Origin of the sequence: Arthrobacter globiformis, from assembly GCF_003261175.1 — a bacterium.
Classification (GTDB): domain Bacteria; phylum Actinomycetota; class Actinomycetes; order Actinomycetales; family Micrococcaceae; genus Arthrobacter; species Arthrobacter globiformis_A.
The window spans coordinates 57,672-139,250 of record NZ_QLNP01000089.1 but is presented as its reverse complement, the minus strand read 5'-3'; the positions used below and the strand labels follow the sequence as shown (position 1 = coordinate 139,250).

At 67.7% G+C, this 81,579-nt stretch carries 63 protein-coding genes and 2 riboswitches (1 of these 65 cut by a window edge); of the genes, 22 read left to right on the top strand and 41 right to left on the bottom strand.

What is annotated here, in order from left to right:
• Positions 1–1,354, bottom strand: a 1,354-nt coding sequence (locus DBZ45_RS14515; protein WP_223257091.1) for a YibE/F family protein, incomplete at its 3' end; no start/stop codon positions are given.
• A gap of 110 nt (positions 1,355–1,464) precedes the next feature.
• On the opposite strand from DBZ45_RS14515, the gene DBZ45_RS14510 reads away from it, so the two are divergent.
• Genes DBZ45_RS14510 through DBZ45_RS14500 form a run of 3 tightly spaced genes read left to right on the top strand, consistent with a single transcriptional unit; the run spans position 1,465 to position 3,944 of the window.
• Positions 1,465–2,226 carry an alpha/beta fold hydrolase gene (locus DBZ45_RS14510; protein WP_190243143.1) on the top strand — a complete coding sequence of 254 codons (762 nt, stop codon included), beginning with the start codon at positions 1,465–1,467 and terminating at the stop codon, positions 2,224–2,226.
• Between the two features lie 10 nt (positions 2,227–2,236).
• The gene (locus DBZ45_RS14505) at positions 2,237–3,109 is read left to right on the top strand and encodes a DUF1295 domain-containing protein (RefSeq protein WP_111904581.1); all 873 of its coding nucleotides are present in this window, start codon (positions 2,237–2,239) and stop codon (positions 3,107–3,109) included.
• A gap of 16 nt (positions 3,110–3,125) precedes the next feature.
• Positions 3,126–3,944, top strand: a complete 819-nt coding sequence (locus DBZ45_RS14500) for a lysophospholipid acyltransferase family protein (protein ID WP_111904580.1) — start codon at positions 3,126–3,128, stop codon at positions 3,942–3,944.
• A 70-nt stretch (positions 3,945–4,014) separates the two neighbouring features.
• On the opposite strand, the gene DBZ45_RS14495 is transcribed toward DBZ45_RS14500, so the two are convergent.
• The 3 genes from DBZ45_RS14495 to DBZ45_RS14485 all read right to left on the bottom strand — a co-directional run bounded on the left by DBZ45_RS14495 (position 4,015) and on the right by DBZ45_RS14485 (position 7,599).
• Entirely contained in the window at positions 4,015–4,977 is a 963-nt protein-coding gene (locus DBZ45_RS14495) for a GNAT family N-acetyltransferase (RefSeq protein WP_111904579.1), read from the bottom strand.
• Between the two features lie 2 nt (positions 4,978–4,979).
• Complete coding sequence (locus DBZ45_RS14490; RefSeq protein ID WP_111904578.1) at positions 4,980–6,365, bottom strand: glycine--tRNA ligase; 1,386 nt, start codon at positions 6,363–6,365, stop codon at positions 4,980–4,982.
• Positions 6,366–6,579: 214 nt separating this feature from the next.
• Positions 6,580–7,599 (bottom strand): DMT family transporter, encoded by a 1,020-nt coding sequence (locus DBZ45_RS14485; RefSeq protein ID WP_111904577.1) that lies wholly within the window; start codon positions 7,597–7,599, stop codon positions 6,580–6,582.
• A gap of 33 nt (positions 7,600–7,632) precedes the next feature.
• Between DBZ45_RS14485 and DBZ45_RS14480 the strand changes: the two genes are divergently transcribed.
• On the top strand, positions 7,633–7,866 hold the full coding sequence (locus tag DBZ45_RS14480) for an RNA-binding S4 domain-containing protein (RefSeq protein WP_111904576.1): 234 nt from the start codon (positions 7,633–7,635) through the stop codon (positions 7,864–7,866).
• Positions 7,867–7,890: 24 nt separating this feature from the next.
• On the opposite strand, the gene DBZ45_RS14475 is transcribed toward DBZ45_RS14480, so the two are convergent.
• Entirely contained in the window at positions 7,891–8,541 is a 651-nt protein-coding gene (locus tag DBZ45_RS14475; RefSeq protein WP_111904575.1) for an alpha/beta hydrolase, read from the bottom strand.
• A gap of 110 nt (positions 8,542–8,651) precedes the next feature.
• On the opposite strand from DBZ45_RS14475, the gene DBZ45_RS14470 reads away from it, so the two are divergent.
• Both DBZ45_RS14470 and DBZ45_RS14465 read left to right on the top strand, forming a co-directional pair.
• On the top strand, positions 8,652–9,836 hold the full coding sequence (locus DBZ45_RS14470) for a winged helix DNA-binding domain-containing protein (RefSeq protein WP_111904574.1): 1,185 nt from the start codon (positions 8,652–8,654) through the stop codon (positions 9,834–9,836).
• 107 nt (positions 9,837–9,943) lie between these two features.
• A complete protein-coding gene (locus DBZ45_RS14465; protein WP_111904573.1) occupies positions 9,944–10,591 on the top strand; it encodes a hypothetical protein in 648 nt (215 codons plus the stop codon).
• Between the two features lie 169 nt (positions 10,592–10,760).
• Here the strand turns inward: DBZ45_RS14465 and DBZ45_RS14460 are convergent, their stop codons facing one another.
• Entirely contained in the window at positions 10,761–12,245 is a 1,485-nt protein-coding gene (locus DBZ45_RS14460) for a CoA-acylating methylmalonate-semialdehyde dehydrogenase (protein ID WP_111904572.1), read from the bottom strand.
• 49 nt (positions 12,246–12,294) lie between these two features.
• Complete coding sequence (gene mmsB, locus DBZ45_RS14455) at positions 12,295–13,197, bottom strand: 3-hydroxyisobutyrate dehydrogenase (RefSeq protein WP_111904571.1); 903 nt, start codon at positions 13,195–13,197, stop codon at positions 12,295–12,297.
• Positions 13,198–13,310: 113 nt separating this feature from the next.
• Between mmsB and DBZ45_RS14450 the strand changes: the two genes are divergently transcribed.
• Positions 13,311–14,243 carry a LysR family transcriptional regulator gene (locus DBZ45_RS14450; RefSeq protein WP_111904570.1) on the top strand — a complete coding sequence of 311 codons (933 nt, stop codon included), beginning with the start codon at positions 13,311–13,313 and terminating at the stop codon, positions 14,241–14,243.
• Between the two features lie 52 nt (positions 14,244–14,295).
• On the opposite strand, the gene DBZ45_RS14445 is transcribed toward DBZ45_RS14450, so the two are convergent.
• The 4 genes from DBZ45_RS14445 to DBZ45_RS14430 all read right to left on the bottom strand — a co-directional run bounded on the left by DBZ45_RS14445 (position 14,296) and on the right by DBZ45_RS14430 (position 19,882).
• On the bottom strand, positions 14,296–15,438 hold the full coding sequence (locus DBZ45_RS14445; protein ID WP_111904569.1) for an alcohol dehydrogenase catalytic domain-containing protein: 1,143 nt from the start codon (positions 15,436–15,438) through the stop codon (positions 14,296–14,298).
• A gap of 97 nt (positions 15,439–15,535) precedes the next feature.
• Positions 15,536–16,918, bottom strand: coding sequence for an MFS transporter (locus DBZ45_RS14440; RefSeq protein WP_111904568.1), 1,383 nt, complete (start codon positions 16,916–16,918; stop codon positions 15,536–15,538).
• 215 nt (positions 16,919–17,133) lie between these two features.
• On the bottom strand, positions 17,134–18,189 hold the full coding sequence (gene metX / locus DBZ45_RS14435; protein ID WP_111904593.1) for a homoserine O-acetyltransferase MetX: 1,056 nt from the start codon (positions 18,187–18,189) through the stop codon (positions 17,134–17,136).
• 156 nt (positions 18,190–18,345) lie between these two features.
• Positions 18,346–18,461, bottom strand: a riboswitch (SAM riboswitch).
• 104 nt (positions 18,462–18,565) lie between these two features.
• A complete protein-coding gene (locus DBZ45_RS14430) occupies positions 18,566–19,882 on the bottom strand; it encodes a bifunctional o-acetylhomoserine/o-acetylserine sulfhydrylase (RefSeq protein ID WP_111904567.1) in 1,317 nt (438 codons plus the stop codon).
• Between the two features lie 40 nt (positions 19,883–19,922).
• A riboswitch (SAM riboswitch) is annotated at positions 19,923–20,040 on the bottom strand.
• Positions 20,041–20,168: 128 nt separating this feature from the next.
• Here DBZ45_RS14430 and DBZ45_RS14425 point away from each other — a divergent pair.
• Positions 20,169–20,807 carry a VOC family protein gene (locus tag DBZ45_RS14425; RefSeq protein WP_102970773.1) on the top strand — a complete coding sequence of 213 codons (639 nt, stop codon included), beginning with the start codon at positions 20,169–20,171 and terminating at the stop codon, positions 20,805–20,807.
• Positions 20,808–20,948: 141 nt separating this feature from the next.
• On the opposite strand, the gene DBZ45_RS14420 is transcribed toward DBZ45_RS14425, so the two are convergent.
• Positions 20,949–21,722: a CPBP family intramembrane glutamic endopeptidase gene (locus DBZ45_RS14420; protein ID WP_111904566.1), complete on the bottom strand. Its 774-nt coding sequence runs from the start codon at positions 21,720–21,722 to the stop codon at positions 20,949–20,951.
• Positions 21,723–21,809: 87 nt separating this feature from the next.
• On the opposite strand from DBZ45_RS14420, the gene DBZ45_RS14415 reads away from it, so the two are divergent.
• On the top strand, positions 21,810–22,490 hold the full coding sequence (locus tag DBZ45_RS14415; RefSeq protein WP_111904565.1) for a histidine phosphatase family protein: 681 nt from the start codon (positions 21,810–21,812) through the stop codon (positions 22,488–22,490).
• A gap of 13 nt (positions 22,491–22,503) precedes the next feature.
• Here the strand turns inward: DBZ45_RS14415 and DBZ45_RS14410 are convergent, their stop codons facing one another.
• The 5 genes from DBZ45_RS14410 to tdh all read right to left on the bottom strand — a co-directional run bounded on the left by DBZ45_RS14410 (position 22,504) and on the right by tdh (position 28,099).
• Positions 22,504–23,292, bottom strand: a complete 789-nt coding sequence (locus DBZ45_RS14410; RefSeq protein ID WP_111904564.1) for a DeoR/GlpR family DNA-binding transcription regulator — start codon at positions 23,290–23,292, stop codon at positions 22,504–22,506.
• Between the two features lie 112 nt (positions 23,293–23,404).
• Entirely contained in the window at positions 23,405–24,616 is a 1,212-nt protein-coding gene (gene hutI, locus DBZ45_RS14405) for an imidazolonepropionase (protein ID WP_111904563.1), read from the bottom strand.
• Positions 24,617–24,627: 11 nt separating this feature from the next.
• The gene (locus DBZ45_RS14400; protein WP_111904562.1) at positions 24,628–25,746 is read right to left on the bottom strand and encodes an NAD(P)/FAD-dependent oxidoreductase; all 1,119 of its coding nucleotides are present in this window, start codon (positions 25,744–25,746) and stop codon (positions 24,628–24,630) included.
• A 45-nt stretch (positions 25,747–25,791) separates the two neighbouring features.
• Positions 25,792–26,988 carry a glycine C-acetyltransferase gene (locus tag DBZ45_RS14395; protein ID WP_111904561.1) on the bottom strand — a complete coding sequence of 399 codons (1,197 nt, stop codon included), beginning with the start codon at positions 26,986–26,988 and terminating at the stop codon, positions 25,792–25,794.
• A 64-nt stretch (positions 26,989–27,052) separates the two neighbouring features.
• A complete protein-coding gene (tdh, locus tag DBZ45_RS14390) occupies positions 27,053–28,099 on the bottom strand; it encodes an L-threonine 3-dehydrogenase (protein WP_111904560.1) in 1,047 nt (348 codons plus the stop codon).
• Positions 28,100–28,232: 133 nt separating this feature from the next.
• Between tdh and DBZ45_RS14385 the strand changes: the two genes are divergently transcribed.
• A complete protein-coding gene (locus tag DBZ45_RS14385) occupies positions 28,233–29,141 on the top strand; it encodes a LysR family transcriptional regulator (RefSeq protein WP_111904592.1) in 909 nt (302 codons plus the stop codon).
• Positions 29,142–29,217: 76 nt separating this feature from the next.
• Here the strand turns inward: DBZ45_RS14385 and gatB are convergent, their stop codons facing one another.
• From gatB to DBZ45_RS14365, 4 genes are all read right to left on the bottom strand, one after another.
• Positions 29,218–30,723, bottom strand: a complete 1,506-nt coding sequence (gatB, locus tag DBZ45_RS14380) for an Asp-tRNA(Asn)/Glu-tRNA(Gln) amidotransferase subunit GatB (RefSeq protein ID WP_440130520.1) — start codon at positions 30,721–30,723, stop codon at positions 29,218–29,220.
• Positions 30,723–32,294 carry an Asp-tRNA(Asn)/Glu-tRNA(Gln) amidotransferase subunit GatA gene (gene gatA, locus DBZ45_RS14375; protein ID WP_111904559.1) on the bottom strand — a complete coding sequence of 524 codons (1,572 nt, stop codon included), beginning with the start codon at positions 32,292–32,294 and terminating at the stop codon, positions 30,723–30,725. Before gatA ends, gatB begins: the two co-directional genes overlap by 1 nt.
• 3 nt (positions 32,295–32,297) lie before the next feature.
• Positions 32,298–32,594, bottom strand: coding sequence for an Asp-tRNA(Asn)/Glu-tRNA(Gln) amidotransferase subunit GatC (gene gatC / locus DBZ45_RS14370; RefSeq protein ID WP_003802035.1), 297 nt, complete (start codon positions 32,592–32,594; stop codon positions 32,298–32,300).
• A 164-nt stretch (positions 32,595–32,758) separates the two neighbouring features.
• On the bottom strand, positions 32,759–34,249 hold the full coding sequence (locus DBZ45_RS14365) for a CitMHS family transporter (RefSeq protein WP_111904558.1): 1,491 nt from the start codon (positions 34,247–34,249) through the stop codon (positions 32,759–32,761).
• Positions 34,250–34,447: 198 nt separating this feature from the next.
• Between DBZ45_RS14365 and DBZ45_RS14360 the strand changes: the two genes are divergently transcribed.
• Together DBZ45_RS14360 and DBZ45_RS14355 are read left to right on the top strand one after the other, a co-directional pair.
• A complete protein-coding gene (locus tag DBZ45_RS14360; RefSeq protein WP_111904557.1) occupies positions 34,448–36,154 on the top strand; it encodes a sensor histidine kinase in 1,707 nt (568 codons plus the stop codon).
• A 41-nt stretch (positions 36,155–36,195) separates the two neighbouring features.
• Positions 36,196–36,858, top strand: coding sequence for a response regulator (locus tag DBZ45_RS14355; RefSeq protein ID WP_111904556.1), 663 nt, complete (start codon positions 36,196–36,198; stop codon positions 36,856–36,858).
• Between the two features lie 106 nt (positions 36,859–36,964).
• Here DBZ45_RS14355 and DBZ45_RS14350 read toward each other — a convergent pair whose 3' ends face one another.
• Together DBZ45_RS14350 and DBZ45_RS14345 are read right to left on the bottom strand one after the other, a co-directional pair.
• Positions 36,965–37,348 (bottom strand): RidA family protein, encoded by a 384-nt coding sequence (locus tag DBZ45_RS14350; RefSeq protein WP_111904555.1) that lies wholly within the window; start codon positions 37,346–37,348, stop codon positions 36,965–36,967.
• A gap of 41 nt (positions 37,349–37,389) precedes the next feature.
• The gene (locus DBZ45_RS14345; protein WP_111904554.1) at positions 37,390–37,902 is read right to left on the bottom strand and encodes a GNAT family N-acetyltransferase; all 513 of its coding nucleotides are present in this window, start codon (positions 37,900–37,902) and stop codon (positions 37,390–37,392) included.
• Positions 37,903–38,084: 182 nt separating this feature from the next.
• On the opposite strand from DBZ45_RS14345, the gene DBZ45_RS14340 reads away from it, so the two are divergent.
• Complete coding sequence (locus DBZ45_RS14340; RefSeq protein ID WP_111904553.1) at positions 38,085–38,597, top strand: cupin domain-containing protein; 513 nt, start codon at positions 38,085–38,087, stop codon at positions 38,595–38,597.
• A 54-nt stretch (positions 38,598–38,651) separates the two neighbouring features.
• Here DBZ45_RS14340 and DBZ45_RS14335 read toward each other — a convergent pair whose 3' ends face one another.
• The 17 genes from DBZ45_RS14335 to DBZ45_RS14255 form a co-directional block, all read right to left on the bottom strand.
• Positions 38,652–39,491: an inositol monophosphatase family protein gene (locus tag DBZ45_RS14335; protein WP_111904552.1), complete on the bottom strand. Its 840-nt coding sequence runs from the start codon at positions 39,489–39,491 to the stop codon at positions 38,652–38,654.
• Positions 39,488–41,866, bottom strand: a complete 2,379-nt coding sequence (ligA, locus tag DBZ45_RS14330) for an NAD-dependent DNA ligase LigA (protein ID WP_111904551.1) — start codon at positions 41,864–41,866, stop codon at positions 39,488–39,490. Before ligA ends, DBZ45_RS14335 begins: the two co-directional genes overlap by 4 nt.
• A gap of 98 nt (positions 41,867–41,964) precedes the next feature.
• On the bottom strand, positions 41,965–42,639 hold the full coding sequence (locus DBZ45_RS14325) for a hypothetical protein (RefSeq protein WP_111904550.1): 675 nt from the start codon (positions 42,637–42,639) through the stop codon (positions 41,965–41,967).
• Between the two features lie 100 nt (positions 42,640–42,739).
• A complete protein-coding gene (locus DBZ45_RS14320) occupies positions 42,740–47,212 on the bottom strand; it encodes an FtsK/SpoIIIE domain-containing protein (protein WP_111904549.1) in 4,473 nt (1,490 codons plus the stop codon).
• A complete protein-coding gene (locus tag DBZ45_RS14315; protein WP_111904548.1) occupies positions 47,209–47,913 on the bottom strand; it encodes a hypothetical protein in 705 nt (234 codons plus the stop codon). The genes DBZ45_RS14320 and DBZ45_RS14315 overlap by 4 nt, the downstream gene beginning before the upstream one ends.
• Before the next feature lie 120 nt (positions 47,914–48,033).
• Positions 48,034–49,695, bottom strand: a complete 1,662-nt coding sequence (locus DBZ45_RS14310; RefSeq protein ID WP_111904547.1) for a serine/threonine-protein kinase — start codon at positions 49,693–49,695, stop codon at positions 48,034–48,036.
• A complete protein-coding gene (locus DBZ45_RS14305) occupies positions 49,692–51,419 on the bottom strand; it encodes a hypothetical protein (RefSeq protein ID WP_111904546.1) in 1,728 nt (575 codons plus the stop codon). Before DBZ45_RS14305 ends, DBZ45_RS14310 begins: the two co-directional genes overlap by 4 nt.
• Positions 51,406–52,284: a PP2C family protein-serine/threonine phosphatase gene (locus tag DBZ45_RS14300; protein ID WP_111904545.1), complete on the bottom strand. Its 879-nt coding sequence runs from the start codon at positions 52,282–52,284 to the stop codon at positions 51,406–51,408. The genes DBZ45_RS14305 and DBZ45_RS14300 overlap by 14 nt, the downstream gene beginning before the upstream one ends.
• The gene (locus DBZ45_RS14295; RefSeq protein WP_369073524.1) at positions 52,281–53,681 is read right to left on the bottom strand and encodes an RDD family protein; all 1,401 of its coding nucleotides are present in this window, start codon (positions 53,679–53,681) and stop codon (positions 52,281–52,283) included. Before DBZ45_RS14295 ends, DBZ45_RS14300 begins: the two co-directional genes overlap by 4 nt.
• Positions 53,682–53,692: 11 nt before the next feature.
• Positions 53,693–56,134 carry a transglutaminase-like domain-containing protein gene (locus tag DBZ45_RS14290; protein ID WP_223257088.1) on the bottom strand — a complete coding sequence of 814 codons (2,442 nt, stop codon included), beginning with the start codon at positions 56,132–56,134 and terminating at the stop codon, positions 53,693–53,695.
• Positions 56,131–57,435 carry a DUF58 domain-containing protein gene (locus DBZ45_RS14285; protein WP_440130521.1) on the bottom strand — a complete coding sequence of 435 codons (1,305 nt, stop codon included), beginning with the start codon at positions 57,433–57,435 and terminating at the stop codon, positions 56,131–56,133. The genes DBZ45_RS14290 and DBZ45_RS14285 overlap by 4 nt, the downstream gene beginning before the upstream one ends.
• 37 nt (positions 57,436–57,472) lie before the next feature.
• Positions 57,473–58,444, bottom strand: coding sequence for an AAA family ATPase (locus DBZ45_RS14280; protein ID WP_111904543.1), 972 nt, complete (start codon positions 58,442–58,444; stop codon positions 57,473–57,475).
• Between the two features lie 59 nt (positions 58,445–58,503).
• Positions 58,504–64,617: an Ig-like domain-containing protein gene (locus DBZ45_RS14275; protein ID WP_111904542.1), complete on the bottom strand. Its 6,114-nt coding sequence runs from the start codon at positions 64,615–64,617 to the stop codon at positions 58,504–58,506.
• A gap of 258 nt (positions 64,618–64,875) precedes the next feature.
• Positions 64,876–66,111 (bottom strand): adenylate/guanylate cyclase domain-containing protein, encoded by a 1,236-nt coding sequence (locus DBZ45_RS14270; RefSeq protein WP_111904541.1) that lies wholly within the window; start codon positions 66,109–66,111, stop codon positions 64,876–64,878.
• The gene (locus tag DBZ45_RS14265; protein WP_111904540.1) at positions 66,101–66,700 is read right to left on the bottom strand and encodes a PH domain-containing protein; all 600 of its coding nucleotides are present in this window, start codon (positions 66,698–66,700) and stop codon (positions 66,101–66,103) included. The genes DBZ45_RS14270 and DBZ45_RS14265 overlap by 11 nt, the downstream gene beginning before the upstream one ends.
• Positions 66,693–67,694: a biotin--[acetyl-CoA-carboxylase] ligase gene (locus tag DBZ45_RS14260; protein WP_111904539.1), complete on the bottom strand. Its 1,002-nt coding sequence runs from the start codon at positions 67,692–67,694 to the stop codon at positions 66,693–66,695. The genes DBZ45_RS14265 and DBZ45_RS14260 overlap by 8 nt, the downstream gene beginning before the upstream one ends.
• Before the next feature lie 79 nt (positions 67,695–67,773).
• On the bottom strand, positions 67,774–68,676 hold the full coding sequence (locus DBZ45_RS14255) for an SDR family oxidoreductase (protein WP_111904538.1): 903 nt from the start codon (positions 68,674–68,676) through the stop codon (positions 67,774–67,776).
• A gap of 230 nt (positions 68,677–68,906) precedes the next feature.
• Between DBZ45_RS14255 and DBZ45_RS14250 the strand changes: the two genes are divergently transcribed.
• From DBZ45_RS14250 to DBZ45_RS14230, 5 genes are all read left to right on the top strand, one after another.
• Positions 68,907–70,490, top strand: a complete 1,584-nt coding sequence (locus DBZ45_RS14250) for an acyl-CoA carboxylase subunit beta (RefSeq protein ID WP_111904537.1) — start codon at positions 68,907–68,909, stop codon at positions 70,488–70,490.
• Positions 70,487–70,732 carry an acyl-CoA carboxylase subunit epsilon gene (locus tag DBZ45_RS14245; protein WP_223257086.1) on the top strand — a complete coding sequence of 82 codons (246 nt, stop codon included), beginning with the start codon at positions 70,487–70,489 and terminating at the stop codon, positions 70,730–70,732. The genes DBZ45_RS14250 and DBZ45_RS14245 overlap by 4 nt, the downstream gene beginning before the upstream one ends.
• Positions 70,733–70,782: 50 nt before the next feature.
• Positions 70,783–72,468: a DUF885 domain-containing protein gene (locus DBZ45_RS14240; protein ID WP_111904536.1), complete on the top strand. Its 1,686-nt coding sequence runs from the start codon at positions 70,783–70,785 to the stop codon at positions 72,466–72,468.
• Between the two features lie 187 nt (positions 72,469–72,655).
• Positions 72,656–74,059 (top strand): dicarboxylate/amino acid:cation symporter, encoded by a 1,404-nt coding sequence (locus DBZ45_RS14235; protein ID WP_111904535.1) that lies wholly within the window; start codon positions 72,656–72,658, stop codon positions 74,057–74,059.
• 105 nt (positions 74,060–74,164) lie between these two features.
• Complete coding sequence (locus DBZ45_RS14230) at positions 74,165–74,869, top strand: alpha/beta fold hydrolase (protein ID WP_111904534.1); 705 nt, start codon at positions 74,165–74,167, stop codon at positions 74,867–74,869.
• Between the two features lie 67 nt (positions 74,870–74,936).
• Here DBZ45_RS14230 and DBZ45_RS14225 read toward each other — a convergent pair whose 3' ends face one another.
• Complete coding sequence (locus DBZ45_RS14225) at positions 74,937–75,500, bottom strand: hypothetical protein (protein WP_111904533.1); 564 nt, start codon at positions 75,498–75,500, stop codon at positions 74,937–74,939.
• A gap of 248 nt (positions 75,501–75,748) precedes the next feature.
• Here DBZ45_RS14225 and DBZ45_RS14220 point away from each other — a divergent pair, with 248 nt between their 5' ends.
• The 4 genes from DBZ45_RS14220 to DBZ45_RS14205 form a co-directional block, all read left to right on the top strand.
• Positions 75,749–76,477, top strand: a complete 729-nt coding sequence (locus DBZ45_RS14220; RefSeq protein ID WP_111904532.1) for a TetR/AcrR family transcriptional regulator — start codon at positions 75,749–75,751, stop codon at positions 76,475–76,477.
• Between the two features lies 1 nt (position 76,478).
• Positions 76,479–79,025, top strand: coding sequence for an MMPL family transporter (locus DBZ45_RS14215; protein WP_111904531.1), 2,547 nt, complete (start codon positions 76,479–76,481; stop codon positions 79,023–79,025).
• Between the two features lie 14 nt (positions 79,026–79,039).
• A complete protein-coding gene (locus DBZ45_RS14210; protein ID WP_111904530.1) occupies positions 79,040–79,699 on the top strand; it encodes a Maf family protein in 660 nt (219 codons plus the stop codon).
• A gap of 102 nt (positions 79,700–79,801) precedes the next feature.
• Positions 79,802–81,579, top strand: partial view of an acetyl/propionyl/methylcrotonyl-CoA carboxylase subunit alpha gene (locus DBZ45_RS14205; protein WP_111904529.1) — the 5' portion only. It continues 31 nt past the right edge of the window; the window shows 1,778 of its 1,809 coding nt (coding positions 1–1,778); it begins with the start codon at positions 79,802–79,804; the stop codon falls past the right edge of the window.

Below are 81,579 nucleotides of genomic sequence, written 5' to 3'. Positions count from 1 at the left end.
CGGCGGCCGCGAGCGCGCCGGCGTCGTCGACGCCGTCGGCCGTTATGGCGGCATGGCCGCCCGGCTGGCCAGGCACCGGGTCACCCGGCAGCGGAACCGACCGGACGCCCGTGGCCTTGACCACCAGCACGGCGATCAGCGTGGTGACCGGAATCGCCAGGACCAGTCCGATGGAGCCCACCAGCGTCCGGATGACCTCCTCGGACAGTTCGGCGCTGGTCAGCGCCTCCCCCAGCGGACGGTTGTAGAGCATCACGATGATGAGGATGGGCAGGGCGGCGCCCGCATAGGCGAACGCAATGGTGTACACGGTGGAGGCGATGTGGTCGCGGCCGATCCGCATGGCCGAGGAGAACAGCTTCCGCGCACTCGTGTTGGGCGCGAGTTCGTACAGTTCCCACACCGCGGAGGACTGGGTGATGGTGACATCGTTCAGCACGCCGAGCCCGGAGATGATGAGGCCGCACAGGATGATGCCGGAGATGGAGATGCTGTCCGAGATGTTCACGAGCGTGGCGGCGTCGTGGCTTCCCACGCCGGCGAGGTTGGCCGCGTCGGTGGCCCAGGCCGCGAGCAGGGCGGTGATGCCGAGCCCGAAGATGGTGCCCAGCAGCGCCGTCGAGGTCCGCGCCGAGAATCCGTGCGCGAAGTACAGCACCCCGATCATGATCACCGTGGAGCCCACCAAGGCCAGCAGGAGCGGCGGCTTGCCCTCCACGAGGCCCGGGAGCATGAAGCTGCCCAGCACAAAGTAGGCGCCGACGAGGCCGATCAGGGCGCGCAGCCCCCGCCAGCGCGCCACGGCCACCACCACGACGGCGTAGAGAATGGCCAGCAGGATGATCGGCATGGTGCGGACAAAGTCCACAAAGATGTACGACGGCGACCCCTGGGCCGCGGGGGCATCGGCGCCGGTGGCAGCCGCCTGGGCGTGGGACAGGTTCAGGTATCGGATGCTGTCGCCCACCTTGACGCCGTGCGACTTGGCGATGTCCGGGTTGATCACAACTTTGACCGGATTGCCGCCCTTGTCCGGCTCGGTGAACGCGAAGGTGCACTGCGAGCCGCCGTCCGTGCTGCCCTGGGCTGTGCCGTTTTGGGCTGCGGCGTCTCCGGCGGTGTTCTCTCCGGCGGTGTTCTCTCCGGCTGTCGCCTGCGTGCAGCTCTCGGTGACGACGCGCTGGATCCGTCCCGTGTCGAAAGTGACGCCCGGGGCTGCGGCATACGGGTTGGCCAGGGTCAGGCCTTCCTTGCTGCCCGAGGGCCAGAGCGCGGCCATGGCCGCAAGGGTCAGCAGGGTCAGCGGGATCAGCACCGCAGCCAGAATCCTGTTTGCTTTCCTGCGGGCGGCCATCGCTTCAGCCGTTGGCTCCGAATGCCCTGTATGACCGTGGGAGTGACCTGCACCCATCAGCAGCTAAACCTCATGCTTGAACTCTACGGCGGCCGCCATAGGGTTGATAAATGAACGACGAAACGTCGGAGGATGCAGCAGTGAGCCAACACCGAACTGGCAACGAAGCGGTGCTGACAGTTCTGGCCCCGTCATGTCCCACCCGCGGCGTGGCCCTGGTGCTGCACGGCGGCAAGTCGCGCAGCTTCGAACCCGTCCAGGCCCGGCACCTGAGCCCGGCGCGGATGGTGCCGTTCGCCCGCCACCTGCATGGTGCCGGCAAAAAGCACGGCCTGGAGGTCTGGATCCTGCGGAACAGCGTGCGCGGCTGGAACGGCGAGGACATGACCCCGCTGAAGGATGCACGCTGGGCGCTGGCCAAAATCCGCGCGGCGCACCCCGGAGTGCCCGTCTACCTGCTGGGGCATTCGATGGGCGGCCTCACCGCCATCTGCGCGGCCGACGAACGGGGCGTGGACGCGGTGGTGGCGCTGGCACCGTGGCTCGATGATGCCACGCCCGCCTCCCCTGTCGCCGGACGGAAGGTGCTGATCGTGCACGGGGACGAGGACCGGTGGACCAGTCCGTCGGCGTCGCTGCGGTTCGCGCGGCGAGCGGCAGCGGGGGCGGCGGAGATGAGGTACGTCTCGCTCCGCGGGGCCGGGCACTTCATGTTCCGGAGGGTCCGGCTGTGGCACAGGCTGGCCACCGGGTTCCTGATGAAGGCCTTCCTGGAACGGACCGGAGTTCCCGAGGCAGGGTCCTCTGCTTCCGCCGCAGCCCTGGACAGGGTGCTGCCCCCGTCCGGCGAGGCACTGCCGCTAGTTCTGTGAAACATCTTTCATGAGCCCGTTTCCGCTGGAGGCGTTCGTGGCCAGCCTGCCGTGGGCAGCGCTGGGCGTGGTGCTGGTGCTTGCTATCACCTATGCCGTGGCCGTCCGAGCCGGGGCCGGGGCCGGGGCCACCAGTTCTGTGCCCGGCGGTACTGTGGCCGACAGCACTGTGGGTGACAGCCGGGCACGGCATTCGGTGATGGACGTGGCGTGGGGCCCGGGCTTTGTCGTCATCGCGTTGATCTCCTTTGTCCTCTCTGCCGAGGAGGGCGACAGTGGCAGGCGGGTACTCCTGCTGATTCTGACGGGCATCTGGGGAATTCGGCTCGGCACTCACATCGGCCGTCGGGCGCGCGGCGGCCATGAGGACCCCCGCTACGTGGCGTTGCTCAAAGGAGCTCGCGGGTCCCGGAACGCCTATGCCCTCCGCCGCGTCTACCTGCCACAGGGCCTCGTGATGTTCTTCGTCTCGCTGACCATCCAGGTGGGCATGTTCGCGACCGGTCCGCTCGGGCTTCTCGCCGTGGCTGGTTCGGCAGTATGGCTGACCGGATTCATCTTCGAGTCCGTGGGCGACCGGCAGCTGGAGCAGTTCAAGAACGATCCGGCCCGCAGGGGAACCGTCCTGAACACCGGGCTGTGGCGCTACACGCGGCACCCCAACTACTTTGGCGACGCCGCCGTCTGGGCCGGGCTGTTCCTCATCGCGGCGGAGTCCTGGCCCGGCGTCCTGACCATCCTCTCCCCTGCGCTGATGATCTGGACGCTGACCGCCAAGACCGGGAAGCCGCTCACGGAGAAGGCCATGTCCGGCCGCCCCGGCTACCGTGACTACGTGCAGTCCACCAGCGGCTTCATCCCCTGGCCGCCCCGGCGGCACTGAGATCCGGCAGCACCGCATGCCCTGGACCCCGGCCGCCAGCAACCGCTTCTACCGCCTCCTCGTACGGGCAGGGCTGTTCCTGCGGTGGCTGTTCCGGATCCGCCTGATGGTGACGGGACAGGAACACCTGCCGGACGGGAAAGCCGGCGCCGTCGTCGCCATCACCCACTTCGGCTACCTGGACTTCGCCGCCGCCGAACTGGTGTTCTGGGCGCACAACCGCGGGCAACTGCGGTTCATGATCCACCAGGGAGCCGCGGACCACTGGCTCGCGGGTCCATTCATCACCGCTACGGGCCAGGTGGTGGTGCCCCACGGTGCGGGAACTGCGGCCTACGACGACGCCGTGGCCAGGCTCCGTGCCGGCGACTACCTGGCCGTTATGCCCGAGGCCGGCGTCAGCCGCAGCTTCAAGGTCCGCGAATGCAAGACGGGCGCCGTGCGGATGGCGGCCGAGGCAGGCGTGCCGCTCATTCCGGTCTCGGTCTGGGGTGCCCACCGGATCCTGACCCGCGGCAACGGCCTTCCCCTGCTCCGCGTCCGGCGTGCGCCGGTGCGGGTGCATGTCGGCGAGCCGGTGCATTTGGCTGCGGGCATCGACGCGGACGCTGAAACGGCCCGGCTGCGCAGGACGCTCCAGGCGGGAATTGACGCCGCCATCGCCAGTTTTCCCGTGGCGGCGCAGCCGGGAGACTGGTGGATGCCGGCGGACCTCGGCGGCGGCGCCATCTCCGAGACGGAACGCCAAAGGCTCGATGCCGCAGACCTGGCGAGGGACCGCCGTCGTTCTTCCCGAACAACAGCGGCCCCTGAGGTAAGTCCCCCGACTGAGTAGCAGCACAGGGCGTTCCCACGGCCGGGAACGCCCTGATCTGCTACTTACGTTGGGGTGCTACACAGTTTGGTCAGTCGGAGACGACGAACGTCTCCGAGCCCTGGCGCCGGGCCTTGCCCGCTTCCATCAGGGGCTCGACGACGGCGCGAAGCGCTGTCATCGAATCGTCAACTTCCATGAGCACCGGATATTGGTACGCGATGAGTGCCAGCAGGTCGCGGACCGCGGCCTGGGCCTCGTCGGCATCCAGCTCCGGCTCATGGCCGACGAACACGTCGGAGGGGTGGTCGGAACTCCCCTGCGCATAGCTGATCGCGAAGGCCTGGATCCTGCCCTTGCGGGTTGCCGGCACGCCTGACCCGAAGGCGCTGGCTTTCGGGGCGCGCAGCACGATCGCGCCATGCGCACCGCTGAGCTCGTCCAGGAACAGCCGCTGCACTGTGCCGATGCCCAGTTCACCAGGACTGTCCCAGCCGTGGACGGACGAGTAGTACCGTCCCACGACGTCGGACAGCTCCACCGAACCGGTGGCCAGGTCCTGGATGCGTTCCGACGCCGCTTCCTCGGAACCGTCGCCGAAGACCGGCAGTTTCAGTGCCGCCGGCTCCACCACGACGAGCCGGGTGTGCTGGATCGGCGTGAGCCCCGCAGCTTCCGCGAAGGCGGCACCGGTGGTGCCCGGCTCCACCTTGCAGCGCAGCCTGGTAACGCCCGACGGCGACCCTTCCGCCTCGCGGCGCAGCATCATGAGCAGCGTGGAACCGATGCCCGACCGGCGGTGGTCCCGGGCCACCTCGACGTACACCCACAGACGCTCCGGGTGCAGGCTGGCCTCGTGGACCACGCCGGCGGCGACCGGGATGGCCGCACCGTCGACGACGTCCTCGGCCACGATGCAGCGCCGCCACGGCGCGTTGCCCGAGGGCGCGAGGGTGCCGCGGAACTGGCCCGCCTGATCGGTCTCCGGGTCGCCCCAGACCTCCAGCAGCGCGAGGTCGTCGCCATCGCGCCATTCGCGGTATTGGATTGCCACGGCTAGGCGCCGATCAGCCGGGCGGCCAGGTAGCCCTCCACCTTGTCCAGGGACACGCGTTCCTGGCTCATGGTGTCGCGTTCACGGATGGTGACCGCCTGGTCCTCGAGCGTGTCGAAGTCCACGGTGATGCAGAACGGGGTGCCGATCTCGTCCTGGCGGCGGTAACGGCGGCCGATGGCGCCGGCGTCGTCGAAGTCGATGTTCCAGTTCTTGCGCAGCTGGGTGCCCAGGTCCTTGGCCTTCGGGGAAAGGTCCTCGTTGCGGCTGAGCGGCAGCACGGCAGCCTTGACCGGGGCGAGCCGCGGGTCAAGCTTGAGCACGGTGCGGACGTCCACGCCGCCCTTGGCGTTGGGGGCCTCGTCCTCGGTGTAGGCGTCGATGAGGAACGCCATGAAGGACCGGGTCAGGCCGGCGGCCGGCTCGATCACGTACGGGGTGAACCGCTCGTTGGTGGCCTGGTTGAAGTAGCTGAGGTCTGTCCCGGAGGCCTTGGCGTGCGTGGAGAGGTCGAAGTCCGTGCGGTTGGCGATGCCTTCCAGCTCGCCCCACTCGGAGCCCTGGAAGCCGAAGCGGTACTCGATGTCCGTGGTGCCCTTGGAGTAGTGGCTGAGCTTTTCCAGCGGGTGCTCGAAGAAGCGCAGGTTCTCCTCGCGGATGCCCAGGCCGGTGTACCAGGACATGCGCTCCTTCATCCAGTACTGGTGCCACTCTTCGTCCGTGCCCGGCTCCACGAAGAATTCCATTTCCATCTGCTCGAACTCACGGGTGCGGAAGATGAAGTTTCCGGGCGTGATCTCGTTGCGGAAGGACTTGCCGATCTGGCCGATGCCGAACGGCGGCTTCTTCCGGGACGTGGTGAGCACGTTGTTGAAGTTCACGAAGATGCCCTGGGCGGTTTCGGGGCGCAGGTAGTGCAGGCCTTCCTCGCTGGCCACCGGGCCCAGGAAGGTCTTCAGGAGGCCGGAGAATTCCTGCGGCTCGGTCCATTCGCCGCGGGTTCCGCAGTTGGCGCAGGCGATGTCCTTGAGGCCGTTCTCGGGCGGGCGGCCCTTCTTCTCCTCGTATTCCTCTTCGAGGTGGTCGGCGCGGTAGCGCTTGTGGCAGGAGAGGCACTCGACGAGGGGGTCGGAGAAGACGTCCACGTGGCCGGAGGCTTCCCATACCTGGCGGGGCAGGATCACGGAGGAGTCCAGGCCCACCACGTCCTCGCGGCCGCGCACCACGGACTGCCACCACTGGCGCTTGATGTTTTCCTTCAGCTCGGCACCGAGGGGTCCGTAGTCCCAAGCGGATCGCGAGCCTCCGTAGATCTCGCCGGCCTGGAAAACGAAGCCTCTCCGCTTGGAAAGGGAAATGACCTGGTCGAGGACGGATTTTGCTGCCATGGGAACTCCAATTTCTACAGGGCCGCTGGGTGCGGTCCGCGGTGTCTGTGGCCCTGGACCGCGGCTGGATGCCGGGCGGGGGCGTGGGAAAGGGAAAACAGTGCAGGAAGCTGCGAGACCTAGCCTACCGGGAGCTGCCTCCGGAAGGCGCCCTCATCTGCGGAAGCCGCCGCACCGCCTCCTCAAGGCACCTTCCTCTTCGGTAAGGCACCCGTCATCTCCGGAACGCGCCGCGCGGCCAGGGCAGGGTTGCCACGACGATGGAAGCGAGAGTCAGCAGGGTCCCCAGGACCGTGGCGGCCTCCACCACGGTGCCCGGCGTCGGCGCCAGCAGGTCCAGGCCGAGCGACCCCAGCAGCTGGCCGGCGATCATGCCGAGGCCCGTCACCAGCACCCCGAGGCTGCGCACCAGCAGCGCGCCGAGGCCGATGAACACGCAGCCCATCGGCCCGCCGAGGTAGTACCACCACTCCCCCGGCAGCGGGTTGGCCGGCCCGGCGACGGCCACCTTGATGGACCAGGCCACCCACAGCACGCAGGTGCCGGCGATGAAGTTCACCAGCGTGGCCGCGATCGGGGTGCCGTAATGCACGGTGGCGGTGCCGTTCATGGCCTGCTGGAAGCTCATGAGGAAGCCGGCCAGGACCGGCAGGATGATCGGCAGCAGCAGTGCTGCGGGGTCGGCCGCCGCGGCGGACGCACTGTCAGAAGCACCTGCCGCACCTGCCGCACCCGCCGCGCCTCCGATGAAGCGGGGTGACACGGCCCATGAAACGGCGGCGATGGTGAGGATGCAGCCGATGACCCGGATGCCGGTCACCGACTTCTTGCCTGCCGGACCGATGCCCAGGCGGTCCACAAGGAGGCCGCTGAGTGTCTGTCCGGTGACTGTTGCCACGGTGAAGAGGGCGATGCCCAGCAGCCCCACGGTGAAGGACTGGGCGAAGACAAAGAACGCACCAATGCCGCCCGCGAGCGCGTAGTACGGCGGGAAGCGGCGTTCACGCAGCGCGGGCAGGATTCGTGCGAGGCCGGCCCGCCCGCGGGGAGCCAGCAGGGACACGACGATCATCACGATCAGCCCGGTGCTGAAACTGACGACTGCGGCGGCTATACCGTCTCCGAGGCGTGCACCAAGGGCCCCGTTGATCCGCCCCTGGACGGGAATGGCAAGGCCGGAGGCCACGGCCATCGGGAGGCCGACGGCAAGCGGCAGCCGGGGTGCATGGGTCATTCGTTTCACCTTACGTCAGGCATCATTACTGGTATGAGCAACCCGGAAATCGAAGAGATCACCATCCGCGACACCATGATCCGCCTGGGCCAGCTCCTGAAGCTCGCCAACCTCGTGGAGGACGGCGTGGAGGCAACGGAGCTGATCAAGAACGGCCTGGTCAAGGTCAACGGCGAGATCGACGACCGACGCGGCCGGCAGCTTCACAACGGCGACACCGTGACGGTGAACGGGCAGACCGTCAGGGTCAGCGCTCCCCAGGGGTAGTAGTTTGCTTCCCTGAAAGGGGGCCTACTTGTTCAGGACCTCGTGGGTGAGGAACTCCGAAACGTGCCCGATCTCCTGGGCGTTGATGCCGTGCCACATGCCGGTGTAGAGGACCTTGGTCAGCTTCACGTGCTTGCGCACCCAGCCCATCGTGTATTCGATCTTGTCCGGCGTGATGACCGGGTCCTGCTGGTCCCGGCCCCAGAACAGCGGAACCGTCCCGTCCAGTTCGGCGTCGCGGAACTCGCCGTCGGACTCCGCGTTAACGACAAAACCTGAAAGTCCGACGACGGCGGCAAAGTCAGCGGGCCGCTGACGCAGCAGCGTGGTGGCCATGGCCATCCCCATCGAGAACCCGAGCAACGTGACGGACGGGTGGCTGGCCTTGACGGTGTCCAGCCAGTCCAGCACGTACGCCGACGCGTCCTTGACGGCGTCGACGGAATATTCGATCGAGCCGGTCAGCGGGAACCAGGAGAAGCCGGGCCCCATGGCGATGGGGGCGCGGACCGATGCCACCGTGAACTCGTCCGGGAGCATGTCAGCCAGGCTGAGGAGGTCCTGCTCGTTCGCGCCGTAGCCGTGCAGCAGGACGAGCAGCGGCTTGCCGGCCCTGGCTTCCTCAGGCTTGGACCACAGAACAACGGGGGCAGGAAAGGAGTCGGCTAAAGTCATGGCTCCATTCTTGCAGTTACCCACTGGTAACAACCTACGGTGGCGCGGCCAGGCGCTGGCGGTACAGGATGGGCTGACTGAACTGACTAAGGTGAGGAGCGGCGTCGGGCATGGAACCCTATGAGGTGCTGCGGGCGCGGCTGGCCGGCCAGCAGCTGAGGGAGCCGCGGGCGGCCACGGCGGAGGAAGCCGTCAAGAACCTGCTGGCCGTGCAGGCACAGGAGTTCCCGTATGCGCGCTGGTCTTTGGCCCAGCGGACCGGTGGCGCGACGGCCGCCGATGTGGAGCAGGCACTTGCCGACGGCCGCATTCTCCGGACCCACATCCTGCGGCCCACCTGGCATTTTGTACACCGGGATGACCTGCCGTGGCTACGGGCCCTGTCGGCACCCCGTCTGCACCAAATGAACGGCGGAACCTACCGCAGCACCGGGATCGACGATGAGGCGGCGTCCAGGAGCGCCGATGTGCTCGCGGAAGCGGTGGCCGGCGGGGTGCACCTCACGCGTGAGCAACTGGCGGCCAGGCTTCAGGGTGCCGGCTTCGCCGCGAAGGGACTCGCCCTCGCATACCTGATCATGCATGCCGAAATCAGCGGGGTGCTGGTGAGCGGCGCGCCCGTGAGAAGTCCCGGCGGCGCGCTGCGGCAGACGTATGCGGCGTTCGATGAGCGCGTCGCAGGGGCCGCACCGGCTGCCGTGCCCTCCCGGGAGGAGTCCTTGGCGGCCCTGGCGCTGAGGTATTTCGGGAGCCGCGGTCCTGCCACGGTCCGGGACTGCGCCGACTGGTCCGGACTCACGATGACTGATGTTCGCAGGGGGCTGGCGCTGGCGGAGGAGATCGCTCCCGGCGCCATCGTTGCGGCCAGCTTCGACGGGTCTGACTTCTACCTTCGGCCGTCGGATTACGCAGGGGAGACACTGGGGCACAGCGGCGGTTCGGGGCGGGGCTTGGAACCGCAGCGGGCCGGGAATCTGCGGCCGCAGATCGATCTGGTCCAGTGCTACGACGAATACATCATGGGCTACTCAGTCTCACGGCATTACTTCGGCGGAACCGCGCCCGCCTATCCCTTTGGCGACACCCCCATGCACGTGGTCCTGGCCGATGGAGTGCTGGCTGGCTCCTGGCGGCACTCGCTGGTGCGGCGCGGGTCCGCCGCGCAGCGGTGCAAACTCGACATCCGTCTCTCCCGGCCGCTCGGCCCTGCCGCTGAGCAGGCGCTGGCGGTGGCAGTGGCTGATTACGGGGACTTCCTCGAAATGCCGACAGTTCGGATCCCGGCTGGTTCCTGACTTCCAGCGCAGCCGTCCGGTGCAGCCGTGCGCTTTCGGCATAAGGACTCGGGGCGCGTTTCCTGACAGGACTAAGCTGGAATGGACACTCACCGGGAGGCTTCACCGTGTTCGACTTGTTTTTCTGGATCATCATTCTGGCCGTCCTGATTCCCATGGGCATGCGGATGTACCGGAGGTCGGTTCAACAGCGCAACCAAGGGCCCGGCCTGCCCGGACAGTACCCGGGCCAGTTTCCGAATCAGTTTCCGCATCAAGACCCCGACCAGTTCGGCAACCAGCCGGGCAGCCCGTTCGGAGGCCCGTTCCAGGGCCGTCCGGACAACCGGCCGCGGGACGGCTACACGCAGCAGGACTACTTCGGCGGCGGCTTGGGATTCCCCCAGCGCGGCGGCAAGGAAGAGCTACCGCCCCTGAATCCGCCCTACCCTGGTCAGGCATACCCGGAGCAGCAGTACCCGCCATACCCGAACCAGCCGTATCCGAACCAGCCCGGTCCCGGCGGCACCGGTGCGCCGGCCTGGCAGCAGGGGCAGGTTCCTTATGAGGACAGCCCGGAATACCACGCCAACCCGCCCCAGCCACAGCAGAATCCGGCTCCTTCCACCGGACCGGCGCCCTCGGCTCCCCCGCCGCCGTCGGCTCCGCAGGGGTTCCGTGCACGGAAACTGGCTGAACTGGACCAGCAGTACAGCGAAGGCCAGCTCTCCATGGAGGAGTACATGGCCCGCCGCAACGACATCATGAACGGCTAGGCAGCGGCCGACAGGCTCGCCCTCACACGCATCTGCTGGGCCTCATGGCCGTCCGCACAGAAAAGGAACAGCCCGCGCGCCGCTGCTTGTGACTGCGGGACGCGGGCTGAGGCCCGGGGCGGTCTTGACCGGCCCAAACTCGAGTTTTGATGTAAACCGAGTATCGAGTTTAGTCGGTCTGCGGGAAGCCGAGGTCAATGACCGAGGTGGACGGGTCAGGCCAGCGCGTGGTGACCACCTTGCCCCGGGTGTAGAACCGGATGCTGTCCGGGCCGTACATGTGGGTGTCGCCGAACAGGGAGTTCTTCCAGCCGCCGAACGAGAAGGTGCCCACCGGGACCGGAATGGGCACATTGACGCCCACCATGCCGGCCTCGACGTCGAACTCGAACTGCCGTGCGGCGCCGCCGTCGCGGGTGAAGATGGCCGTGCCGTTGCCGAACTCGTTGTCGTTGACCAGCCGGACGGCATCGCTGTAGGTGTCGACGCGGACCACCGACAGGACCGGGCCGAAGATCTCGTCGTCGTAGACCTTCATGCCCGGCTTCACGTGGTCCACCAGGCTGACGCCGATGAAGAAACCGTTTGAATCGAACTGCTGCGAGCGCCCGTCGACGACGACGGTGGCGCCTTCGTTTTCGGCTCCTGCAACGTAGGAGGCCACGCGGTCCCGGTGCTCCGCGGTGATCAGCGGACCCATCTGGGAGGCCGCGTCGGTTCCCGGGCCGATCTTGAGGCCCGCCATTCGGCTGGAAATCGCCTGCACCAGGTCGTCGGCGATGTTGCCCACCGCCACCAGGACGCTGACGGCCATGCAGCGTTCACCCGCCGAACCGTAGGCGGCGGAAACGGCAGCGTCTGCCGCCATGTCCAGGTCGGCGTCGGGCAGCACCACCATGTGGTTCTTCGCGCCGCCCAGGGCCTGGACCCGCTTGCCGTGGTCGGCCGCCCGCTTGTAGATCGACTGCGCGATGGGCGTCGAGCCGACGAAGCTCACTGCTTTCACGTCGGGGTGTTCGAGCAGGACGTCAACGGCTTCCTTGTCCCCCTGCACCACGTTCAGCACGCCGGCGGGGAGCCCTGCTTCGGCGAAGGCCTCGGCGATGAAGATGGCGGCCGACGGATCCTTCTCGCTGGGCTTCAGCAGCACGGTGTTGCCGCAGGCCAGCGCGCTGCCGATCATCCACAGCGGCACCATGGCCGGGAAGTTGAAGGGGGTAATGCAGGCCACGACGCCCACTGGCTGGCGCACGGAGTGGACGTCGACGCCGCTGGAGACCTGCTCGGAACGCTCACCCTTGAGCATGTGGGACAGGCCGGTGGCGAACTCGATGTTTTCCAGGCCGCGGGAAATTTCACCCGCAGCGTCGGAGAGGACCTTGCCGTGCTCGCTGGTGAGAATCGCCGCGAGCTCGGGCTTGCGCTGGTTCAGGATCTCGCGGACCCGGAAGAAGATGTTGGTGCGCTTGGCCAGGCTGGTGGCCCGCCACGCCGGCAGCGCGGCACGGGCGGCTGCGATGGCCTCCTCGGTCCGCGACGCCGAGGCGAGGGCCACCTGCTTCTCCTGCTCGCCGGTGGCGGGGTTGAAGACGGGACCGAAGCGTTCGGCGTCGCTGACGCGGTTGCCGTTGATGAAATGCGGAATGGTTTCCAAGGGACGTCTCTTTTCGTGTTTCAGAATGCGGGAGGATGTGGCGGCAGTGCTACTTGGCGGAGTCCAGCGAGCCGTCCGCGAGCTTGATGATCATGGAGCAGTCCTTGCCCGCTTCGCCGGCGTCGATGAGCTGCTGGAACAGCTGCTGGACGTGCTTGCCGATCTCGAGCGGCGTGCCGGTGTCCTCGGCGGCGCTGATGGCGAGGCCGATGTCCTTGTTGGCCAGTTCGGTGGTGAAGGTGGGCGCAAAGTCGTTGTTGGAGGCGGCGGTGGGGACCACCCCAGGCACCGGGTACCAGGTCCGCAGGGCCCAGGAGTCGCCCGAGGAAACGGACGCGATGTCCCAGAAGACCTGCTTGTCCAGGCCCAGCCTGTCAGCCAGGACGGCACCCTCGGCGGTGGACGCCAGGTTGATGAAGAGCATCAGGTTGTTGCAGATTTTGGCCGCCTGCCCGGTGGTGGCGCCGCCGGTGGGGATGATGTTGGCTGCCATCGGGCCGATGTAGCCGGTGGCGTCTGCGACGGCACCCTCCTCGCCGCCCACCATGAAGGTCAGCGTCCCTGCCTTGGCCCCGCTCATGCCGCCGGACACCGGGGCGTCCACAAAGCGGAAGCCGGCGGCAGCAGCGGCGTCGTGCAGTTCCTGGGCGGAGGCGATGTCGATGGTGGAGGAGTCCACCAGCAGCGTGCGGGTGTCGGCATGGGCGAGGACGCCGTCCTCGCCCAGGTAGACCGCGCGGGCGTGCTCCCCCTTGGGCAGCATGGTGAACACCACGTCGGCCCCGGCGACGGCCTCGGCAATGCTGCCGGCTGGCTTGACGCCGGCCTCCTCGGCGGCGGCGAGCGCCGCGGGGTTGAGGTCGAAGCCGCGGACATCGTGCCCGGCCTTCGCCAGGTTAGCGGACATGAAACCGCCCATGTTTCCGAGGCCGATCCAACCGATTACTGCCATGTCGCAAGCTCCTTTGCTTCGGATCCGGCCGCGCGGGCCGGAAGGTCTGTGTCCACCATCACACCCTGCTAGAGTGCAATCAAGGGGAAAAACTACAGACGGCATGTGCACCGATGCACACTGATGAAAGGCTTGCCGTGGACCAGAGACGGCTTCCCAGCCCGGACGACCTACTGATCCTGCTGACAGTGGCCCGCCTCGGCAGGTTCAACGCGGTGGCCGAAACGCTGGGCACAACCCACACCACCATCTCCCGCCGAATCCTCGCCTTGGACAAGCAGCTTGGCGGGCGCACCCTCGAACGCAGCCCGCACGGCTGGGAACTGACCCAGCTCGGCGCCTCCGCCGTGGAGGCAGCGGAGGCCATCGAGAGCACCCTCGGATCGCTCTCCGGCCTGATCAGCCAGGACCAGAGCGCCCTGTCCGGGCTGGTGCGCGTGGCGACGACGGACGGCGTCGGAGCTGTGTTCGTCACGCCCGCGCTGGTCCGGCTGCAGCAGCAGAACCCGCAGCTGAACATCGAGATGCTGAGCGCCACGCGGAAGGTCAGCCAGAACAGATCCGGCGTGGACCTGGAGATCGTGGTGGGCCGGACCGACGTGAGCAACGCCCAGACCATCTTCCTGAGCAACTACTACCTGCGCCTCTACGCCAGCCCCGGCTACGCCGCGGCGCACGGCCTGCCGGAAACGCTCGACGACGTCGGGCAGCACGGCTTTGTCTCTTACGTTGAGTCTGCGCTCCAGGTGGCGGAGCTGGGGCACCGCTGGTCCTCGCAGCTGCCCATGCCTTCCTCGAGCTTCCAGGCCACGAGCGTGTTCGCCCAGATGGAGGCGGTGCGGCAGGGCGCAGGCATCGGGCTGCTGCCGAACTTCATGGTGGCCGGGCAGCCGGACTTCGTTCCCGTGCTCGCCGACGACTTCGAGCGCCAGCTCCCCATCTGGGCGGTGGCACGGCCGGAATCCCTCCGCTCGGCCGCGGTGCAGGCCGTCGTCGCGTCACTCAAGGAGGAAGTGAAGGCCCGGGCAGGGGTGCTGGCGGGCTGAAGCGCCGACCATCCGGCACGCCGGCACCCCCTGGCACAGTTCAGGTGCCCAGTCAGGCCTGGAACAGGCGCCGTACCACCTGCCCTGAGGCCAGTGCATCCAGCCCCTCGTTGATCTCGGTGAGCGGCCTGGTGTCGGTGTGCAGCAGCTCCACCGGCAGCCTGCCCTCGCGCCAGTAACCCAGGTACATCGGGATGTCACGCCCGGGAACGGCGTCGCCCATGTAGGACCCGAGGAGGCGTTTGCCTGCTCCGGCGAACTGCAGGGCCGGCACCGTCAGCTCGGCCGACGGATGGGGCAGGCCCACCGAAACCACGGCGCCGCCCCGCGTCACGTACCCGAGGCACGCGGCGATCACGCCGGCCGAGCCAACGGCCTCGATGGCGACATCGACGCCGTCGCCGGCGGCGGCTGCGTCCCTGATAAGACTCGCCGCGTCGTCCGGCGCCCCTACGACTGTGGCACCGCAATCGAGGGCGAGCTGGTGCTTGCCGGGATTGGGATCGATGGCGATCACGCTGCCGGCCCCAGCGAGGGAGGCGGCCATGACAGCGGAAAGGCCCACCGCCCCCAGCCCGAAGACGGCCACGGACTGGCCGGCCGTGACAGCGGCCGTGTTCAGCACCGCTCCCATTCCGGTGAGCACAGCGCAACCAAACATCGCCGCAACGGTGTCCGGAACGTCGTCGTCAATCACCACCACCGATTCCCGGGCCACCACGGCGTAGTCGGCGAAGGCCGAGACGCCCAGGTGGTGGTTGATCCGCTCCCCCGCCGGCGTCCGCAACAGGGCCTCGCCGTGCAGCAGGTCGCCGGAGCCGTTGACCTCCGCCGCCCGGTGGCAAAGGGCAGGACGGCCGGCGCGGCACGCGCGGCAGTCCCCGCAGCTCGGGACGAAGACCAGCACCACGTGGTCGTCCACCGACACGTCGGAGACGCCGGCGCCGACGGACACGACGCGCCCCACCGCCTCGTGGCCCAGCGCCATGGGAAGGGGCCGGACCCGTGAACCGTCCACCACGGAAAGATCCGAATGGCACAGGCTGGAGTAGGTGATGGCAACGCCCAGCTCACCGGCGCGCGGTTCCGGCCGCTCCAGCTCCTGCACCACCAGGGGCCGGGCGTCCGCGTAGCTGGGCTTCGGCTGTGCAGTATCGGTCTTGGCGACGGTGGAGTAGAGGACTGCTGCTTTCATGGAAATCCTTGGTGTCGGTGAACGGGCAACTGCCCGGACCGCGTGCATGGCGGTCCGGGCAGATGCTGAATGCTCGTAGGTTGGGGCGGAAGCCGGTTTACTTCTTGCCGGCCGCGAGCAGGTCGGCAGTGCCCTGGGCGTCGGCCGCGTCCACGTCGTGGAGCGAGACGCCGCGGGTCTCCTTCAGGAAGAACACGGCGACGGCGGTGATGGCACAGGCGATGAGCAGGTAGATGGCCACCGGAACAGAGGACTTGTAGGTGGAAAGGAGCGATGCGGCGATGATCGGGGCCAGCGAACCGGCGACGATGGAGGTCACCTGATAGCCCAGGGAGACGCCGGAGTAGCGCATCCGGGTGGGGAACATTTCCGCCATGATCGCAGGCTGGCCGGCGTACATAAGCGCGTGGAACAGCAGTCCGATCATGATGGAAGCCAGGATGATCAGATCGTTCTTGGTGTCCATCATCGGGAAGGCGAAGAAACCCCAGGTGGCGCCCAGGATTGCGCCCGCCATGTAGACGGGCTTGCGGCCGAAGCGGTCCGACAGTTTGCCCACCAGCGGAACGGCGGCGAAGTGCACGGCGTGGGCCACGAGCAGCAGGAGTAGGATCCGCGTCGTGTCGGCCTGGACCACGGTCTTGAGGTAGGTGATGGAGAACGTCACCACGAGGTAGTAGAGGATGTTTTCCGCAAAGCGAAGGCCCATGGCGGTGAAGACGCCGCGCGGGTAGCGCTTGAAGACCTCGGCAACGCCGTAGCCCTTGTGCCCGGCCTCGACCTCTTTGCGGGCTTCGAGGAAGATCGGGGCGTCGTTGACCTTGGTGCGGATGTAGTAGCCGATCAGGACGATCACCGCGGAGAGCCAGAACGCCACGCGCCAGCCCCAGCCGAGGAAGGCTTCCTGGGTCAGCGTCGAGGACAGGATGAACAGCACGGCCGTGGCAAGCAGGTTGCCCATCGGTACGGCGGACTGCGGCCAGCTGGCCCAGAAGCCGCGGGACTTGCTGGGGCTGTGCTCCGCGACGAGGAGAACCGCGCCGCCCCATTCACCGCCGACGGCGAAGCCCTGCGCGAACCGCAGGAACACCAGGAGCGCGGGCGCCCAGTAGCCGATCTGCTGGAACGTCGGCAGGCAGCCCATCAGGAAGGTGGAGACGCCAACCAGGATGATGCTCAGCTGCAGCAGCTGCTTGCGGCCGAACTTGTCGCCGAAGTGGCCGAAGACGATGCCGCCGATCGGGCGCGCAACGAATCCGACGGCGTACGTGAGGAAGGCGGCGATGATGCCGTCCAGCTCAGTGCCGGCGTTGGGGAAGAAGGTCTTGCCGAAGACCAGGGTGGCAGCCGAAGCGTAGAGGAAGAACTCATACCACTCCACGACGGTGCCGGCCATGGATGCCGTGACAACTTTCTTGAGGCCTGAGGCCTTGACGTCGGTTTCCTCTACACGCCTTGCGGCGGAGCTTTCCGTACTCATTGCAAACTCCTTCGGCGTCTTCCTCGACGCCACGGGGACCGGTCGATGGCGAAGGGGTGTGATGCGCACCACGAACGCCGGATTCAACGAGTATGGTCTGCCGATGAAGCAAGCTCAACGCCAAATAGTGCAAGGCGCATCTGCATTAATGCACACGCGTGGCATTGGCGTCGCCACGATGAGGTCGGCTCCGCCCTCCTGGACCTAGCCCGAAGTCAGCTGAGGAGGTGTGCCCTGAGCTGGGCGTTCAACTGGCCGATCTCCGTGAGGAAGCCATCGTGGCCGATCGGGGAATCGATCATGTGGACATCCACGTTTCCGGGCAGGGACTCCGCAAGCTCCAGCGACTGGGCGGGAAAGTACAGCCGGTCCGACTCCACGGCGGCCACGAAGAAGTCAGCGGTGGTCCGGGCGAGGGCCTCTTTGAGCGTTCCGCGGCCGCGTGTGACGTCGTGGCTCATGAGTGCTTCCGTCAGGGCGATGTAGCTGTTGGCGTCGAAGCGCCGGACCAGCTTGTTGCCCTGGTGGTCCAGGTAGCTCTCCACCTGGTAGCGGCCGCGGCCCCCCAGTGCTTCGGCCTGCAGCGGCTCTTCAGCGGCCTGGGCGTTCCTGCCGAACCGGAAATCGAGTTCGTAGGCAGACCGGTAGGTGATGTGGGCAATCCGCCGTGCGAGCGCCAGGCCATCCGCGGGTTCCGGCCCGCCGTAGTAGTCGCCGCCGTTGAAGTGGAGGTCCTGCCGAATGGCAAGCGTCTGCGCCTGCGCGAACGCGATCTGTTCGGCCGTGCTCCTGGCTCCAACGGAGATGACACCGCAGCGCCGCACCCGCTCCGGGAACGTTACTGCCCATTCGAGGGCGCGCGCCCCGCCCATGGAGCCGCCCACCACGGAGTGCCAGCTGCTGATACCGAGCCGGTCAGCCAGCCGCGCCTCGGCCACCGTAGAGTCCCTCAGCGTCACCAGCGGAAAGCGTGAACCCCACGGTTTGCCGTCCGGAGCAGTCGACGACGGCCCGGTGGACCCGTAACAGCCGCCCAGGATGTTGATGGAAATGACGAAGAACCTGTCGGTGTCCGCCGGCGCACCGGGCCCGGCGAGCTGTTCCCACCAGCCCTCTTCGGTTCCCCCACCCCGGGTCACATGTGTGTCCCCTGTGAGGGCATGCTGAACGAGGATGGCGTTGGAGCCGTCCTCGTTGAGCGTTCCCCAGGTTTCGTAGGCCAGGGTCACATCCGGCAGGAATCCCCCGGCCTCGAGTTCCAGGCTGCCGATGTTGACGTACTGGACAGTGCTGTCCTGGTTTGCGCCATCGGGAACTGTGCCGTTAGGAGCCGTGCCGGCCGGAACTGTGCCGTTAGGAGCCGTGCCGGCCGGAACTACGGCGGCGGGTACGTCGGTGCTGACAGAAATCGTCACAGGTAAACCTCTTCTACGCGCTTGCCCGCCGGCAGCTGTCCGGCAGGCCAGGTCTTCACCCGGGGCACCCCACCGCGGAAGGAGGGTTGCCGGCCAGCAAGCCGGGGCTGTCGCTGGCACTCATGACCTGTTGCCCAGTTTACGAAACAGACGGACATCTGCGCTAAGAATGTGACGGCTGTGTGACTCCCGGCCCCTCACGGGCCGGAAGCCACACAGGTAGCACGGGAAGTCAGGCGCCTTTTGCCGCGCGGAATCCGGCGTCGAGGTCGGCCAGGATGTCATCGATGTGCTCCAGGCCCACCGACAGCCGGACTAGGCCGGGGGCAACCCCCGCCACGACCTGCTGCTCCGGCGTGAGCTGGCTGTGCGTGGTCGACGCCGGGTGGATGACGAGGGAGCGGACGTCACCAATGTTTGCCACATGGGAGTGCAGTTCCAGGGCATCCACGAAGCGCTTTCCGGCCTCGGCGCCGCCGGCCAGCGTAAAGGCCACCACCGCGCCGGTGCCCTTGGGCCCGTACTTCAGGCCGCGCTCGTACCAGGGACTGGACGGCAGCCCGGCGTAGGCCACGGACTCCACGTCATCCCGGGCTTCCAGCCAACCGGCCACGGCTGCCGCGTTGGCCACGTGGCGCTCCACCCGCAGGCTCAGGGTTTCCAGGCCCTGCGCGATGAGGAAGGCATTGAACGGGGACACCGCGGAGCCCAGGTCGCGGAGCAGCTGGACGCGGGCCTTAAGGATGTAGGACAGGTTGGCTCCCAGGGCGCCGCCGGCCCCGAGGTCCCGGGCATAGACCAGCCCGTTGTAGGTGGGGTCCGGCGTATTGAAGCCGGGGAAACGCTCCGGGTCCTTGCCGAAGTCGAAGTTGCCTGAATCCACGATGACACCGGCAATGGCGGCACCGTGCCCGCCGAGGTATTTGGTGGCCGAGTGCACCACGATGTCCGCGCCCCACTCGAGCGGCCTGATGAGGTAGGGCGTGGACAGCGTGTTGTCCACGATCAGCGGCACGTCGGCCTCGTGCGCTGTCCGGGCGACGCCTTCGATGTCCAGCACGTCCTGCCGGGGGTTGGACACCACCTCGGCAAAGAAGAGCTTGGTGTTCGGCTGCACGGCGTCGCGCCACTGCTCCAGGTTGTCCGGGTCCGCCACGAAAGTGACGGAGACTCCGAACTTCTTCAGGGTGTGTGCCAGCAGGTTGTAGGTGCCGCCATAGAGGCTGGGGCTGGCAACCACGTGGTCGCCGGCTTCGGCGATGTTAAGGATGGCGTACGTTTCGGCGGCCTGACCCGAGCTCAGGAGCAGTGCCGCGAGCCCTCCTTCCAGACTGGCGATGCGCTGTTCAACCGCGTCCTGGGTAGGGTTGCCGATCCGGGTGTAGATGGGTGCGATCTCGGCCAGCGCAAAGCGGTCCGCTGCGCTTTCGGCGCTGGGGAAGACGAACGACGTCGTCTGGTAGATCGGCAGTGCCCGGGCGCCGGTGGCGTCGTCCGGCGCCTGGCCGGCATGGATCTGGCGGGTTTCGAATGACCATGCGTTGGACATGAGGCTCCTCTGCTGAAGGGCGTGTGCTGGTCCCGGCACAGGCCCGCGCTTGCCGCACGGCGGGCGCCGCGCAGCCAGGTCTGCACCCGGGGCACCCCGCCGCGGTTGGAGGGTTGCCGGCCAGCGAGCCGGGGCCTTCTTTGCTGGCGCTCATGACCTGCAATCAGCGTACGAATGGGACTATTACGCGCACAGCTTTGTGAAGAACTTCGTCAAAGTATGGACTTTTCGCAGGGTTAGGTCACCCTTAGCTGAGAGCCCCGTCACAAAGTGCCAAGATGAGGGCATGCGCATGGATCACGTCTCTTACGCCTGTGAACACGATGGCCTGGCGGCCACCACCGAACGTATCTCCTCTGCCCTGGGCGTCGAAGCCGTAAAGGGTGGGGTGCACCCCCGGTTTGGGACCCGGAACATGATCATCCCCCTGGCCGGCCACAAGTACCTCGAGGTTGTTGAGGTACTTGACCACCCGGCGTCGGACAAGGCACCGTTCGGCCAGGCCGTCCGGGCCCGGTCCGCCGCGGGCGGCGGCTGGATGGGCTGGTGCGTCGAAGTTGACGACCTCGCCCCCTTCGAGGAACGCCTGGGCCGCTCCGCGGTCAACGGCAACCGCAAGTTCCCCGACGGTCGGGAGCTTGTCTGGAAGCAGATCGGCATCCTGGGCCTGATCGCCGACCCGCAGGTCCCCTACATGCTGAAATGGGAGGGCGATGCGGAACTGCACCCGTCCAACGCCTATGACAGCAATGTCAAGATGTCCAGCCTCACGATCGCGGGTTCTGCCGAGCGCGTGACCGAGTGGCTCGGCGAGCCCGTCGAAAGGCCGCTGGAGGACGTCGCCGTGAACTGGGTCGCCCCGCACGGAACGCCGGGCATTCTCTCGGTCACGTTCGAAACCGCAGCGGGCGCCGTCACCATCTGACGCACGTTCTGCCCTTCACTTCGGCCGCCATCAGCGGGTGCCAATGACGTCACCCGCCGACGGCGGCCGAATCACTTTTAAGGGCCGGCGCTGGCCGGCCCCTCGGCCGTGCCGAATGGATGTTCCCTACCCCAGGCTGACCTAGCCCAGGCCGACCGCCTTGCCGAACAGGCTGAACCCGACGAACGCGACGATATCCAGCAGGGCGTGCGCGATGACGAGCGGCATCACACGGCGGGTCCTGGTGTAGATCCAGGCGAAGACCACGCCCATGATGGCGTTTCCAATGAACGGCCCGAACCCCTGGTACAGGTGGTAGCTGCCGCGGAGCATTGCGGACACAAAGATCGCCAGCGGCACGGACCAGCCGAATTTGCCGAACCGGTCCAGCAGGTACCCCACCACGATGACTTCCTCCACGACCGCGTGGCGCAGGGCAGACAGGATCAGCACGGGCACCGTCCACCAGTAGGCGTCCAGACCGCTGGGGATGATCGCCGTCGTTATGCCCAGGGCACGTCCGGCGGCATAGAGGCCCAGCGACGGGATGCCGATCAGGGCGGCCAGCCCGAGCCCTTGCAGCAGGTCCTTGCCCGGCCGGGCGAAGTTGAATCCCAGCTTCCGGAACGCCGAGCCGGCGTCGTGCCCGGCCTTCGCCTGGCGCTGGTCGGTCAGAAAGTAGATCACCAGCAGGACCGGCACCAGGGCGAAGATGATGTCCAGCAGCTGGTAGGTGAGGTCGAAGTACTCGCGGGTGCTTTGCGACCTGTTCAGCGTGGACGTCCCCTGCGCCAGCGGTGCCCGGGTCATTTTGTCCAGCAGCTGCACCACGGAGTAGACGGCGGACTGGCCCAGCGACAGCCCGAGGACAATCCAGACTTCGAACCGCAGCCGACGGCGGGAGGGAACCAACATGTTCCTATCTTGCCTGCACCGGCTGGTACTTTCCTGTCAGCCAGTCGGTTCCTGTCCGGCCGCGGGCTGACCCTATGCTGGGAAACTATGAGCGCTCCCGGGAAAATCATCATGATCCGGCACGGCCAGTCGGCGGCCAACGCGGATACCTCCATCTACAACAGGGTGCCCGACTACCGGATTCCGCTGACGGAGCTCGGCTTGGAGCAGGCGAAAGCCGCCGGGGAACGCATCCGGCGCGAGCTGGACGGCCGGCAGGTAAGCGTCTACGTCTCACCGTACCTGCGCGCCTACCAGACCCTCGAGGCGCTGGACCTGGGCTCCCTGACGGAGCGGGTGATCGAGGAACCGCGGCTGCGTGAACAGGACTGGGCCAACTTCCAGATCTCCGGCGACATCGAGGACCAGAAGGAGCTGCGCAACGCCTACGGCCACTTCTTCTACCGCTTCCGGGAGGGCGAGTCCGGCTCTGACGTCTACGACCGGATCTCCTCGTTCATGGAGACCCTGTACCGGCACTGGTCCAAGCCGGACTACTCCCCCAACGCCCTGCTGGTCACGCACGGGCTGACCATGCGCCTGTTCTGCATGCGCTGGTTCCACTGGTCCGTGGAGTACTTCGAGTCACTGAACAACCCGGAAAACGCCGAGGTCCGAATGCTGGTGCAAAACGGCGCGGGCAAGTACGAACTGGACACCCCGTTCACGCAGTGGGTGGACCGGAGGGTGGACGAAACGGTGCTGGACGCCGCGCCGGTGATCTTCTGAGCCGTCTTCTTTTCTAGCTGCCGGCCACGAGCACTTCGGTGCCGCGGGCTTCGAACGCGGCCTTGTCCGCCGCGGAGATGCCAGAGTCGGTGATGAGCCGGGTGAAGTTGTAGCCGTCCATCGTCGCGAAGGCCCGGCGGCCCACCTTCGAGGAGTCTGCGATCACGTAGGACTCGCTGGCGCGGCTGGCCAGCAGGGCGTTGACCGTTGCCTCTGCCTCGCCGGTGTTGGTGGGCCCCACCTCCGGGTCCACGCCGTTGACGCCGATGAAGGCGATGTCCAGCACCACCTTCTGCATGATGATGTCCGTGTACGGGCCCACGAGCTCATAGGACCGCGTGTTGAGGATGCCGCCGGTCACCATCACCTTGATGTTGGGCCGGACGGCCAGCTGCGAGGCGATGTTGATGGCGTTGGTGACCACGGTCAGGGTGGGTTGGTTCGACGGCGAGTTGAGGTCTTCGCGGGTGGCCAGGATCTGCGCCAGGGCGGTGCTCGTGGTGCCGCCGCACAGTCCGATGACCATGCCCGGGGCGATGAGCGCCGAGGCGGCCAGCGCGATCTCCTGTTTGGCCACGGCGTGGTCGTCCCGGTTGTACCTGCCGGGAAGGTCGTAGGCCAGGGCTCCGGTGGTGGCGCCGCCGCGGGTCCGGGTCAGCAGCCGCCGCTTGGCCAGGCTGTCCAGGTCCCGCCGGGCGGTGGCCGGTGACACGCCGAGCCGGGTGACGATTTCCTCGACTTCCACCTGGCCGGCCTCGGCAAGGAGATCAAGGATGGCCGTCAGTCGGTCGGTGCGTGTCATGCAGGGCCTTTCAAGATCCAAAAACGCCACGAAGAAATGACGCTTTGTGATTGTATCAGACCTCGAACGAGCATCTTACGTCACCGCCGGCGGGTGAAGGCACCCCCGGACACTACCGCGCCCGCACCCCTGCACGCCAAACCGCGTGGGTCAGCGGCATGCCGGGGCGGTAGGCGAGGTGGGTGGCGGACGGCGCGTTGAGGACGTGCAGGTCCGCCCGGTGTCCGACGGCGAGGGAGCCCACCGCCCGTTCGCCGTCGACGTCGTTACCGGACTCCCGCTGCAGCGCCAGGGCGCCGCCGTACGTCGCCGCCCGGACCGCCTCGTGGACGCTCAGGCCCATCTGGAGAACGGCGGTGGTGACGCAGAACGCCATGGAGCTCGTGTAGGACGTGCCGGGGTTGCAGTTGGACGCGAGCGCCACGGGCACGCCGGCGTCGAGGAGCTGGCGGCCGGGGGCCAGCGGCTGGCGGGTGGAGAGATCGCAGGCCGGCAGGCAGGTGGCCACCGTTCCCCGCCCGCCCGTTCCCGCGGCGGCATCCCAGCCCGACCAGCCGGCGGCGAGGTCTGCGATGTCCTGCTCCGAAAGATAATTGACGTGGTCCACGCTTGCCGCGCCGAACTCCACCGCGAGGCGGACTCCGGCGCCGTGGCCCAGCTGGTTGCCGTGCACCCGCAGCCCCAGGCCGGCGTCGCGGCAGGCCTGCAGCACAGCACGGGACTGTTCCTCCGAGAAGGCACCCCGTTCGCAGAACACGTCGGCCCAGCGGACGTAGGGGCGGACCGCATCCAGCATCGGGCCGCAAACAAGCTTGGTGTAGTCATCCGCATCCGCCCCGGCCGGCACCAGGTGGGCACCCAGGTAGGTGACCTCGTCCGCCACCGTCGAGGCGATCCGCGCGCTCCGGGCCTCCTGCTCGACATCGAGCCCGTAGCCGGTTTTCGTCTCCAGGTACGTCGTGCCCTGCGACACTGCTTCGGCGACCCGGCCCTGCGCCAGCCGCGTGAGGTCGTAGTCGCCGGTGTTCCGGGTGGCTTGAGTGGTGACGGCGATGCCGCCGGCGCTGTACTCCTCCCCTGCCATCCGGGCCTCGAACTCCGCGGTCCGATCGCCCGCGAAAATGAGGTGCGTGTGGGAGTCCACCCAGCCGGGCAGCACGGCCCGGCCGCCCGCGTCCACGGCTTCGTCGGCCGCGGGGGCGGCGGATGCCTGGCCGATCCACGAGATCCGTTCACCCTCGATCACCACTGACGCATCCTTGAGGACGCGGTGCTCCGCGTCCTGGGTCATCAGTTCAGCGATGTTGGTGATCAGTGTGCTCATGGATCCATTCTTCAGCGTCGGATGGACCAGCGCGTCGCAGCCAGCGCATCCGCCGTCCGGGATACCGGACCGGTGCCAGCGCCCTGCCCGGCACCGGCGTCCTGCCCAGCCAGAATCTGGGCCGCGGCCAGTTCCGCGATGCCCGACGACGTCTGGAAACCATAGCCGCCCTGGCCGGCGAGCCAGAAGAAGCCGCGCGCCTCGGCGTCGAACCCCACGACAGGCACGCCGTCGGCCGCCTCGGTGCGCAGGCCGGTCCAGGCCGTCCGGACGGGACCGATCCCCAGCGTCGTCAGCGTATTGAGCCGGGAGATGACCCGCTCCACGTCCCCGGGGCGCGGGCGTGCGTCTTCCGCCGGGCTGGCCACGTGTTCCGACGGCGAGATCAGCACGTCGCTGCCTTCCCTGCGGAAGTAGAAGGAATCGTCGGCGGCGGCCACCATGGGGCTGCCTTCCGGCAGCGGATGGTCGACGCCGACAATCGCCGCTGTGCGGCGGTACGGCTGCAGGCCGATCTTCTCGACGCCGCTCAACACCGCCAGCTCGTCCGCCCAGGCGCCGGCCGCGTTGACCAGAACGCCGGCGGAGAAGCCTTCCTGCCCGGCGCCGACCTCCCAGCCGGATCCTAGCCGCTGCGCTGAGTGGACGCGGGCGCCGGTGATGATGTCCACGCCGGCAGCTTCGGCGCGCGCCCGGTGCCCCTCCAGGAGCACCGGGGCATTGCAGCCAAAGGACCCCGTGTCCAGGCCGGCCGCAGAGAAGGACTCCGGTTTCAGCGCCGGGCAAAGCCCAAGCGCTTCCCGGTGGCTGACCCGGCGCATTTGGCCGCTGGCCTCGGCCTGCACAGATTCCTCGTCCCCAATCAGCAGGAAGCTCCGCGGGGACAACACGGGTTCGGGCCGACCGGCGTCATCCCCGGCGATCAGCTCGAGCGTGCGGACGGTGAGTTCCTGCACCACCGGCGGACCGTAACTGGGGATGAGCTGCCGGGCCGAGCGCGACGACGTGTGGTACGCCAGCTGCTGCTCCGCCTCCACGAGTGCCACCGTGCATTTGCCGGCCAGCGCGGAGGCCAGGGACAGCCCGGCAATCCCGCCGCCCACAATGACTACGTCATACGTTGATGCCATGGGCTCCATCTTTACAGATGGCCGGACTCTACAGGTGACCGGAGCCTACGCAGCCACCGCGTTCCGGCTCTTAACGAACGCCTGGACGCAGGTTTCGACGTCGTCAGCACTGTGCGCGGCGGACAGCTGGACGCGAATCCGGGCGGCACCGCGCGGCACCACCGGGAAGCTAAAGGCGGTGACGTAGACGCCGTGCTGGAGCATCTGGTCGGCCACCTTCGCTGCCAGGACGGCGTCGCCGAACATGACCGGCACAATGGCGTGCTCGCTGTCGAGCAGTTCGAAGCCTTCCTCCGTCATCCGGCGGCGGAACAGCTCCGCGTTCCGGAACAGCGTGGCCCGCAGCTCGCCGGAGGTCTGCACGAGTTCCAGGGCTTTGATGGTGGCCGCCACGATGGCCGGGGCGAGGGAGTTGGAGAAGAGGTAGGGGCGGGCCTTCTGCCGGAGCATGGCCACAACTTCGGCGCGGCCGGACACGTAGCCGCCCGAGGCGCCGCCCAGTGCCTTTCCGAAGGTGCCGGTGAAGATGTCCACGCGGTGGGAGACGCCGGCGTGCTCGGGAGTCCCGGCTCCGGTGGGTCCCATGAACCCTACGGCGTGGGAGTCGTCCACCATCACCAGGGCGTCGTGCTTTTCGGCGAGGTCGCAGATGGCCTCCAGCGGGGCGAGGTAGCCGTCCATGGAGAAGACCCCGTCGGTGACGATGATCTTCCGCCGGGCATCCTTCGCTTCCACGAGCTTTGCCTCCAGCTCAGCCATGTCCTGGTTGGCGTAACGGAACCGCTGCGCCTTGCAGAGCCGGATGCCGTCGATGATGGACGCGTGGTTCAGGGCATCGGAGATGATGGCGTCCTCTGGGCCGAAGAGCGATTCGAAAACGCCGCCGTTCGCGTCGAAGCAGCTGGAGAACAGGATGGTGTCCTCCGTGCCCAGGAACTTTGAGACCCTGGCTTCGAGTTCGAGGTGCAGGTCCTGGGTGCCGCAGATGAACCGGACGCTGGCCATGCCGAAGCCGCGCTCGTCCATGGCGGACTTGGCCGCCGCGATGATCTCGGGGTGGTCGGCCAGGCCCAGGTAGTTGTTGGCGCAAAAGTTCAGGACGGGAGAGCCGGATTCACCGATCTGCCCGGCGGTGATGTGGCTGGCCTGGGCGGAGTCGATGTGGCGCTCCGTCTTGTAGAGGCCTGCGGTGCGGATGTCGTCGAGCTCGGCGCGGAGCTGGTTCTTGATAGCTGAGTACATGGCGGTTCTCCTTGGCTGGGAAACTGTCAGAAAAGTGTGGAAGGGCAGGGGCCCGGATTTCGGGTCAGATTTCCGACCAGTCGAGCACCACCTTCCCGCCGACGCCGGCCTTCGCGATTTCGAAGCCCTTCTCCCACTGGGTGGCCGGCAGCACGTCCGTGACTACGGCGGAGATGCTGGCGTGCACGGCGGGGCTGGAGGACAGCATGGCGCTCATGGCGTACCAGGTCTCGAACATCTCGCGGCCGTAGATGCCCTTCAAGGTGAGCATGTGCGTGACCACCTTGCCCCAGTCGATGTCGATGGACTGGCTGGGTAGGCCCAGCATGGCGATGCGTCCGCCGTGGTTCATGTTGTCAATCATTTCCGGCAGCGCGGTGGGGTGGCCGGACATTTCCAGTCCGACGTCGAAGCCCTCGCGCATGCCCAGCTCCCGCTGCGCTTCCCGGACCCGTGTCCTGGAGACGTCGATGGCAAGATCCACGCCGAGCTGCCGGGCAAGCTCCAGCCGCGGAGCCGAGATGTCGGTTATGGCGATCTTGCGGGCACCGGCATGGCGGGCGACGGCGATGGCCATGAGGCCGATCGGTCCGGCGCCGGTGATCAGCACGTCCTCGCCCACCAGCGGGAAGCTGAGCGCGGTGTGCACGGCGTTGCCGAAGGGATCGAAGATGGCGCCAAGCTCGGGCGTGACGGACGGGTCCTGGTGCACCCAGACGTTCGTCTCCGGGATGACCACGTATTCCGCGAACGCACCGTCCCGCTGCACCCCCACACTGACGGTGTGGATGCACATCTGGCGGCGGCCGGCACGGCAGTTGCGGCAGATGCCGCAGACGATGTGGCCTTCGCCGGACACCCGGTCGCCCACTTTGACGTAGCGCACGTCCTCACCCGCGGCCACCACCTCGCCGTAGAACTCGTGGCCGGCGATCAGCGGGGCCTCGATGATGCCTTGCGCCCAGGCGTCCCAGGACTGGATGTGCAGGTCCGTTCCGCAGATGCCGGTGGTGAGCACGCGAATCTTGACCTCGCCGGGTCCTGCGTCCGGTTCCGGGCGGTCGGTCAGTTCAAACCCGGCGTGGGCGCCGGCCTTGTAGAGCGCCTTCATTGGCTTCCTTAGGTTCGGCATGCGGTGGCATGCGGTGAATTCTCCCTTCATTAGAGCCACCTTCGACCCGTTAGCACAAGGGGAATTTTCTCAATCGACGATTAAGGAATTGCTAAGGAATAGGATGGAAGGCATGGAGATCCACCAGCTCGAAATGCTGCGGGAGCTTGGCGCGCTGGGAAGCGTCAAGGCCGTCGCCGATACCCTGCTCGTCACCCCCTCGGCCGTGTCCCAGCAGCTTGCCCAGCTGCAGAAAAGTGTCGAGGTGCCGCTGACCCGCAAGGAGGGCCGGAACCTGGTCCTCACGGAGGCGGGCCAGGTGCTCGCGGACGCCGGTGCGGCCGTCGTCAGCGCCATGGCCGACGCTCGGATGGCGATCGGCGCGTACCACGGCTCCACAGTGGCGCCGGTGACGGTGAGCGGGTTCCACAGTGCGGGGCAGGCCCTGTTTGCGCCGCTGGCACGGCTTTTGGACGGCCCGGACAAGCCGAAGGTGCTGCTCTCCGACGAGGATGTGGCCCAGCAGGATTTTCCGGCGCTGACGGCGCGGTACGACCTCGTGCTGGCGCACCGGATGGACCACAGCCCCAAGTGGCCGGAGGAAAGGGTGGCGGTGATACCGCTGGCGCATGAGCCGCTGGACGTGGCACTGCCGGCAGGCCACCGCCTGGCCGGGCAGGCGGCGCTGACGGCGTCCGACGTCGTCGGCGAACCCTGGGTGACCAGCCGCGCCGGCTACTCCCCCGCGGACGTGCTGTCCGCCGTCGCCGCGGTCTCCAGCCGGGAGCTGAACATCGTGCACCGGATCAACGACTACTCCACGGTGGCGGCGCTGGTGGCCTCCGGAAGCGTGATCGGACTGCTGCCCCGGCACACAGCACGGCCGGTGCTGAACCCGGACATCGTGCTGCGGCCGCTGCACGGGATCAGCACCCGGCGCCGGATCGATATCCTGGCACGCCCGGAAAACCTTAAGCGTGCTTCGGTGCGGGTAGTGTGCGAGGCGCTGCAGGACATCATGGCCCGGCTCAGCCACGCTTAAACCCAACTGGGTCGCAGTTGTTGTCGTTATGAGCCCTCAAAACGACGTTAACTGCGACCCAGTTCGGGTGGAATACTCAGGCGGTGACGCCGAGCTTCTCCAGGATCAGCTCGCGCACGCGTCCGGCGTCTGCCTGGCCCCGGGTGGCCTTCATGACGCCGCCAACGATGGCGCCGATGGCCTGCACCTTGCCGCCGCGGATCTTCTCCGCGACGTCGGGCTGGGCGGCCAGGGCTGCGTCGATGGCTTCCAGGAGCGGGCCGTCGTCCGACACCACGGCGAGGCCGCGCTTCTCGACGACCTCGGCCGGGGTGCCTTCGCCGGCGAGCACGCCGTCCAGCACCGCGGAGGCCATCTTGTTGTTGATCTTGCCCGCTTCCACCATCTTGCTGAGTTCCACGATGGTGGCCGGTGTGACGCCCAGCTGGCCGGGGTCGACGTCGGCGTTCTTGGCGCGGCCCACGATCTCGCCCATCCACCACTTGCGGGCCACGGAAGCGGTGGCGCCGGCGATGATGGTTTCCTCGATCTCGTCCAGCACGCCGGCGTTGACGACGTCACGGAACTCCAGGTCCGAGTAGCCCCAGTCCTGCTTGAGCCGCTTGCGGCGCTCGGCCGGCGGCTCGGGCAGCGTTGCGCGGATCTCCTCCACCCATTCCCGGGAGGGAACCACGGGAACCAGGTCCGGCTCCGGGAAGTAGCGGTAGTCGTCGGCGTCGGACTTTGCCCGGCCCGACGTCGTCGTGCGCGTGTCCTCGTGCCAGTGGCGGGTTTCCTGGATCACCGGCTCGCCGGAGTCCAGGACGGCGGCGTGGCGCTGGATCTCGTAGCGGACGGCGTGTTCGACGGCGCGCAGCGAGTTCACGTTCTTCGTCTCGGAGCGGATGCCGAAGCGTTCGCGGCCGTGCGGGCGCAGCGAGACGTTGGCGTCGCAGCGGACGTTGCCGCGCTCCATCTTGGCGTCCGAGACGCCGAGGTTCTTCACGATTTCCCGCACGGCGGCAACGTACGCCTTGGCGAGCTCGGGCGCCCGGGAACCGGCTCCCTCGATCGGCTTGGTGACAATCTCCACGAGCGGAACGCCTGCACGGTTGTAGTCAACCAGCGAGTATTCGGCGCCCTGGATGCGTCCGGCCGAGCCGCCAAGGTGTGTCAGCTTCCCGGCGTCCTCCTCCATGTGTGCGCGTTCGATCTCGACGCGGAACACGGTACCGTCCTCGAGCTCGATGTCCAGGTAGCCGTCATACGCGATCGGCTCGTCGTACTGGGACGTCTGGAAGTTCTTGGGGGTGTCCGGGTAGAAGTAGTTCTTCCGGGCGAAGCGGCAGGACTCGGCGATCTTGCAGTTCAGCGCCAGGCCGATCTTGATGGAGGACTCCACCGCAGTCTTGTTCACCACCGGCAGGACGCCGGGCATGCCCAGGTCCACCTCGTTGACGTTGGTGTTGGGCTCGTCGCCGAACACGTTGGGCGCGGAGGAGAACATCTTGGTCTTCGTGTTGAGTTCAACGTGGACCTCGAACCCGAGAACGGGGTCGTACTTCTCCATGGCCTCTTCGAAGCTCAGGGTTGCGTCAGACATCAGTGTGAACCTCCGTGGCTCGAAGCAGCAGTTGAAGCGGCGAGTTCGGGGGCCTTGGCCAGCAGCGGACCGCCCCACTTCGCTTCCAGCAGGGACTCCAGGACCGCGCCAACGCGGTAGAGGCGGGCGTCCTCGCGGGCCGGCGCCAGCAACTGGATACCGACAGGCAGTCCGTCCTCGTCGGCCAGGCCGCCGGGCAAGGACAGGCCGGGGACGCCGGCCATGTTGGCGGGGATGGTGGCAACGTCGTTCAGGTACATCGCCAGCGGGTCATCCAGCTTCTCGCCCAGCTTGAACGCCGTGGTGGGCGCCGTGGGGGAAATCAGGACGTCGGCCTTGGCGAAGGCGGCCTCGAAGTCGCGCTGGATGAGCGTGCGCACCTTCTGGGCGGAGCCGTAGTAGGCGTCGTAGTAGCCGGCGGACAGCGCATACGTGCCCAGGATGATGCGGCGCTTGACCTCGTCGCCGAATCCGGCGGCGCGGGTGGCGCCCATGACCCGCTCGATGGTCAGCGGCGGCTCCTCGGGGAGCACCCGCAGGCCGTAACGGACGCCGTCGAACTTGGCCAGGTTGGAGGACGCCTCGGAGGGCATGATCAGGTAGTAGGCGCCCAGCGCGTACTGGAAGTTGGGGCAGGACACCTCAACGATCTCCGCACCCGCTTCCTTGAGCAGCTCCAGGGATTCGTTGAAGCGGTTCTCAACTCCGGCCTGGTAGCCCTCGCCGTGAAGCTCCTTGATGATGCCGATCTTCATGCCGTCCACGTTGCCGAGGCGCGCAGCGGCCACAAGGTCACCCAGCGGGTCCGGCAGGGAGGTGGAGTCGTGCGGGTCGTGGCCGCCAATGACCTGCTGCAGCAGCGCCGAGTCCAGGACGGTGCGGGAGACGGGGCCGATCTGGTCCAGCGAGGACGCCATGGCGATGGCGCCGTAGCGGGACACTCCGCCGTAGGTGGGCTTGACGCCTACGGTGCCGGTGACGGCGCCGGGCTGGCGGATGGATCCGCCGGTGTCCGTGCCGAGGGCCAGCGGTGCTTCAAAGGCTGCGACGGCGGCTGCCGACCCGCCGCCGGAACCGCCGGGGATGCGGTCCAGGTCCCACGGGTTGCGGGTGGGGCCGAAGGCCGAGTGCTCGGTGGAGGAGCCCATGGCGAACTCGTCCAGGTTGGTCTTGCCCAGGATCGGCATCTTGGCCGCACGCAGCTTCTTAACGACGGTCGCGTCGTACGGGCTGTGCCAGCCTTCGAGGATCTTGGAACCGGCCGTGGTGGGCTGGCCGATGGTGACGATGAGGTCCTTGACGGCGATCGGAACGCCGGCGAGTTCGTGCAGTTCCTCGGCGGCCTGCCCGCCGGCGGCGCGGATGGCGTCCACCTCGGCGGCGACGGCCAGTGCTTCCTCCGTGTTGACGTGCAGGAACGCGTTGACGCCGCGTTCCCCCCCGTCAACGGCGGCGATCCGGTCCAGGTGCGCCTGGGTAACCTCGACGGCGGTGACCTCGCGGGCGGCGAGCTTCGCGGCCAGCTGGGCTGCGGAAAGACGGATGAGTTCCGTGCTGTTGGTTTCAGTCATGTTCTAGTCCTCATCCAGGATTGCCGGGACCTTGAAGCGGTCTGCGTCTGAGTCCGGAGCGCCGGAGAGTGCCTGCTCGGCGGTGAAGGTGTGGCCCACCTCGTCCTCGCGGAACACGTTGCTCAGCGGAATCGGGTGCGAAGTTGCGGGAACACCGTCACCTGCGGCCTCACTCACGGATTTCACCGCGTCTACGATGACGGCAAGTTCGCCGGCCATCCTGTCCAGCTCTTCAGCACTCATCTCAATGTGCGCGAGCCGCGCTAGGTGCGCGACGTCGTCACGGTTGATCGCAGCCATGGATCTCCCTGCAAGTTCGGAATGGGTTTCCGGACTAGTCTACTGTCACGTTGCCCTGCCGCTTTCCGGCTATTCAACGCCAAATGGCAGTTCGCGGCGGTGTTTTGCACAAACACTGCCGCGAACTGCCATCTCGGCCTCCGGACCGGGCGGGAGGACGAGCCTTAGTGGATGCCGATTGCTCCGGTCAGGACTGCCACTGCCAGCATGACGAGGGCTACTACTGCGCTCCTCCAGAGGACCTTCTTGTGGTGGTCGCCCAGGTCTACCTTGGCCAGGGAGACCAGGAGGAGGATGGCGGGGACCAGCGGGCTCTGCATGTGGAACGGCTGGCCGGTGATGGAGGCACGGGCCATCTCGGCGCCGCTGATGCCGTAGTGGGCAGCGGTCTCGCTCAGGACGGGCAGCACGCCGAAGTAGAAGGCATCGTTGCTCATGAAGAACGTCATGGGGATGCTGAGGAGGCCCGTGATGACTGCCATGAACGGTCCCATGCTGGATGGGATGATCTGCACCAGCCACGCGGACATGGCTTCGACCATTCCGGTGCCCTTGAGCACGCCGGTGAGGACTGCGGCGGCCATGACCATGCTGACGACGGCGACGATGGACGGTGCGTGGGCCACGAGCTGGGCGCCCTGGTCCTTGACGTGCGGGAAGTTCACCAGCAAGGCGATAGCGGAGCCCACCATGAAGACGTAGGGCAGGGGCACGAGGTCGGCGATGAGCATACCCATGACGGCGACGGTGAGGGCCAGGTTGAACCACTGCAGCTTGGGGCGAAGGGTCTTGCGGTTGGGGTCCAGGGCGGTGTCCGCCATGGCGGTGTCGCTGTCGTCAACTGTGGCGTCCACCGAAGTGCCGATGCGTTCCAGGACTGCAACGGAGGAACCGCCGACGGCGGGGCCGCCCGTTGCGGGAACAGGTGCGGTACCGCGGCCCGAAACACCGTGGCCGGAACCGGTGCGGCCGCCGCCGGCGGGAGTACCGCCGTCGAACCCTTCAGCGGTTTCCGGCGTTCCCCAGAGCTCGGGCTGGGTGGCACGGAGGCGGTTGCGCTCCTGCAGGCCAAGCACCCAGGCGAAGACCAGGACGACGGCGAGGCCGGCGATCAGGGACGGGATCATGGGGACGAAGACATCGTTGACGTCGATCTTCAGGGCGCTGGCGGCGCGGGCGGTCGGGCCACCCCACGGCACGATGTTCATGGTGCCGTTGGCCAGGCCGGCCACACAGGTGAGGACCACAGGGCTCATCTTCAGGCGGAGGTAGATCGGCAGCATCGCTGCGGTGGTGAGGATGAACGTGGTGGATCCGTCGCCGTCGAGCGACACGGCAGCAGCCAGGAGCGCGGTGCCCAGGACCACCTTGGCGGGGTCATTGCCGAGCTTGCGCAGAATAAACCGGACCAACGGGTCGAACAGTCCGACGTCGATCATCAGGCCGAAGTAGATGATGGCGAACATCAGCAGCGCGGCGGTGGAGGTCATGGACTTCATCGAGTCCATGACCATGTCGCCGATGCCGAGGCCGGCGCCTGCGAAGAGACCGAAAACGGTGGGGACGATGATCAGCGCCAGCACTGGCGTCAACTTCTTCGTCATGATCAGCACCATGAAAACCGCGATCATGGCGAATCCAAGTAATACCAGCACAGCCGGCTCCTTTTAGTGAACAGCACCACCCCGGTGTGATGCGTACTACAGACGTTAGAGTGGCCGCGGTCACGGCAGTGCCTTTGGCTCAATTGATTGGCATACTGCTTATTGGGAGCATTTTGCTCATTCTGCTCAAACGGCCCCCGCTGCCGGCCCACACCGCCCTGCGGCCAGCCAGACCCATGAAGGAGTGCCATGATGAGCCCCGCCGGCAGGCTTCCGCTCAGGTTCTCCACCCAGACGTTGCTCCTGCAGCTGGGCGTGGTGCTCCTCGTCGTGCTCCTCAGCGGCGCGGTACATGCGTGGCTGACGTTTGAACGGCTGGGCCGCGAGGCTGAAAACCAGGCCCTGACCCTGGCCCGTACCGTGGCCTCGGACCCGTCGGTCCGCGCCAACGTGCAGGCCATCAGCCGGCAACCCGGCACTCCCCCGCCCGCGGAACTGAAGGCAGGGCCGCTCATGGCGGTGGCCGAGGGCGCCCGGGCCAGAACCGGAGCCCTGTTTGTGGTAATCACCGACGAAACGGGGCTGCGGCTAGCCCATCCCGACGCCGACCGGCTGGGCGAGCGCGTCAGTACGGACCCGTCCGAAGCGCTTGCCGGCCGCGAGGTGACCACCCGCAACACCGGCACGCTGGGCCCGTCGGCCGGGGCGAAGGTCCCCGTGTTCGCACCGGGTTCTGGGTCGGGTTCCGGTTCCGTGGTGGGCGAGGTGAGTGTCGGCTATTCCACCGAGTCCATCGGCCAGAGTCTGGCCCGGGACATCGTTCCGATCGTGCTGACAGCGACCGGCTCGCTGGCCGCCGGGGTCCTGGCCTCATTCCTGCTCCGGCGCCGGCTGCAGCGGCTCACGCTCGGCCTCGAACCGGAGGAAATCGGCGCGCTGGTGCACGACCAGGTGGCGGTCCTGGAGGGCGTCGACGAGGGGGTCGTGGGCATCTCCGCCGACGGCCGGATCAGCGTGTTCAACGCCGCGGCCCAGCGCCTCCTTGGCCAGCCCGACCTTTCCGGCCAGCCCTGGCCGGACGCCCCGGTGCCGGCCCGGCTCAAGGCCCTCACTCTGCCCGACGCCCGTGAGGGCGAGGCCATGGAACTGGTGGCCGGGGAGCAGGTCCTCGTGGCCAGCGCCCGGAAGGCGCTGCACCGCCGCGAAGACCTGGGCTGGGTGGTCATGCTCCGTGACCGCACCGAACTCCAGCACCTGACCCGGCAGCTCGACGCCGTGGGGACCATGTCCACCGCACTGCGGGCGCAGCGGCACGAGTTCGCCAACCAGCTGCACACTATTGCCGGGTTCATGAGCATCGGCCAGCACCAGCAGGCGCGCAATTACCTCGAAAGGCTCGCCGCCACAGGCCCGCTGAAGTTCCCCGTGAATCAGGCCGAACTGCTGCAGGACCCCTACTTGCAGGCCTTCATCGGGGCCAAGGGCGTCGAGGCTGATGAGCGGGGGGTATCGTTACGGATCGGGCCCGAAACCCTCGTGCGGGGCCAGGTGACGGAGCCGCAGGACGTCACCACGGTGCTCGGAAACCTGATCGACAACGCGGTCAACGCGGCCGTGGCCGGCACGGCCGCCGAGCGGTGGGTGGAGCTTGAACTGCTGGATGACGAGGGCGACGGCGGCGGCACCCTGCACGTCGTCGTCGCGGATTCCGGCGATGGGCTGCCGGACGACAGCAACCCCGAGGCGGTTTTCGCCGAGGGGTTCACGACGGCGGGCGGCAGTGTTCTCCAGGGACAGGGCCGTGCCGGCGGCCAGGGCCTGGGCCTGGCGTTGGCGCGCCAGTTGGCGCGGCGGCGTGGGGGCGACGTCACGGTCCTTGAACCCGGAAATGCCGGCGGACCCGGCGCCGTGTTCATGGCAACGCTGCCGGGCACCACCACGGCGCGCAAAGACTGATGGGCGCGCAAGGACGATGAATGCCGGACGGAAGGACGAGGATGTCTGAGGATTTCAGGGTGCTGATCGTGGATGACGACTTCCACGTCGCGAAGCTCCACGCCGCCTACGTGGATTCCGTGGCCGGGTTCCTGGCGCTGCCCCCGGCGGGTTCGGCATCGCTGGCCCTGCAGTCCATCCACAGTCTGCGCCCGGACCTGGTGCTGCTGGACGTTTACCTGCCGGACGCCTCGGGCCTTGACCTCCTGCATCAGCTGGACGTGGACACGATGATTCTCAGTGCGGCCTCGGACGCGGCGTCGCTGCGGACGGCGTTCCGTCGCGGCGCCCTCGGGTACCTGCTCAAGCCCTTTACGGCAGAATCCCTGTCGCAGCAACTGCGCTCCTATGCCCGGTATCGGCGGATCCTCGGCCAGCCCGGCTCCCTGGACCAGGACACCGTGGAGCGGGCGAAGCGGGCGCTCATTCCGGGAGACGTCGCGCCGTCGGCCAAGCCCAGATCCGCGACGGAGGCTGCGGTGCTCGAATCGCTGGCGCCCGGCGAGCAGTACTCGGCGGCCGACGTCGCCCGGCGGGTGGGCGTGTCCCGGGCCACCGCACAGCGGTACCTGTCGTCGCTCGCGGACGACGGCGCCGTCGAGATCCAGCTCCGCTACGGCACCACCGGCCGGCCCGAACACCGCTACGGCCTCCCGGCTTCCTAGCGCGCGGACCTACATCGGGAAAACAAAAGCGCGAACTGGCAGGTAGCGCCCGCAAAACCGGGATTTAGGGGTATCTGCTGCCAGTTCGCGCTCAGGCGGGGAAGTTCTAGCTGGCGCTCTTCTGCGCGACGAGCTCGATCTCCACGAGCATTTCCGGGTCCAGGAACGGCAGCACGTGGACCAGCGACAGGGTGGGGCGGATCTCGCCGAAAACCTCGCCGTGCGCACGGCCGGCGTCCTCCCACTTGCTGATGTCCGTCAGGTACAGCTTGGACTGCACGACGTCGGCGAGCGCGAATCCGGCGTCGGCCAGGACGGTCTCCAGCTTCTGCAGGATGAACTGGGTCTGCTCGTAGAAGTCGTTGCCGACGATGCCGTTCTCACCGCTGGCAGAGGTGGCCGAAATGTAGAGCGTGTTGTCCACCTGGACCGCGCGGGAGTAGCCGAGCTTCTGTTCCCAGACCGAGCCGGTGCCGAACGTCTTGCGCATGCTGCTGCGCCTTTCACTAGGGGTTTTAAGTCGGCTCCACTCTAGGCGGGCTGGACGTCCAGCCTGAAAACCAGCAGCTTTATGTCGGTGCCGGGCACATACCAGTCGCGCTCGGGCACCCGGCGGAAGACTGTCTTCCGGTACAGCCCATGGGCGCTTTCCCAGTCCCCGCCGGTGGTCAGTGCCACGGCACGGATCCCGTCCAGCGATCTGGCGTGCGCAATGATAGCTTCGACCATGGCCAGGCCGGCGCCGCTTCGCTGCACGGCCGGGTCCACCACCAGCATGCGGAACTCAAGCTCGTCGTCCAGCGCGATGTCGGCGTACTTCTCACCGGCCAGCGCCAGGGTCACCGAACCAACGATCGTGCCTGCGCGCTCCGCCACCCAGATGGTGGCCCGGTCTGCGCGGGTGGCGACGTCCTGGATCTGCTTCATGTAGGGGTGGTCCGCGGTCTCGAAGTAGCCCGCCGCCAGATAGGCGTCCCGGGTAATGCGGGCGATGGCCGCAAAGTCGGCGGGGACGGCGGGACGGACGGTGATCTGCGGCTGCACCCGTCAATGGTAGTGCCGGGAGACCGATGCACCCGGCGAAACAACTGATTCCGTGACTGATCTATCAGGTCCGGGCTGACAGCGACGGGGTGCCCACTGCTTTGTTTTCCCTCTGGACCGGCGCGGTTGGCGGGACGATAATTCCTGCACCGCAAACTCCGTGGCAAGGAAGGGATGAGCCCATGAACGAGGAAGGGGCTCCGCGGCTGACCGTCGTGCAGCCCGGACAGGGCAGGGAAGCGCAACTTGGCGGCATCGGCGTCGTGTTCAAGCTCCTTGGCGAGGACACCAACCACCAACTGTCCATCGTGGAGCACCCGTTCCCGGTCGGCGCGCTGGTACCGCCGCATATCCATACCCGCGAAGACGAGTACTCGATCGTCCTTGAGGGCGAAATAGGGTTCCGGTCCGGTGACCGCGAGGCGGTCCTGGGTGCAGGCGGGTACATCACGAAGCCACGGAATGAACTTCACGCCATGTGGAACGCGGGAAAGGTGCCCGCCCGCATGATTGAGGTGATCAGCCCCGCCGGATTTGAGCACTTCTTCTGGGGCCTTGCCAACCACATCGAAGCCGGAATGCCGGACCCCGAGACCGTCGAGAAACTCGCGGCCCACTTCGGCCTCCGCTTCGCCGAAGCGCCGTGGCTGCCGGACATCTATGCGCGCTACAACCTGACACCGCCGCAAGTGTGAGCCACCCGGGCCGCGTTCGGCCCGGGCAGTAGCCCGCGCGGCGCTGCGGGCGACCTACAGCGGGAACTTGCCGGACATCTCGAGCGTGCCCGCGCATGTCCAGGCGGACAGCCGTTCCTCGGCGGAGGGCCCTCCTTCAAGCGGGCTGGTGAGCCGCGGGCGTCGCACCCAGCAGCCGGCCTCCTCTGCCACCAGGGCGCCGGCGGCGAAGTCGTGCTCGTTCAGGCCCCGCTCACCGAAGGCATCGACTGTTCCGTCGGCGACCATGCAGAGATCCAGTGCGGCCGAGCCGAGCCGCCGGACATCGGCGAAGCCATCCACGAAGCTGCCGAGCGCCGCGAACTGCTCCGCGCGCACCTCGGGGTCATAGCTGAAGCCGGTGGACAGGATCTGGCCGGCGCGGCCGGGAACCGGACCAGTGAGTTGGACCCGCTGCCCGCCCTGTTCCAGCCAGGCACCCTGGCCCCTGGATGCGTAATACACGCGCCCCAGCGCGGGGGCATGCACGACGCCGGCCAGCCAGACGCCGTCGGAGTCGGCAACGGCCACTGAGGTGGCGTAGTAGACGATGTTGCGGATGAAGTTTGTGGTGCCGTCGAGGGGATCGATGGACCACCGCAGCCCGGTCGGCTGCTCGGGCCGTGTTGTCCCGTGCTCCTCGCCGGTGATCACGTCGTCCGGCCGCGCCCTGCGGATGGCGGTGCGCACGGCTTCCTCGGCGGCCACATCGAAGGCGGTGACCCAGTCGCCGGCTTCGCCCTTGTTGGTCACCGTCCCCGAGTCCAGGGCGCCGTTGCTCCGCTCGCCAAGCACCCCGGCACCGGCAGCCGCGGCGGCCCTGGCCACGGAGAGGAGCCCGGTCACGTCCAACGGGCTTGCGGTATCCGGCGTCATTCGGAATCCTCCCCGTCGGCCAGGGCAGGGGTTGCCCCAGGATCTTCGGCTTCAGCAACAGTGCCATCCGCGTCAGCCCTGGCGGGCCCGTTGGCCAGCAGTTCCCGGAATCCGTCCTCGTCCAGGATGGGCACACCCAACTGCTCGGCCTTGTCCCGCTTGGTGCCGGCGTTGTCGCCGGCCACCAGATAGCTGGTCTTCTTCGACACCGACCCTGCCGCCTTGCCGCCGCGGACCAGGATGGCCTCTTTGGCCTCGTCGCGGCTGAAGCCTTCCAGGGTCCCGGTGACCACAACGGACAGTCCCTCCAGCGTGCGCGGAGTGGACTCGTCCCGTTCGTCCTTCATCCGGACCCCGGCTGCCGCCCAGCGGTCGATGATCTCGACATGCCAGTCCTCGGCGAACCATTCCTTGAGTGCGGCTGCGATGGTGGGGCCGACGCCGTCCACACTCGCGAGCTCCTCCTCGGAGGCCTGCCTGATGGCGTCCATGGTGCCGAAGTGGTTGGCCAGGGCACGTGACGCCCGGGGGCCGACATGCCGGATGGAGAGCGCCACGAGGACGCGCCACAGCGGCTGGGTCTTGGCCTTTTCGAGTTCGTTGAAGAGCTTCCCGGTGGTGGCTGTCGGCTTCGAGGGCGTCTTGGCCGTGCCTTTGCTGTAGAAGTAGGGCACCAGCTCGAACTCGCCGGTGGGAACTCCCTTGGACCGCTTCTCGCGCCGGATCTTCACCGGTTCGAGGTCCTCCGGCGTCAGGTCAAAAAGGGCCGCCTCGCTGACCAGCGGCGGGACCTCTGGTTCCGTCGGCTGGGTCAGCGCGACGGCGGCCTCCCAGCCGAGGGCTTCGATGTCGAATGCTCCCCGGCTGGCAACGTGGAACACGCGCTCACGCAGCTGCGACGGGCAAGACTTGGCGTTGGGGCAGCGGATGTCCACGTCGCCTTCCTTCCCGGGTGCCAGCGGCGTGCCGCAGGACGGGCATTCCGTGGGCATGACGAAGTCACGCACGGGCGGGTCCTGCTGGTCCCGGAGCGCCAGCACTGGACCGACAATCTCCGGGATGACGTCGCCGGCTTTCCGGAGCACCACGATGTCGCCGATCTTGACGCCCTTGGCTTTGACCACGTCCTGGTTGTGCAGGGTCGCCATTCCCACGGTGGAGCCCGCCACCTTGACCGGTTCCATGATCCCGAACGGCGTTACGCGTCCGGTGCGCCCGACGTTCACGGCGATATCCAGGAGCTTTGTGTGCACTTCCTCGGGCGGGTACTTGTAGGCGACCGCCCAGCGCGGAACCCGTGTGGTGTAGCCCAGGGCACGCTGGGTGGCGAAGTCATCGATCTTCACCACGATGCCGTCGATCTCGTGGAGCAGGCTGTGCCGCTTGTCCCCGTAATTCCCGATGAACTTCAGCACCTCGGCCGGGCTGCCGAGAACCTCGAAGTACGGACTCACCGGCAGTCCCCACTCCGCCAGGAGCCGGTAGGTCTCCGACTGGCTGGCGGCCCGGAGGCCCTCGCGGGCGCCGATGCCGTGGACGAACATCTGGAGCGGGCGCTTGGCGGTTTCTGCCGGGTCTTTCTGGCGAAGCGAACCGGCAGCGGCATTCCGCGGGTTGGCCAGCGGCGCCTTGCCCGCTTCAATCAGCGCCTCGTTGAATTCGGCGAACGCCTTGGACGGGATGAACACCTCGCCGCGGATTTCCATTTCGGCGGGAAAACCGCTGCCACTGAGCTGCTGCGGGATCTCCTTGATGGTGAGCACATTGTGCGTGATGTCCTCGCCGGTGGTGCCGTCGCCGCGGGTGGCCGCCCGGACCAGCTTGCCGTCCCGGTAGAGCAGGTTCACGGCGAGGCCGTCGATTTTTAGCTCGGTTAGCCAGGCGGCCCCCGGATTCCCGGACTTGGCGACCCCGGCCTCCGCCTTCGCGATCCAGGCCTGGAGTTCATCGAGGGAGAACACGTCCTCGAGGCTGTACATGCGCTGGAGGTGTTCGACGGCGGCAAACGCCGCAGACACTTCCCCGCCAACCTCCTGGGTGGGCGAATCATTGGAAACGAGCTCCGGATGCAGCGCCTCGAGTTCCTCCAGCCGGCGAAAGAGAGTATCGAACTCAGCATCGGAAACGAGCGGCTCGTCCTCCTGGTAGTACGCGAACCGGTACTTCCGGACGAGGTCCGCCAGGTTCTCGTACTCATCCCTTACCGACGCAGAGGGAAAGCCTTCCGGCTCAAGCTGGTCAGTTGCGGTGGCTGCGCTGTCTGTGCTGGATACCTGCTCTGTGCTGGATACCTGCTCTGTGCTGGATACCTGCTCTGTGCTGGATACCTGCTCTGTTCTGGATACCTGCTCTGTGGGGCCTGATGGTGTGCTCACAGACCTATCTTGCCCTACAGCCCGGACATTTTGCCGAGGCGGCAGACCTCCCGTGCCGGGGAGGCCGGGTGCCGGTCAACCGCCGCCGGCGAACGCCCCTACCAGTGACCGGGGCGGTTCCGGCTCCACAGCGCGAAGGCCAGTCCGCCCAGACCCACCAGGAGGACGCCGCCCATAACGGCAAACAGGCCGAAGATGCCGAGGCCGGACCCCTTGTCCGCGACTACGACGGCGGCGGCCTCGCTGGCGGCGGGGCTGGCGACCGGTTTGGTCCAGCTGGACTCGGCAGAAGACACGGACGACGACGGGTCCGGGCTGGCGGAGGCGGTGGTCACCGGCGGTGTTGCAGCGGGGACCGCGACCACAACACCGGCATTCGCCGCCGGGACGACCGCGGGAGCGGGGACCTGTCGGACCGGTGCAGGAGCCATCCGCGCCACAGGCGCCGCGGACCGAACCGGCGCCGCAGGCGCCGCCGGTCGCACCGGCTGTGCGGGTGCCGGCGCAGGTGCAGGTGCCGGCGCTTTCTGGGCCAGCGGCGGCGCGGGCGCGGGTGCGGGTGCGGGTGCGGGTGCGACGGGAGTCGCCGTCGTCGTCGGGGCCGGGGAACCGGACGACGGCGGAGTTACAGGCGCGGGCGACCCCGGGCACTGTCCCTCCGGCACACAGGCTGCCTGGGCAGCCCCGGCGGCTCCGGTCATTACCGTGAAAGCCAGCATGGCAGCGGCAGTTCCGGGCACCAGCGCGCCGCGCAGAAGAGGAAGACGGATCATGGAGTAACCTTTGCAGCCGCGCGGGACCCTCCCGCGCCGAGTTTTGTCCCGGGTATCTTCCTACAGTCCCCCGCGGCGCACCAAATTAACTAATACTCAACTACTGCCGGTTCTCCGGCGGCAGCGCGATCTGGAGCTTGCGCACCTTGCCCCTCCCGACGATGTAGCCGCGGCCCGGAATGAAGCCGGCGCCGACGCGTCCGAGTGACGTATTGAGGAGGCTGTCGCCGTCTATGTCGCCCGGGTTGATGAGCAGCCCCCTCCGGCCCGACTTGAACGGCTGCGCGAGCGACCAGGCCGAGGACCAGGTGGATGTTTCGGATTCCCCCACGACCCACTGGTCAGCCTTGATGGACGCCGCGACGAGCCTTTCGATGCCGGATTCGGCCAGGGTGCCCGTGAACTCCGTGAGCCCCTCGATGAAGATGGCCACCTTGCCCGGGTTGGCCGAGGCGTGGTCCGTGAGCGCTTCCACCGCCTCCTCGACGTCGTCGGCCCCGACCAGCGAGCGGTCCCACACCGGCAGGGACGCCACGGCGGACTTCCTGGCGGCAAGGTAGACCAGTTCGGTGCCGGGGTTGGACCGGCGCAGCGCGTAGGCCATGGTCACCAGGGCCACGGTCCGGCCGGCGCCGGGCGGGCCGGCGAGCAGCAGCGGGCCCTTGGCCATGAGCGTGGCGGGCTGCAGCGTTTCGTCGTCCACGCCGATCACCGGAAGGTCCGGCAGCCCGGCAGGCAGGATGTCCAGGTCGATCTGCTCGGGCAGCCGTTCAATCCGCGGAGCCCGTTCCAGGCCCTGGCGGAGCATGGCTTCGCTGAGTTTGTGGACTTCGCGCGCCTGCAGGGCCAGGTTGGAGTTGCCGCCCAGGACAGCCAGCTGCACCTCGTGGCCGCCAAGCAGCCCGCGCCCGGGAGGCGAGGCCTTGCCCAGGACGTCCTTAGGCACGTCCATGGTGAGGTAGTCGTCCTCGGCGGACAGCCGGAGTACCAGCCTCCGCTGGATGGAGGCAAGCAACGACGTCGGGACGGAGTTGGGCCGGTCACCGGTAACAACGAGGTGGATGCCCAGGGGACGGCCGTCGGTGGCCAACTGCAGGAAGAGGTCCCAGAGGCCGGAGAGCTTGCTGTACTCATAGGCCTCGCGGAAGGCCGACATGCCGTCGACCAGCACGAAGATGCGCTTTTCATCCGGCAGGCCGGCAAGCTTGCGGTACTCCCCGATGGTGGAGGCCCGGACCTCGGCGAAACGGGTTGCCCGGTCCTCGGCGAGGTCGCTGAGCCAGCGCAGCAGCCTGCCCACGCGTTCCACGTCGTCGCCGTTGATGATCCCGCCCACGTGCGGCAATTCTTCGAGCATTTTGAGCCCGGCAGAGCCGCAATCGATTCCGTAGACGTGGACAGGGCCGCCGCGGGGCGTGACGGCAGCGGCGATGGCGATGCCCCGCAGGGCCGCAGACTTCCCCGAGCCGCCCGTGCCGTAGATGGCCATGTTGCCGTCTTTGTCCGGTTCGTAGAAGACGGTGGGCTGGTCCTGGCGGGCGGGGTCGTCGGCCACGCCCAGCAGGAGCCGTTCATCGGTGCGTGGGTTCGGCAGCAGGGAGAAGTCGTAGGTGGTGGCCAGTTCGTTCAGCCACGGCTTTCGCGGCGGCTCGATGGCCAGCAGGTCCGCCGCGGCGATGACGTTGGCGGTCATCCTGGCGATGTCGTTGGGCCCGGCCGGTTCGTCCTGCACTGCAGAGTCGGCGGCCGGGGATTCCCAGGCAGGACCTGACCCGAAGGCCATTTCCACGATGTCGATCTGCGGACGCTGCGGGCGTTCGGTGGTCCAGCCGCCGGCGTAGCCGGTCTGGAATCCCTGGATGCGGCCCGGACCGGTTTTCGCCGCTCCGCGGCCCGGGATGGAGGGGTCGAAGTACGCGGCGTCCGGCACGCCCAGGATGTCCGTGGCGTCGTCCTCGTCGGCCATCCGCAGCGCCACCCGGAGGTTGGTGTTGGCGCGCAGGCTTTCCTTGATGACGCCGGCGGGGCGCTGGGTGGCGAGGATCAGGTGCAGCCCGAGGGACCGGCCGCGGGCGGCGACGTCGACGACGCCGTCCACGAACTCGGGCACCTCGGTGGCCAGGGCAGCGAATTCGTCCACCACGATTACCAGGTAGGGCGGGGCCTCGGGATCCGCCTCGCGCTGGAGCGAGAGCAGGTCCTTGGCCTTTTTCCTGTTGAGCAGGTGTTCCCGGTAGTGGAGCTCAGCCCTCAGGGATGTCAGGGCGCGGCGTACGAGGTGCGGCGAGAGGTCGGTGACCAGGCCCACGGTGTGCGGCAGGTGGACGCAATCAGCAAATGCAGCGCCGCCCTTGTAATCCACAAACAGGAAGCTGACGCGGTCCGGGCTGTACGCGGTAGCCATGCCCATCACCCACGACTGCAGGAACTCGGACTTGCCGGCGCCGGTGGTGCCGCCCACCAGCGCGTGCGGCCCCTCGTTCTTGAGGTCCAGGTAGAGAGGTTCCACCCCCTTGGAACCCACCAGGGCACGCAGCGAGCCGTTGTCCTTGCGGTTGGCGACGGCGGTGGAGCGGACGGAGTTGTTTTCCTGCCAGCGTTCCACCACGGCCAGCGGATTTTCCAGGAAGTCCTTGCCGATAAGCGTCGCGTAAGAGACCGCGCGCGGCAGGTTCGAGTCGTCCTCCAACGGTTTACCGGCGTCGACCACGGGCGAGAGCATGCGGGCCAGCTGGCCTGCCAGTTCAGCGTCGAGGCTTTCACAGCTCACGGGGTAGGTGTGGCGTCCCAGCCGGACCTGGCCGGTGGTGTTGCCGTGCTCGCCGTCCACCGCGAGGAAGTCACGGCAGGCGGCCGGAAGGGATTCGACGCCGGCGGCCACCCACAGGACGTGGACACCGGTATCTGGTCCGCGCTCCACGAGCCGGGTCAGCCGGCCGCGGTCCACCGGCGCGTCGTCCTCGACGATTACCAGCACCGCTGGGAGCACCGGCGCCGGAACATCCGCGGTTTCATCGGGGATGCCCGGCCGGTGCGCGGGACCCTGCGCTGGGCCGTGCGAACGCATCGCAGTTTCCCGCAGTTCCACGAGATCCTCGAGCCTGGACAGCAGGCTGGTGCCGCCTGCCGAGCCGGCAGCGAGGTGGTCGCCGCTGACGGGGCTGTGGCTCGAGCCGACGTGCGGCAGCCACTGCAGCCAGTTCCAGCGTTCCCGGGACCGTGCCGAGGTGATGGCGGCAACAGCTACTTCCGCCGGGGAATGCAGGCCCACGAGCTGGAGCACCACTCCCCGCGCCACGTCATCGACGAGACCGCGCGGCCCGGCGAGGCCGAACGAGCCGGCGGTCCGCAGCTGTGATACCACCGGCACGCCCTCGATCTGCCGGAACTGATCCAGGCAGCCCTCAATTTCGCGCCGGTACTCTGTCTCCGTTTCCGAGGAATTCGGCTCCTCGAACGGAATCCTGGACGGCACTGTGCCGAGCCCGAACCGGAGCGCCAGGAACCCGGAGTGCTCCGGCCGGTGGGTCCAGAGCAGCGGACCCAGTTTGTAGATGGAGTCGACGGTGTCACTGACGGACGGCGCCTCCTGGAGCCGAACGGCCCGTTCAACGCGCTGCAACTCGATGGTGTCCTGCCGGAAGGCGGCCATGGCCGACCGGAACTGCTTCAGCTGTTCCTTGCGCTCGCGCTGGCTTCGCAGCTTCTGGTCCACGTAGTGGCCCACAATGAACAGCGGCATCATCAGCATGAACAGTACTGACATCATGCTCTGGGTCACCGTGAACAGCACCGCGCCCATCATCAGCGGGGCGATCAGCATGATGTAGGGGAAGGGGTGGTGCTCCTGCCGCTTGGGTCCTGCCGGGGGCACGCGCTTGGCCGGTGCGAACCGGGGAACCACCCGCGGGGAGCGGTTGAAGTCCACCAGGGGCGACGTCGGAACTGCCGCACCGCTCCGCGCCAGCGGCACCACGGTGAGCTCCGTGTCTCCCAGCGTGACGGTGTCCGAGGAGTTCAACGTGGCACGGGTGACCGGCAGACCGTCCATCTGGAGGCCGTTGGCTGAATTCGTGTCCACGATTTCGATGCTCTCCCCCACGGTGATGCGAGCGTGCCGCTTCGACGTCAGAGGGTCGGTGAGCCGGACGTCCACGTCCCGGTCCCGTCCGATGTAGCTGGTGCCGGAGGGCAGGGAAAACTCCCGTCCGACGTCGGGCCCGGAGACCACGCGCAGCGTCGCCGCGGCGGGGCCGCGGTCTGCCGCCGCGCCGGCGTCGTTCGGGTTCCCGAACTGGTCGCTGACCTGGGTGAGCGAAACGACGGACCCGGGCCGCAGTCCCGACTCAAGGAGGTTGTCCGCCCGGTCCAGGACGATGCCGCGCATGCCGCCGGCAACGAATGCCTCGTCAATCCGGAGGGAGAGGTTCGACGGAGCAGGCTGCTGCCGCCGCGCGGGGTCCGCCGTCCACAGCTCGGCGGCGATGTCCGCGACGGTGGCGCGGCCGTCCACGGTAACTGCCAGGTCCTTGGCCTCGGCGGGATCCCGCCGCAGTGTCAGTCGGATTCTCATGCTTCGCTCTCCCCGCGCATCTTTTCCAGCAGGTGCAGGTCGCTGGCTGTGACCAGGTGAGAGGTGACAGCGTGCTCAACGAGGCGTGCCCGGCGGTTGGTGGCCAGCTTGCCGCCGCCTCCCCGGAGGCCTGCCACTCCGGCACGGTCGAGTTTGTCGCACACGTTGTCGAGCTTCCGGTTGAACCGGGTGAGGGCCCAGCCCAGGGTCCGGGCCGCCTCCGCCGAGGAGGGAATGGCGGTAAATCCGGTGCCGTCGCGCCGGAGCATGGGTTCGGCAAGCGCCACGATCAGGGCTTTCTGCGAGTCCGTAAAGACCACCGGGCCGATGGTGGTGTCACCGCCGCTGGTTTCGCTGCTGGCCTCCTGCCGGAACGACGGCGTCTTCAGGTGGACGGCGAATTCGTAGGTGGTGGGTCCGGCCGTGAAGATGATGCTGGTGTGGCTGAAGACTAGCGGCAGCCGTGCGCCGGGCGAGAGCCAGGCCTGCATGCCGCCGGATCCGTCGGCCACCGTGGCGGAGAGCCGGCTGCCCACGTTGCTGAGCCACCAGATGCCGTCATACCTGGCGATCTGCAGGAAGCGTCGGTGCAGGTACGGGTTGTCGTCCACTTCCAGGTCGCCCTCGCGGCCGATGCTGAAGATGTCCTCATCGGCCGGCTCATACCACTCGCCGCAGAAGTCTATGGCCAGGTCTCCCATGTTTCCCTGTCTTGTCGTCTGTCTTGTTGTTGGTGCTGTTTGATGCTGGGCAGCTGTTGGCGTCTTACGCGTCTTGCTGCTGCCGGGTGTTATGGCTGCCCGTTGGTAGGGCTGGCCGGGCTACAGGCAGGCGATGGAATCCTCGCCGGCCGGTGATGCGGTTCCGTCGCTGCGGACCAGGATGACCTGGACGCAGGTGGGTTCCGCCGGGTTCGCGGTGACGTCCACCCGGGTTGCCGACGTCGACAGATAGCTTCCGCCGCCTTTGACCGTTTTGATCCGCCATTTGTACATGTCCCCCGGCTTCGGCTGCGGGTTGGTCCAGGTGAAGCGGACCTTTCCCTGGGCGCCTGCGCTGCCGGCCAGCTTGGCGACGTCGGGCACGGACCCGTCGTCGACGGCGTCGGCGGGCGGCTTGCTGACCGTTTCGGTCGGCCGGGCCTGCGGCTGCGGCGCAGCCGACGCCACCACAATCCCCACGATGACCGCCAGCACCAGGAGCGTTCCGCCGGAGATGGCGAGCCACAGGTTCCGCTTCGCGTGATCTACTGGCTGGTCCCCCGCCTGGCCGGATGCATCATCCTCCGCAGCCTTGGGCCGGTTGCTGCGCAGGACCGTCGCGCCTGCCCAGTCGTCCGCCGGCGTAACTACCGGAGCAGGCTCCCGGGCCGGCGCGGTACCCGCCGTCGAAAAGGTGGCCTGGGGCGCCACGCGGGCCGGCGCCGGCGCTGGCGCAGTGGTGCCAGGGCCCCGCCCCGGCGCCGTGCCCGCGGGAGCAACCCCGCCGTCCAGCGGCTTGGTGCGGGCCGGGAACGTCGGGGCGCTTCCGGTCCGGTCCGGGTCGATGGAGGCGACGTTGCGGACGCGCGTCTCCTCGACGCCGTCCTCCAGGTCCACGTCCTCCTGGCGTTCCTCGAGCACCTCGAACGGTGTAACGGACAGGTTGAGCTCGGCCTGGATCCGCTGCAGCGCAAGGGCGAAAGCGTGAGCCGACGAATAGCGTGAGGCCGGCGACTTGGCCATTGCCGTGGCCAGGGCCAGTTCAAGGGACTCCGGCACGTCGGCGCGGCCCAGCCGCGGAACGGGCATGCTGGTGATGCGCGAAATAAGCTCGCGCTGGGAGTTGTCGGCCCCCGGCAGCACGAAGGGTGACCGTCCGGCGAGCAGTGTGTACAGCGTGGCGCCGAGGGCCCACACGTCCACCATCACGCCGTCGACGTTGCCGTCGCGGAACTGTTCGGGCGGGGACCACGGGATGGACATCCCCGCGTCCTCATCAACATCGCCGGCCAGCGTGCCGGAGATGCCGAAGTCGGTGAGTGCCGGGCGGTTGTAGTCCGTGACCAGGATGTTGGCGGGCTTGATGTCCCGGTGGGCAATGCCGGCCCGGTGCGCCGTCTCGACGGCGGACGCCACCTGGATACCCACGGCCAGGACCTCATCGACGCTGAACCGCTGCCGGCGGTACCGGACGTCCAGGCTGGGCCGTGAGCAGTACTCCATGGCGAGGTACGAATGCCCGTCCCCGGTCACCTCGGCCTCGAAAATGGTGACGATGAAGGGGTGCGAGGACAGCTGGGCCATCAGGTTGGCCTCGGACTCAAACCGGCGCCGGGCGCCCTCCGTCTTGAGGCCGGACAGCAGTACTTTAACCGCCACCTTGCGGCGCGGCCGGTCCTGCTCGTAGAGGTAGACGTCAGAGAAGCCGCCGGAGCCGAGCAGGCTCACATAGCTGAAACCGGGGATGCGGGGCGGTGGGGCCGCCGGCCGCTTGGAACTCACAGGATCTCCTCAAAGCGCAAGGAAACGTCATCGCCGAGTTCTGCGATGTCGCCGTCCAGGATAATGGCCATCTCATTCTGGGCGAGGCGCCGCGGCGGCTGCCCCTCGCGGACCAGCACGGTGCCGTTGGTAGCTTTCAGGTCGCACAGCATGACGTGCCAACCCTCCAGCCGGACCTCCACGTGCGACCTCGAAATGTCGCCGCCGGGGCTCGCCACCTGGACCAGCCGGGGCATGGTGCCGCCCTGGACCCGCGAGACGGAGGGCTGCCGCCCGATCACAATCGACTCGTCCAGCTCGATCAGCTCTCCCGTGGACAGCCGCAGCCGGCCCAGCCTGGGGCGCGGCACCTGGACAGCCACGTCCGGCAACTGCCTCCCGCAGGTGAAGCATTGGCTGCTGGTGGGAGGGTTTGCATGGCCGCCGGGGCACACCCTGGCGAGCACTAGCGGGCCGTTGCCAGCCACCCCGCTCTGTCCGGGTTCTGCGCCCTGGCCGCCTTCCTGTCCGTGTCCTGCCTGCTGCGCTCCGGAGGTGGGGAGCTCGCTCTTGAGGATGGTCTGACCGTCGTGGTCCCCTTCCGCCGCCTCGGTGGAGCCGGGCATGGAGATGAACGACGGCGGGACCTGGGGGCCGGCGAACGACGGCGGGACGCGGGGGCCGGCGAACGACCGGACATCCGGTGCTGAGAACGACGCCGCGACCTCCGGTCCCGGGGCACGATCGCCTCCGGTCGCCCACGGCACCGAGTCGATCAGTCCTGCCTGCGAAGGGGCCGACGGGGGCGCCGGGGCTGGCGCCTCCCGAGCCCCCGTTTCTACGTCTGCTGTTTCCAGGCCCGCGGTCTCCGGAACTGCCATGTCCGGAACTGCCGCCTCCCCAGTGGCCGGAGTGCCGCCGTCGTCCTCCTCATCGGTCCGCACGGCGGCGTCCTCGATGCTGCGCACCACGGTCTTGTCCCAAAGATGGTCGTACGAACTGGTGAATTCGGTGGCTGAAGCGGTGAGTTCGGCGGCGGGCTCGTGTCCATCCGGCTGGGCCGGCGCCTCGATTGCAGGCACGGCAGCCTCCGGTTCCTCCGGTTCCTCTGCCTCGACGGATGCGTCCTCGGTGAGGCCCACCATGGTCTCAGCCGACACCTCCGAGTAGGCGGCCCCAGCCTCCGGGGCGGCGGAAAGCTCGGCGGCAGTATGCGTGCCGGCAGGCAGCACACCTGCTGGCTCGGCCGCAGCCGGCAGGGCACCAACTGATCCGGCGCCGGCCGGCAGGGCACCGATGGATCCGGCAACACTGATCCGCAGTGACTGCAAGAGGACGGCCCCTTCCACCACGGGCAGCTCTGACAGCAGGGATGCCGCCCCGGCAGGCGCCGCAACACTGAACCACTCGGGGGCGTCCAGCCAGCGCTCGGTCCAGGTGGTGACGTTCCGGCCGTCCAGATTCACGGGACCCGACGGAAGCTGGACCGTCAGGTCGATGTCGCCGCGCAGGAACACCCGCAGCGAATCGCTGAAGGCGATGATCCCGAACCACGGGCTGGCGGACAGCGGTGCACCGAAACCTCCCGTCACGGCATGCAAAACCGCGGCTGCGTCCGGACAGGTCTCCAGCAAATCCCACACCGTGCTGACCAGCGGGGCCGGAGTGGCGGGGTCGAGGATCACCGCAGTTCCCGAGCGGATGAGGCCTAGCCATCCGCCGGGCACATAGCTAGCTGCGGCCATTGACAGCATCCTCGCTTCCGGCACGCGGCAGCGTGTCCTCCTCTTCCGCGTCGGCGGCAGTCCGGGGTGCGGTCGTGGCCACACCAGCATCATTGAGCACGTTCCTGGCATCGACGACGATCACCGTGATGTTGTCCCGGCCTCCGCGCCGCAATGCTGCCTGGATCAGGGCGTCCACCGCCTCCTGCGGGTCCTCGACAGCGCTGAGGACGTCCAGAATCTGTCCGTCCGTCAGTTCCCCGTTGAGCCCGTCCGAGCACACCATCACCCGGTCGCCTTCCTCTATGGGCAGGAGCCAGTAGTCGGCCTCGGTCTCGTCGCCCGCACCGAGCGCGCGCGTCACCACGTGGCGGCGGGGATGCACCGCGGCCTCCTCGGCCGTGATCTCGCCGCTCTCGACGAGCTCCTGGACCTCGGAGTGGTCCACGCTGACTTGGCTGAGCCGGCCCTGGCTCAGCCGGTACGTCCGGGAATCCCCGATGTTCATGACCAGCCAGTAGGGAACACCCATCTGTTCCACCACCACCACGCCGCTGAGCGTGGTTCCGGCGCGCGAGCCGGTGGCGGAACGGATCGATTCGTCGGCGCTGGCAAGGTACTGCTGCACCACTCCCGCGGTGGCTGTCCGCTCCCCCGTTGCCAGTTGTGGCAGCTGTGCCAGTGCCCGCACGCACATGCCGCTGGCCACCTCGCCGGCTTCATGGCCGCCCATGCCGTCCGCGACGGCGAACACAGGATCCGAGGCAATGTAGGAGTCCTCATTGAGCTCGCGGCGAAGGCCACGGTCCGTGCCGTGGCCATAGCTCAGCTTGAGGCCGGGCTCGTTGCCGGTCCCTGGGGTTCCGGCCGCCTGCTGTGAATTCATGCCTGTCCTACGTTGAAGGTGCGGTCCCCGAAGTGAACTGTGGTTCCGGGGCTGACAAATGCGGGTACGCCGGGCTGTAGCGCCGTGCGCATGCCGTCGGCTGTGGTGATGGCGCTGCCGTTGGTCGAGTGGCGGTCGGTTATCCAGACGCCGGCGCCGTCCGTGAGCAGGTGGAGGTGGGTCTTGGAAATGGTTCTGCCGGGGTCCGGGACGGGCAGCAGCTGGGCCTGGGATTCTCCAGCAGCGGGGGCAGGGTTCCGGCCGATCAGGACGCTCCGCTCCAGGCGGAAGTCGCGGCCGTCGTCGAGCCTTATCCTCAGCACCGCCTCGGGGGCGTCATGCCGTGCCCCGGCACGCACCTGGGTGCGGTCCATGGCGTCATCCGGGTGAACAGCGTCGACCGGACGGTCGGTGGCGTCCAGGGCTGCAGGCGGTGCCGGCTCAGCGGTGGTGTTGGAAGCAACCGGGGTGCGGGAGGCTAGCGGGGTGCGGGAGGCAATCGGGGAGGCCACCTGCTGCACCGGGGGCAGGTCCAGCGGCGCGAAACTGTACGGGCCTTCGATGCCGCCGGTGGCCACGGGGTTGCGGCCACGAACGACGTCGAACGCGAGGGTTTTGGCGGCGCGGTCATGCCATCCGCGGAGCCTGCCGTTGCGGTCCCAGGCGCTGGAGAGCACCACCAGCACAGCCCAGGCAGTCCCAAGGAGCAGCAACGGCCCCAGGATGAGCAGGGCGGCGTCGAACAACCTCAAAACAACCAGCAATACTGCAGCAAGGACGGCCAGCAGGATGCCGGCTCCGGTCACGACGCCCCGCAGGAACACAGCACCGAACCCTGGGGCGTACCCGTCCTTGTCGGCACTGCGGATGCCCATGAGCTGGTTGCCGATGGTGTTGCCGGAGCGGCCCTCGACACTTGCCACGGCGAAGGCGTAGACCAGCACCAGTCCGGCGCCGATTCCGGACAGGATGGCCAGCAGGCTGGTGTCGTAGATGATGAGCCCGGCGCTCCGCGTGCTGGTGATGCCAGCGAACCCGAAGGACATCAGAACGGTCAGGATGGCCACCGGGGCAAGCCAATCGAGGACGGCAGCGCCGAGACGCTTGCCCGGCGCCGCTGGAACCAGCGTGAGCGTGCCTGACATATCCGTTCCTTCCCCCAGCCCTACCGGGATGCTACCGGGAATCGGAGCCGCTTGCCTCCCGCCCAGGCCGGGCGGAACTCCCGGACTGCGCGTGGCTCCCCGGTCGAGCCGGGGTCCCCGGTTAGGCAGTGGCGTCCCGCACGCGCCGCAAAAGCTTGCCCCGCTGCGGACGCCCTGCCCGCAGCGGGGGCAGGGCCCGGCTCCCCCGGCAGCCGCAGACCCTCCCGCAGCTTCAGCTCCCCCGCCGGTCACAGGCGAACCGTTCACCGCCGGAACCCCCGCGCGGCCAGGGCGGCCCGGGCCTCGGCCAGCAGCGACCGGGGCGAGAACCGCGCCCGCTGGCGCCGCCAGAAGCCGACCGCCCCGGTCATCTCCTTGAGGGAGCCATCCACCACGTCCCAGTACTCCCGGACCTCATCCTCACTCGGCTGGCCCGCCCCGAAGATGGAGGCGTCAGCCCGGTGCGCCAGCACGGTGGTGGTGGCGCCGGTGGCGGGGAACGCCTCGGCAACTACCGCCGCCGTTTCCCGCCTGGTTGCGCGGCTGTCAACGGCGGCGCCCATGTCCGTTGCCAGGCTGAGGACCTCGTTCCAGCCGCCGCCGACGCGCTGGGCAGGGTCGCCGCCAGTGAAGCGGGCCTTCCGGCGCCGGGACTTCAGCAGGGCGATGAGCAGCAGCGGCAGGGCGAGGATGCCTACGGGAATCATGGCGATGCCGATGGCTGTGAGGATGGGACCCCACAGCAGCCAGGGATTGTTCTTCTTCTCGTCGGCGTCGAGCGCGTCGGGAGAGGAGTCCGGCGGCAGGTCGGCGGGTTCCTGCGGCGGGGGCGGCGGCTGCAGGACCTGGGGCTTCGGCTTGGACTTGCTTTCCGGGTCGGGCGGGATGGGAACGTTGTCCTTGGGCGGTGTGGGGTCGAAGGCCACCCAGCCCACCCGGTCGAACGCCACCTCCACCCAGGCGTGGACGTCCTTGCCCATGATCTTGATTTCGCCGGCTCCGTTCTCCGGGCTCTTCGGATCAGGGTAGAAGCCCATGACCACGCGCGAGGGGATGCCCAGGTGCCGCAGCATCAGGGACATCGCCACGGCATACTGCTCATCGTCGCCCAGCATCTGCTTGGCGGTCAGCAGGTCGCGGATGCGCCCCGCACCGTGCCCGGAGACGCTGGGAAGCTGGCCGTCGGCAATAAGCCCGTTGCTGAAGGCACCCTTCTTCTGGAAATGGGCCTCGATCTGCCGGACCTGGTCCACAGCGGTCGGGGCGTCCGCGGCCAGGTCGTTGGCCTGGGCGCCCACCACCGGCGGCACTTCGCTGGTGTCCGGCAGGCTGACCTTGGCGAAGTCGTATTGTGTCAGCTGCCCGTGCTCCAGCTTCACCGGGTCCGAGACCTGCACAGTGTAGGAGTCACCACTGGACAGACCCTGGGTGGTCACCGCGGTGTCGGTTCCGGAGTTGAAGTACAGCCCTGAGGCAGCGGCGGACGAGCCCTGGCCGAAGCTGAGGCCGGTGGTCTTCCGTCCGCCCGGAACGAAGTAGCCCTGATAGTCATCAATGGTGATGTCCAGGCTGTAGTCATTCGTCGGGACCGTGTCCGTGGCGTCGGCGAGCGTGTTGATCGATTTCGCGTCACCCACCTTGCTGAAGCTGCCGGAACCGTTAGGATCCATCGCGTAGTTGGTGCCGTTGTAGGAATCGAGTGCCCCGAGCCGGACCCGGGCGTCCTTGGGCAGCCCCTTGACCGTGAACAGGGCGTCGTCCTTCTTGTCCTTGACGAAGTTCCGGAAGCTCGCCAACGGCGTGACGTAGTCCTTGGGATCAAAGGGCGGAACGACGACGTTGCGGAGGACGCGCCGCTCGTCACCGGCGGCGATCAGCGGCGAGACTGCCGCGGTAATTCCCACCGTTGCCGCCAGGACCGCGGCTCCGGCCGCGAGGCGGCGCATGCGTGCCTTACCGGCCGTGCCTGCGTCGTACTGGGGGCGGTTCACCGAGACCTTGCGCGTGTCGCGCCGGCGCAGGGCGTCCCGCCGGAAGGTGGCCCAGGCGATACCCACCACCGTCAGCGCGATGCCCCTCTCCACGGTCAGGAACCCGGCGTTTGTGCTGAAGGCGATGCCGGTGACAAACAGGACCAGGACCGGCAGCAGCGGCCAGTAGGGGCTCCGGATCCGCCAGGTCAGGACACCGGCGGCCACGGCCGTGATGAGGGAGCTCAGGAACGGAACGATCAGCACGCCACCCGCGGTGCCCACGGGCACTCCGACGGTGAGCATGTCCTTCCACGAGAAGACGACGCCGAGCAACAGCGTCCGCAGGGATTCCAGGCTGGGGAGGAATCCCGCCACCGCGGCATCGGGAACGGCGAGGACTGTCCCCAGCACCAGGTAGGCGCCAAAGGCCGCAGCCGTGGTGATCACCAGCCCCAGCCGGAAATGGGCGTTGCAGGCAGCGATGGCCAGGCCAAGGATGATCCCGCCAAAACCGGCAATCAGGTAATACGGGTCGCCGCCGAAGCTGAGGCTGAACCCCAGGACACCCAGCCCGAGCAGAACGGTGAGGGCACCGCCGTCGAGCACGAAATGCCACAGCGGCCGGCCATCGGCAAAGGCGGACTGGGCGGCCGGCGTGACCAGGCGGCGGGGGCTTTCCGGGCGGCCTGTCCGGGTTGAACGGCGGGGGCGGAGACCTGGGGCCTCACTCATGCTGCAGCCTTTCGCAGGACGGAGGGAAGGTCGGAGAGGTCACCCACGGTGAGGACCGTGAGGTCGCCGATGTTGGCGCGGGCCGGGGTGGCGCCCAGGTCGATAAGCACGGCGAGGCTTCGGACGCCGGGCGGCACCGAGGCGGCGGCCGAGCGCAGCTGGGTGGGTGTCACCTGGCTGCCCACCACGAAGAAGACCACGGAGGCGTTGGGCACCGTGTCGGCAAGCGTGCGGGCGAGGTCGACGGCGGTCTTCCGCAGCGGGGTGCCGACGACCCTGGTCATGTCGTCCAGCATGTTGCGGCCGGTCTCGCAGCGCAGCGGACCCGCCTGGGTCAGGACGTCCAGTTCGCGCTGCTCGCGGATGGCCTGGCGCCCGATCGACGCGGCTGCCGAGATGGCCAGCTCGAATTCCTCCTCCGAGGCGTATTCGTCGGTGTTGATGGACAGCGAAATGGCCAGGTGGGCACGGCGGGTTTCCTCAAACTGGCGGACCATGAGCTTGTTGGTCCGGGCCGTGGTTTTCCAGTGAATGTGCCGGCGGTCATCCCCCGGGACGTAGTCGCGCAGCGCGTGGAAGGAAACATCCGCGCTCGACAGTTCCGTGGTGGGCATGCCTTCCAAGTCGCGGATGAACCCTGCGGCGGAGCCGGCCAGCGCCACGGTCCGCGGATGCACGTACAGGTCCTGCGGTTCCGTCCAGAGCACCTGCCGGCGGAGCAGGTGCAGCGGATCGGCACGGACGGAGCGCACAGGACCCACCACGATGACGGCCCTGCGCGCCGTCGGGATGGTGAACAGGTCCTCGTGCACCTGCTGCGGCTTCATCCGTGGGAGGTGGAAGACTGCGGTGGCTGCCCCGACGGGCAGTTCGAGGTCAGCCGGCAGGAGCGGCCGGGCAGACGTGTTGGACACCGCAATGCTTCCCACGGCGCTGTCCCCCACCGCCACCCTGGTCCGCGCGAGGTCAAGCAGGACCCCATAGGAGGACCTGCCCAGGATGAACCCGCCGGCGATGACGAAGAGAACCACCGCCGCAATGGCGGCAGCCTTGGCCTCCTGCCAGCCGTAGGCGTTGCCGGCCGCCCACAAGAGAACTGCAGCGGCCAGCACGGACCAGCCCAGGACGCTGACCACGGACAGGACGGGCCGGACGCGGCGGCCCCACACGCCATCGGCCATCCGCCAGGCGGGGCCGAGCGCCAGCCGCGCCAAACTGCTGGCCTCGGACCACACCCTGGCCGGGCGAATCTGGTGCTGCACCTTGGGCAACTGCAGCGCGGGCCGCCGCAAGCTGGACAGCCGCACCCGGGGCAGCCGCACCTTAAACCGCTGCACGCTAGACGGCGGCGCGCTGCTGCGGCGCTGCGACATCAGCCAGGACACGTCCCAGAACGGCTTCCGCCGTCGCCCCGGAGAACTCCGCCTCGGGGTCCATCACGAAACGGTGGGTCCAGACGACGCCGGCGAGGTCCTTGATGTCGTCCGGCAGGACGAAGTTGCGCCCCTGGCTTGCGGCCCAGACCTTGGCCGCCCGGACCATGGCCAGGGCGCCGCGGACCGACACGCCCAGGCGGGTCTCCGGAGCGTTGCGGGTTTCCTCGCAGAGCCGGGAGATGTACTCCAGTACGGCGGTATCGACGTGTGCGGTGGCGGCGAGGTCCGCCATGTCCGCCACGGCCTGCGTGGTGATGACGGGCTGCAGGTCCCGGGACCGGTCCTTGAGGTTGGATCCGCCCAGGAGCTGGACGGTGGAGGCGTGGTCCGGATAGCCGATGGAGGTCTTGAGCAGGAAGCGGTCCAGCTGGGCCTCGGGCAGCCGGTACGTGCCCGCCTGCTCGATCGGGTTCTGCGTGGCCAGCACCATGAACGGCCGCCCGGCTTCATATGTGGTGCCGTCCACAGTGACGCGTGACTCCTCCATGACTTCCAGCAGGGCCGACTGCGTCTTGGGCGAGGCGCGGTTGATCTCGTCGGCGAGCACAATGTTGCTGAAGATCGGTCCCTTGTGGAATTCGAACTTCTGGGTCTTCTGGTCGTAGATGGTCACGCCGGTGACGTCGGAGGGCAGCAGGTCCGGGGTGAACTGGATGCGGCTGTTGGACCCCTGGACGGTGGCGGCGAGGGCCCGGGCGAGCGACGTCTTGCCGGTACCGGGTGCATCTTCAAAGAGGACGTGGCCCTCGGCGAGCATCGCGGTGAAGGTCAGGCGGATGACGTGCGCCTTGCCCAGGACGGCCTGGCCCACATTGGCGACGAGCTTTTCAAACGTCCCTGCAAACCAGTCGGCCTGCTCGCTAGTCATTGTCATGGTTGTTCCTCTTCTGTTTCGTGCAGTCGTAGTTGGTGTGGCGGCTGGCGCACCGGGGATTACCGTCGCGGCATTCCGGCCGGCGGGTTGGTCCCCAGGGAGGTGGTGTCTCCGCGGGCAAAGTTCCCGGCGGCGGGCCCGGAAGTCAGGTGATACCAGAGCCGGCCCGATGAGCCCCACCGCACGTAGTAGTCGGCCTGGGCGGTGATCCCCGTGTCGAACCACTTGCCAGGGCTGAGGCACTGATCGGGATTGCTGTTCCGGTAGCTGTCAGTACTGCTGTTGGGCTCAGTGCAGGTGCGCACCGGTGTGGCACTGATACTCCAGGACGTAGGCGGTGGAGGAGTCGGATCAGCACCTGACGTGGCAACGGCAGAGCCGGGCTGTCCGCAGTCCTTGTCGCCGTCGGTGCCGTTGCATGCACGGACCCGCAGTGTATGCCTTTGGTTCCAGCCTCCGCCGTCACGGTTGTACTGGCGTTTCAGCCCCACCGACGTAAACCCGCCCCCGTCAAAGCTGACCTCGTAGCGGTTGATGACCCGGCCGTTGTCATAGGGCGCGTTCCAGGTCCAGTGCACCTGCGGGTCCCCCTTGGGTGACGTCTCGCCGGTGACCGCCGGCGTTGCCGGCGCGCCATAGGGAACAGCCGAACCAATCGCCTTGGCATCACCTGAAACGTTGTTCTTGGTGGAGAAGGCAATGATGTTGACCGTGACGTCCTTGCCGTTCGGCTGCCCGTAGATGGTGCCGCCGGGTGCACTGATGGGGCCGGAGCCGTAGGCAGTGGTCCAGCGGTAGCCAATCTCCGATGCCTGCGATCCATTTCGCTGGGCCTGGGTCAGCGGGGTGAAGGTGACCTTCAGCTGGCCGTTGTTTCCCGGGGCGTGAACAGTGCCGCTGCTGACCGTACCGGGTTTTCCCGCGGCCCGGATGGGGGCGGACTGGGCGCTGGTTCCGGACGTGCCGGCCTTGTTTTTAGCGGAAACGGTGAACGCGTAGTCAGACTCGGAGTTGCCCACCGTGACGTTCAGGGACGTGCCGGAGGCCACCTGCTGGCTCTTGACTACTGCCCCACTGTGCAGCGTGGTGAGTGTGTAGGAGGAGACGGCATCCCCGTTGTTGTTCGGAGCCGTCCAGTTCACCTGGAGCTGGCTCTGGTCCCCCACCGGCGCGACGTCCGAGACGCTCGGGGCGGCCGGCGTCACCGGCACGCCGGCCGGCACCTCGGCCGCGGAGTAGGTGCTCCACTCCGAGGGGTCCTTTGCATCGTTCCGGGCGAGGACGCGTACCTTGTAGGCCACGCCGTTGGTAAGTCCCTTCCAGACGTAGCTGGTGGACGTCAGGTTTTGGATCTGCGGGTTCCGGCCGCTGGGTGCTGGTGAAATTTCCAGATCGTAGGATTTGATCGGCGAGCCCTTGCTGGCCGGCGCCTTCCAGGCAATGGTGAGCTGCTTGTCGCCGAACTTCAGACCCGGCGCCAGCGGCATCTCGGGCTTCACGTCCGGCCGGACTTCAGCCGAACCCGGTGAGCGTTCGGACTCGCCAAACTCGTTCGTCGCCGTCACCTGGAAGTGGTACTTGGTGTTGTTCACCAGGTTGTTCAGGGTGCACGAGTTGGCCGGGCACTCCTGCTTGTATCCGCCTTCGCCGTACACCGTGTACTTGGTGATGGGTGACCCGCGGTCCGCGGGGGCAGTCCAGTTCAGCAGCGCAGTCCGGTCACCCACACTCTGTGCCTGCGGCGTGGTGGGTGCCAGAGGTTTGTCCTTGACCGTGAGCCGGATGCGGGCGGTGGCCTGGCGCGAGACTTCCCCGGTCTTGTCCACAACGGTGTAGGCGACAACCATGGCTCCGGAGAACCCTGCGGCCGGAGTGACCACCACGCTGTCCCCCTCCACAACGACGTTTCCTGTGCCCGTCTCGGCCGTCGCCGCCGCGATCTTCAGCGGGGTATCCGGGAACGGGTTGGCATCATTTGCCAGCACCTTGATAGTCACCGGCTTGCCCGCCGCGGCGTTTGCCTCCACGTCGTCATTGGCCACCGGCTTGGCCCGGTTGGTCGCCGTAACGGCCAGCCGGAACGTGGCGGTGGAGTCAAGGCCCCGCGGGTCCTTCGCCTTCACCTGCACGGCGCCCCCGTCGCCGGGCCGCAGCCCGTCCTTGGCGGAGACGTTCAGGGACGCGCCGTCGATGGCCACGTTGAAGCCCTGGGGAACTGCGCCGGCGATCTCGTACTTCATGTTCGCGGCGTCGTCGCCATCCGGGTCGGTGGTCAGTTTGGCCAGATCCGCGGCGGCGGGGTCGCCCAGCGGAACGTCCACCGCACCGCCGAGCAGTACCGGCGGGTTGTTCCGGTTGGGGTCGGGCAGCACCTTAGTGCGGATGCTCAGCGTGGATTTGAGTCCGGCGGGGTCGTCCGGGCCCGAGCCGTCCGTCACCTCGAAGGTGATGGACCCGGGGCCCACGTAGTCCTTGTCCGCGGTGTACCTGACGGCTGTGCCGTTAGCGGCCACCGGGTTGCTGCCGTCCGCACCGATGAGCTTGATCCGGTCGGCCTGGGTCAGCCGGGGCGAACGTCCGCCCCGCACCTTGACCCAGTCGGCGAGGTTTGCGGTCACGGACTGGCCCGCGACCACTTCGAGGACCTCGTCCTTGGCAAGGGTGGGAACCTGCTGGCCGAGGCCCGGCACCCAGATGATCGCCGTGGACTTCTGGCCGTCGACGTCCTCCACGGTGTAGGGCACCAGCTGCGGCTGGCCGGTCAGCTCCACGATCATGTTGCCGTCCGTGCCCGGCCGCGCAGTTTCGGCGGCGCTGCTGACCTTGAGGTTCTCGCCCACGCCGTCAGGGTCTTCGTCATTCTTGAGGACGGGGACGTCCACGGCGGTCTTGCCAAGCGTCTGCGCGGAGGTCACCCGGTCATCCCGGGCGATCGGTGCCTGGAGCGGGACGTTGCTGTCCACCACCATCCGGATGGCTGCCTGTGCGGACGCCCCTCGTTCGTCGGCCACCGTGTAGCGGACGTTGACGGTGCCTTCGGTGGCCGGAGCCTGCAGCAGGATGCGGCCGCTTTGCTTGCTGACAGTGGCCTTCAACGCGGCATCGGCTTCGATGCCGTCGCTGACGATCCTGATCAGGTCCCCGTCCGGATCGGTGTCGTTGCCGGCCGCGTCGACGGCGATCTGCCGCCCGGGCCGGACCTTGACCTGGTCGTCCACCGGCGTGGGCTTCTGGTTGGTGTCGCTGCGCGGTGCGATGCCGACGGTGACGGTGCCGGTGTTCACGGCGCCCTGCCGGTCGACCACCTTGTAGCGGAACGTATCGGTCCCGGCACCGTTGCCGCCCGCCACGAAGTCGATGAAGCTGCTGCCCGCCGTCGCGGTGCCCATGCCGGGCGTGCTGTCGATGCCCGTCAGTTGGACGGAGTCGCCGTCCGGGTCAATGCCGTCCAGCGGCACCGGGATGCGCACCGTACCGCCAGCAACCACCCGGGCGGTCAGGTTCTTAGGCTGCGGCCGGGAGTTTTCGGCACCCTCCAGCGGCAGGACGTGGATGGTGACGGCGGCGGCGCTCTTCTGGCCCTGGGGGTCCACGGCGTTGTAGATGGCGCGCACGGTCTTGGGCTGGCTGCCGGCGATAAAACGGAGTGTGTTCTCGGAGACGAAGCTCTTGCCGTCCTCCGCCGGCACGGCCTGCGGCAGGACCGGGTCAACCGTCAGCTTTTCGCCCTGGGGGTGCGTGTCGTTGTCCAGGACGGGGATGGTCACGACGTCGTTGACGCGGACGTTGACCTCGTCGGGCTTGGGCTGCGGCGCCTCCACCACAGCCGGGGCGGGAACAGGCACCACCGAGACGCTACCCGTCGCGGAGGATTTGCCGTTGGACATCGTGTAGCGGAACAGGAAGGGGTCCTTGATGCCGGCGATGTCGGTGATCCGCAGGACGCTGTGGTCGATCACGCTGACCGACGCCGTGGCGTTCTCCGGCACCGCAACGGACTGCAGCACCAGGACCCCCCCGGACGGGTCCGAGTCGTTGGCCAGCGGGTCCAGCAGGACGCTGCCGCCCACCGGAAGGAGCGCCACGTCGTGGACGGCGACGGGATTTCCTGAGTCCTTGCCCGATTCCACATCAACCCGGATGAGGCCCTGGCTGCTTTGCGGCCCGTTGCTGGCCAGGTATGTCAGGTACACCGGCCCCGGCGTGCGGCTTCGGAAGGTGAAGGTGCCGCCGTCGGTGACCGGGCCCAGCTCTGCGGCTCCGGCGGCCTCCACCTGGGCGAGGCGCAGAGCACCGCCGTTGGGGTCGACGTCGTTCTTCAGCGGTGCGATGACCAGGTCCTGGCCCACCACGGCGGTGACGTGGTCGGCGTTGACCACGGGAGCGAGTGCGCCCGGCGGCTGGACGTTGACCACCACCTTGCCGGTGGTGGTGGCGCGGCCGTCCCAGACGGACACGCTGACGCTTTTCTTGCCGGCCGAGGCGCCGGAGTCCTGGAAGGTGAGCAGGCCGTCACGGCGGACCTTGACCTGGTCCTGCTCATTGTCGGCGGTGGCCGACATCAGGACGAGGTCGTCGCCGTCGGGATCGGCCCAGTCGGTGAGGATGTTCTGGCTGACGGTCTTGCCCTGCTCCACGAGGAGTGTGGTGGGGTCCCCGCGTTTGAAGGCCGGGGGCCGGTTCTCGTCCGGGCCCACGACGCTCAGGTTGACCTTGCCGCCGGCCGAGAGCCCGCGGCCGTCCGCAGCCGTGTAGTCGAAGGTCTCGGTTCCGGGCGCGGCATCGGCCGGCACCGTGATCTGGAAGGCGGACCCGCCGTAGATGCTTTCGATGGTGCCGGCCCGCGGCCCCTCTGCGCCGAGCGAGGCGGTCAGGACGTCGCCGTCGGGGTCGGAGTCGTTGTCGAGGACGCTGAGGACAGTGGTGCGGCCAGGCCGGACGCCGACGGCGTCGGGTTTCGTTTCGGGGGGACGGTTCGGCTTGGTGCGGTCGGGCAGGACGTTGATGGTGTTGTCGTCTGCCGATTCCTCATCCGGGTCGTCAGCCTGGTTCTTGGGCGGGACAACGTCGTCCCAGTTGTTGACCAGCTGCATGTTCTGGTTGACCAGCCACACGTTTCCCGAGTTCACGTCATTCAGGACCACAAGGTCCCGGTTGACCCGGAAAACGTAGCTGGGCGAGGCGCTGGCTTTGGGCACCGCTACGTTCTTGTTGTCCGCGGCATTCGCGCAGTCCCGCACATACTTGTTGGCTCCGGACCACGCGGCGTGGACGCAGCCGCCCAGCTGCACCGGCGCCGCCGGTACCCCCTGGCCGCCGAACGTTACGGCCTTCACGGCGGCACCGTTCAGCGGCTGCCTGAGGAGCGCCTTGCCGGTTGCCACGGCCACGGTGTCGGACGCCGGGCCCGGCTGCTGGAGCTTCGCCTCGCGCGCGTCAGCCAGCGGCACCTCGCGTCCGCCGGGCAGGAACAGATTTCCGGCGGCTGCGTCCAGGACCACAGCCTGGTCCCCCACGACAGAGATCTGGAGGTCCCCGGCGCCCTTCAGCCCGTCCCACGTGCTGGACTCGGTGCCGGTGGCTGCCCCCGCGGCGTCCACCGTGGTCACTGTCACCTGCCCCGTTTTCGGATCCGCCGAATAGATCCGGTCATCGGAACCGACGGCGGACACCAGCCCTTCGGAGCCCGCCACGGCGGGCTCACTGGACTCCTCATCGAAGGCGTTAACCGTGGACGGGGACATCGCCCACATCTTCCCGGCGGCAGGGTCGGTGACCGAGATGGTGTCGGCGCCGAAGCTCACCTGCGCCGAGCCGGGAAGCTGCTTGTCGCCGCCGAGCCTCATGTTGGCGGCTGACACCTGGTTCAGGGTGGAGCCGGATTCGTCGTCGACGAATACCTTTCCGGCGTTCTGCAGGACATCGAACGTGGTGCTGGCCGGGGTCACCGCACCGTCGAGGACCCGCGAGGGGTAGTTGAGGCGGCCGACGGCGTTCCGTGCCTTGCTGACCACCCAGACGCCGCCGTCGTTAAGGTCAACCTCGGTTGTCTTGAACCCCGGGTAGATGACGGCACCGGCCACCAGTGCTGCAGCAGCAACGGAAAAGACGGTTCCGGTGACGATCTTGTTGCGGCGGTTCCTCAGCCCCAGCTTGCCGAACAAAGTTGACACAGCGCTATTATTCCCCTGAAATCACAGCCGCCTGAGAGCGACTTGCTAGCCCCTGATTGTTCATCACGGGCCGGTGACATTCCGCCACTCCCCCGTAGAGACGTCGGAACAATTCTGAGCCTTGACTATTACATGGGCGCTGGCGGCTTGTCCAAGAACGGCCGCCGGGGCCGTTCGTTACGCTGCCCACCCTACCCGCGCAGTCCTGTCCCCGCGATGGGGAGGACTGCCCACGCTGCGGGCCCCTGGCGAGGGGTCCTAGTCCAGAACCAGGCCCTTGCCCCGTCCCCGCGCCAGGGTGACCGGCTGGATCTCCCCGAATCCCCGGACGTTCTCCACGTCCTGGGGAATGAGCACGAACCGCTCGTCCTGGTCCAGAGCCGCCGCCGTCATCGAGTCGACCAGCACGGTCCCCGGATCGGCCAGCGTGGTGAGACGGGCGGCAAGGTTGACGGTGGGTCCGTAAATGTCGCCCAGACGGGAAAGGATCCGCCCCCAGACCATGGCAACCCGTGCCTCGGGCAGGATCTCGTCCCGGGTGAAGGCTTCGGCCAGGGCAAGCGATATTTCGGCTCCCGCAGCCGGTGTCTCGGCGATGTAGAGGACTTCGTCGCCCACGGTCTTCACCAGCCGGCCACCGCCCACCGAAATGATCTCCGCGCACTTGTTCTCGAACCGCTGCACCAGCTTGGCGAGCGTCTTCTCGTTCATCCGCCGTGACAGGCTCGTGTAGGACACCAGGTCGGCGAAGCCAACGGCACGCGCCAACGGAAGCGGCGCATCGTCCTCGTCGCCTTCCCGGCCCTCCTCGCTGGCCTGCAGGCCGGCTTCGGCACGGACAGCCAGGCGCTGCACAGCGGCGTTGAGCTGACGCCGCCAAGAGTAGACGAGCATCTCCTCCAGGGGATCCACCAGGGCAGGCAGTTCGTGGACCAGCCGCTTGCGGGCCTGGGCGTCGGTAAGCCCCTGTTCGTGGACCATGTCCTCAACCAGGGCCTCAATCTGCCACACCACCATGCGGTCCGTCATCTGCCCGATGGCACGGGTGACCGAGATGGCGGCCTCTTCGGTGAGCTTTCCGTTCCGGACCAGGCCCACAGCCGTGGACAGGGCCTCCTGATCGCGCTCGGTGAAGGCGACGTCGTCGTCACCGAAATTAGGGAAGCCAAGCGCTCGCCACAGTTTGCGAGCCGAGAGCAGCGACAGGCCCACACCGGCCGCCACCTCGCGGCGGCGCAGCTTGCGTTCCCCGCCCAGAAGCCTTGTTTCGAGACTCTTTGCCGCTATGCGCTCTGCGGACAGGGTACCGGTGGCCGGAATTTCGACGACGGCGTCCGTCACCTCCCGGTGACCGGTGTCCTGCGCGCCGGACCCGTCTGCGCCAAACCCGTCTGCGCCAGTCTCGTGGGTGCCAAACCCGTCTGCGCCGACCTCGTGGGTGCCAGTCTCGTGCGTGCCTGTCTGCTGCGCGCCGCGCTGATCCTCATCGTTCATCTCTTCCACCTTCTCTCACGTGCCGCGGAAACCGCGCGCCGGGCTCATCCGGCGCCTGACCAAATCCAAATGGTTCGTCGCCCGGAAGCTCATCAAGGGCGTCCAGCAAGAACCGGTGGAAGGTGGCAACTTCCGGCACATCCTTCAGCACGTTGCCGAAATGGTGCCCGGCATCCAAGGATATATTCCCCGAACGCAACATCCGCTGGAGCATCGACTGGCTGATTGTGACATTTCGCACCGAGGCCAGGAAAACCTGCCGGTCCCGGCGCCGGAGCATGCCGTAACGCGCCAGGACCCGCTGGCTGGTCAGGACATACCTGGTGGTCTGCCACCGCAGCAGCCTGGGCAGACAATACCCCAGAAGGATCCACAGGCCGGCCAGCACGCAGCCGGCCACCGCCCAGAATGTCCCTTCCCCGGTGATGGCCGGGGCAAGCGCAGACAGGCCGCCGCGAATGATCCAGGCGCTTGCGAATGCGGCAAGGGCGGGCACCACAATGAAAACCACCGCCGGGACGAACAGCACCCTGGGCTGCGGGCGGGTCACCACGATGACCTGCTCACCCGGGAGGAGTTCTTTACGCATAACCGCTTTCGCCGGACCCCTGCTGGTCAGAGCTGCGCTTCGCAACCGCGTGCTTCTCCGAGCCCTGCGGGGACCACGGCCGCAGGTGGATCACATCCCCTGCAGTCACCACATGCTCGTGGGAAGCGGCATCCACCACCAGCAGGGAGCCTGAGTCATCAAGCCGGGACGCATGGCCGATGATTTCGTGGTCGCCGGGAAGCTGGGCGCGGACCTGCTGGCCGAGGGTGACCATCGCCGTTTCGACACGCTTGTGCAGCGACGGCCCGCCGGCCAGACCGGCCGTGGCATCGCCGTCGGCATTGCAGAAGCTGCGGTAGAGCGTGCAAAAACGCGAGAGGTAGCTCTTCAGCAGCGCGGTACGGTCCACCGTTCCGGCACCCTCCAGATGGACGGACGTGGCAGTGGGCACGGGCAGCTCGTCGTGGGTGAGAGTGACGTTCAGCCCGGTGCCCAGGATGACCGGCGGCACCGATCCGTCGCCCAGGGGGCCGAGCTGCGCGAGGATGCCGGCGATTTTTCCGCCGCGCACCAGGACATCATTCGGCCATTTCAGCTCAGCCGGGATACCCGCCGTCTCTTCCAATGCGTCGCGCAGCGCGACGGCGGCCAGGAGGGACAGCCACGAGTAGGTCTGGGTGGGCAGGGGGCGTCCGTCGGCATTGACGGGCCGCAGCACCAGCGAAACCAGGACGGAGCTGCGGGCGGGCGCTTCCCACGCACGGTCCAGCCGGCCACGGGCCGCAGTCTGATGCTCCGCCGTCAGGACTGCCAGGTCCGGCCAGGCTTGGGGATCCACGGTCACGGCCCGTAAAAGGTCGGCGTTGGTGGACCCTGTTGTCTCCACGACCGTCAGCTGGGCGATGCCGGTGGCAGCGAGGAAGTTGGCGTCCGACAGGGCTTCCCGGTCCAGGGCCGGCCGCTCGGGCAGGACCCCCGCTCCGGTCAGGTTTTCCTGCGGTCCACGGCTATCGTCAGGGCGTGCGGCATCCATAGTTGAATCCTAGCGACTCGCCGGGCCGCGCGGCCGGGAGGGCCAGTGGTGAGAAGCCGGATCACAGGAAAATGCCAGCTCACAGGAAGATGTCGGGGACCAGGTCCGCCTCGGCGGCCCCCAGACTGTAGGGCGTGAAATCCGTGACGCCGGCGGCGGCCAGGACCTGCTCGTCCGTATAGAAGTTGCCTGTGTTGATGGTGCCGGCAGTGACATTGCCCGCCCGGTCCGCAGAACCGGTGAGCACGGCATGGGCCGCGTCGGCCATGATTTCAGGGCCGCGGGCAGCGCGGACCATTGACTCACCGCCGGCCATGTTCCGGATGGCGGCCGTATTGATCAGGGTCCGCGGCCACAGCGAGTTGACGCAGATGCCGTCGTTCCTGAGCTCCTCCGCCAGGCCCAGCGTGGTCAGGCTCATGCCGTACTTGGCGATGGTGTACGCCAAGTGCCGGCCCGCCCACTTCGGGTCCAGGTTCAGGGGCGGCGAGAGCGTGAGGATGTGGCCGCCGGAGGATTTGCGCAGTGCGGGGAGCGCCAGCTTGGAGAGCAGGAAGGTGCCGCGGACGTTTATGTCCTGCATGAGGTCGTAGCGCTTCATGTCCACGGCGTCCGTCGGCGAAAGGTCGATCGCGGAGGCGTTGTTGATGACGACGTCGATTCCCCCGAACCGGCCGACGGCGGCGTCCACGGCGCGCGCGACGTCGTCGTCGTTCCGGACGTCCCCTACCAGCGGCAGGGCACTGGCGCCGGCGGCCTCCAGTTCTTCCGCGGCGCTGTAGACGGTGCCCTCGAGCTTCGCATGCGGCTCTCCGGTCTTGGCGAGCAGCACCACGTTGGCGCCGTCGCGCGCAGCCCGCCGGGCGATCGCCAGGCCGATGCCGCGGCTTCCTCCGGACATCAGGATGGTCCGGCCCCGAAGGCTGCCGGTGGCCCGGTAAGGCGTGGCCGGAACAGGGTAAGCGTCGCTGCTCGAAGTCATAGGGACACTCTAGCCGCACTTTGTTACCCGCGAGTAACATCGGCGCTTCCGTCGGCGCCACGAACGAAAATTGTAGGAACCCTACAGCGGTCCCGGGAATTTGCGTCACTAGACTAGCCATCAGGGCTTTGGAGTTGTACGGATGCTACTTAAACCGGCAGCCAGGGCCCGCGTCACGCTGCCGCAGCAGAACAGCCACAGCACAACAGCTACAGAGCCGGAGACACTTCATGAGCCACGATCTGACCACGACGGCGGGAAAGATTGCCGATTTCCGCGACCGCCAGGCCCGTGCTGAGCAGCCGTCCGGCCCTGAAGCCATCGAGAAGCAGCATGCGCGCGGCAAGAACACCGCCCGCGAGCGCATCGACCTGCTCGTTGACGAAGGCTCCTTCGTGGAGTTCGACGCCCTGGCGGTCCACCGCTCCACCGCCTTCGGCATGGAGAAGAAGAAGCCGCTCGGCGACGGCGTCGTGTCCGGTTACGGAACCGTGGACGGCCGGCTCGTGGCCCTCTACAGCCAGGACTTCAGCGTCTACGGCGGCTCCCTGAGCCAGGTCAACGGCGAAAAGATCGTGAAGGTCCAGGAGTTTGCGCTGCGCAACGGCTGCCCGGTGGTGGGCATCAACGACGGCGGCGGAGCCCGGATCCAGGAGGGTGTTGCCTCGCTGGCCATGTTTGCGGACATCTTCCGCAACAACGTCCACGCTTCCGGCGTGGTGCCCCAGATCTCCCTCATCATGGGCCCGTGCGCCGGCGGCGCCGCCTACTCCCCCGCCCTGACCGACTACGTGGTCATGGTGGACAAGACCTCCCACATGTTCATTACCGGCCCTGACGTCATCAAGACCGTCACCGGCGAGGACGTGGACATGGAGACCCTCGGCGGCGCCCGGCAGCACAACGCCACCACCGGCACCTCCACCTACCTGGCCTCCGACGAGGCCGACGCCATTGAGTTCGTCCGGGAACTGCTGGACTTCCTGCCCTCCAACAACCTTTCCGAGGCGCCGGTGCAGGAGCACCAGCAGGAGCTGGAGCTCGACGACGACGACCTCACCCTGGACACGCTGATCCCGGACTCCGCGAACCAGCCCTATGACATCCGAAAGGTCATCGAACAAATCGTCGATGACGCCCACTTCCTGGAGATGCAGTCGCTGTACGCTCCGAACGTGATCATCGGCTACGGCCGGGTCGAGGGCCACACGGTGGGGATCGTGGCCAACCAGCCGCTGCAGTTCGCCGGCACCCTGGACATCTCGGCCTCCGAAAAGGCGGCCCGCTTCGTCCGCCACTGCGACGCCTTCAACATCCCGATCATCACCCTCGTCGACGTTCCGGGCTTTCTGCCCGGCAAGGACCAGGAGTTCCAGGGCATCATCCGCCGCGGCGCCAAGCTTCTCTACGCTTACGCCGAGGCCACCGTGCCCAAGCTCACCGTAATCACCCGGAAGGCCTACGGCGGCGCCTACATCGTGATGGGCTCCAAGAAGCTCGGTGCTGACCTGAACCTTGCGTGGCCCACCGCCCAGATCGGCGTGATGGGCGCGCAGGGCGCCGTCAACATTCTCTACCGGCGCGATCTCGCCGCCGTTGCCGAAGCGGGGGGCGACGTCGAGGCCAAGCGCGCCGACGTCATCCGGCAGTACGAGGAAGAGCTGCTCAACCCATACCAGGCCGCAGAGCTGGGCTACGTCGACGCCGTCATTGCACCCTCCGACACGCGGCTGCAAATCATCAAGGGGCTGCGGGCGCTGCGTGACAAGCGTGCGAGCCTGCCCACGAAGAAGCACGGAAACATCCCGCTGTGAGCGCCCAGACTCCGGCGGTTGACCCGGCCGAAACGGTTGGGCCGGCCGCGGCCCTGTTCTCCGTCACCAAGGGCGAACCGACAGCCGAGGAGCTCGCGGCGCTTACCGCCGTCGTACTTTCCCTGGGCTCCGCCGCAGCGGCCCGCCCCGAGAAGACGAGCGTCCGGCAGTGGATGCGGCGCCAGCAGCTGCGGCTGGAGCCGACGCCGGGTCCGGGCGCCTGGAAGCGGAGCCGGGGCTGAAAAATTCAGTAAGTCTTTCATAACCGGAACCCCGCGGTTAGTCTCGTGGGGTGACTACTGAATCTGCCGCCCCAGCGCGCCCCCGGACCGCCATCGACGCCGTCGCCGACGCTTACACCGACACGCTCGTCGCCCTGGATCCGAGCCTGGCCACCACGCTCGGCATTCCGGGGCACGACACCGAGTTCCAGGACTTCTCCCCGGCCGGGCTCGGCAGGTTCGCCGATGCGGAGCGAAAGACCCTGGAGGCCCTCGAGGGGCTGGAGCCCGTTGACGACGTCGACGCCGTCACCCTCGATGCCCTGCGCGAACGCCTCGGACTCCAGCTTGAGATCCACGACTCGGGCTGGGACCTCGCCGAACTGAACAACATCGACTCCGCGGCGCAGAACATCCGGTCGATCTTCGACCTCATGCCCACGGACACCGAGGAGCACTGGGCGAACATCGCCGGCCGTACGCACAGCGTGCCGGCGGCCATCAGCGGCTACATCGAGTCGCTGCGGACGGCCAGGGACAACGGCAAGGTCTCGGCACGGCGCCAGGTGTCGATCGTGATCGAGCAGACCACCAAGTACGCCGCCGAGGACGGTTTCTTCGCCAAGCTCGCCGCCGAGGCCAAAACAGCGGACGGCCCGCTGCCGGCGGAACTGCAGGAGAAGCTCGACGCCGGTGCTGCCGCCGCCCGTGCGGCGTACGCCGAACTGGCCGCCTTCCTCAAGGAGGAACTGCTGCCCGTGGCCCCGGAAAAGGACGCTGTGGGCCGGGAACGCTACGCCCTCGCCTCGCGGGTGTTCCTTGGTGCCGCCGTCGACCTCGAAGAAACCTACGCCTGGGGTGTTGAGGAGCTCGACCGGATTATTGCCGCCCAGGAGCAGGTAGCCGCCCAAATCAAGCCGGGCGCCTCCATCGCGGAGGCCAAGGAGATCCTCAACAGCGATCCCGCCCGCCGGCTCATGGGAACGGATGCCCTCACGGCGTGGATGCAGGAGCTGTCCGACCGTGCCGTCTCCGACCTTGCAGGCATCCACTTCGAGATTCCCGACGTCATGAAGACCCTTGAATGCCGGATCGCCCCCACCGACGAGGGAGGCATCTACTACACGGGGCCGTCGGACGATTTCAGCCGGCCGGGGCGCATGTGGTGGTCCGTGCCCGCGGGTGAGGACACGTTCACCACCTGGGCCGAGACCACCACCGTGTTCCACGAGGGTGTGCCCGGACACCACCTGCAGATCGCCACCGCCGTTCACCGGCGCGAGCTGCTCAACAGCTGGCGGCGCAACGTCTGCTGGACCTCGGGGCACGGCGAGGGCTGGGCCCTGTACGCCGAGAAGCTGATGGAGGAACTCGGCTACCTCAAGGATCCGGGCGACCACATGGGCATGCTGGACATGCAGCGCATGCGGGCGGCCCGTGTGGTGTTCGATATCGGCGTCCACCTGGAACTCGATGTTCCCGCGCGCTGGGGAACGGGCACCTGGACGCAGGAGAAGGGCTTCGATTTCCTCAAAGCCAACCTGGACATCAGCGAGGGCAACCTGCAGTTCGAGTTCGCGCGCTACCTCGGCTGGCCGGGCCAGGCCCCGTCCTACAAGGTGGGCCAGCGCCTCTGGGAGCAGATCCGCGCGGAGCTCGAAGCCCGGCCGGATTTCGACCTCAAGGCCTTCCACACAAAGGCCCTCAACATCGGCTCCGTGGGCCTCGACACCCTCAAGCGCGCCATGCTCGACTAGCCTGCCCTATCGCCCGCTGAGGGACACGAGGGGCGAGACGTTCGCCACACGGGCCTGGGGAATAACTTCATAAAAGTCCCGCAGGGCGCCGTTTTTCCGGCGTCCAGGCGACCGTCGGCCAGCTAGGAGTCGTAACATTTCTCAATATCGAATGGAAGCTGTATTTTCTACGCCCTAACTTGTTCGGGTGAGCAATCAAACCACTTCATCCACGGCCGGGCGTTCCGGCTTCCAGCTGCCGCGGTGGGCAGGCTCCTTCGGGTTCCAGATCATCGCCGCCCTGATCGTCGGGCTGGGCCTCGGCCTGCTGGCCAAGTACACCGGCAGCACCAAGACCAACCCCAACGGGCTGGGCGCCACGCTGCAGACCATCGGCTCCAGCTACGTCTCGCTGCTGCAGACCGCCGTCGTGCCGCTGATCTTCACCGCCGTGGTCAGCTCCATTTCCAATCTGCGTGAGGTCTCCAACGCGGCGCGGCTCGCCTGGAACACGCTGCTGTGGTTCGCCATCACGTCGCTCGTCTCCGTGCTGATCGGCATCGGCCTGGGCGTGCTCCTGCAGCCGGGCGCAAACACGGGCATCGCCGGCGACGCGGAGTACGACGGCAAGCAGGGCGACTGGTGGGCATTCCTCATCGGCCTGTTCCCCGAGAACTTCCTGGGCCTAGGCGCCAGCTCGACGGTCGCCGACTCCGGCGCCGTGACCACGTCCGTCAGCTTCAACGTCCTGCAGATCCTGGTGATCGCCATCGCCGTCGGCGTTGCCGCCCTGAAGGTGGGCAAGCAGGCCGAGCCGTTCCTGACCCTCAATGCCTCTGCGCTGGCCGTCATCCAGAAGGTGCTGTGGTGGATCATCCGCATCGCACCGCTGGGCACCGTGGGCCTGATCGGCAACGCGGTGGCCGTCTACGGCTGGGACACCATCGGCTCGCTGGGCAAGTTCACCGTAGCGATCTACATCGGCCTCGCCCTGGTGCTCTTCGGCGTCTACCCGGCCCTGGTCCGCTTCCACGGACTGTCGGTCAGGCAGTACTTCTCCGGCGCGTGGCCGGCCATCCAGCTGGCCTTTGTTTCCCGTTCCTCCATCGGCACCCTGCCGCTGACCCAGCGCGTCACCGAGCGCAACCTCGGTGTTCCCCGGGGCTACGCCTCCTTCGCCGTTCCGCTGGGCGCCACCACCAAGATGGACGGCTGCGCGGCAATCTACCCGGCCGTCGCCGCGATCTTCGTGGCCCAGTTCTTCGGAATCCAGCTCGACTTCAGCCAGTATCTGCTGATCGCCCTGGTCTCCGTCCTCGGTTCTGCTGCGACGGCGGGAACCACCGGCGCCGTCGTCATGCTGACGCTGACCCTCTCCACACTGGGACTGCCGCTGGCCGGCGTCGGACTCCTGCTGGCCATCGACCCCATCCTGGACATGGGCCGCACCGCGGTCAACGTGGCCGGCCAGGCACTCGTGCCCACCATCGTGGCCAAGCGCCAGGGGATCCTCGACGAATCCCTCTACAACGCACCGCGCACCGGTGAGGCCTTCCGCGAGGAAGAGGCACCCGCCGCCGTCGAGCGTGAGCTGGCTGAGTCCAAGGCCTGACCTTGGCAGACTGAGTGTGCCCCGGGGTTCATCCCCGGGCACACCCATTTAAGACCGGCTTCCCAAATGGGTCCGGGCGGCAGGCAGCAAGGGTAGGGTACCGGCATGGACATCATTCTGGTTCCCGGTTTCTGGCTCGATGGTTCATCCTGGTCCGGGGTCACTCCCCCGCTGGTGGAGGCGGGCCACCAGATCCATGCGCTGACCCTCCCGGGGCTCGAGGCGAAGGACGCCAAGCGGACCGGAATCGGGCTCCGCGACCACATCAACGCGGTGGTGGAAGTCATTGACGGCATTGAGGGCCCGCTGGTCCTCGTCGGCCACTCCGGCGGAGGCGCCATCATCCACGGCGCCGTGGACGAACGCCCGGACCGCGTGGTGCGGGCGGTCTACGTGGACAGCGGACCGCTCGGGGAAGGCGGCGTCATCAATGATGAGCTCCCGGCTGACGGTGATGAGATCCCGCTGCCTTCCTGGGACGTGTTCGACGACGCCGACCTCACCGACCTTGATGACGGGCTCCGCGAGGCATTCCGTGCACGGTCCATTCCGCAGCCCAAGGCCGTGGCCTGCGACAAGCAGCACCTCCACGACGTGCGCCGCTACGAGGTCCCGGCCACGGTGATCGCCTGCGAGTTCCCCACATCCCTGCTGACGGAGTGGATGGACGCCGGGCACCCCTATGTTGAAGAGCTGGCCCGCATCCGCGATGTGGAACTCGTGGACCTTCCCACCGGGCACTGGCCGCAGTTCACCAAGCCGGCGGACCTCGGAGCGGCAATACTCGCCGCCGTCGACCGGACAAACTGACGGACCAGCCCCCGTGACCTGGCCACAGCGGGTTCCGGGCCCACTGGACTAGGCCCCCTGCTTAGGCCTAGCGGCCGCCGATCACGCCCTTTTCGACAGCCTTCGCTACGGCGTCGGCTTCAGCCTGGGTCAGCGTGCCATCCTTCACCGCCTGATCCAGCCGGCTCTTCAGCGCAGCAGCCCGGCCCGTCTGCGCCTCGGCGCGGAGTTCCTCGAGGGCGGCCTTGACCTTCGCTTCGTCGATTCCCAGGGACTTGGCCAGCGAGGCCGCCAGGGCCGCTTCCTTGGCCGCCTTGTCCGGCCTGGTGCCGTCGGCGCTGCGGCCGGGCGGACGGTTGGCCTCACGGAACGCCCTCAGGGCGTCCTCCACCTTGGCCTGGTCCACGCCCAGCTTGGCGGCCAGCGCCGCTGAGTCCGCTTTGACGGCACCGTGGCCGCGCCCATATCCATGCCCGCGCCCGCCGCCGTCGAAACGCGGTCCGTCATCGGGAGCGCTGAACGGGCTGCTTGATGTCGGCGCGGGCGTGGGCGTGGCTGTCGTTGCGGCCGCCATGCCGGTGACACCGAACCCGGCACCCAGTGCCAAGGCTGTGGCGCCCAAGCCGAGAGCCACCTTCTTTGAACGCTCCATGTTCGCTCCTCGCTCCGCCGGCCTTGAGGCACCATTGCCGCCGTGCCGCCTACGACATCAGGATGCACCCTCCTCCTCAAGAACGGCTTTTGCCCGGCTGTGAGGAGGCTGTGAATTTCACCGCGGAAGCCGCGAATCACCACACTCGGTTGCCCAGAGTGCAAACTTGCACATAGTGTAACTGGGTGTCCACTTCCGGTTCAGTCTCTACCCCGCCGTCGTCGTCGCCCGATTCTGCGCCGACTTCTGTGCCGACGTCTGTACCGACTGGCGTCGGCGGGTCCGTTTCCCGGCGCGAGTTGAACAAGGCTGCCACCCGGCAGGCCATTACCGGTTCCACGCTTGCCCTTCTGCGGCGGCACGGCCCCGGCAACTTCACGGTCGAGGACATTGCAGAGGCGGCGGGCATCTCACGCCGGACCTTCTTCAACTACTTCAGCAGCACCGAAGCCGCGATCGCGTCGGTGACCCACGGTTTCCTGGACAGCGCACTCGAGCAGTTCCGCCGACGTCCCGCTGATGAACCCATCCTCGAATCCGCCCGCGCCGCTTTGGTGGCACTGGCGGATCCCATGACGGTGGCGCCGCTGGCCGAGCTGTTCGGCCTGACCCAGGGCAATCCGCTCATGGCGCGCTCCGAGCTTGAGGCCTGGGACCACTGCACCGAGCAGATTGTTGCTGCGGCCCGCGAGCGTTCCCCGCAGGGCACCCGGCCTGAACAGGGCACCGGGATTGAACACGACGAGCTCTACGTCCGGGCCCTCGCAGGTTCGGTGGTCTCCTGCGGCAAGGCTGCCATGGACGTGTGGTTCCGCCGCTGCGGCCCCGACCTCTCCCCCAAGTCGCTGGCGATCCTTCGCCAACTGCTCATCGATTCGATGGGGCTCCTCGGATCCGGTTTCGCCGGGCCGGCATCGGATCCCCCGTCGAATGAGTCTTCCGCCCAACCTTCCACCCAAAACGCAGAACGGTCCTGACATGGCACTTCTCCTGTACCGCCTCGGCAAGTTCTCCTACCGTCACCGATGGCTCGTCGTCTCGCTCTGGCTGGCGATCCTGCTGGCAGTTGGCGGCGCAGCGGCAGCCTTTTCCGGCGCGCTGTCCAACAACTTCCAGATTCCGGGCACGGAAACCCAGCAGATGGCCGACAAGCTCCAAAAGGAGCTGCCGGCGTCATCCGGCGGCTCGGCCGGGGTTGTCTTCCAGGCCAATGACGCCCAGTTCAGCCAGGCGGGCAAGGACGCGGTGTCCGCTGCCCTGACCAAGCTCGAGGCCCTCCCGGACGTCCGCGGAACCGTCGACCCGTTCGCCACGCAGGCCCAGCTGGACAAGGCCGCCGCGGATCTCGCCGCCGGCGAGGCCAAGGCAACCGCGGGCAAGGCCGCACTGGACAAGGCCGCGGCCGAACTGGCCGCGGGGCAGGAACAGCTGGCCGCGGCCGAGGCGCAAATGACCGCTGCCGGATTCCCGGCGTCGGCCATTGAGGCCCAGCTGGGCCTGCAGAAGGCCGCCCTGGCCGCCGGCCAAAAAAAGCTCGACGCCGGCACAAAGGAAGCGCAGGCCGGCGCGGCCAGGCTGGAGCTGGCCAAGCGCCAAGTCGACGCTTCGCAGGGATTGCGTTTCGTCTCGGAGGACGGCAAGGCGGCCATTGCGCAGGTCCAGTTCAAGACCTCCATCAACGGCCTGGACCCCGCAGTGCGCCAGGAAGTCCAGGACATCGTGCAGGAGGTCTCCTCGGCCGGCGTCACCGCGCTGCCCAGCAAGGAAATCAGCGAGGACGTCTCCGAGATCTTCGGCGCGGCTGAGATCATCGGCATCGGCGTGGCGGCACTGGTCCTGATCATCATGCTCGGCACGCTGGTGGCCGCCGGGCTGCCGCTGCTGATGGCCGTGATCGGCGTGGCGGTGGGCGTTGGTGCCACCATGGCACTGAGCGGCCTCATTGACATGAGTTCCATTTCCCCGATGCTCGCGCTCATGCTGGGCCTCGCCGTCGGCATTGACTACTCGCTGTTCATCGTCAACCGCCACCGCGGGCAGCTGCTGGCAGGCATGGACGCGGAAGAGTCGGTGGCCCGTGCCACCGGAACCTCGGGCAATGCCGTGCTCTTTGCCGGCCTGACGGTCATCATCGCCCTCGCGGCACTGGTTGTCCCGGGCCTTCCATTCCTGGGAGTCATGGGCCTGTCCGCGGCCGGAACCGTCGCGGTTGCCGTCCTGGTTGCCCTGACCCTGACGCCGGCCGTCCTCTCCTTCATGGGCCGGAAGCTAATTTCAAAGCGTGCCTGGGCCAAGGCGGAGAGGCACAACGCCGACCCCAACCGGGAGGCTGAGGACCGTGCCAAGGACGAACACCGCAGCAGCCACGGCTGGGGCGGATTTGTCACCAGGCACCCGGTTCTGGCCCTGCTGGCCGGGGTCCTGGCGCTGGGCGTTGTGGCGCTGCCCGCCGCCCAGCTGCGGCTCGCCCTGCCCGACGGCGGCTCGGAACCGGCCGATTCCCAGGCGTTCAAGGCGTATGACGCCACCAAGCGCAGCTTCGGCGAAGGCATGACGGGACCGATCATCGTGGTGGGTGATTTCCCGGACGGCCTGAGCGAAACCGAAGCAACGGCCAAACAGCTGGACGTCGCGGACATCCTGCGCAAGACGGAGAACGTGACCGCAGTCATTCCTGTGGCACTGAGTGAGGACCGCGGGACGGCGGTGTTCCAGGTCGTTCCGAAGGAAGGACCGGCGAGCGCAAGCACCGTGAACGTGGTGTCCGACATTCGCGCCGAGAAGGCCGACGTCGAGGACTCCACCGGAGTCAGCATTGGACTCACGGGCCAGACGGCGGGGAACATTGACGTTTCCACGAAGCTGGGCGACGCCCTGCCGTCGTATCTGGCAATCGTGGTGGGCCTCTCGCTGATCCTGCTGCTGCTGGTGTTCCGCTCTATCGTGGTGCCGCTGCTGGCGACGGGCGGCTTCCTGCTTTCCCTTGCGGCCGCGTTCGGCGCCGTGGTGGCGGTGTACCAGTGGGGCTGGCTGGGTGCGGTGTTCGGCGTCGACAACCCCGGCGCCGTGCTCAGCTTCCTGCCGATCATCCTGATCGGCGTACTGTTCGGGCTGGCCATGGACTACCAGGTGTTCATCGCCTCGGGCATGCGTGAGTCCTTCATGCACGGCGAGTCCGCGAAGCACGCCGTCCGCTCCGGCTTTAGCCACGCTTCCGCGGTGGTTACCGCCGCCGCCATCATCATGGTCAGCGTCTTCGCGGGCTTCATCTTCTCGCACCTGAACATGGTCCGCCCGCTCGGTTTCGCGATGGCTTTCGGCGTGCTGGTTGACGCCTTCGTGGTGCGGATGACGATCGTTCCGGCCGTCATGTACCTCCTCGGCGAGAAAGTTTGGTGGCTGCCGCGCTGGCTGGACCGTATCCTGCCGGACGTGGACGTGGAAGGGGCGAAACTCGGCCGGCACGCACCAGCTGTAACGGCGGCAGCGCCCGACGCCGAACCCGCGGAGGTCGGAGCCCGATGAATTAGGCTGGAGCGGTGACCCGCCTCATCCTTGCCTCCCAGTCCCCCGCCCGCACCAAGCTCCTGGCGGAGGCCGGCATCGAACACGAGGTCCTCGTGTCCGACGTCGACGAGGACGCCGTGCAGGAACGCTACGGCGTCACCGATCCGCACGACACCGCCCTGCTCCTGGCCCGCGCCAAGGCCGAGGCCGTCGCCTCGCTGCCGGAAGCCGAGGGTGCCCTGGTGCTCGGCTGCGATTCCGTATTCGAGTTCGACGGCGAGTCCCACGGCAAGCCGTACACCGTGGACGTTGCCCGGCAGCGGATGCTGCGGATGAGCGGCAGCAGCGGGGTCCTGCACACCGGCCACTGGCTGGTGGACTGCCGCGACACGGACGACGACGGCGGCTCCGGCGCCACGCTGGGCAGCGTCGCCTCCGCCGAAGTGCACTTCATGGAGATGGAGCCCGCTGAGATCGACGCCTACATCGCCACCGGCGAGCCACTGCACTGCGCCGGCTCCTTCACCATCGACGGCTTGGGCGGCGCCTTCATTCGGAAAGTCGACGGCGACCCGCACGCCGTCGTCGGATTGTCGGTATCCACCCTGCGCTCCCTGCTGGCCCAGGCGAACGTCAGCATCACCGAGCTCTGGCAGGACCTGCCGGGCTCGGCAATTTCCGGAGAGTTGTAGCTTCCCTACAAAGGCCGGGCCTCTTACCCGCGGATTCCGCCAGTAATATCGGCGGAATCCTCAAAATCAGGCTAGGCTCCCTGAAGGAAAGAAGGAGACGCCTTGTCAGTAAAGCCGGAGCAGTCCGCAGGTCCAGTGCATTCGAAACTCACCAAGGTTCTGATCGCGAACCGCGGTGAAATCGCCGTCCGCGTCATCCGCGCAGCCCGGGACGAAGGCATCGCCTCCGTCGCCGTCTACGCCGATCCGGACCGGGACGCCCTCCACGTCCGGCTCGCCGACGAAGCATATGCCCTGGGCGGCAACACCGCAGCCGAGTCCTACCTCGTGATGGACAAGCTGATTGAGATCGCCCGCCAGTCCGGCGCGGACGCCATCCACCCCGGCTACGGCTTCCTGTCCGAGAACGCCCAGTTCGCGGCCAAGGTCATCGACGCCGGCATCACCTGGATCGGCCCGTCACCCGAAGCCATTTCCGCCCTGGGCGACAAGGTCCAGGCCCGCCACATCGCCGAGAAGGTGGGCGCCCCGCAGGTCCCCGGCACCGCCGACCCCGTTGAGTCCGCCGACGAAATCCTGGAATTCGCGGACAAGTTCGGCCTGCCCGTAGCCATCAAGGCCGCCTTCGGCGGCGGCGGGCGCGGCATCAAGGTGGCCCGCACCCGCGAGGAAATCCCCGAGCTCTTCGATTCCGCCGTCCGCGAGGCCACGGCCGCCTTCGGCCGCGGTGAGTGCTTCATTGAGCGGTTCCTCGACGCACCGCGCCACGTTGAAACGCAGTGCCTCGCCGACGCCCATGGCAACGTGGTGGTGGTCTCCACCCGCGACTGCTCACTTCAGCGCCGCAACCAGAAGCTCGTGGAGGAAGCCCCGGCCCCCTTCCTGACGGCGGAACAGAACCAGCGCCTCTACGACTCGTCCAAGGCCATCCTGAAGGAAGCCGGCTACCTCGGCGCCGGAACCTGCGAGTTCCTCGTCGGCCAGGACGGCACCATCTCCTTCCTCGAGGTCAACACCCGTCTGCAGGTGGAGCACTGCGTCTCCGAGGAAGTCACCGGCATCGACCTGGTCCGGGAGCAGTTCCGCCTGGCCTGCGGCGACGAACTGGGCTACGGCGACCCCGAGGTCCGAGGCCACTCCATCGAGTTCCGCATCACCGGCGAGGATCCGGGCCGCAACTTCATGCCCGCACCGGGCACTGTAAGCACCCTGAAGAACCCCACCGGCCCCGGCATCCGCATTGACTCCGGCATCGAAGAGGGCGACGTCATCAGCGGCAACTTCGACTCCATGCTGTCCAAGCTGATCGTCACCGGAGCGAACCGTTCCCAGGCCCTGCAGCGGTCACGCCGCGCCCTCGAGGAGATGGTGGTGGAAGGCATTCCGACCGTCATCCCCTTCGACCTGGCCGTGGTCAGCAACCCGGCGTTCGCGCCGGCCGAGGGTCCGTTCAGCGTCCACACCCGCTGGATCGAAACCGAATTCGTCAATGACCTGCCCGCCTGGACGCCCAACGGCGCCGCGCCGGAGGGTGAGGACGCCGCTGAGCGCCGCACCGTGGTGGTGGAAGTGGGCGGCAAGCGCCTCGAGGTGGCACTGCCCGCCAGCCTCGGCTTCACCGGGTCAGCAGCCGGCGCGAAGCCGGCCAAGTCCAAGAAGCGCAGCCGCACCGGCGGCGCCACCGCCGCCGCGGGCGGCAACGCCCTGACGTCCCCCATGCAGGGAACGATCGTCAAGGTAGCCGTGGCCGACGGCGACGTCGTCGCCGAAGGTGATCTCGTCGTCGTACTTGAGGCGATGAAGATGGAGCAGCCGCTGACGGCACACCGCGCCGGCACCATCACCGGCCTGTCCGCCGCGGCCGGCCAGACGGTGGCAGC

What these genes read in the sequence shown, in the direction of transcription:
- DBZ45_RS14510 (WP_190243143.1), top strand. Translation starts at nt 1,465, where the DNA reads ATGAACGACGAAACGTCGGAGGATGCAGCAGTGAGCCAACACCGAACT.
- DBZ45_RS14505 (WP_111904581.1), top strand. Translation starts at nt 2,237, where the DNA reads ATGAGCCCGTTTCCGCTGGAGGCGTTCGTGGCCAGCCTGCCGTGGGCA.
- DBZ45_RS14500 (WP_111904580.1), top strand. Translation starts at nt 3,126, where the DNA reads ATGCCCTGGACCCCGGCCGCCAGCAACCGCTTCTACCGCCTCCTCGTA.
- DBZ45_RS14490 (WP_111904578.1), bottom strand. Translation starts at nt 6,365, where the DNA reads ATGGCAGCAAAATCCGTCCTCGACCAGGTCATTTCCCTTTCCAAGCGG.
- DBZ45_RS14485 (WP_111904577.1), bottom strand. Translation starts at nt 7,599, where the DNA reads ATGACCCATGCACCCCGGCTGCCGCTTGCCGTCGGCCTCCCGATGGCC.
- DBZ45_RS14480 (WP_111904576.1), top strand. Translation starts at nt 7,633, where the DNA reads ATGAGCAACCCGGAAATCGAAGAGATCACCATCCGCGACACCATGATC.
- DBZ45_RS14475 (WP_111904575.1), bottom strand. Translation starts at nt 8,541, where the DNA reads ATGACTTTAGCCGACTCCTTTCCTGCCCCCGTTGTTCTGTGGTCCAAG.
- DBZ45_RS14470 (WP_111904574.1), top strand. Translation starts at nt 8,652, where the DNA reads ATGGAACCCTATGAGGTGCTGCGGGCGCGGCTGGCCGGCCAGCAGCTG.
- mmsB (WP_111904571.1), bottom strand. Translation starts at nt 13,197, where the DNA reads ATGGCAGTAATCGGTTGGATCGGCCTCGGAAACATGGGCGGTTTCATG.
- DBZ45_RS14450 (WP_111904570.1), top strand. Translation starts at nt 13,311, where the DNA reads ATGCACACTGATGAAAGGCTTGCCGTGGACCAGAGACGGCTTCCCAGC.
- DBZ45_RS14445 (WP_111904569.1), bottom strand. Translation starts at nt 15,438, where the DNA reads ATGAAAGCAGCAGTCCTCTACTCCACCGTCGCCAAGACCGATACTGCA.
- DBZ45_RS14440 (WP_111904568.1), bottom strand. Translation starts at nt 16,918, where the DNA reads ATGAGTACGGAAAGCTCCGCCGCAAGGCGTGTAGAGGAAACCGACGTC.
- DBZ45_RS14430 (WP_111904567.1), bottom strand. Translation starts at nt 19,882, where the DNA reads ATGTCCAACGCATGGTCATTCGAAACCCGCCAGATCCATGCCGGCCAG.
- DBZ45_RS14425 (WP_102970773.1), top strand. Translation starts at nt 20,169, where the DNA reads ATGCGCATGGATCACGTCTCTTACGCCTGTGAACACGATGGCCTGGCG.
- DBZ45_RS14420 (WP_111904566.1), bottom strand. Translation starts at nt 21,722, where the DNA reads ATGTTGGTTCCCTCCCGCCGTCGGCTGCGGTTCGAAGTCTGGATTGTC.
- DBZ45_RS14415 (WP_111904565.1), top strand. Translation starts at nt 21,810, where the DNA reads ATGAGCGCTCCCGGGAAAATCATCATGATCCGGCACGGCCAGTCGGCG.
- DBZ45_RS14410 (WP_111904564.1), bottom strand. Translation starts at nt 23,292, where the DNA reads ATGACACGCACCGACCGACTGACGGCCATCCTTGATCTCCTTGCCGAG.
- hutI (WP_111904563.1), bottom strand. Translation starts at nt 24,616, where the DNA reads ATGAGCACACTGATCACCAACATCGCTGAACTGATGACCCAGGACGCG.
- DBZ45_RS14400 (WP_111904562.1), bottom strand. Translation starts at nt 25,746, where the DNA reads ATGGCATCAACGTATGACGTAGTCATTGTGGGCGGCGGGATTGCCGGG.
- DBZ45_RS14395 (WP_111904561.1), bottom strand. Translation starts at nt 26,988, where the DNA reads ATGTACTCAGCTATCAAGAACCAGCTCCGCGCCGAGCTCGACGACATC.
- tdh (WP_111904560.1), bottom strand. Translation starts at nt 28,099, where the DNA reads ATGAAGGCGCTCTACAAGGCCGGCGCCCACGCCGGGTTTGAACTGACC.
- DBZ45_RS14385 (WP_111904592.1), top strand. Translation starts at nt 28,233, where the DNA reads ATGGAGATCCACCAGCTCGAAATGCTGCGGGAGCTTGGCGCGCTGGGA.
- gatB (WP_440130520.1), bottom strand. Translation starts at nt 30,723, where the DNA reads ATGTCTGACGCAACCCTGAGCTTCGAAGAGGCCATGGAGAAGTACGAC.
- gatA (WP_111904559.1), bottom strand. Translation starts at nt 32,294, where the DNA reads ATGACTGAAACCAACAGCACGGAACTCATCCGTCTTTCCGCAGCCCAG.
- gatC (WP_003802035.1), bottom strand. Translation starts at nt 32,594, where the DNA reads ATGGCTGCGATCAACCGTGACGACGTCGCGCACCTAGCGCGGCTCGCG.
- DBZ45_RS14360 (WP_111904557.1), top strand. Translation starts at nt 34,448, where the DNA reads ATGATGAGCCCCGCCGGCAGGCTTCCGCTCAGGTTCTCCACCCAGACG.
- DBZ45_RS14355 (WP_111904556.1), top strand. Translation starts at nt 36,196, where the DNA reads ATGTCTGAGGATTTCAGGGTGCTGATCGTGGATGACGACTTCCACGTC.
- DBZ45_RS14350 (WP_111904555.1), bottom strand. Translation starts at nt 37,348, where the DNA reads ATGCGCAAGACGTTCGGCACCGGCTCGGTCTGGGAACAGAAGCTCGGC.
- DBZ45_RS14340 (WP_111904553.1), top strand. Translation starts at nt 38,085, where the DNA reads ATGAACGAGGAAGGGGCTCCGCGGCTGACCGTCGTGCAGCCCGGACAG.
- DBZ45_RS14335 (WP_111904552.1), bottom strand. Translation starts at nt 39,491, where the DNA reads ATGACGCCGGATACCGCAAGCCCGTTGGACGTGACCGGGCTCCTCTCC.
- DBZ45_RS14325 (WP_111904550.1), bottom strand. Translation starts at nt 42,639, where the DNA reads ATGATCCGTCTTCCTCTTCTGCGCGGCGCGCTGGTGCCCGGAACTGCC.
- DBZ45_RS14320 (WP_111904549.1), bottom strand. Translation starts at nt 47,212, where the DNA reads ATGAGAATCCGACTGACACTGCGGCGGGATCCCGCCGAGGCCAAGGAC.
- DBZ45_RS14315 (WP_111904548.1), bottom strand. Translation starts at nt 47,913, where the DNA reads ATGGGAGACCTGGCCATAGACTTCTGCGGCGAGTGGTATGAGCCGGCC.
- DBZ45_RS14305 (WP_111904546.1), bottom strand. Translation starts at nt 51,419, where the DNA reads ATGGCCGCAGCTAGCTATGTGCCCGGCGGATGGCTAGGCCTCATCCGC.
- DBZ45_RS14300 (WP_111904545.1), bottom strand. Translation starts at nt 52,284, where the DNA reads ATGAATTCACAGCAGGCGGCCGGAACCCCAGGGACCGGCAACGAGCCC.
- DBZ45_RS14290 (WP_223257088.1), bottom strand. Translation starts at nt 56,134, where the DNA reads ATGAGTGAGGCCCCAGGTCTCCGCCCCCGCCGTTCAACCCGGACAGGC.
- DBZ45_RS14280 (WP_111904543.1), bottom strand. Translation starts at nt 58,444, where the DNA reads ATGACAATGACTAGCGAGCAGGCCGACTGGTTTGCAGGGACGTTTGAA.
- DBZ45_RS14270 (WP_111904541.1), bottom strand. Translation starts at nt 66,111, where the DNA reads ATGAACGATGAGGATCAGCGCGGCGCGCAGCAGACAGGCACGCACGAG.
- DBZ45_RS14265 (WP_111904540.1), bottom strand. Translation starts at nt 66,700, where the DNA reads ATGCGTAAAGAACTCCTCCCGGGTGAGCAGGTCATCGTGGTGACCCGC.
- DBZ45_RS14260 (WP_111904539.1), bottom strand. Translation starts at nt 67,694, where the DNA reads ATGGATGCCGCACGCCCTGACGATAGCCGTGGACCGCAGGAAAACCTG.
- DBZ45_RS14255 (WP_111904538.1), bottom strand. Translation starts at nt 68,676, where the DNA reads ATGACTTCGAGCAGCGACGCTTACCCTGTTCCGGCCACGCCTTACCGG.
- DBZ45_RS14250 (WP_111904537.1), top strand. Translation starts at nt 68,907, where the DNA reads ATGAGCCACGATCTGACCACGACGGCGGGAAAGATTGCCGATTTCCGC.
- DBZ45_RS14230 (WP_111904534.1), top strand. Translation starts at nt 74,165, where the DNA reads ATGGACATCATTCTGGTTCCCGGTTTCTGGCTCGATGGTTCATCCTGG.
- DBZ45_RS14225 (WP_111904533.1), bottom strand. Translation starts at nt 75,500, where the DNA reads ATGGAGCGTTCAAAGAAGGTGGCTCTCGGCTTGGGCGCCACAGCCTTG.
- DBZ45_RS14215 (WP_111904531.1), top strand. Translation starts at nt 76,479, where the DNA reads ATGGCACTTCTCCTGTACCGCCTCGGCAAGTTCTCCTACCGTCACCGA.